Annotated in this window: 114 protein-coding genes and 1 other RNA gene (1 of these 115 running past the window's edge); 77 read left to right on the top strand and 38 right to left on the bottom strand. The window is 42.9% G+C overall.

Annotated elements, in window-relative coordinates; all coding sequences use genetic code 11:
- The 14 genes from C505_RS0113690 to C505_RS0113625 all read left to right on the top strand — a co-directional run.
- A protein-coding gene (locus C505_RS0113690; protein WP_018693191.1) for a heme ABC transporter permease crosses the window boundary here: on the top strand, positions 1 to 22 show its 3' portion. It extends 731 nt beyond the left edge of the window; the window shows 22 of its 753 coding nt (coding positions 732–753); its start codon lies beyond the left edge, outside the window; its stop codon occupies positions 20 to 22.
- Entirely contained in the window at positions 12 to 221 is a 210-nt protein-coding gene (gene ccmD / locus C505_RS0113685; RefSeq protein ID WP_018693190.1) for a heme exporter protein CcmD, read from the top strand. Before C505_RS0113690 ends, ccmD begins: the two co-directional genes overlap by 11 nt.
- Complete coding sequence (ccmE, locus tag C505_RS0113680; RefSeq protein ID WP_018693189.1) at positions 218 to 694, top strand: cytochrome c maturation protein CcmE; 477 nt, start codon at positions 218 to 220, stop codon at positions 692 to 694. The genes ccmD and ccmE overlap by 4 nt, the downstream gene beginning before the upstream one ends.
- Positions 694 to 2,664: a heme lyase CcmF/NrfE family subunit gene (locus C505_RS0113675; protein ID WP_026317967.1), complete on the top strand. Its 1,971-nt coding sequence runs from the start codon at positions 694 to 696 to the stop codon at positions 2,662 to 2,664. Before ccmE ends, C505_RS0113675 begins: the two co-directional genes overlap by 1 nt.
- A complete protein-coding gene (locus tag C505_RS0113670) occupies positions 2,651 to 3,235 on the top strand; it encodes a thiol:disulfide interchange protein (RefSeq protein ID WP_018693187.1) in 585 nt (194 codons plus the stop codon). Before C505_RS0113675 ends, C505_RS0113670 begins: the two co-directional genes overlap by 14 nt.
- Entirely contained in the window at positions 3,232 to 3,684 is a 453-nt protein-coding gene (locus C505_RS0113665) for a cytochrome c-type biogenesis protein (protein ID WP_018693186.1), read from the top strand. Before C505_RS0113670 ends, C505_RS0113665 begins: the two co-directional genes overlap by 4 nt.
- Before the next feature lie 2 nt (positions 3,685 to 3,686).
- Positions 3,687 to 4,910, top strand: a complete 1,224-nt coding sequence (gene ccmI / locus C505_RS0113660; protein WP_018693185.1) for a c-type cytochrome biogenesis protein CcmI — start codon at positions 3,687 to 3,689, stop codon at positions 4,908 to 4,910.
- A 7-nt stretch (positions 4,911 to 4,917) separates the two neighbouring features.
- Positions 4,918 to 5,721: an MlaA family lipoprotein gene (locus tag C505_RS0113655; protein WP_018693184.1), complete on the top strand. Its 804-nt coding sequence runs from the start codon at positions 4,918 to 4,920 to the stop codon at positions 5,719 to 5,721.
- Positions 5,722 to 5,968: 247 nt separating this feature from the next.
- On the top strand, positions 5,969 to 6,733 hold the full coding sequence (locus tag C505_RS0113650; RefSeq protein WP_018693183.1) for a DUF3450 domain-containing protein: 765 nt from the start codon (positions 5,969 to 5,971) through the stop codon (positions 6,731 to 6,733).
- A 6-nt stretch (positions 6,734 to 6,739) separates the two neighbouring features.
- Positions 6,740 to 8,095 carry a MotA/TolQ/ExbB proton channel family protein gene (locus C505_RS0113645; RefSeq protein ID WP_018693182.1) on the top strand — a complete coding sequence of 452 codons (1,356 nt, stop codon included), beginning with the start codon at positions 6,740 to 6,742 and terminating at the stop codon, positions 8,093 to 8,095.
- A complete protein-coding gene (locus tag C505_RS0113640) occupies positions 8,095 to 8,622 on the top strand; it encodes a MotA/TolQ/ExbB proton channel family protein (RefSeq protein WP_018693181.1) in 528 nt (175 codons plus the stop codon). The genes C505_RS0113645 and C505_RS0113640 overlap by 1 nt, the downstream gene beginning before the upstream one ends.
- 15 nt (positions 8,623 to 8,637) lie before the next feature.
- A complete protein-coding gene (locus C505_RS0113635; protein WP_018693180.1) occupies positions 8,638 to 9,036 on the top strand; it encodes an ExbD/TolR family protein in 399 nt (132 codons plus the stop codon).
- A gap of 1 nt (position 9,037) precedes the next feature.
- Complete coding sequence (locus C505_RS0113630) at positions 9,038 to 9,664, top strand: energy transducer TonB (RefSeq protein ID WP_018693179.1); 627 nt, start codon at positions 9,038 to 9,040, stop codon at positions 9,662 to 9,664.
- A 4-nt stretch (positions 9,665 to 9,668) separates the two neighbouring features.
- Complete coding sequence (locus tag C505_RS0113625; RefSeq protein ID WP_018693178.1) at positions 9,669 to 10,934, top strand: tetratricopeptide repeat protein; 1,266 nt, start codon at positions 9,669 to 9,671, stop codon at positions 10,932 to 10,934.
- Between the two features lie 70 nt (positions 10,935 to 11,004).
- On the opposite strand, the gene C505_RS22430 is transcribed toward C505_RS0113625, so the two are convergent.
- Entirely contained in the window at positions 11,005 to 11,511 is a 507-nt protein-coding gene (locus C505_RS22430) for a diguanylate cyclase domain-containing protein (protein ID WP_018693177.1), read from the bottom strand.
- Between the two features lie 51 nt (positions 11,512 to 11,562).
- On the opposite strand from C505_RS22430, the gene C505_RS0113615 reads away from it, so the two are divergent.
- Positions 11,563 to 13,356, top strand: a complete 1,794-nt coding sequence (locus C505_RS0113615; protein ID WP_018693176.1) for a DUF885 domain-containing protein — start codon at positions 11,563 to 11,565, stop codon at positions 13,354 to 13,356.
- Between the two features lie 81 nt (positions 13,357 to 13,437).
- On the opposite strand, the gene C505_RS0113610 is transcribed toward C505_RS0113615, so the two are convergent.
- Entirely contained in the window at positions 13,438 to 14,397 is a 960-nt protein-coding gene (locus C505_RS0113610; RefSeq protein ID WP_018693175.1) for a tRNA-dihydrouridine synthase, read from the bottom strand.
- A 158-nt stretch (positions 14,398 to 14,555) separates the two neighbouring features.
- On the opposite strand from C505_RS0113610, the gene C505_RS0113605 reads away from it, so the two are divergent.
- The 10 genes from C505_RS0113605 to adk all read left to right on the top strand — a co-directional run bounded on the left by C505_RS0113605 (position 14,556) and on the right by adk (position 24,326).
- Complete coding sequence (locus C505_RS0113605; protein ID WP_026317966.1) at positions 14,556 to 14,882, top strand: HvfA family oxazolone/thioamide-modified RiPP metallophore; 327 nt, start codon at positions 14,556 to 14,558, stop codon at positions 14,880 to 14,882.
- 150 nt (positions 14,883 to 15,032) lie between these two features.
- The gene (locus C505_RS0113600; RefSeq protein ID WP_018693173.1) at positions 15,033 to 15,872 is read left to right on the top strand and encodes an HvfB family MNIO-type RiPP peptide maturase; all 840 of its coding nucleotides are present in this window, start codon (positions 15,033 to 15,035) and stop codon (positions 15,870 to 15,872) included.
- Between the two features lie 9 nt (positions 15,873 to 15,881).
- A complete protein-coding gene (locus C505_RS0113595; protein ID WP_018693172.1) occupies positions 15,882 to 16,637 on the top strand; it encodes an HvfC family RiPP maturation protein in 756 nt (251 codons plus the stop codon).
- Positions 16,638 to 17,007: 370 nt separating this feature from the next.
- Positions 17,008 to 17,385 (top strand): response regulator, encoded by a 378-nt coding sequence (locus C505_RS22425; protein WP_018693171.1) that lies wholly within the window; start codon positions 17,008 to 17,010, stop codon positions 17,383 to 17,385.
- Between the two features lie 28 nt (positions 17,386 to 17,413).
- A complete protein-coding gene (gene apt / locus C505_RS0113585) occupies positions 17,414 to 17,959 on the top strand; it encodes an adenine phosphoribosyltransferase (RefSeq protein WP_018693170.1) in 546 nt (181 codons plus the stop codon).
- A 3-nt stretch (positions 17,960 to 17,962) separates the two neighbouring features.
- Positions 17,963 to 20,266 (top strand): DNA polymerase III subunit gamma/tau, encoded by a 2,304-nt coding sequence (gene dnaX / locus C505_RS0113580; protein WP_018693169.1) that lies wholly within the window; start codon positions 17,963 to 17,965, stop codon positions 20,264 to 20,266.
- Positions 20,267 to 20,288: 22 nt separating this feature from the next.
- Entirely contained in the window at positions 20,289 to 20,615 is a 327-nt protein-coding gene (locus C505_RS0113575; protein WP_018693168.1) for a YbaB/EbfC family nucleoid-associated protein, read from the top strand.
- A 67-nt stretch (positions 20,616 to 20,682) separates the two neighbouring features.
- A complete protein-coding gene (gene recR, locus C505_RS0113570; protein ID WP_018693167.1) occupies positions 20,683 to 21,288 on the top strand; it encodes a recombination mediator RecR in 606 nt (201 codons plus the stop codon).
- Between the two features lie 244 nt (positions 21,289 to 21,532).
- A complete protein-coding gene (gene htpG / locus C505_RS0113565; protein WP_018693166.1) occupies positions 21,533 to 23,455 on the top strand; it encodes a molecular chaperone HtpG in 1,923 nt (640 codons plus the stop codon).
- A 223-nt stretch (positions 23,456 to 23,678) separates the two neighbouring features.
- A complete protein-coding gene (adk, locus tag C505_RS0113560; protein ID WP_018693165.1) occupies positions 23,679 to 24,326 on the top strand; it encodes an adenylate kinase in 648 nt (215 codons plus the stop codon).
- Between the two features lie 59 nt (positions 24,327 to 24,385).
- Here the strand turns inward: adk and C505_RS0113555 are convergent, their stop codons facing one another.
- The 6 genes from C505_RS0113555 to ygfZ all read right to left on the bottom strand — a co-directional run bounded on the left by C505_RS0113555 (position 24,386) and on the right by ygfZ (position 29,823).
- Positions 24,386 to 24,841: an energy transducer TonB gene (locus tag C505_RS0113555; protein ID WP_018693164.1), complete on the bottom strand. Its 456-nt coding sequence runs from the start codon at positions 24,839 to 24,841 to the stop codon at positions 24,386 to 24,388.
- 588 nt (positions 24,842 to 25,429) lie between these two features.
- A complete protein-coding gene (locus C505_RS0113550; RefSeq protein ID WP_026317965.1) occupies positions 25,430 to 25,750 on the bottom strand; it encodes a YdbL family protein in 321 nt (106 codons plus the stop codon).
- Between the two features lie 13 nt (positions 25,751 to 25,763).
- Positions 25,764 to 25,934: a YnbE family lipoprotein gene (locus tag C505_RS24085; protein WP_018693162.1), complete on the bottom strand. Its 171-nt coding sequence runs from the start codon at positions 25,932 to 25,934 to the stop codon at positions 25,764 to 25,766.
- Between the two features lie 26 nt (positions 25,935 to 25,960).
- On the bottom strand, positions 25,961 to 28,270 hold the full coding sequence (locus tag C505_RS0113540) for a YdbH domain-containing protein (protein ID WP_018693161.1): 2,310 nt from the start codon (positions 28,268 to 28,270) through the stop codon (positions 25,961 to 25,963).
- Between the two features lie 111 nt (positions 28,271 to 28,381).
- The gene (locus C505_RS0113535; protein WP_018693160.1) at positions 28,382 to 28,867 is read right to left on the bottom strand and encodes an FKBP-type peptidyl-prolyl cis-trans isomerase; all 486 of its coding nucleotides are present in this window, start codon (positions 28,865 to 28,867) and stop codon (positions 28,382 to 28,384) included.
- Positions 28,864 to 29,823, bottom strand: coding sequence for a tRNA-modifying protein YgfZ (gene ygfZ / locus C505_RS0113530; RefSeq protein WP_018693159.1), 960 nt, complete (start codon positions 29,821 to 29,823; stop codon positions 28,864 to 28,866). The genes C505_RS0113535 and ygfZ overlap by 4 nt, the downstream gene beginning before the upstream one ends.
- Before the next feature lie 162 nt (positions 29,824 to 29,985).
- Between ygfZ and C505_RS0113525 the strand changes: the two genes are divergently transcribed.
- Both C505_RS0113525 and C505_RS0113520 read left to right on the top strand, forming a co-directional pair.
- A complete protein-coding gene (locus C505_RS0113525) occupies positions 29,986 to 30,237 on the top strand; it encodes an FAD assembly factor SdhE (protein ID WP_026317961.1) in 252 nt (83 codons plus the stop codon).
- Positions 30,224 to 30,643 (top strand): protein YgfX, encoded by a 420-nt coding sequence (locus tag C505_RS0113520; protein ID WP_018693157.1) that lies wholly within the window; start codon positions 30,224 to 30,226, stop codon positions 30,641 to 30,643. The genes C505_RS0113525 and C505_RS0113520 overlap by 14 nt, the downstream gene beginning before the upstream one ends.
- Here C505_RS0113520 and nadB read toward each other — a convergent pair.
- Positions 30,640 to 32,244 carry an L-aspartate oxidase gene (gene nadB, locus C505_RS0113515; protein WP_018693156.1) on the bottom strand — a complete coding sequence of 535 codons (1,605 nt, stop codon included), beginning with the start codon at positions 32,242 to 32,244 and terminating at the stop codon, positions 30,640 to 30,642. The genes C505_RS0113520 and nadB overlap by 4 nt on opposite strands.
- A 215-nt stretch (positions 32,245 to 32,459) precedes the next feature.
- Here nadB and rpoE point away from each other — a divergent pair, with 215 nt between their 5' ends.
- Genes rpoE through C505_RS22420 form a run of 4 tightly spaced genes read left to right on the top strand, consistent with a single transcriptional unit; the run spans position 32,460 to position 35,085 of the window.
- Positions 32,460 to 33,038 carry an RNA polymerase sigma factor RpoE gene (gene rpoE, locus C505_RS0113510; protein WP_018693155.1) on the top strand — a complete coding sequence of 193 codons (579 nt, stop codon included), beginning with the start codon at positions 32,460 to 32,462 and terminating at the stop codon, positions 33,036 to 33,038.
- Positions 33,039 to 33,053: 15 nt separating this feature from the next.
- On the top strand, positions 33,054 to 33,662 hold the full coding sequence (locus C505_RS0113505) for a sigma-E factor negative regulatory protein (protein ID WP_018693154.1): 609 nt from the start codon (positions 33,054 to 33,056) through the stop codon (positions 33,660 to 33,662).
- The gene (locus tag C505_RS0113500; RefSeq protein ID WP_018693153.1) at positions 33,662 to 34,621 is read left to right on the top strand and encodes a MucB/RseB C-terminal domain-containing protein; all 960 of its coding nucleotides are present in this window, start codon (positions 33,662 to 33,664) and stop codon (positions 34,619 to 34,621) included. The genes C505_RS0113505 and C505_RS0113500 overlap by 1 nt, the downstream gene beginning before the upstream one ends.
- Positions 34,622 to 34,629: 8 nt before the next feature.
- Positions 34,630 to 35,085: a SoxR reducing system RseC family protein gene (locus C505_RS22420; protein WP_018693152.1), complete on the top strand. Its 456-nt coding sequence runs from the start codon at positions 34,630 to 34,632 to the stop codon at positions 35,083 to 35,085.
- Here the strand turns inward: C505_RS22420 and C505_RS0113490 are convergent.
- Positions 35,082 to 35,666 carry a GNAT family N-acetyltransferase gene (locus C505_RS0113490; RefSeq protein ID WP_018693151.1) on the bottom strand — a complete coding sequence of 195 codons (585 nt, stop codon included), beginning with the start codon at positions 35,664 to 35,666 and terminating at the stop codon, positions 35,082 to 35,084. The two genes, C505_RS22420 and C505_RS0113490, sit on opposite strands and share 4 nt — an antisense overlap.
- Positions 35,667 to 35,842: 176 nt before the next feature.
- On the opposite strand from C505_RS0113490, the gene C505_RS22415 reads away from it, so the two are divergent.
- Entirely contained in the window at positions 35,843 to 36,379 is a 537-nt protein-coding gene (locus tag C505_RS22415) for an MFS transporter (RefSeq protein WP_018693150.1), read from the top strand.
- Here C505_RS22415 and C505_RS0113480 read toward each other — a convergent pair.
- Positions 36,371 to 36,901: a GspH/FimT family pseudopilin gene (locus tag C505_RS0113480; protein ID WP_018693149.1), complete on the bottom strand. Its 531-nt coding sequence runs from the start codon at positions 36,899 to 36,901 to the stop codon at positions 36,371 to 36,373. The two genes, C505_RS22415 and C505_RS0113480, sit on opposite strands and share 9 nt — an antisense overlap.
- A gap of 181 nt (positions 36,902 to 37,082) precedes the next feature.
- The gene (locus C505_RS24555) at positions 37,083 to 37,718 is read right to left on the bottom strand and encodes a GspH/FimT family pseudopilin (protein ID WP_018693148.1); all 636 of its coding nucleotides are present in this window, start codon (positions 37,716 to 37,718) and stop codon (positions 37,083 to 37,085) included.
- A gap of 130 nt (positions 37,719 to 37,848) precedes the next feature.
- Between C505_RS24555 and C505_RS0113470 the strand changes: the two genes are divergently transcribed.
- From C505_RS0113470 to C505_RS22410, 3 genes are all read left to right on the top strand, one after another.
- Positions 37,849 to 39,459: an NAD+ synthase gene (locus C505_RS0113470; RefSeq protein WP_026317960.1), complete on the top strand. Its 1,611-nt coding sequence runs from the start codon at positions 37,849 to 37,851 to the stop codon at positions 39,457 to 39,459.
- Position 39,460: 1 nt separating this feature from the next.
- Positions 39,461 to 39,799: a nitrogen regulatory protein P-II gene (gene glnB, locus C505_RS0113465; RefSeq protein WP_018693145.1), complete on the top strand. Its 339-nt coding sequence runs from the start codon at positions 39,461 to 39,463 to the stop codon at positions 39,797 to 39,799.
- Positions 39,800 to 39,937: 138 nt separating this feature from the next.
- Complete coding sequence (locus C505_RS22410) at positions 39,938 to 40,735, top strand: substrate-binding periplasmic protein (RefSeq protein WP_018693144.1); 798 nt, start codon at positions 39,938 to 39,940, stop codon at positions 40,733 to 40,735.
- A 61-nt stretch (positions 40,736 to 40,796) separates the two neighbouring features.
- On the opposite strand, the gene C505_RS0113455 is transcribed toward C505_RS22410, so the two are convergent.
- Complete coding sequence (locus tag C505_RS0113455) at positions 40,797 to 42,251, bottom strand: catalase (protein WP_018693143.1); 1,455 nt, start codon at positions 42,249 to 42,251, stop codon at positions 40,797 to 40,799.
- 313 nt (positions 42,252 to 42,564) lie between these two features.
- Here C505_RS0113455 and C505_RS0113450 point away from each other — a divergent pair, with 313 nt between their 5' ends.
- Positions 42,565 to 42,912 carry a DUF4870 family protein gene (locus C505_RS0113450; RefSeq protein ID WP_018693142.1) on the top strand — a complete coding sequence of 116 codons (348 nt, stop codon included), beginning with the start codon at positions 42,565 to 42,567 and terminating at the stop codon, positions 42,910 to 42,912.
- A 342-nt stretch (positions 42,913 to 43,254) separates the two neighbouring features.
- The gene (locus C505_RS0113445) at positions 43,255 to 43,620 is read left to right on the top strand and encodes a thioredoxin domain-containing protein (protein WP_026317959.1); all 366 of its coding nucleotides are present in this window, start codon (positions 43,255 to 43,257) and stop codon (positions 43,618 to 43,620) included.
- A 25-nt stretch (positions 43,621 to 43,645) separates the two neighbouring features.
- Here the strand turns inward: C505_RS0113445 and C505_RS0113440 are convergent, their stop codons facing one another.
- Positions 43,646 to 44,188 (bottom strand): toxin-antitoxin system YwqK family antitoxin, encoded by a 543-nt coding sequence (locus C505_RS0113440; RefSeq protein WP_018693140.1) that lies wholly within the window; start codon positions 44,186 to 44,188, stop codon positions 43,646 to 43,648.
- Positions 44,189 to 44,305: 117 nt separating this feature from the next.
- On the bottom strand, positions 44,306 to 44,917 hold the full coding sequence (locus tag C505_RS0113435; protein WP_018693139.1) for a TetR/AcrR family transcriptional regulator: 612 nt from the start codon (positions 44,915 to 44,917) through the stop codon (positions 44,306 to 44,308).
- Positions 44,918 to 45,025: 108 nt separating this feature from the next.
- Here C505_RS0113435 and C505_RS0113430 point away from each other — a divergent pair, with 108 nt between their 5' ends.
- Entirely contained in the window at positions 45,026 to 46,108 is a 1,083-nt protein-coding gene (locus C505_RS0113430) for an MBL fold metallo-hydrolase (RefSeq protein ID WP_157369040.1), read from the top strand.
- Positions 46,109 to 46,422: 314 nt separating this feature from the next.
- Here C505_RS0113430 and C505_RS0113420 read toward each other — a convergent pair whose 3' ends face one another.
- Positions 46,423 to 47,079 (bottom strand): GntR family transcriptional regulator, encoded by a 657-nt coding sequence (locus C505_RS0113420; RefSeq protein ID WP_018693136.1) that lies wholly within the window; start codon positions 47,077 to 47,079, stop codon positions 46,423 to 46,425.
- Positions 47,080 to 47,111: 32 nt separating this feature from the next.
- Complete coding sequence (locus C505_RS0113415; RefSeq protein WP_018693135.1) at positions 47,112 to 48,113, bottom strand: 4-hydroxyproline epimerase; 1,002 nt, start codon at positions 48,111 to 48,113, stop codon at positions 47,112 to 47,114.
- Between the two features lie 213 nt (positions 48,114 to 48,326).
- Between C505_RS0113415 and C505_RS0113410 the strand changes: the two genes are divergently transcribed.
- The gene (locus tag C505_RS0113410) at positions 48,327 to 48,842 is read left to right on the top strand and encodes a thioredoxin family protein (protein WP_018693134.1); all 516 of its coding nucleotides are present in this window, start codon (positions 48,327 to 48,329) and stop codon (positions 48,840 to 48,842) included.
- Between the two features lie 15 nt (positions 48,843 to 48,857).
- Here C505_RS0113410 and mltF read toward each other — a convergent pair whose 3' ends face one another.
- Positions 48,858 to 50,414, bottom strand: coding sequence for a membrane-bound lytic murein transglycosylase MltF (gene mltF, locus C505_RS0113405; protein ID WP_018693133.1), 1,557 nt, complete (start codon positions 50,412 to 50,414; stop codon positions 48,858 to 48,860).
- Between the two features lie 117 nt (positions 50,415 to 50,531).
- Here mltF and purL point away from each other — a divergent pair, with 117 nt between their 5' ends.
- Positions 50,532 to 54,431, top strand: coding sequence for a phosphoribosylformylglycinamidine synthase (purL, locus tag C505_RS0113400; protein ID WP_018693132.1), 3,900 nt, complete (start codon positions 50,532 to 50,534; stop codon positions 54,429 to 54,431).
- 393 nt (positions 54,432 to 54,824) lie between these two features.
- Here purL and C505_RS0113395 read toward each other — a convergent pair whose 3' ends face one another.
- On the bottom strand, positions 54,825 to 55,241 hold the full coding sequence (locus C505_RS0113395) for a hypothetical protein (RefSeq protein WP_018693131.1): 417 nt from the start codon (positions 55,239 to 55,241) through the stop codon (positions 54,825 to 54,827).
- Between the two features lie 229 nt (positions 55,242 to 55,470).
- Between C505_RS0113395 and C505_RS22405 the strand changes: the two genes are divergently transcribed.
- Both C505_RS22405 and C505_RS0113385 read left to right on the top strand, forming a co-directional pair.
- A complete protein-coding gene (locus tag C505_RS22405; RefSeq protein WP_018693130.1) occupies positions 55,471 to 56,343 on the top strand; it encodes a type 2 periplasmic-binding domain-containing protein in 873 nt (290 codons plus the stop codon).
- Between the two features lie 111 nt (positions 56,344 to 56,454).
- On the top strand, positions 56,455 to 58,605 hold the full coding sequence (locus tag C505_RS0113385; protein ID WP_018693129.1) for a hypothetical protein: 2,151 nt from the start codon (positions 56,455 to 56,457) through the stop codon (positions 58,603 to 58,605).
- A gap of 46 nt (positions 58,606 to 58,651) precedes the next feature.
- Here the strand turns inward: C505_RS0113385 and sodC are convergent, their stop codons facing one another.
- Complete coding sequence (gene sodC / locus C505_RS0113380; protein WP_026317957.1) at positions 58,652 to 59,164, bottom strand: superoxide dismutase family protein; 513 nt, start codon at positions 59,162 to 59,164, stop codon at positions 58,652 to 58,654.
- A 111-nt stretch (positions 59,165 to 59,275) separates the two neighbouring features.
- Complete coding sequence (locus C505_RS0113375; RefSeq protein WP_018693127.1) at positions 59,276 to 59,824, bottom strand: carboxymuconolactone decarboxylase family protein; 549 nt, start codon at positions 59,822 to 59,824, stop codon at positions 59,276 to 59,278.
- Between the two features lie 154 nt (positions 59,825 to 59,978).
- Here C505_RS0113375 and C505_RS22400 point away from each other — a divergent pair, with 154 nt between their 5' ends.
- Positions 59,979 to 60,503, top strand: coding sequence for a GNAT family N-acetyltransferase (locus C505_RS22400; RefSeq protein ID WP_018693126.1), 525 nt, complete (start codon positions 59,979 to 59,981; stop codon positions 60,501 to 60,503).
- Between the two features lie 8 nt (positions 60,504 to 60,511).
- Here C505_RS22400 and C505_RS0113365 read toward each other — a convergent pair whose 3' ends face one another.
- Positions 60,512 to 61,027, bottom strand: coding sequence for a hypothetical protein (locus C505_RS0113365; RefSeq protein ID WP_018693125.1), 516 nt, complete (start codon positions 61,025 to 61,027; stop codon positions 60,512 to 60,514).
- A 205-nt stretch (positions 61,028 to 61,232) separates the two neighbouring features.
- Between C505_RS0113365 and C505_RS22395 the strand changes: the two genes are divergently transcribed.
- From C505_RS22395 to C505_RS0113345, 4 genes are read left to right on the top strand one after another with little or no spacing between them, the layout of a single operon-like run.
- A complete protein-coding gene (locus C505_RS22395; protein ID WP_018693124.1) occupies positions 61,233 to 62,051 on the top strand; it encodes a heme/hemin ABC transporter substrate-binding protein in 819 nt (272 codons plus the stop codon).
- A 12-nt stretch (positions 62,052 to 62,063) separates the two neighbouring features.
- Positions 62,064 to 63,185: a FecCD family ABC transporter permease gene (locus C505_RS0113355; protein WP_018693123.1), complete on the top strand. Its 1,122-nt coding sequence runs from the start codon at positions 62,064 to 62,066 to the stop codon at positions 63,183 to 63,185.
- Complete coding sequence (locus C505_RS22390; protein ID WP_018693122.1) at positions 63,175 to 63,954, top strand: heme ABC transporter ATP-binding protein; 780 nt, start codon at positions 63,175 to 63,177, stop codon at positions 63,952 to 63,954. Before C505_RS0113355 ends, C505_RS22390 begins: the two co-directional genes overlap by 11 nt.
- A gap of 37 nt (positions 63,955 to 63,991) precedes the next feature.
- Positions 63,992 to 64,717, top strand: coding sequence for a HugZ family pyridoxamine 5'-phosphate oxidase (locus C505_RS0113345; protein WP_018693121.1), 726 nt, complete (start codon positions 63,992 to 63,994; stop codon positions 64,715 to 64,717).
- Positions 64,718 to 64,771: 54 nt separating this feature from the next.
- Here C505_RS0113345 and C505_RS0113340 read toward each other — a convergent pair whose 3' ends face one another.
- Complete coding sequence (locus C505_RS0113340) at positions 64,772 to 65,641, bottom strand: LysR family transcriptional regulator (RefSeq protein ID WP_018693120.1); 870 nt, start codon at positions 65,639 to 65,641, stop codon at positions 64,772 to 64,774.
- 114 nt (positions 65,642 to 65,755) lie between these two features.
- Between C505_RS0113340 and C505_RS0113335 the strand changes: the two genes are divergently transcribed.
- From C505_RS0113335 to C505_RS0113325, 3 genes are all read left to right on the top strand, one after another.
- On the top strand, positions 65,756 to 66,886 hold the full coding sequence (locus C505_RS0113335; protein ID WP_018693119.1) for an S-(hydroxymethyl)glutathione dehydrogenase/class III alcohol dehydrogenase: 1,131 nt from the start codon (positions 65,756 to 65,758) through the stop codon (positions 66,884 to 66,886).
- Between the two features lie 13 nt (positions 66,887 to 66,899).
- Entirely contained in the window at positions 66,900 to 67,742 is an 843-nt protein-coding gene (gene fghA, locus C505_RS0113330; RefSeq protein WP_026317955.1) for an S-formylglutathione hydrolase, read from the top strand.
- 69 nt (positions 67,743 to 67,811) lie between these two features.
- Positions 67,812 to 69,293, top strand: coding sequence for a hypothetical protein (locus C505_RS0113325; protein ID WP_018693117.1), 1,482 nt, complete (start codon positions 67,812 to 67,814; stop codon positions 69,291 to 69,293).
- Between the two features lie 72 nt (positions 69,294 to 69,365).
- On the opposite strand, the gene C505_RS0113320 is transcribed toward C505_RS0113325, so the two are convergent.
- The 4 genes from C505_RS0113320 to C505_RS22385 all read right to left on the bottom strand — a co-directional run bounded on the left by C505_RS0113320 (position 69,366) and on the right by C505_RS22385 (position 73,445).
- Positions 69,366 to 70,100 (bottom strand): TIGR00266 family protein, encoded by a 735-nt coding sequence (locus C505_RS0113320; protein ID WP_018693116.1) that lies wholly within the window; start codon positions 70,098 to 70,100, stop codon positions 69,366 to 69,368.
- Between the two features lie 57 nt (positions 70,101 to 70,157).
- On the bottom strand, positions 70,158 to 71,504 hold the full coding sequence (locus tag C505_RS0113315) for an amidohydrolase (protein ID WP_018693115.1): 1,347 nt from the start codon (positions 71,502 to 71,504) through the stop codon (positions 70,158 to 70,160).
- 191 nt (positions 71,505 to 71,695) lie between these two features.
- Positions 71,696 to 72,604 (bottom strand): cation diffusion facilitator family transporter, encoded by a 909-nt coding sequence (locus C505_RS0113305; protein WP_018693113.1) that lies wholly within the window; start codon positions 72,602 to 72,604, stop codon positions 71,696 to 71,698.
- Positions 72,605 to 72,695: 91 nt separating this feature from the next.
- Positions 72,696 to 73,445, bottom strand: a complete 750-nt coding sequence (locus C505_RS22385; RefSeq protein ID WP_018693112.1) for a chemotaxis protein CheW — start codon at positions 73,443 to 73,445, stop codon at positions 72,696 to 72,698.
- A gap of 154 nt (positions 73,446 to 73,599) precedes the next feature.
- Here C505_RS22385 and C505_RS22380 point away from each other — a divergent pair, with 154 nt between their 5' ends.
- On the top strand, positions 73,600 to 74,391 hold the full coding sequence (locus tag C505_RS22380) for a DUF481 domain-containing protein (RefSeq protein ID WP_018693111.1): 792 nt from the start codon (positions 73,600 to 73,602) through the stop codon (positions 74,389 to 74,391).
- An 84-nt stretch (positions 74,392 to 74,475) separates the two neighbouring features.
- On the opposite strand, the gene C505_RS0113290 is transcribed toward C505_RS22380, so the two are convergent.
- Entirely contained in the window at positions 74,476 to 75,228 is a 753-nt protein-coding gene (locus C505_RS0113290) for a hypothetical protein (RefSeq protein ID WP_157369038.1), read from the bottom strand.
- 312 nt (positions 75,229 to 75,540) lie between these two features.
- On the opposite strand from C505_RS0113290, the gene C505_RS0113285 reads away from it, so the two are divergent.
- The 20 genes from C505_RS0113285 to C505_RS0113190 all read left to right on the top strand — a co-directional run bounded on the left by C505_RS0113285 (position 75,541) and on the right by C505_RS0113190 (position 92,662).
- Complete coding sequence (locus tag C505_RS0113285; protein ID WP_157369036.1) at positions 75,541 to 76,620, top strand: sensor histidine kinase; 1,080 nt, start codon at positions 75,541 to 75,543, stop codon at positions 76,618 to 76,620.
- Positions 76,617 to 77,951 (top strand): sigma-54-dependent transcriptional regulator, encoded by a 1,335-nt coding sequence (locus C505_RS0113280; protein WP_018693108.1) that lies wholly within the window; start codon positions 76,617 to 76,619, stop codon positions 77,949 to 77,951. The genes C505_RS0113285 and C505_RS0113280 overlap by 4 nt, the downstream gene beginning before the upstream one ends.
- Before the next feature lie 222 nt (positions 77,952 to 78,173).
- Positions 78,174 to 78,509 (top strand): flagellar hook-basal body complex protein FliE, encoded by a 336-nt coding sequence (gene fliE / locus C505_RS0113275; protein ID WP_018693107.1) that lies wholly within the window; start codon positions 78,174 to 78,176, stop codon positions 78,507 to 78,509.
- 86 nt (positions 78,510 to 78,595) lie between these two features.
- On the top strand, positions 78,596 to 80,284 hold the full coding sequence (fliF, locus tag C505_RS0113270) for a flagellar basal-body MS-ring/collar protein FliF (protein WP_051090610.1): 1,689 nt from the start codon (positions 78,596 to 78,598) through the stop codon (positions 80,282 to 80,284).
- Entirely contained in the window at positions 80,277 to 81,311 is a 1,035-nt protein-coding gene (fliG, locus tag C505_RS0113265; RefSeq protein WP_018693105.1) for a flagellar motor switch protein FliG, read from the top strand. The genes fliF and fliG overlap by 8 nt, the downstream gene beginning before the upstream one ends.
- Before the next feature lie 10 nt (positions 81,312 to 81,321).
- On the top strand, positions 81,322 to 82,128 hold the full coding sequence (fliH, locus tag C505_RS0113260) for a flagellar assembly protein FliH (protein ID WP_018693104.1): 807 nt from the start codon (positions 81,322 to 81,324) through the stop codon (positions 82,126 to 82,128).
- Complete coding sequence (fliI, locus tag C505_RS0113255; protein ID WP_018693103.1) at positions 82,128 to 83,474, top strand: flagellar protein export ATPase FliI; 1,347 nt, start codon at positions 82,128 to 82,130, stop codon at positions 83,472 to 83,474. The genes fliH and fliI overlap by 1 nt, the downstream gene beginning before the upstream one ends.
- The gene (gene fliJ, locus C505_RS0113250) at positions 83,471 to 83,911 is read left to right on the top strand and encodes a flagellar export protein FliJ (RefSeq protein ID WP_018693102.1); all 441 of its coding nucleotides are present in this window, start codon (positions 83,471 to 83,473) and stop codon (positions 83,909 to 83,911) included. Before fliI ends, fliJ begins: the two co-directional genes overlap by 4 nt.
- Positions 83,912 to 84,004: 93 nt before the next feature.
- Positions 84,005 to 85,636 carry a flagellar hook-length control protein FliK gene (locus tag C505_RS0113245; protein WP_083938346.1) on the top strand — a complete coding sequence of 544 codons (1,632 nt, stop codon included), beginning with the start codon at positions 84,005 to 84,007 and terminating at the stop codon, positions 85,634 to 85,636.
- Positions 85,637 to 85,735: 99 nt separating this feature from the next.
- Positions 85,736 to 86,257 (top strand): flagellar basal body-associated protein FliL, encoded by a 522-nt coding sequence (gene fliL / locus C505_RS0113240; protein ID WP_018693100.1) that lies wholly within the window; start codon positions 85,736 to 85,738, stop codon positions 86,255 to 86,257.
- Positions 86,258 to 86,263: 6 nt separating this feature from the next.
- Positions 86,264 to 87,367, top strand: coding sequence for a flagellar motor switch protein FliM (gene fliM, locus C505_RS0113235; RefSeq protein ID WP_018693099.1), 1,104 nt, complete (start codon positions 86,264 to 86,266; stop codon positions 87,365 to 87,367).
- A complete protein-coding gene (gene fliN, locus C505_RS0113230; RefSeq protein ID WP_018693098.1) occupies positions 87,367 to 87,774 on the top strand; it encodes a flagellar motor switch protein FliN in 408 nt (135 codons plus the stop codon). Before fliM ends, fliN begins: the two co-directional genes overlap by 1 nt.
- Before the next feature lie 74 nt (positions 87,775 to 87,848).
- Complete coding sequence (gene fliO, locus C505_RS0113225; protein ID WP_018693097.1) at positions 87,849 to 88,265, top strand: flagellar biosynthetic protein FliO; 417 nt, start codon at positions 87,849 to 87,851, stop codon at positions 88,263 to 88,265.
- Positions 88,262 to 89,020 (top strand): flagellar type III secretion system pore protein FliP, encoded by a 759-nt coding sequence (gene fliP / locus C505_RS0113220; protein ID WP_018693096.1) that lies wholly within the window; start codon positions 88,262 to 88,264, stop codon positions 89,018 to 89,020. Before fliO ends, fliP begins: the two co-directional genes overlap by 4 nt.
- A 1-nt stretch (position 89,021) precedes the next feature.
- Positions 89,022 to 89,291, top strand: coding sequence for a flagellar biosynthesis protein FliQ (gene fliQ, locus C505_RS0113215; RefSeq protein WP_018693095.1), 270 nt, complete (start codon positions 89,022 to 89,024; stop codon positions 89,289 to 89,291).
- A 75-nt stretch (positions 89,292 to 89,366) separates the two neighbouring features.
- Complete coding sequence (locus tag C505_RS0113210; RefSeq protein WP_018693094.1) at positions 89,367 to 89,753, top strand: VOC family protein; 387 nt, start codon at positions 89,367 to 89,369, stop codon at positions 89,751 to 89,753.
- A gap of 22 nt (positions 89,754 to 89,775) precedes the next feature.
- The gene (locus C505_RS24370) at positions 89,776 to 89,970 is read left to right on the top strand and encodes an HAD family hydrolase (protein ID WP_157369033.1); all 195 of its coding nucleotides are present in this window, start codon (positions 89,776 to 89,778) and stop codon (positions 89,968 to 89,970) included.
- A gap of 291 nt (positions 89,971 to 90,261) precedes the next feature.
- Positions 90,262 to 91,449 (top strand): anthrax toxin-like adenylyl cyclase domain-containing protein, encoded by a 1,188-nt coding sequence (locus C505_RS22370; protein ID WP_018693093.1) that lies wholly within the window; start codon positions 90,262 to 90,264, stop codon positions 91,447 to 91,449.
- A 96-nt stretch (positions 91,450 to 91,545) separates the two neighbouring features.
- Positions 91,546 to 92,070, top strand: a complete 525-nt coding sequence (locus tag C505_RS0113195; protein ID WP_018693092.1) for a hypothetical protein — start codon at positions 91,546 to 91,548, stop codon at positions 92,068 to 92,070.
- Between the two features lie 67 nt (positions 92,071 to 92,137).
- Positions 92,138 to 92,662, top strand: coding sequence for a hypothetical protein (locus tag C505_RS0113190; RefSeq protein ID WP_018693091.1), 525 nt, complete (start codon positions 92,138 to 92,140; stop codon positions 92,660 to 92,662).
- A gap of 98 nt (positions 92,663 to 92,760) precedes the next feature.
- Here the strand turns inward: C505_RS0113190 and C505_RS24365 are convergent, their stop codons facing one another.
- Positions 92,761 to 92,937 carry a hypothetical protein gene (locus C505_RS24365; protein ID WP_018693090.1) on the bottom strand — a complete coding sequence of 59 codons (177 nt, stop codon included), beginning with the start codon at positions 92,935 to 92,937 and terminating at the stop codon, positions 92,761 to 92,763.
- A 224-nt stretch (positions 92,938 to 93,161) separates the two neighbouring features.
- Positions 93,162 to 94,292, bottom strand: coding sequence for a patatin-like phospholipase family protein (locus C505_RS0113180; RefSeq protein ID WP_018693089.1), 1,131 nt, complete (start codon positions 94,290 to 94,292; stop codon positions 93,162 to 93,164).
- A gap of 177 nt (positions 94,293 to 94,469) precedes the next feature.
- Between C505_RS0113180 and C505_RS0113175 the strand changes: the two genes are divergently transcribed.
- From C505_RS0113175 to C505_RS0113165, 4 genes are all read left to right on the top strand, one after another.
- Positions 94,470 to 95,333 (top strand): DUF3014 domain-containing protein, encoded by an 864-nt coding sequence (locus C505_RS0113175; protein ID WP_018693088.1) that lies wholly within the window; start codon positions 94,470 to 94,472, stop codon positions 95,331 to 95,333.
- Positions 95,330 to 95,914 (top strand): 1-acyl-sn-glycerol-3-phosphate acyltransferase, encoded by a 585-nt coding sequence (locus tag C505_RS0113170; protein ID WP_018693087.1) that lies wholly within the window; start codon positions 95,330 to 95,332, stop codon positions 95,912 to 95,914. Before C505_RS0113175 ends, C505_RS0113170 begins: the two co-directional genes overlap by 4 nt.
- 68 nt (positions 95,915 to 95,982) lie before the next feature.
- Positions 95,983 to 96,079: signal recognition particle sRNA small type (gene ffs, locus C505_RS24080), an RNA gene on the top strand.
- Positions 96,080 to 96,310: 231 nt separating this feature from the next.
- Entirely contained in the window at positions 96,311 to 97,477 is a 1,167-nt protein-coding gene (locus C505_RS0113165) for a hypothetical protein (protein ID WP_018693086.1), read from the top strand.
- Between the two features lie 78 nt (positions 97,478 to 97,555).
- Here the strand turns inward: C505_RS0113165 and C505_RS0113160 are convergent, their stop codons facing one another.
- Positions 97,556 to 99,772: a hypothetical protein gene (locus C505_RS0113160; protein WP_018693085.1), complete on the bottom strand. Its 2,217-nt coding sequence runs from the start codon at positions 99,770 to 99,772 to the stop codon at positions 97,556 to 97,558.
- Between the two features lie 262 nt (positions 99,773 to 100,034).
- Positions 100,035 to 100,772, bottom strand: a complete 738-nt coding sequence (locus tag C505_RS0113155) for a VWA domain-containing protein (RefSeq protein WP_018693084.1) — start codon at positions 100,770 to 100,772, stop codon at positions 100,035 to 100,037.
- Between the two features lie 245 nt (positions 100,773 to 101,017).
- Between C505_RS0113155 and C505_RS0113150 the strand changes: the two genes are divergently transcribed.
- Together C505_RS0113150 and C505_RS0113145 are read left to right on the top strand one after the other, a co-directional pair.
- Positions 101,018 to 101,395: a type II toxin-antitoxin system RelE/ParE family toxin gene (locus C505_RS0113150; protein ID WP_026317948.1), complete on the top strand. Its 378-nt coding sequence runs from the start codon at positions 101,018 to 101,020 to the stop codon at positions 101,393 to 101,395.
- Entirely contained in the window at positions 101,388 to 101,687 is a 300-nt protein-coding gene (locus C505_RS0113145; protein ID WP_018693082.1) for a helix-turn-helix domain-containing protein, read from the top strand. The genes C505_RS0113150 and C505_RS0113145 overlap by 8 nt, the downstream gene beginning before the upstream one ends.
- 67 nt (positions 101,688 to 101,754) lie before the next feature.
- Here C505_RS0113145 and C505_RS0113140 read toward each other — a convergent pair whose 3' ends face one another.
- The 6 genes from C505_RS0113140 to C505_RS22365 form a co-directional block, all read right to left on the bottom strand.
- Positions 101,755 to 102,060, bottom strand: coding sequence for a helix-turn-helix domain-containing protein (locus tag C505_RS0113140; protein ID WP_018693081.1), 306 nt, complete (start codon positions 102,058 to 102,060; stop codon positions 101,755 to 101,757).
- Positions 102,053 to 102,244, bottom strand: a complete 192-nt coding sequence (locus C505_RS0113135; protein ID WP_018693080.1) for a type II toxin-antitoxin system RelE/ParE family toxin — start codon at positions 102,242 to 102,244, stop codon at positions 102,053 to 102,055. Before C505_RS0113135 ends, C505_RS0113140 begins: the two co-directional genes overlap by 8 nt.
- A gap of 192 nt (positions 102,245 to 102,436) precedes the next feature.
- Positions 102,437 to 103,063 carry a hypothetical protein gene (locus tag C505_RS0113130; protein ID WP_157369030.1) on the bottom strand — a complete coding sequence of 209 codons (627 nt, stop codon included), beginning with the start codon at positions 103,061 to 103,063 and terminating at the stop codon, positions 102,437 to 102,439.
- An 8-nt stretch (positions 103,064 to 103,071) separates the two neighbouring features.
- Complete coding sequence (locus C505_RS0113125) at positions 103,072 to 109,398, bottom strand: toxin TcdB middle/N-terminal domain-containing protein (RefSeq protein ID WP_083938345.1); 6,327 nt, start codon at positions 109,396 to 109,398, stop codon at positions 103,072 to 103,074.
- Positions 109,399 to 109,453: 55 nt separating this feature from the next.
- The gene (locus C505_RS0113120) at positions 109,454 to 114,595 is read right to left on the bottom strand and encodes a fibronectin type III domain-containing protein (RefSeq protein WP_018693077.1); all 5,142 of its coding nucleotides are present in this window, start codon (positions 114,593 to 114,595) and stop codon (positions 109,454 to 109,456) included.
- 508 nt (positions 114,596 to 115,103) lie between these two features.
- Positions 115,104 to 115,343: integrase core domain-containing protein (locus C505_RS22365; RefSeq protein ID WP_018693076.1), on the bottom strand; the 240-nt coding region annotated here is incomplete at its 5' end.

Below are 115,343 nucleotides of genomic sequence, written 5' to 3'. Positions count from 1 at the left end.
GAAATCTGTCGATGGCGTTTGATTCATTTGAAGCCTTTATCCAAATGGGCGGTTATGGGTTTTATGTTTGGTTGTCGTATGGTTCGACGGCCTTAATCATGGTTGGGTTAATTGGTCAAAGTATCTTTTCCCGTCGGCGGTTAATTCAAGAAATCCGCCTATCGAGTCGCCGTGCAGCAAAACGTGCCGCACAAAAGCAACAGTTGGAGGGTACGCCATGAGCCCAAGAAGAAAGCAGCGTCTTGCGGTGATCATTCTCATTTTGATGGGTGTTAGTTCGGCGATTGGTTTGGTCATGTTTTCATTGAAAGAAAACATGGACTTTTTCTTCACCCCTTCTGAAGTCCATCAAGGTAAAAAAGATGGCGGAATGAAACCAAAGATTGGTCAGCGGATCAGAATCGGTGGCATGGTCGTCGAAGGATCCGTATCCCGCGATCCGGAAACGTTGAAAGTAAGTTTTGACTTAATTGATACAGGGCCAATGGTCAAAGTGATCTATGAAGGAAGCTTGCCTGACTTGTTCCGAGAAGGGCAGGGGATTATTGCATTAGGTGTTTTAAAGGATGGTTATGTGCTTGAGGCGCAAGAAGTGCTGGCCAAACACGATGAAAATTATATGCCGCCGGAAGTTGCAGAAGCTGTCAAAGGGATTAAACATGTTAAGCCATCGAAGCAGGTGTACATACCATGATGATCCCTGAACTTGGCCATATCTTTTTGGTAATTGGTTTTGCGCTTTCGCTGTTATTGGCAGTTGTGCCACTGGTTGGCCTTCGAATGCAGGATGCACAATTGACACAAACTGGGCCATTATTTGCGACGCTACTCTTTGCTGTCACATTATTGTCTTTTCTATGTCTGACATATGCATTTTTAACGGATGATTTCTCAGTCCTTTATGTTGCGAATAACTCAAATTCTCAACTGCCTTATTACTATAAGATCACTGCTGTTTGGGGAGGACATGAAGGTTCCTTTCTTTTGTGGTTATTGATTTTATCCGGCTGGACAGTCGCATTTTCCTGGTTAAGTGATCACTTACCTGCGGACTATCGTGCTCGTATCCTTGCTGTGCTTGGGTGGGTTTCCATTGGCTTCTATCTATTTATTACGATCCTTTCCAGTCCATTTGAGCGAACGTTGCCTTATTTCCCTGTTGATGGGGCTGATTTAAATCCTTTACTGCAAGATCCTGGGATGATCATTCACCCGCCGTTGCTTTATATGGGGTATGTTGGATTTGCTGTTGTCTTTGCATTTGCAATGGCTGCACTGATGACCGGGCGACTTGACGCGTCTTGGGCAAAGTGGTCTCGTCCTTGGACCCTTGCAGCTTGGGCTTTCTTAACGCTTGGGATCACCATTGGTAGCTGGTGGGCATACAACGAACTTGGTTGGGGTGGTTGGTGGTTCTGGGACCCAGTAGAAAATGCGTCATTTATGCCTTGGCTCGTTGGCACCGCTTTATTGCATTCGCTTGCGGTGACTGATCAACGAGGGGCGTTTAAGGCCTGGACAGTATTGCTTGCGATTTCTGCTTTTTCTTTGAGCTTATTGGGGACTTTTTTGGTTCGTTCAGGTGTGATTGTTTCTGTTCATGCATTTGCAACTGATCCCGGTCGTGGCCTTTTTATTCTTGTCCTGCTCGCTTTGGTCATAGGGATCAGCCTGACATATTTTGCTGCCAGAGCAGATAACCTTCGCCATACGACGAAGTTTCATTTTCTATCAAGAGAAGTCGCGTTGTGGTTGAACAATGTGTTCTTTTCAGCCGCAACCTTGATTGTTCTGTTAGGGACACTCATGCCTTTATTCTATAAAGAGTCCGGGCTTGGGACGATTTCTATAGGTGAACCATTCTTCAACGAAATGTTTACTTATCTCGTGGTACCATTTGCAATTCTACTTGGTATTGGGCCACTGATGCGTTGGAAAAAGAATGGGATTTCGAAGAAAACAGCAATGCTCCTGCTTGTTGCTGTTGCTTCCGTTGTGCTTTCATATGCTTGGTTATTGCTGCGTGGACAAGGTATTGAAGGGCTCGCACTTCTTGGCGTGAGTCTAGCTGTCTGGGTCTTTGCTCTGACCGGATTCCAATTGTTTCGCTTTTTCCAACAAACAGGAAGCTTGGTTAAAATTAAGCGCTCCCATTGGGCAATGCTTGTTGGGCATTTCGGATTTGCAGCCGCGGTGCTCGGCATCAGTATGACTATGAACTACAGTGATGAACGTGATGTACGTATGCTTGTCGGTGATGTCGTAAATATTCAAGGTATCGATCTCAAACTTAACGCAGTGCGCGATCTCAATGGGCCAAACTATTCTGGGCTTGTAGCTGATATTACCGCCATACAAGGTAATGCTAAATATTCGATTCTTGCAGAAAAACGATTCTACAAGGCTAGAGGCATGATCATGACGGAAGCAGGTGTTCATGCGAACCTTGCGCGTGACGTTTATGTTGCGCTGGGCGAGCAGCTGGATAGTGGAAGCTGGGTTTTACGTATTTATTATAAACCGTTAATCCGATGGATCTGGCTTGGTGGGATCCTGATTGCCCTTGCTGGGTTTATCGCGATTCTTGACCCAAGATATCGCCGCTGGAAAGTAAAAAGTCGTGCAACTGTATCCACGGTGGAGGCGGAACATGCAACTCCGTAAGATTGCCTTTATTCTTCCATTGCTGACTTTTGCGATTGTTTCGGTGTATCTCTATAGTGCGCTTTATTCTGATCCAAGAGCAAAAGAGTCATCTTTACTGAATCGTACAGTCCCTGATTTTCAGTTAAATGACTTAATGGATCCTACTCGCCAATACAAAGTGAAGGACTTGAAAGGTGAAGTGACCCTTCTCAACATTTGGGGAGTTTGGTGCACGACTTGTAAGGCTGAGCTTGGCTTTTTAACAAAACTCAAAGAAGAGCTTGGCCTCCGTATCATCGGTATTTATTATCCGCTTGATGTGGATCCAGATCTTGATGGCCCCCTCGACCTTGCAAAACTGACGAATAATGTAGATAAAACATTAAAAGCCTATGGCAATCCATATCAATTCAATATGCTTGATATCGAGCATCAACTTTCATTCGATCTTGGTGTAACAGGTGCGCCCGAAACCTTTGTCATTGATAAACATGGTGTTGTTCGTGCACATCATATGGGTGATATCAATCCTAGGGTATGGCAGATAAAACTTGCTGCACTTGTTCAGCAATTAAAGGAGGAAGAATGAGACAAGCGATTTGGTTACTGTTCTTATTCCTATCCATCACTGCATCAGCGGCAGTTGAAGAAACGTTCACTTTTAAGAGTGAAACAGATAAATCTACTTACTTAAAATTGACAAAAGAGCTGCGATGCCCACAGTGTCAAAATCAAAATATTGCAGACTCGAATGCAGTTGTTGCTGTAGATATGCGAGGCAAGGTATTTGAGCTGATTAATCAAGGGAAAGGCCATGATGAAATCGTCGAGCATATGATCACGCGTTATGGATATTTTGTCCACTATCGTCCTCCGATGAACTGGGCGACCTCAATACTTTGGTTTGCGCCTCTATTTTGTATCATCTGTGGTGTTTTTGTGATTGCAGTTCGTGGATCTCGTGGAAAAAACCAAGAGAAGAAATTCTCTCAAGAAGTGTTGGCGCAAGCGAAACAGTTACTACAGGAGAAACAGTAGTTATGTTCAATAGCCTTATCATGTTGGCAATGGTACTCCTTATTCTGTCGACTTTGATTATCTGGCAGGTATTTTTTCGTCAATCAAAAGCGCTATCTACACGGACGGAACGAATGAAGTTGCTTCAGGAAAAATACCGGGAAGTGAGCCAAGAGCTGGCAGATGAAGAAATTGATACGGCTTCATACCAGGAACTTGTTGATGAGCTAACGCTTGATATGGCTGAGCTGGTTTCCGAAACCCAACAAGCTGCGCAGGTCAAGAAACACCAAAAACTAGCTGTTGGTATGATTTTCACCATCTTTATTGTTGCGAGTGGTTCGCTCTATAGCTATTCCGGTCACTTTCAACAAGTGGAAGATTGGGAGCAAGCGGTTGCACGTTTACCAGAACTTGGAAAACGTGCAGTTCTAGGAACGGGCGAGCCACTAAAAGCAGAAGAGCTAAAACAATTAGCACTGGCCCTGAGAAGCAAACTGGCCTACCAAGAAGAAGATCCAACAGCTTGGATGCTCCTTGGCCGTGTCTTAATGTCATTGCAGGATATTCATGGGGCTGAATTAGCCTTTGAGCGCTCACTGAAATTGTCACCGGAAAAAGTTGGTTCATTAACTGGGCTTGCTCAGTCATTGCTCATTCAAGACAGTGAAAGAAATCAAAAGCGTGCATCACAAATCCTCGCTTATGTATTGCGTTTAGATACAACAAATCCAGAAGCCTTAATGATGATTGCATTGATAGCGACACAACGAAAGGATACGGAAGAAGCAAAAGCGGCTTTGACTTTACTTGCGCAATCACTTTCTCCAGATGACGAAAGACATCAATGGGTCACTGAGCAATTATCAAATTTAGATAGTTCAGCTGTTAAGAATGATTATCAGCTTCAGGTTCAGCTTTCTTTAAATAAGGCGCTTGAATCACAGTCAGCGAAAATGAAATACTTGATCGTATTTGCCAAAGCGCCTGATGGTGGCAATATGCCAATCGCAGTAAAGAAGCTAACCTCATTTTCATTTCCTATGACAGTTCGGTTAAGTAACTCTGATCGGATGCTTGATGGAAGAGACTTTTCCAGCTTTGATGCATTTGAAGTCTATGCCCGTTTGTCTCAAGATGATGACGTTCGTCTTTCAAAAGGAGAGATTGAAGGGAAAAGCATCTTGATCGACAAAACGCAGAAAAATGTCGATATTGCGATAGATCAGGTTTACCAGGAGAGATAAAACAACGATGAAATTGAAAACTTTTGTGCTTTTCTTTTGTCTTGCCGTCATGATGACTGGCTGTGCACAATCACCTCATGAAGGACAACTCGCGCAGGAAAGTACAAATGCCGCTAGTGAGCAATCAGAACATGGAGAAGAAGAACAAGAAGAAAGCCCGGATGATCCCTTTGAAGGGGTAAACCGGGTCATGTGGGATTTGAACTGGAATATTTTAGACAAGTATATCCTGAGACCGGTAACTGTTGGATATATGCACATCACATCGAAATCTGTCAGGACAAGTTTGGATAATGCAGTTGAAAACTTGGAGGAGCCTGCGAACCTATTAAACAGTTTACTTCAAGGCAAACCTCACGAAGCTTGTGTCGCAACAAGCCGTTTCTTAATTAATTCAACAGTCGGACTTCTTGGCTTTTTTGATGTCGCAAAAGAATTAGGTGTTGAGCGACATGAAGAAGATTTCGGTCAGACGATGGGAGTATGGGGAGTTGGCGATGGTCCATTTCTTATGTTACCTGCCTATGGGCCGTCGACAGTGAGAAATTTCACAGGAGATTATGCAGATTCTTACATTTATCCCTCCAATGTGATGACGGTTCCTCAAAAGCTTGGCAAAGCTGCGATCAAAGCAGTTAACTTTCGAGCAGATCTGATGTCTCAAGAGCAATTACTATATGACTCGGTAGATTCTTATGCGCTGATTAAGGAAATTTATTTTCAGCGAGTCGCCTTTGAACTTTATGATGGTTCTCCACCTGAAGAAGAGCCAGAAGTGGATCTTGATGAGTATCTTGATGAACTAGAGTAAAGTTTGATCTGAAATCACCTAAGCTGATTGTTTTTTCGTATTTTATAGCGCTAATTTTGTCCAATTCTCACTTTAATTTCGAGTTGAGTTAATAATTATGCGCTATATGGCATGCTTGTGCCGTGTTGACAGCGCAGATGTATTTTGGGAGTATTGAGAGATTAGTCACTTCAAAAGAGACTAAAAGGGTAATATAAAAACGTTTGATACAGTGCGTATAACGTCAAGAAAAATTTGGTTGGGAACTATGTCTATTAAGAAAAGTCTTCTGTCTACGGCGCTGGTGAGTGCGCTAGCTGTTGCAGGGCCATTGCAAGCAGCGGACAAACTGGATGCGTTGCATAAAGCAGAACGCGACATTCATAAAGCAGCTCAAAAGTCTCAAAATAAAATTGACGGCATTTATGAGCAAACTCAAGAGTTACTCTTCGAATATCGCCAAGTTGTTGACGAAACTGAAAACCTCAAAGTCTACAATGATCACGTCGCAACAATGGTAAAAGGGCAAAACGACGAACTTGCCTCCCTTCAAAAGCAAATCGATCAAGTTGATGAAACCAAGAAAAACGTTGTTCCGTTAATGTATCGAATGATCGATACGTTGGAAGCGTTCATCAATGCTGATATTCCAATGCTTGCATCAGAGCGTAAAGCTCGGGTCGAAAAGCTTCGCACAACCATGGGCCGTGCTGATGTTGCAACATCAGAAAAATATCGCCTGGTTCTGGAAGCCTATCAAATCGAAAAAGATTACGGCAGCGCTGTACGTGCATATGAAAGCGAGCTTGATGTCGATGGCACAATGATTCAGGTTGACTTTGTTCATGTTGGCCGGATTGCATTATTGGCACAGTCAAAAGATAAGAAACGCGCTTGGGTTTGGAATAATAAAGAGCGCAAATGGAATCAATTAGGTGACGAGTATCTACGTTCTGTTTCAGAAACGATTGATATCGCTCAGAAAGCGGCGACACCAAACCTGATTAAACTTCCAATCTTTGCTGCGGAGTAATGCAAAATGAAAAAGGTATTTAAAAACATTTTAATTGCATCATCGCTGGCAATGACGGTAGGTGCGACGAATGCATATGCTGCAGAATCACTGGATGACTTGCTTAAGCAGGTAAAGCAGGATCGAATTTCTGAAGCAAAAATTAATAAAAAACGTGAAGCTGAGTTTAAGTCTGAGCAAGCAGACAAACAGGCATTGCTCAACAAAGCGAAAGCTGAACTGAAAGAAGAGCAAGCAAGACAAAAGCGTTTACAGGATCAATTCGCAAGCAATGTCGACTTGATAGCAGCAAAACAAAAAGAGCTTGCAGACAAGCAAGGTACGCTAGGCGAGATGGTTGGTGTTGTTCGTCGTGCATCAAACGATGCAATTGGCTCCATCACTGCATCATTAATTTCTGCTGAGCATAAAGGCCGTACTGAGCTGTTAAAGAAGTTATCTGAGTCGAAAGCACTTCCAACAACAAAAGATTTGGAAGAGCTGTGGATTGCGCTTCAAACAGAAATGACAGAATCTGGTAAAGTTTCCAAGTTTGATGCAAAAGTCACAGAACTTGACGGTAAAACAAACCAAAAGAGCATCACGCGTGTAGGTTCATTCAACTTACTTGGCGATGGTCGCTATCTGATGTATAACCCAAATACTGGTGTGATCGAGCCTCTTGGCCGTCCAGCTGAAGGTCGTTTCAGTAACACAATCAGCAATATTCAAAACGCGCAACCAGGTCAAATGGTCCCATTGTTTGTTGACCCGACAAAAGGTGGTTTACTTCGTCTGAAAACAAGAGAAAAGACGCTAGAGCAACACTATCAAGCAGGAGGAACAGTTGGTTATATCATTACTGGTGTCCTGATTATTGGTTTATTGATTGCACTTGAGCGTTTGATTGTTCTTGGTGGTATGGGTGCTGCGATTCGTAAGCAATTAAAAGATACTTCAAAGCTTGGGGAAAACCCACTTGGCCGTGTCTTAAAAGTTTACCAAGAAAACAAAGAGACAGACGTTGAGAATCTTGAACTGAAACTAGACGAAGCAATTCTTCGTGAAACACCAAGAATTGAACGCGGTATTGGCCTGATTAAGATTCTTGCATCAATTGCTCCGCTTCTAGGTCTATTAGGTACAGTTACCGGTATGATTGGTACTTTCCAGCAGATTACGCTATTTGGTACTGGTGATCCAAAAGTGATGGCAGGTAACATCTCTCTTGCACTTGTCACAACAGCACTAGGCCTGATTGCTGCGCTTCCTTTGATTTTCGTACATAGTATTGTTTCATCTCGCAGCAAATCGATTGTCCACGTACTTGATGAGCAAAGCGTAGGTATTATTGCTGCGCATGCGGAGAAGGAGAAACACTGATGACGCTTCACCTGATAGAGCTTTGGGATTCTGTCAGGGATTTCATCGCACAAGGCGGTAACGTACTTTATTTAGTTGCCGCTGCCATCTTCATTATGTGGATGTTGATGATCGAGCGTTATTGGTTTCTGACTGGGGTCTACCCCAAGATGAAGAAAGATATTATCGCCCGTTGGGATGCTCGAACAGACACAACCTCGTGGAGTGCGCATAGAATCCGTGATGCATGGATCTCCGAAGCCTCTGAAAAATTAAACGAAAGAATGCTGCTGATCCGGACACTCATTGCAATGTGTCCACTGATTGGACTTTTTGGTACTGTCACCGGCATGATTGCTGTATTCGAAATCATGGCCTTCTACGGGACAGGTAACCCAAGAATGATGGCATCAGGTATCTCCATGGCAACGATTCCAACCATGGCGGGTATGGTCGCAGCATTATCCGGGCTGTTCTTTAATTCACGCCTGGAAGCCAAAGTGAAAGTCGCGAGAGAGAGCTTGAGAGATAGCCTCCCGCATCACTAAAAGAGAGAAAGAATTATGGCACGTAAACGTTTTCGTGAAGAGGAAGATGCTGGCATTGATATGACGCCGATGCTGGACATCGTATTTATCATGTTGATCTTCTTTATCGTGACGACCTCTTTTGTGAAAGAGGCGGGTATCGATGTAAGTAAACCTAAAGCCAGCCAAAGCAAGCCGAAAAAAGCAACGAGTATTTTCATTGCGATTCGTAAAAATGGTGATATTTGGATGGATAAGCGCGAGGTTGATATTGAACGCGTCGCAGCAAATATTGAGCGTATGCTTGCAGAGCAGCCGACTGACACAGTTGTCCTTCAGGCAGACAAAGAAGCCATTCATGGTCGAGTCGTCAAGGTAATGGATCAGGTGAAAGCTGCAGGTATCGAAAAGATCTCAATTTCTACGGAGAAGTAGTATGGGACGATTTCTACTATCTGCACTGGTTGGTATCGCGGTTACATTCACTCTATTTGTTTTTATGGCGAAGCTCATCGAGAACGATGGGCAGCGTAAAGTTGGTGAAGTAGAAACAATAGAGATTGAAATTGCGGGTAAGCCACCAGAGTCTAAAGCAAAGGCGATTAAGACACCGCCTCCGCCACCGCCGCCACCAAAGACGCCACCAAAAGCGCCGCCTCCGGAGCCGGAGACCTCAGACCCTAATCCTACAGGGCTAGGTATCCGTATGCCTTCCATTAATGTTGGGGGTAATGCCGGCGGAATGTCAGGTGTAGGTGGTGCAATGAACCAAGATGGTGACGCAACACCGATTGTTCGGATTGAGCCTCGCTTCCCGGTAAAAGCAGCTCGTGAAGGTAAAGAAGGTTGGGTAAAACTTTCATTTACCATTAATGAGGTTGGCGGTGTTGAGGATGTGAAAGTCATTGAAGCACAACCAAAACGCTTGTTTAATCGAGAGGCGATCCGTGCACTGCGCAAATGGAAATATAAGCCGAAGGTTGTTGAAGGTAAGCCACAGAAACAGCCTGGAATGAAAGTTCAGCTGGACTTCAGCTTAAACAAAGATAAAAAGAAGGGGTAATTAAATGAAAACAAATAATTTATTTGCCGCACTTCTTCTATCTTTCGGATTGATGTCAGTTGTTGTTTCTTATGAAGCAACGGCTGCGCCTGATCCAAAAAAGATTGAAGCACGGAAAAAGAAAAAATCTCAGGCACTTGGTCAATCTGTTGGTAAAAAAGTCCAGAAAGCATTTGAGTTGTACAGCAATGATCAGCTCAATGAAGCCTTGGTTATTCTTGAGGGTATTAAAGCCAAGAAAGAATTTGATAAAGCTTACTTGTCCCGCTTTATTGGTAATATCTATGCTGGGGTTGAAGGAAAGACGAAAGTAGCGATTAACTACTTAGATAAGGCGATTAAGCCAGATATACTTTCTTTTAATGACCACGCACAAGCGATGCAGTTGATTGCTCAGTTATATTATCAAGAAAAGCAATATGATAAAGCGATTGCGGGGTATCAGGCTTGGATGGACTTTACTGGAAAAGAGGATGCGACGGTTTATGTCGCTATTGCGAACTCTTATTTTGAGAAAAAGCAATATGCGAAGGTCATCGCCCCTGCGGATAAAGCCATTTCACTCTATAAAAAGCCAAACCAAAACCCATATATTTTAAAAATGGGGGCTTTTTATGAGTCGAAGAAATATCCACAGGCGATCAAGGTTGTAGAAACGCTTGTAGAGAATTTTCCAAACGAAAAGCGTTGGTGGGTTCAGCTAGGTATGTTGCATATGCTGGTTGAAAACTACACGAAAGCACTTGAGATCCTTGACTTGGCTTACAAACAGGGCTTTCTTGAGAAAAGTAATGAAATCAGCGCGCTTGCTTCCCTTTATGGTAGCAGTGGTATCCCAGTTAAGTCTGCGCAACTTCAAGAGAAGTATATGAAATCTGGTTTATTGAAGTCCGATAAATCAACTTTAAAGAGCGTAGCAAATGCATACCATCTTGCGAAAAATCTGGATAAAGCGATCTATTACTTTGGAATGGCTGCAGATAAGGATAGTGATGCAAAATTATACCGTAAGCAGGCAAGCCTTCTTGCTGAGCGTGAGCGATATGATGAATCCATCAAAGTCTATCAAAAAGCATTAAAATCTGGCTTTAAAGATAAGCATCAGATCTATATGCGTATCACAGAAGCATACTTTTACCAAGGTAAATTCAAGGAAGCTTATAAATACGTGAAGATGGCGATGGAAGGTAAGTCAACCCGCCGGACGGCAAAAGGTTGGAAGAAATACATCGAAGAAAAAGCTTCAAATCGTAAGATCAAGCTTTCGTAGGACCGAACGGTTTTGTTTGGTAATCTTAAAGGAGTCTACGGACTCCTTTTTTATCACTGATAGTTGCTTATCATGATGTCAGAACTTCCTTCAATCGAAAACAGCTTTTCCCATCCTTTTCTGCTTGATGAGCGACATCTTCCATTTGATGAAAAGCTTGTTCCAGCGATAGTGTTTTATCAGGAACAACATAGATAGCACCAATCGAAATTTGATTGCTCTTCATCTGCGGATCAATATGGTGATTTAAGTTTTCTAGCATCCTTTCTAACACAATTGTTGTTCCTTCCATATTTAGGTTAAATAGCCCAACGGCAAATGTGCGGTTGTCCAGGCAACATGCGATATCCGTTGCACGTAATAGCGAGGACTCCAACTCATGAGCAAACAAATTGAGCTGCTTATCCGCCATTGTTGGATTTGACTCAACATGTGGTAGAATCTGCGCTAGAGAAAGATGTTCGTGTTCTCTGAGCATACGGTGCCATTCCCTTTGCATAACTTCCATGAAGTAGGCTTGTGTGTACAACCCTGTCACAGTGTCTCGAAAAGAAAAGTTACGAAAGGATGGGACCATAAGCCAAGACTCCGAATTATTATGATCTGATCCAATTATAGGCACTCAGCGATGTCACAACGAAAAAATTTCATGCTTTGCGCACTATTTTTTATATTTTTTGCGCTTCAATTTACGGGGTGTTCCCCATCAAACCCCAACACAGAGCAAAACGAAACTATTGATCAGCTAGCAGAAGATTACTTTGAAGCATCACTTGCACTTGATCCGTTTAATGCACCGGAGTATGGCTTCTATCAGTACAATGCAATTTTAGTTGATACAAATACAGATGAGTTTTTAAAAAAGAAACATGAGTTGAACCACAAATTTCTTGATCAATTGAAAACAATTGATCGTCATTTGCTTTCAGAGCAACAGAAACTGACTTTTGATATCTTAAAACGAGAACTTGAATATTTAATCATTGAAGAACGTTATCCGAGCCGTTTCTTGCCGATGGATCAGTTTTATAGTATCCCAGTGGAATTTGCACGATATGGCTCTGGTGAAGCAGCACAGCCATTTCAAACACCTGAGGATTATCAGAACTTTATTAAAAAAATGAAGGGATTCCGCCAATGGAGTAACTCTGCAATTGCTCGTATGGAAGAAGGGACTCAAAGCCATGTTGTTCTACCGAAAGTGCTTGTGCAACGTATGATCCATCAATTTGATGCGCAATTAGTGAAGGAAATCCACCAGAGCCCTTTTTATGGACCTTTAAATAGAATTCCAATGCACTGGTCCGAAGAGGATAAACAAACAACCATGAAGGAATACACCCAGGCATTGCATACTTATGTGTTTCCTACTTATCAAAAGTTAGCTGATTACCTAAGACAAACCTATCTCATAAAAGCACGTGGAACGAGCGGTTTATGGGATATTCCAAATGGAAAAGAATGGTATCAGTTTCTTTCCAATGAACATACGACAACGACGACACCTGTTTCTGAGATCCATCAGCTTGGTTTAAATGAGGTTACTCGGATCCATACTCAGATGCGAGAAGTTCAGATTAACTTAAATATATCAGGTGATTTTCGAAGCTTTTTATCGAAAATGACAACAGATCCTGACTTTTTCTTTCCAGATAACGAAAGCCTTCTTTCTGCATACCGAACCACTGGTAAGCAAATTGCACAAAAGCTACCTGAATACTTTGTCAGTATTCCTAAATCACAATATGAAATACGAGCAGTAGAAGATTATCGCGCAGCATCAGCGGCAGCTGCATCTTATGTTGCTGGATCACCGGATGGCTCTCGAAATGGCATTTTTTATCTCAATACTCGTGATCTGAAGGCCCAGCCGAAGTGGGGAGTTGTCACTTTATCACTTCATGAAGCAGAGCCTGGACACCATTTTCAGGTGTCATTAAGTCAAGAACAAACAGGCTTGCCAACATTCCGTCGTTTTGGCTCGTATACTGCATTTGAAGAAGGGTGGGCACTCTACTCAGAGCATCTTGGTGTTGAAATGGGGCTATTCGACGATCCGCTCCAATATTTTGGAAAGCTCTCAGATGAGCTTCTTCGTGCGATGCGATTAGTCGTCGATACGGGGATCCATGCGAAAGGCTGGACAAGAGAGCAAGCAATACACTACATGCTTTCGAACTCAGCAATGAGTAAACCAGATGTCATCGCAGAAGTTGAACGTTATATGGCCATACCTGGACAAGCTTTATCCTATAAAATTGGTCAGTTAAAGATCCTTGATTTAAGGAAAAAAGCTAAAAAAACACTTGGAAAACAATTTGTTTTGAAGGAATTTCATGAGCAGATATTAATCGATGGTGCAATGCCACTTGATATTCTTGAAGCGAAAATCGACCGCTGGATAGCACAAAAGAGAATTTAATTTGAGGCAAGCCCTTGATGGTGGGCTTGCATTATTCTACTTGCACATTATGACTTGTACTTTTTCAGGTGAATGAGAAACTCATGAACACGAGGTATGTCCTTGTCGCAATATATCGACAACTTCTTGCGTTAAATGTAACCGCTTAATTTTCTCAAATGTTGTTTGTGCTTCGGGGTACTGTAGACGCAAATAACCCAGCCATTGCTTTGTTCTTGCTGAAAAATACCGTGCCTGATGATCGCGATTGAGCTTTTCAGCAGAATCGATTAGCAGCTCGAGTACCTTTGTCCATGGCATTGTGTATTGCATGCTACCTTGATTCAACCTTCGTATTTCATCGGCTAGCCCTGGGTTTGCGAGGGCACCTCTTCCTAACATAACATCATTACATTGACTCTGTTCCCTACAGTTTTGGTAATCATCAGGTGTCCATACTTCGCCATTCGCGATGATGGAAATCGGTGTTCTTTGTTTGATTTTTGCTATCCAGTCCCAATGTGCCGGGGGGCGATAACCTTCTTTTTTTGTTCTGGCATGGATTGTTAATTCATCTGCACCACCTTGATATACAGCATCTGCATTTTCAAATGCTAGCGACTTGTCATCATATCCCAGGCGAATTTTCGCACTGAGTGGAACTTCTTCTGGTAACGACCTTCTAACATTCTTGACGATATTGTAAATCTTCTCAGGTTCCTGCAAGAGAACAGCACCACCTCTATTCTTGTTCACGGTTTTTGCCGGACAACCGAAGTTGAGGTCGATGCCATGGGAGCCAAGAGATTGTGCAACGATCGCATTTTCTGCTAGCCAATGGGGGCATTGGCCAAGAAGCTGAATGCGAACAGGAGTACCAGAAGGTGTCATGCCGTTGTTATTTAATTCGGGACAGTAACGGTGGAATACTTTCTGGGGTAAGCGCTGATCAACGATACGAATAAATTCGGTTACACATAGATCAAATGCGCCAGAACGGGTGAGTGTGTCACGCATCAGCGTGTCAACAACACCTTCCATCGGTGCCAATATCAATCGCATAAAATACCTCTATCTAGAGCAGGTATTCTAATGCCAGTCGAATAAATTTAAAAAAATTTTTTTTTGAAATTTATTTTTGACCAATAAGGTCTTTACTTGTAACAGTTGATGTCCGTTTTGCGAAACGCATCATTGATAATTGAAATGAGGATTGAATGATGAAAACAATGAAACAAACTTCAGTAGCAGCAGCGTTAGGTGCCGTCGTAATTACAGCAGCGGCAACATTGCCTGTTGATGCGCAAGCAAACCCTTTTGAGATGCAGCAACTGACATCTGGCTATCAACTTGATGGTGGTGAAGGAAAGTGCGGCGAAGGAAAATGCGGTGAGAAAAAAGGTAAGAAAGAAGGCAAATGTGGCGAAGGGAAGTGCGGTGAGAAAAAAGGCAAGAAAGAAGGTAAATGTGGCGAAGGAAAATGCGGTGAGAAAAAAGGTAAGAAAGAAGGCAAATGTGGCGAAGGTAAATGTGGCGGTGCTGCATAATCTAAGCTTTTCGCTGTCGTGAAGCTCCTTTTCCGGAATAACCAGCGACCTTGCTCGCTGGTTATTTTTTATAGCATAAGAGCTTGATAAAATAACAAAAGTATTCCTATGATGGATGCTTGATTCATCGATGCGTATTGGAGCCAGACGATGCAAAACTCTCTTCTGAATGGTGTTGGACTTGGACTTCGTCGTGAAATGCTCGACGAGATGCTTGAGCATTGCCCTGAAGCTATCAATTTTCTAGAAGTTGCACCAGAGAACTGGATCAAATTGGGGGGTAAGTTCGGACGTCAGTTTCGAGAGCTTACCGCAAAACATCGGTTTGTTACCCATGGTTTATCACTTTCGCTTGGCAGCCCGGACCCGCTAGATATTGAGTTTGTCAAAGATGTTAAAGCGTTTCTTGATTTGCATGGTATTGAGCATTATTCGGAGCACTTGAGCTACTGTTCCGGCCAAGGCCATATGTATGACTTGATGCCTATCCCTTTTACTGAAGAAGCGATTCACTATGTAGCAAAGCGGATTCGATGTGTTCAGGATATTCTTGAGCGTCAGATCGCTGTGGAAAATGTGTCTTACTATGCTGCGCCAGGGCAGGAAATGTCGGAGATTGATTTCACGAATGCTGTTTTAGAAGAAGCTGATTGTGCCTTGCTGCTAGACGTGAATAATATATATGTGAACTCTGTGAATCACCGATATGACGCGCGTACATTTTTAGAAGCTTTGCCTACACAGCGGATCATGTATGGGCATATAGCTGGGCATTATGATGAAGCTGAAGATTTGATTGTCGATACGCATGGTGCAGATGTCATCGAGCCTGTTTGGGAGCTTTTGGCACATGCCTATCAAGTTCACGGTGTATTTCCAACGTTGCTAGAGCGGGATTTTAATATTCCTCCAATTGAAGAGCTGCTTATCGAGGTTAATCAGATACACCAAATTCAGCAGTCAGCACTCACACTCTCTCAGTCGGCTTAAGGAGTAACGATGCAATTTCAAAAAGTGCAGGAAGATTTTACGAAGCATATTCGAGATCCAGACAATCAACCCTTACCAGAAGGTATTGAAGATCGCAGAATGGGGATCTACCGTGAGCTGTTCTTCAATAATGTAGAAGGTTTTGTTTCAACAGGTTTTCCAGTTTTAAAAAGCTTATATGAAGCGCCGCAGTGGCAGTCATTGGTTCGAGAGTTTTTTATCAAACATTCCTGCACTTCTCCTTATTTTTTACACATCGCGCAAGAATTTTTGCTGTATCTAGCGGATGAGCGAGGGTTGAAAGAAGAAGACCCGCCATTTTTGCTTGAGCTGGCACACTATGAGTGGACCGAGCTGGAAATGGCGACTCGGGTTGAAGTGCAATCCTTTTCCTACTTGTCTACTCAAGATGTGACACATCGTCCGTTGTATTTTTCAGAATTGGCTATGTTTGTCAGCTATCAATTTCCTGTTCAGCATATCAGTGTGGATTTTATGCCTGAAGAACCAGGGAGTGAGCAAACTTATCTGGTTGTTTATCGTGCCAATGAAGAAGACGTTGAGTTTTTAGAAATCAATGTGATGACCGCGGTTTTATTGCAGGGTATTTTGCAAGAACCCGGCGTTCAGTTTGATGCTTTAATCCAGCATATGCACCATCAATTCCCTCATTTTACTTTTGAACAGTTGGAACAGGGAGCGCTACAGATCCTGACACAACTGGCTGAACGAACGATTCTTCGCACAAATACTGAACACAATTGAAATTATTCTTTTATCCCATGCTAAAATTCAATAGAATACTGGGCTGATTTTTTAGTCGTGCAAGAAAAAGGTTTTAACAATGGCGCATGATGGCGATTTCCGTGATCCGTTCACGGTAAAACACTTATTGACTATCATCTTGATGGTGATTTTCATTCCATGCTTACCGATGGTTCTCAGTTGGATAAACTTCCTTACTCAGTAGTTATCGAGAATTGAAGTATCGGAAAGTGAGGGATATCGCTTGCTTTGCGAGTAAGAGATGATCGTGGAATAATGAGACCGATTTCGGTCTTTTTTATTGTCTCTTTGCAACGAGTGCTAAAAAAAAGCGTCAATGTATCAATAGACGCAGACAAAGGAAGTATCAATGAACCCGACAGTATTACTCGTTGATGAAAATGAAAAAGTAAGATCTTTAATCAAACGAGCGTTAGTCAACGATGGGTTTCAAGTTGTCGAAGCCGAACAAGGCCTCGATGGTTTAACCAAGGCAAAGTCAGATCATTTTGATTGTTTTGTGATTGATTATCGGATGCCCATCATGGATGGGATCACTTTGATTCATAATTTAAGAGAACTTGAAGCCTATCGACACAGCCTGATGGTTTTGTTGACAACGGATCAAAGCCGGGAAGTCATGCAACGTGCTGCGGAAGAAGAAATAGAACATATTTTGACAAAGCCCGTTGATTTGGCCCATCTGACGATGCTAATTGCATCCTGCCGCGAGAATGCGGTGGCCTGAGTATCATCTTCAATAGGTAATTTTGAGCATGAACGTCAATGCTTTAGAAATCATTAAAAATAGTATTAAAACCGTTCCAAACTATCCGAAAGAAGGGATTATGTTTCGGGATGTGACCAGCTTGATGCAAGATCCTGCGGCATTTCGCCTGACGATTGAGCAGCTGGTACATCATTATCAAGATCAGGGCTTTACAAAAATTGTTGGTGCAGAAGCACGTGGCTTCATTTTTGGCGCGGTTTTGGCGAAAGAATTAAATGCTGGGTTTATCCCAGTGAGAAAGCCAGGCAAGTTACCACGCGAAACATACAGCGAGTCTTATACGCTTGAGTATGGTGTTGACACATTAGAAATCCACCAGGATGCGATCCAGGCGGAAGATAAAGTATTGATGGTTGACGACTTACTCGCAACAGGTGGCACCATCGAAGCGACAACGAAGTTGATCCGCAAGCTTGGTGCGACAGTCGAGCATGTTGCATTTGTTGTTTCTTTACCAGATTTAGGTGGAGAGGAGCGTTTATCATCGCTTGGCTTGAATATCCTTAAATTGGTTGAATTCGAAGGCGAGTAACGCATGAGCTACCAGGTTCTGGCGAGAAAGTGGCGTCCACAGACGTTTGCTGATCTCGTTGGCCAATCCCATGTAAAGACGGCACTGACCAATGCGATTGATTTGGGCCGTCTTCATCATGCATATCTGTTTACGGGAACGCGCGGTGTTGGTAAAACAACCATTGCGCGATTGTTTTCAAAGAGTTTGAATTGCGATCAAGGGGTGACATCACAACCTTGTGGTCAATGTTCTGAGTGTGTGGATATCGAGCAGGGACGTTTTGTTGACCTGATAGAAATTGATGCTGCATCGCGAACGAAAGTCGAAGATACGCGTGAGATTCTGGAGAATGTTCAATATGCACCGACACGAGGTCGATTCAAAGTTTATTTGATTGACGAAGTGCATATGCTGTCTCGCCATAGTTTTAATGCTTTACTCAAGACTTTGGAAGAACCTCCGGAACATGTGAAGTTCCTTCTTGCAACCACGGATCCTCAAAAACTACCTGTGACGGTTCTATCCCGTTGTCTCCAGTTTAATCTCAAGGCACTCAATGTCATTGAAATCTCTCAGCAGCTTGCGAATATTCTGGGAAAAGAAAATATTTCGGTTTCAGAAGAAGCGTTAAAGCTACTTGCAAAGTATGGACATGGCAGTTTGCGCGATGCGCTGAGTTTAACTGATCAGGCGATCGCACACGCGAATGGACCAATTGATGCTTCTCATGTCCATGCAATGTTAGGTACGCTTGATAAAAACTGGGCAATGCGTTTGCTTCAGTCCGTCGTGACAGGTGATAAATCTGCATTTTTGGCAGCTTGGGAACAGGTCTGTGACTTTGCGCCAAATTACACATTGCTATTGGAAGATATGCTGGGGATCCTGCATTTGACAGCATTGGTACAGGTTTTCCCTGAAGCAGCAGGGCTTGAGGATGATTGGCAGCAAGGTGTGCAACAGTTAGCGCAACAAGCCAGCCCAGAGAAAGTCCAGATGCTATATCAAATGGCAGCACAAGGAAAAAAGGAACTCGCCCTCATTGACGATGGGCAAATGGCGCTGCACATGATCCTTTTGCGTATGCTCGCATTTGAGATCTCTCCTTTCATGCCTGCAACTGGAACGGCAACAGCGCGTGTACAGCCAGAACCATCGATACAGGCGCCGCAACAGTCACAACCCTATCAACGACCAGAAGCGCCTTCGACAATGGAAACGCTTCAGGCGGATCAGGATGCGATTTTGCAGCAGGCTGAGCACATGGCTTCTAAAGGAGAAGTTGCCCAAGGCGAAGCCTTGTCGGATGTTGAGCAAACGGAAACGTTGCAAGCGCGATTACCAGATCCGCAGGTCGATGTGAGTCCAGAAAATGAGATTGTCAGCCTGGATGATATTGCGGTTGCAACAGCAGATGACGATCCAGTGATGGCAATTTTAAATCAGCGTAAATCGGGTGCAGTATTGAGAAGTGTCGTCACAGGGCATGCGCCGAGTAAAGTTGAGCTGGAGCAAACGCCTGTTGTGCCGGAGACAGAAACGCCGCAGCCTGAAAGTCGTCCTGTACGGCCGGAAACACCACCCGTACAGGAAACGCCGTCACTTCCCAGAATTATGCATCCGCCCATGCATGATGAAATCGATCAAGATGAGATCGAGTGTGATGGTTCAAATGACGATGAACCAACAAGCGATGAAGTTGTAAAACCACAACAGGATCCGGGCCATACTGTGTCGGATCCTCCCGTGTCAGATAATCTTGAGCAAGAGGCCGTTTCAAATCAACCAGAAAAGATTGAAGGCACCATTGAGCCAACTGCAAGTGAGGTTGCGCCGGCGCTCACAGAACTGTCGATAACACTTGCACCATTTCCAATTCAAAAAAACTGGGAACGTCCATGCGATAGCTTTGTCCACACGGATATTCTCTCTGCTGCACAAGTGGATGCATGGTCAGCAATGATTAAGCGGATGGCATTGAAAGCGCGTGTTCGTCAAATTGCATTACATGCACGGTTTGTCTATCAGCCAGAAGAGAAAAAAGGAACACTTTACCTAGAGAAAGCTTTTGCTCACTTGGATACACAGTCTACACGGGAGCAATTGGAGCAGCATATTCGTGATGAACTCAAAAGCGATATTGCTGTGTTTATTGAATTTGAAGCCTCCATTGCAGACACGCCGTATAAGATCCAGCAGGAAATACACGCAGCACGTCAGGAAAGGGCTGTCCATGCTGTTTCAAGCGACCCTTTTGTAATTTCTTTACAAGAAGAATTTGCAGCTGAGGTGGAAGGCGATACAATCACCCCTATTGATCATTGATTTTGAATAAGAGAGACGATTTATGTTGAAAGGCGGTTTAGGCAACCTGATGAAGCAAGCCCAACAAATGCAAGAGAAGATGCAGCAAATGCAAGAAGATCTGGCAAAAATGGAAGTTGTGGGTGAAGCTGGGGCTGGTTTAGTCAAAGTTACGATGTATGGTAACCATAATGTTCGTCGTGTCGATATTGATGAAAGCTTAATGGAAGATGACAAAGACATGATCGAAGACTTGGTTGCTGCGGCAATTAACGACGCGGTACGCCGTGTTGAAGAGCAGAACAAAGAGAAAATGGAAGAGTTATCCGGTGGGATGCCATTACCACCAGGAATGAAGTTTCCTTTCTAATGAATTTGCGCTTTGACGGGTAGTCAAAGCGCTCATCCCCTTTTTAGCCGTTCTTATGGAAAATAGTATGAAATTAACACCACTCGTAACCGAACTGATCGAAGCGTTGAAATGTTTACCTGGCGTTGGCCCAAAGTCTGCGCAGCGGATGGCTTTTCATTTGCTGGAACATGACCGTTACGCCGGTGAGAAACTTGGAATTGTGTTACAGAAGGCGATGGAGCAAGTGCAGCACTGCCAACAGTGTCGCACGTTTAGCGAAACCGATTTATGTGCTATTTGTGAATCTCCAAAGCGCGAATCGGATAGTTTGTGTATTGTTGAGTCACCAGCAGATGTGGTTGCCATAGAACAAACTGGACAGTTTCAAGGGCGTTACTTTGTTTTACTCGGTCGTTTATCTCCGCTGGATGGTGTTGGACCAGCAGATCTAGGTTTGGATAAATTGGAAGCCCAGCTACAGCTTGGCCAAGTGAAAGAGGTGATCCTCGCGACCAATCCAACCGTTGAAGGTGAAGCGACAGCACATTATATTGCTGAGCTTTGTGAAAAACACAAAATACAAGCAACACGTATTGCTCATGGTGTTCCAGTGGGTGGTGAATTAGAATATGTGGATGGCACAACACTAACACACGCATTATCGGGCAGAACGTCAATTCTTTACTCATAAACGGAAACTTAATCGTTTAGAAAACCCCTTCAGTGATTACCCGATTGATGAGTGAATTCATAGAAAAAGTATTCAAGCTCATCATCGAGTGACTTCACTTCTGTTATTCCGATTTACTTTTGAGCCTTTCGAAAAGAAAATTCTTCTTTTCACTTGAAAACCAGTTTTCGACCTCAATATATTTCTCCAGATAGTAAACACATTCTGTGTACGTAAAGTACAGCAATATATTTAGGATGAAGTGATGACGACAGAAATCAATAAAGAAAATCACACGTTTGGTACTGACGTAAAACAGCTGCTGCAATTGGTGATCCACTCACTGTATTCCAATAAAGAAATCTTCCTGCGTGAACTTGTATCGAACGCATCAGATGCTGCAGACAAACTCCGCTTTAACGCGCTGTCTGATAATGCGTTATACGAAAATGATGGTGACTTACATGTTCGTATCAGTGCAGACAAAGAGGCCGGTACAGTAACGATTCAAGATAACGGCATCGGAATGACTCGTGATGAAGTTGTGGAAAACCTAGGCACAATCGCAAAATCAGGCACAGCAGAGTTTTTCAAAAACCTAACGGGTGATCAAGCAAAAGACTCCCAACTCATTGGTCAATTTGGTGTTGGTTTTTACTCAGCGTTTATCGTGGCAGATAAAGTGAGCGTCCGTACTCGTAAAGCGGGCCATGATGCAGATTCAGGTGTTGAATGGGAGTCTGCGGGTGAAGGTGAATACTCACTGTCGAATATCACTCTTGATGGTCGTGGTACAGAAATCGTACTTCATCTGCGTGAAGAAGATAAAGAATTTGCAGATAGCTTCAAACTCCGTCAAATTGTGACGAAATACTCTGATCATATCAGTATGCCTGTACAGATGTGGCGTGATGAAGTGCCAGAATCTGAAGGGCCAGACGGCGAAAAAATCGAAGCACAACCAGGTGAATGGGAATCCATCAACCGTGGAACAGCGCTGTGGACTCGTGATAAGTCGGAGATCAACGATGAAGAGTACAAAGAGCTATATTCGCATATTTCCCATGATTTTGAAGAGCCGCTTTTGTGGAGTCACAACAAAGTTGAAGGAAAATCTGAATACACTTCACTGCTTTATATTCCAAAACGTGCACCGTGGGATTTCTGGAACCGTGAGAAACAAAATGGCCTAAAGCTTTATGTTCAGCGCGTTTTCATTATGGATGAAGCGGAACAGTTCCTGCCAAACTACCTGCGTTTTGCAAAAGGCATTGTTGATTCGAATGATTTGCCGCTCAACGTTTCCCGTGAGATCCTGCAAGATAACAAGATCACACAAGCGATCCGTAAAGGTTGTACAAGCCGTTTATTGAAGATGTTGGAGCGCCTTGGTAAGAATGACAAAGAAAAATATCAGACTTTCTGGAATGAGTTTGGTCAGGTTCTGAAAGAAGGCCCGGCAGAAGATTTTGCAAATAAAGAACAAGTTGCAAAGCTGCTTCGTTTCTCTTCGACGCATGAGGATAGTACGGTACAAAATGTTTCTTTACCTGAATACATCGAACGTATGCAGGAAGGTCAGGATACGATCTACTATGTTGTTGCAGACAGCTTTGAAGCTGCGAAGAGCAGCCCGCACTTAGAGATTTTCCGCAAGAAAGGCATTGAAGTACTTCTTCTTTCCGATCGGATTGATGAATGGTTAATGAGTCATCTGACTGAATTCGATGAGAAGAGTTTCAAATCGATTACTCGTGGTGACTTGGATCTGGGTGACTTGGACGACGAAGAAACCAAGAAAGAGCACGAAAAAATCGAGAAAGAATACGAAAGCTTTATCGAGCGTGTCAAAACATCACTGGGTGATCAAATCAAAGAAGTTCGTGTGACGCATCGCCTCACTGAGTCACCGGCTTGTGTTGTGACAGATGACATGGATATGAGTCCACAAATGGTCAAGCTTATGGAGTCGATGGGCCAAAAAGCACCAGAAGTGAAGCCAATTTTTGAGTTGAATCCAGAGCACGACATTGTGAAGCGTGTTGCGGATGAATCCGATGATGAAGCATTTAAGCAATGGGTTGAAGTCTTGCTTGATCAAGCAATTCTGGCAGAGAGAGGCAGCATTAAAGATCCTGCAACTTTCGTCGCTCGAATGAACCGCCTGATGATGACATTGATGAAGTAAGTTTTCACAATCTTCAGACTTCCAAACGCCAACAATTTCGTTGGCGTTTTTGTATTAGAAATATGCAAAATTTACGCAATCTGATATAAATATCCTCCACTTGGAAAAAGAATCTCAACAACTTGCATTTTGAATGGATAAACCCCTTGCAGCGGGTAAGTTTTTTATGTAACTATTCCAAACTGATTTGACCAAATAAAAAAGCATACGAGGGGATAAACCTATGCGCATTATTCTACTGGGTGCACCTGGTGCAGGAAAGGGGACTCAAGCGCAATTTTTAATGACGAAATTCGGGATACCTCAGATCTCAACAGGCGATATGTTGCGTGCTGCGATCGCAGAAGGGACCGCGTTAGGCTTGGAAGCGAAAAAAGTAATGGATGCAGGGCAGCTGGTGTCTGATGACATCATCATTGGCCTTGTAAAAGAGCGTATCGCGAAAGAAGACTGCAAAAAAGGTTTTCTTCTGGATGGATTTCCAAGAACCATCCCACAAGCGAATGCGATGAAAGACAATGGGATTTCGATCGATCATGTTATCGAATTCGCTGTTGATGACGAAATCATCGTAGAGCGGATGAGCGGCCGTCGTATGCACTTACCTTCAGGTCGTGTTTATCATATTGCATATAACCCGCCAAAAATTGAAGGTAAAGATGACGTCACCGGCGAAGAACTCAGTATCCGTGACGACGATAAAGAAGAAACGGTTCGTAAGCGCCTTGCTGTTTACCATGAACAAACAGAGCCATTGGTTGCTTTCTACCAAGAAGAAGCTGGAGCTGGCCGCACTCAGTTCACGAAGTTGGACGGTACCAAGCCAGTTGACGATGTCAGCCACGAATTAAAGCGCATCCTTGCGAGTTGATTTACCACCCGATCACCTGGCAACAAACTGCTAGGTGATCGGCTTCTCATGAACACTGCTTAAGATGATTTTTCATGATTGATAATTTGTTCTTTCGTGATGCATTCAGTATTAATTGACGGAAATGCAGTAAAAGAAATCATATTGATTTGATTTTTAGCAGGCTCTCTATTTTGATTGTTCGGCTTAGGCTCCCACCGCCATTTATATAAAGCGCTTCTTGCTTCTTCACCGAAGTACCCCTTTGCTCCTTTTTCAAAATACTTTTTTGGGGTTTCGCCGAGAAATCGTATGCTTTCGGCTTTGCCATCACGATTAATTGTAAATCCTAAGGTAACACAGCCTGCAAAAATACCGTCATGGAGCGCTTTTCCTGGAAAACGCGGGGGAACTCTTTTGACTAACTCCCAAGTATCATGCCATTGTGTTTTGTTATATTGTTCAACGGGTATCGATGATTGGCACCCAGTCAATAGGCTGAGGTAGAAAATCAGGAATATGTGAATTGTCTTCATATGTCATTTGAGTAAAGCGAATTGCAAAGGCGGAGAATAATATCATTATTTAGTGTGAATTTTAATTGAACTGATTTCTATTCAGATTAATGTAAGACCAAAGTAATAAAGATACAGAAATAGGTGTACTTTCATTTTCCTTTGGCTATTTGAGAAGATACTGCAATCCCAAATTGTTTCCTTGGATTCAATTTTTAATTTTACCGCTTTTTTTGCGAATATTTTCTTTTGGTTTATACAAAATCCGTTGTTGGAAACATGAAAAAGCGGCTTCTACGTGCCATGATCCACGGAGGGGTTGGCATTCTCATGATAATATTGTGCTTTGTGCCTTCTTGGCATTGGGAATGTCTCTCATCCTCATCAATGGAGTATAAAGGAGGGCGCCTGAGACGAAGGTATTTGCCTCTAAATTTGTTTTAACGGAACGAGTGTATTTTTGGTAGAACCGTGTGGGTGTTGAATATCTAAGAAGTCGTTATAGGTATCGCTTAAATCATCCTGAAGCGCGGTACATCACATGCAGCACCTGCGGTGCTGCTGTGGATCAACAAAAAGCAAAACCGTTTGGGTCATGGGCGAAGTACGTTACTTCTTCTTCCACTGGCCATCAGCACCTTTAATGTAATTGCCTGATTTGGTTTTTTTCATTGCTTTTTCGCCAGCAATTTTGGCGACATCAGCTAACGTAATTTTGTTTTTTGTAGCGAGTTTCTGATAGGTTGCTTTTCGTTTAGCATTAATATCATTCATGAGCGTTTTGGCTTCCGCATTGTCCTTCACAAGACCAAGGTAACCATTGGGTTGCTCACCAAGAAAGCCTTTCTGTTTTGCCTCATCCAGTGTCATTGCCCAAGCAGGTGTTGCAAAAATCATACAGGCCAGGAGCGTACTGATTATCTTTTTCATTTGTTATTTCCCCTTAGAATAATCCACTGTCTTCACTGATCACGTCATCAAGTTCTTTATCGACTTTGACGCGGATCTGATGATCAACTTTGACATTCAAGTTAATTTCAATCGGCTCTTTTGCTGCAACTTCAACACGGTGTGTGCAGCCCGACAAAAGCACCATGATGATGCTGCTTATCATCAATAATTGTTTCAAAGAGTGACTCCTTATTGTTGCAATGATTCTTCGATAGACTTTGACAATGATTCACCAAGTCTCAATGTTTTTAGCAGCATATAGACGTTTTCCTGATGCGTATAATTGAGATTGACTGGTGTATCCATATCTGGGTTATTTCCTTCAATACGAACTTGTAAGTCCATATCCCCTTTGACGCCCATCGTGACTTCGGCTCTGAGCACCTGAAAGTGTAAATTCTCAAGTGCTTCCATAACGATTTTTAAACTTGGATCATTTTGTTTGAGTGCTTCAATTGCTTCGTTAGATTGTAGCTTGAGATAACCAGGATTTTGATTTTTTAGTTTCCCATTTTCAATTGAAGCACCGAGTTTGCTGATCCGAATTGGCAAGAAGCCGGATATTTGCCCATTTGTTTGAATGTCTACTTTTTCATTCTGTTTAGCCAACTGTTGCAGCTCAATTTTATCTACGGACACTTGAAACTTCTGCGGTGCGATCGGGTATTTCAATTGATCGACCTGGAATGTGCCCCCTAATGTTTTCCCAATAATGGACTGAGTATTGAATCCAAGTTGTCCATTCTTGTAGATGGCTTCCCAATTGCCGCTCATATCAGTTGCTGGGATTCCCGGGTTTAGTTCTTGAAGGGTCCATGGCCCTTTGACTTGTAGTGTGGGCTTTTGGGTATCGAGGTTTCCTTCACCTTGTAGCTCCATTTTATTGAAGGATATTTCTTGATAAACGCCAGATACATCAGAGAGTCCAACATGTATGGAATAAGGCGTATTAAGTTCTCCCTTTAACCCAATACTCAAGTAACCATCCTGCAAATCAACAAGGTCTACAGCATCATGCTGTACCCAAGATTTGAATGGTATCAAGTGCATTTTGTCACACTTAACTTCCAGATTCTTTTGCTTCAGGTTCAGATGACAAAGTGGAATTGATTCTAAAGAAAGTTGACTAGTGACCTCCATAAAGGCGAGTGATTTCGTTATATCAGAAGAATGCACTTCGAAAGGGAGTTGTACACTATTGACTTTCAACTGAGGGTGATTGAGTGTTCCACTAGTCATTTTGCCTTTGAGCTGTAGTTGAGTTGGCTGATCGATGACATGATTGATCTGGGCAGATTGGATCTCGACAATGGGGTGATCAAGGATCACCTCTTTTTGATAGAGCTGTTCAGCACGTATTCGCAACTTATCCCACTGAATTGTATGGATCGTTGGTGACAAAACAACCTGGCTATTTGTTTGCATTGAAACAGCTTTCAGTGTTATCCCCTTCTCCTCTAACCCGACCTGCATATTCTTTACTTCCGTTTGTGTTGTTACGGTGTATTGCTTGTTGAGTAAGTCTAACCGGCCTTGTGTGAACTCAACCTGAAGCTGTTTTTCCGCAGTGAGTAACATGTCTGGTAACGAAAGCACTTCAGTGCGATGACCTTTTGGAAGTAATGTAACGCCAGAAATGTGTAATTTATATTCATCTGGAACAGGGCTGATGGATACACCTTCTGGTAGAAGTTTTGTGAGTGCTTTTGTTTTAAATTGGAATGCACTGTCTAACCAGTCAATTGAAGCACCTTCTTCCTGCTGAGAGAACTGAAGTTTCAGGTTTGGATAGATGTCGATAGATAGCTCATCTTTTTGAACCTGCCATGGTGTTGAGCTTTGAAGTTGCAGGAGTAGAGCATCTGTATTGCTGAGTATCGCAGTAAAGTGTAATGATGTGGGTTTGACAGAAACAGGCAAATCATCAAGCCATGGGGTCAACCACTCAGGTGGGATATCCAGATTGGTGGCTGTATGCTCAGCTTTGTATTTCAGCTGTATGAGGGCATCTTTGTTTTTCCAGCTCATTTTGATGGTTGTTTCTTCCGCCGGATGATGCTGCACCGATAATGTCATCGGAGGCTGGTCTGAAAAAGGCTTTAATGAAATATTACTCAGATGTAGCTCGGGGAGTTCATTCAGCTGACTAATGCCATCTTGCAGCATATGCACCGCATCTTTCATTTCGAACGTTTTCTGTGGTTGCTTTGGCTGGTTATCCACAGGTCGGTACTGTAGTGCTTCTAAATCGATGCGCTGAACCCCATCAAAGTTCCACTCAATATTGATTTGGTTGAAGTTTGCAGAAAAAGTAGGATGTTCTAAACAAAGTGCTTTGACTTGAATTGGTTTGAAACTGTCTAGCTCAAGTGGACAGGTGATCTCATATCCCTGCTTTTCAAGCCAGCCGGAAAGCAGATAGAGGATAATGGCATCACGTTTTGCATAAACAGCAACCATCAGGGCCAGGATAATTACAGCAATGATACGTCCTTTCATAACATATATTCTGGTTGCTCAAATGTGATAACGGACCTTAAAAAGGATAATGCTAAGATGACCTTCGCGCCAATCACCGGCACGAAGGAATTCAGTCTATAAACGCAAAAATTAGTGGGAATGACCACAACCGCCTTCACCATGAACATGACCATGAGAAAGCTCTTCTTCGGTTGCTGCACGAACATCAAGGATTTCAACGTCAAATTTCAGATCAATACCTGCAAGTGGATGGTTGCCATCGACAGTGACTTCTTCATCTGTCACATCAATGACGATCACCGTTTGTTCACCATCATCAGTCGTTGCACGAAATTGCATGCCGACTTCCACTTCGACATCACCAAACATGGACATTGGTACAGTTTGAACTAGGCCATCAGCACGTTCACCATATGCATCAGCCGCTTGAACATCGACGCTTAACTTGTCGCCAGACTGTTTCCCCTCAAGTGCTTTTTCTAATCCTTCGATCAGGAAACCAAAGCCTTGGATAAACTCAAGAGGCTCATCATCATAAGAGCTGTCGATGAGGTTCTCTTCTTTATCCATCACACTATAATGCATTTTGACAACAACATTTTTTTCGATATTCATTCGGTTTCCTTAGTTTCTTCTTTAAGAGGATAGGGTAAAGGGACGATCGACAAGATGTGTTCATCCTCATCCCCTTTCAATCTGAGCTGTGTCGTTGGTTCCAAATCAATGGGAAGCACAGCGAGAATAAATAATTGTTTTTCTTCGGCAGCAACATTGATGATATGTCCTGCTCTACGCCAGTTTTCGCCGATCGCCTGCTCAATGACAACGCCTGGTTCAGCATCACCAGATTGACCATGTAGGATATACATCGCTTTCTTATTCTTGCCTAAATAATGCATGCGCGCGACCATTTCCTGGCCTGAGTAACAACCTTTTTTAAATGAAACCCCACCCAGTGCTTGTAAGTTGAGCATTTGGGGGACATATTCATTCAAACTTGCAGATGTCAGGTGTGGTATACCCTGTTGGATATCGTGGATTTTCCAATGTATCAGCGCTTGTTCATTGGGTACTTCACCTATTGGTAAACGGCTAGGTTGCAGGAGAACAAAGCGGTTTTCCTGCCAGCGAAGAAGCATATGATCATCTGAAGCGAATAAGTTGCCTTGAGGCTCAATTGAAAATTGAGGTTGCAACCTTTGTTGTACTGATTGTCCAAAAACGCCCAAAATACGGTAGTCACTGCTAATGTCTTGCCATTCAACTTTTGAAAAAATACTATATTTTTTCAGCTCAGTAATTGATGCTTCGAGTTCTGCCTTCGAACCAAGGAGATACAATACTTCTTGATATTCGAATATTCGGAGTATGCCTTGCATCTTCCCCTTAGCGTCACAACGCGCACCAAGAAGCCATTGATTGGCACTAAGGGTATTGAGATCACAGGTCAGCTGGCCTTGCAAGAAAGTTTTTCTGTCTACACCACTGACGCGAAAAATCGAAAAGTGTGAAAGTTCACACACTTCATCTTCTATTGGGAAGCGATAGAGTTCCATAGCATCATCTGTCATTTTTTGCCTGAGTTTATCATGAATTTGTTGAAGATTCTCTTTCCTGATGCAGCGAACTTAAAGTGATGAAAGGTGGAAGTCGATTTATTTGAAATTCCCCCTCAACTTCGAAGCACAATTTGCTACAATGCGGGCTGATAAAAAATATCTTCCGAGGTAGATATGACGACGCTTGATAGTAAATCAAGGTTAAAATGGGCCTGCCGTCGTGGAATGCTCGAATTAGATGTGCTTTTTCGGCCATTTGTAGATGATGCATATGATGCATTGTCTGAGGAAGACAAAGCCATTTTTCAGCGACTGTTGACTTGCGATGATCCAGATTTATTTGCCTGGTTTATGGGCCATCAGGATTGTCAGGATAAAGAACTTGCAGCCATGGTGGATATGATTCTCAATCGTGTCAAAGTTTAAGATTGCCTGTTCAGGGACGAGCAAATTATGGGCGATTTGGCGTCGATGCATTTTTTGCATCGGCGTAGTCTCTCTCGGTGCTTCACTTTATCCTTTAGCGGTTCCTAAAGTACTTCTCTTGTTACAATTCATCATCATGTGTTGTCTTTTTTATCTGTTATTGAAGCGGGTTCGACTCTTTTGTGGATGTTACCTGATTGATATCTCACAGGGGATATTCTATGAACTCAATGATGAAAGCAGTCGCTGGCAAGTGAGTCAGCAAAGCTATGTGATGCCTTGGTTCTGTGTCCTTTGGTTGAGCTGTCCAAGTCGTCATCAATTGAAGAAAGTGATGATTTGGCGGGATCAAATGACGCCTGAAGACTTTGCGCGAGTCTCCAGGCTGATTCATTCCAAATATTAGCGAGTTGGGGAAAGATACGTCGGTGTTGGGCACTCTTCTCGTTCAGGATAATCGATGGTGTAGTGTAAGCCTCGACTCTCTCGTCTGGATAGGGCGGATTTTACAATCAGTTCGGCAACTTGAACGAGGTTTCTTAGCTCAAGCAGGTTGTTGCTTACTCTGAAGTTCGCATAGTAATCATGAATTTCTTGCTTGAGCAATTCGATACGTCGCAAGGCTCTTTCGAGCCGTTTTGTTGAACGGACAATACCGACATAATCCCACATAAACAACCGAAGTTCGTGCCAATTATGGGTGATCACGACTTCTTCATCGGAGTTTGTCACACGACTTTCGTCCCAAGCAGGAAAGTTCAGTTCAGGCATGGGTTCATCCAGTTCAGAAAGAATGTGCTTTGCAGCTGAATGAGCATAGACGATACACTCTAACAGAGAGTTACTTGCCATACGATTTGCACCATGCAGCCCTGTATAAGCAACTTCCCCAATCGCGTACAGGTTGTCCAAATCGGTTTTCCCGTTCTGATTAGTGACAACGCCACCACATGTATAATGTGCTGCTGGCACAACCGGTATCGCTTCTTTAGTGATATCAATCCCAACACTCAGGCATTTCGCATAAATCGTTGGAAAGTGCTCGATGATAAAGTCTTTTGGTTGATGTGTAATATCCAGATAGACACAGCTTGCACCTGAGCGCTTCATTTCGTAATCAATGGCACGTGCGACAACATCTCGTGGAGCAAGCTCTTCTCGATCATCAAATTCAGCCATAAAACGTGTACCATCTTCACGGGTCAAATATGCGCCTTCACCCCGCATCGCTTCTGTGATGAGGAAATTCGGTGCTTTTGGGTGATATAAGCTGGTGGGATGAAATTGATTAAACTCCATGTTTGCAACGCGGCAACCTGCACGCCAAGCCATTGCAATGCCATCACCGCTGGAAACGTCGGGATTACTGGTATAGAGATAGACTTTACTGGCACCGCCAGAACATAAAGCGACAAAGCGTGCTTTTATCACTTCGACCACTTCTTTTTCACGATTCCAGACATAAGCACCATGACATTTATTATTTTGCAGGCCTAACTTTTGTCCTGTGATGAGGTCAACGGCATTATAACGCTCAAACAAATGAATGTTTGGATGTTGTCTGACTTGTTCAACCAGTGTCGTTTGTACGGCTCGCCCAGTGGCATCCGCTGCGTGAAGGATCCTGCGATGGCTATGTCCACCTTCGCGGGTTAAGTGAAATCGTTTTTGTCCTTGGTTATCAGTTTCCTGATCAAACGGAACACCTTGTTGAATGAGCCACTCCAAGCAAGATTTTGCGTGTTCTGCGGTATACTCCACAGTTTCTTTTTCGCAGAGACCATCACCGGCTTTTAGCGTATCATTGACGTGAGACTCAATGCTGTCGTTTTCATCAAATACGGCAGCAATCCCCCCTTGCGCGTATAAAGTTGAACCCTCCCTGATTTCCCCTTTACTCAAAACAACAACATTCGCCTCATCGGCAAGTTTAAGGGCCAAGGATAGGCCAGCAGCACCACTGCCGATAATTAATACATCACAAAGGTGTTCAATCGATTGACTCATACGGTAAACTAAGCCTCTGATTGGCGACGGTTGCTTTCAATGATGAGCGGTTTTCACCTTGCTATTCCATCGCCGGAATTAGAAAATATGAGATAGTTTATCTTTTTTTATGCGTTTACAGAACTTTTTCAATCAGTCCTAGTCTGATGAATCAGGCAAGCGACGAGTCAGCTCTGCAAACTAGCAAAGAAGTTTAAGTGGGAGAGTGAGCTCGGATGAGCGAGCAACGTACAGATTTAGAACTAATAAAAAGAGTGCAAAACGGAGATAAAAGGGCATTTAACCTGTTGGTGAGCAAATACCAACATAAAGTAATGAACTTAATATCACGTTATGTTTCAAATCCTGGGGATGTCGCTGATGTGGCACAGGAAGCGTTTATCAAAGCATATCGGGCATTGCCGAACTTCCGAGGCGATAGTGCATTCTATACTTGGTTGTATCGGATTGCCGTGAATTGTGCGAAAAACTACCTGGTTGCAATGGGGCGTAAACCACCAGTTTCAGATGTTGATGCGGAAGACGCAGAATACTATGAAGGTGGAGATGCGCTAAAAGAAAATGGTTCACCAGAGAGTTTATTGCTGACAAACGAACTGAAACAAGTTGTATTCTCGACAATAGAAGCACTTCCGGATGACTTACGGACGGCAATCACATTACGTGAGCTTGAAGGCTTAAGTTATGAGGAAATTGCAAATATCATGGATTGTCCGGTTGGAACAGTACGTTCCCGGATTTTTCGAGCGCGTGAAGCAATTGATAAAAAAGTGAACCCCTTGATTCAACAGTAGGTTTGGGAAGGTAACATGTCAACGAGCCGCAATGAAAAACTATCTGCCTTTGTGGATAATGAACTCACCACAGAGGAGATGCAATGTTTAGAGCTGGATGAAGTGCAGCAAAGCACTTGGATGCGATACAACCTGATTGGGGATGTGATGCGTGATGATGTTCCAGCGCAATTGCAATTTGATATTACAGATCGAATTGCTGATGCACTTGAGAATGAAGCAACACTGGTATCCCTTGAGCAGAAAAAAGTATCATTTGGTCAACGTGTTGTCGATAAGCTGGCGAATGTCACGCAATTTCCTGTATTGCAACGTACGGTTCAGGTTGGTGTTGCAGCAACAGTTGCAGCAGTGGCTGTCGTCGGTGTCAATCAGTACGCAGGACAACAGGAAGTACTGGAAGATACTTCTCCAATTCCTGTTTTGCAGACAATCCCGACGGCGGGTAGTGCTTCACCTGTCAGTCTATCGACACAACGTCCTATCTTAGAGCAACGTTCTCAGTCAGCGACACAGCAGCAACAACGCTTGAACTCAGCTTATTTCGAGCATCAGAAAATGATGAAGCTGAAGCAAACGCAAGTGGAAGCTGAAAAAGAAGACAAAGACAACAAGCAACAATAATGCGTGCTATTTTTGCTCTTTGTTTCTCGTTGATAACCGGGGGAGCCGCATTGGCGAACCCGGTAGAGACAAGCCCTAAAGTTACACTTTGGCTTGAGAAGCTTCAACATGGGTTACAAGGACTCAACTACGATATTTCTTATGTTCATGTTCGTGGAAATCACGTTGAGCCTTACCGTTGGCTTCATGGTAATTTTGAAGGTCATGAACTTGAATATTTGATGACGCTCAATGGCAGACCCAAAGAGTTGGTCCGAAAAAATAATGTCATCAGTCACTTTGATGTAGAACGCCCTCCATTTTCGCTTCAGGAAACGGCACTGTTTGGCCCTGTGCCAGAAATCTTCTACACAGATAAAGCGTCAGAACTCAATCAGTTTTATGAAATCGTTGTTGCAGGTAAGAGTCGCGTGTCAGGAAAGCCAGCGCAATTGCTTCGGTTTAATGCGCGTGATGGTGAGCGATATGACTTTTGGATCTGGCTGGATATGCAAACTGGCTTGCCATTAAAGACCGCCTTTATCGATCAGAAAGGTCAAGCGCTTGAGCAGATCCAGGTTACATCACTTGTCGTTACAGAAACTGTCCACCCGAATTTAGCCAAGTTACATACGGCACAGTTGCCACAACCGATTGACTTAGGTCAATTTTCAAAGAAACCATTGTCGGCAAAGTGGAAATTCAAGGCGCTTCCTGAAGGGTTTCAAATCATTCAGTCTAATCAACATTACCTCTCCAGAAGTAAAGAATTAGCAGATTATTTCCTGATGTCGGATGGTGTGGTTGATGTTTCTGTTTTTATCCAACAACCAATCAAACAAGCGACTTCTCCAACATTACTGCATAATGGCGCAACAACGGTATTTTTTGTCAATAAGGGCGCTTATGATGTTACAATTGTCGGTAATATCCCCCTAAAACTGGCACGGCGAATTTCAGACAGTATTCGCATAGAGTGATCTGATTTATGTTTGAACAAGTTGCAACAGTAACACGTATTCATTCTCCATTTGTTGAACTTGAAGTCCAACAAGCGACATCCTGCGATGGTTGCGCTTCACAAGAGGGGTGTTCAACTGGTGTTGTCAATAAAGCGCTGACAAAGCGTTTGCAACGTTTTCAAATGAAGACTGATATACAACTCAGTGTTGGGCAACAGGTTAAGATAGGGATCCAAGAAAAACCTTTATTAAAGGCTGCTCTTCTCGTTTATATACTGCCCCTGCTTTTAGCAATATTTATGGCTGGACTGGCTGAGTCTATTTATATAAACGATATTGCGAGTGTTATCGGCGCATTGGCTGGTGGTGTCATTGGATTTGGATTGGCGAAGTGGCAAACACGTATTGATGATCGAATTGGTGAAGATGGTATTGTCATTTTAGAAATCTACCCGGAGACAATTCCTGTATACGCTGTTTAAAGCAAGAAGATCATGGTGGTTGCGCTGGAAAACCCAAGTAGGAAGCGTAAAAAACCAAAATGAGACGTATGCTTTGGTACAAACCCTAACCTTTCATAAAGCTGGCGCGCCTTTGGGTTCGTGTCTATCACATCCAGTCGTATTTCTTGATATCCTTTTTCTCGAGCCAACCCTTTGAGTTGATGAAGCAGCTCAGTGCCAATGCCCTTTCCGCGCATTTGTTTTGATACGGAGATTCCATCCATCAATAACTCGGCTTCTTTTTGCTTTCTCTCATATAAGCTAAAAATGAGTGCAGCACGAATACTTGACCAAAAACCAAGGTGTTCTAAGAGCCTATCAAAGGTGAACCCTTGTGTTAAGGAACCCTTCTTAGTGTGGTAACCAGCGAGGCCAACAAGTTCCCCATCCAATATTGCGGCAATGGAAAAGTCTAAGGATAGTGACTCTGAAATCAGCTTCAGGCGCTTTTCTTTACAAGGGATGGCAACAGCAAACTTATCGCCAAAAGATTCATTATATAGTGCAGCAGCTTCTTCTCTGTGGACTTCAGGTGTCCCGGTGACGTAGTTGATGTTCATTCTTCTAATTCCCTGATGGCTTGAATCAATTATAGCGACCTTCATGCAAGATCAAAGGAACCGTTGTACTCGGATGGGAAATTAAATAAATAAAATAAAAACTTTACTTAATGGCGCTGAAAATCATACCATTAAATAAACTAAAATTTTTACATAAATAGATGCAAGGATGAAGAATGAAAACACTATTGACCGTTTTGTTTGTTGTGATGGTAAGTACAGCAGGTGTCGCACTGCCATACCCATTACTTGCTCCCATGTTCCTTGGTGATATACCACCCCCAATGGTAACTGAATATATCTTGCCCCCCAGTGTTTTGTTTTCAATTGCACTTGCGATTTATCCGCTTGGTATCTTTTTAGGCGGTAATTATATCGGAGCGCTATCAGATCAATATGGCCGAAGAAAAATGCTACTCTGGACTTTGGGAGGAAGTTTTATTGGCTATATCATCAGTGCATATGCAATCTTAAATGAGGACTTTGTTCTATTTTTAGCTTCTAGCTTTTTGACAGGACTGTTTGAAGGAAACATTTCCATCGCACGTGCCATTGCCCTGGACTTGAGTCATCTGGTCGGTAAGACGAAGTCGATGTCCTGGCTCACCTTGGTGTTTGCAAGCTTTTGTCTTGTAGCTGCAAGTTATTTTATCTACCGATACTTCTATACCCGTGTGCAGAATAATACAAGATTGTTTGAGCGTTCATCGTAGCTTTTGACGGCAGTGGGGCGTTTGGGCTTGTCTAATTCGTCCCCAGTTTGGAATGATAAGACGATAGGAACGCTCCCATAGCCAAAGATGAACACATATCTCAACGGTGCCATTTAAAAAGCCTTTCAATCGGCCATTGGGTAAGTAGGTGATGTGTTTTCGTGGGTAATGAACGCTGTGGTAGGGTGCCCCAACATCCAATGCGCTTAATATTGGCTCATTGCCCTCTTTTTTTCCATTTTGGTTCATATCCAAAAATAAAGTGAGCGTCGCTTTATCCCATGAGGAAATACATTGGGTTCCATGATTCTGCAATGGGCATAAGGTTGTCGACACTTTATTTTTTAAAGCATACCCTCTGGCGAAGTCCAAGAGTTTCCTAATTTGAATCAAGTCAGATTCTGCATGAGTGCGAGCAAAAAAGTAAGGAAGAGATTGAGATGAAATAGAATACAGGCTTCCAAGTATCGCAACAGTCACCACGACTTCGACAATTGTATAACCTTTCGTCATTTGAAACATAGTTGAACATTCCTTGTTCGTTTTTATCTGTATAGCAGAATACTATTGGTAAAGTTTTGCTTCAACTTAAAACAGATCAACAACACTGTCGATGAACTCTAAATTTTTATCAAAAACTTGGTTGGGGACTAGCCGAGTATTGATAGACTCGGCTATTCATAGAAAAATAGGTAACTCGCGATTAGCTTGGCTTATTACTGCCACATACATTAATAAGTTCTTTCATCGGATCGCTGTTATAGTTAGGAACAATTGTTGTTGTTTGCCCACCAATATTAATCGTTAATTGACGATGAAAATAGTTGGAACTTCCTCGTGTGTCACCAGAACAATAAGTTAACCTTGGAACACTGTTTCCAGAATCGAGAGAGCCAGTGCGGGTAAAGGTGATGCGTTTTCGAGTTGCTAAAGCATTGGCATTTGTTGTTGGTACAAAGTGATCTTGCTCTGTTTTTGTTTCTAAAGCAGGGATTCGCTTTAAAATATCCTCTCTCTTAGTTCTCTCAGTTTCTGTATCAATATCACCATTGTTATTTCTATCAAAAAAAACAACGACTGTCTTTTCCTTCCAATCATTGACTGAGCCAGCACAAGATGTTTCCCCTTCATTCATTGGGCAAACAGTAACAATTTCATTATTTGTGTAAGCCTGAGCACGGGCATATTTGAGAAGCGCGGACATCTCGCTTGTGTAAGTTTCTGCATCACTACGGCCAAAAGTGGATTGCATTGCAGGAAAGCCGACAGCGGCAAGAATGCCAACAATCACGACGATCATGATCACTTCAATCAGAGTATAACCACGCACTGTATTCATAACATTTCACTACTTTATTTTAACAACTTTCGACATTATACTTATTTTGCTTACAAAGTCATCAAGTTTGCGTTCGACGGCTGCTTCATTTACCATTCGCTTCATTCTCATCCACCATTTTAACCTACTTATGCCTGAGCCGTTAAGTATATCCCTGGTCCAAGAGAACTTTCTTGTCGGGGCTGTAAGAAAAAATACCGATAAAGTAATCCAAATTATAGAAGCGTCTACGCAATCTGACATTGTTTTGTTCCCAGAATTAACACTCACCGGTTATCCACCCGAAGATTTGCTGCTAAGAGATGACGTATATATGCGACTTGATGATGCATTGTCACGCGTTCAAGCAGCCTCAATGCACTCAGTGATTGTGATTGGTCATCCTTGGAGAGAAAAAGAAAATATCTTTAATGCAGCCAGCGTTTATTATCAAGGACTTCTTCTAGCACGTGCATACAAACAAAAACTGCCAAATTATAGTGTATTCGATGAGGTTCGTTATTTTACACCTGGGGAGTCTGGCACAACCTTTGATTATCAAGGCCGAAGAATCGGTTTACTCATTTGTGAAGATCTGTGGCATACCTCGCCAATACAAGGATTAAAAGCGCAAGGTGCAGAGCTTGTTTTATCTTTAAATGCTTCGCCTTACAACCAACAAAAACTATCTCAACGCATTGATGTTATTCGCTCTCGAGTGACAGAAACGGGACTCCCTCTGGTCTATGTGAATCATGTTTGTGGACAGGATGAACTTGTGTTTGATGGCGGATCTTTTGCAATGGATGCAACTGGCGAAGTTAATGTACAACTTCCGCTATTTGACGAAATGACGACATGCATTATTTGGGAACTAGGTTTTCAAGGGTTAAATCAGGATTTATCTCAGTCATCAGAAGTCTCAGAAATATATCAGGCGCTTGTACTGGCAGTGCGTGATTACGTGAATAAAAATGGGTTTCGTGGTGCGGTGATGGGGTTATCTGGTGGGATTGATTCTGCGCTGACGTTAGCAATTGCAGTTGATGCTTTGGGTGCTGATCGGGTTCAAGCATTGATGATGCCTTTTTTATATACATCCCAAATGTCAGTGGAAGATGCGAAGAAGCAAGCCGAAGTCATGAACATCGAGTTTGAGATAACGCCTATTGAACCTATGTTCAATGCATATATGGAGACGTTAGCCCCTTTGTTTGGCGATACAAAAAAAGATACGACAGAGGAGAATCTCCAGGCGAGGCTTCGCGGTGTCTTATTGATGGCATTATCGAATAAGAAGCACCGTATTTTGCTCACAACTGGGAACAAAAGTGAACTGGCAGTTGGATATTGCACGCTTTATGGTGATATGTGCGGTGGCTTTGCGGTGATCAAAGATGTACCCAAGATGATGGTTTATCAATTGGCCGAGTATAGAAACTCAATTTCTCCAGTGATCCCACAACGTGTCATTGACAGACCTGCTTCTGCGGAATTAGCACCGGATCAAATCGATGAAGATAGCCTTCCACCATATGATGTACTGGATTATATCCTGCAATGTTACGTAGAAGAAGATAAATCTATTGATGATATTGTTGAGGAAGGCTTTTCGCGGGATGATGTACAGCATGTTGTGAATCTGGTTGATTTGAACGAATATAAACGTCGTCAAGCGGCTGTTGGACCCAAAATCACTTCTCGAAATTTCGGTAAAGACCGCCGTTACCCAATTACATCAGGATTTAGGAAAGAGAACTGAGATGAAAAAAATCGATGCGATAATCAAGCCTTTTAAACTTGATGATGTACGGGAAGCATTGGGAGAAATTGGCGTCACAGGGATGACAGTGACGGAAGTCAAAGGATTTGGTCGACAAAAGGGACATACAGAACTTTATCGTGGTGCTGAGTATATGGTCGACTTTTTGCCAAAGGTAAAACTTGAGATTGTCCTCGCTGAGGAACAGGTTGACCTTTGTGTTGAAACGATTCTGAAGATAGCTCAGACGGGTCGTATTGGTGATGGTAAAATCTTTGTCACAGATGTAGAACGTGTCATTCGAATTCGAACATCAGAAGAAGATGAAGACGCTATCTAATGATTCCGAAAATGCTGTTGCTGCTTTACTTTTTGCTTGAAGTATCAGTTACGCAAAGCTTGTAAAGCTGATCCATACTCCATGTTAAGTTTACATTCACGATGACAGAAGTCATGGTGTACATGAATAGGTCAGCTTATGCGCATTTTGTCCCTTCTATATTTTTTTTTATGGCTTCCCTTTAAGTCCTTCGCACAAGAGGAAGCCACTTCAGAAAAAGAAAACTCAGTAAAAAAAGACCCAAATACCGTTGAAGTTTGTGGTGTCGCATGGCCGCCATTTACCTACGCTGAAAATAAAATGATTGTCAAAGGTGTTTCTCATGACATTCATCAGGCTGTATTCACTAAGCTAGGAATGAAGCTGGTTGCACATGAACTCCCATGGCCAAGATGTTTATCCATTGTTGAAGAAGGTAAAATGGATGCTGTTATCGACAATGCGCCTTTAGAACCTTATATCTATGGTGAAAATGCCAATGCATTTTATCCACTTGCCATTTATGTTCGTGCTGACTTCCCAATTGAGCAATTTTCCTGGTTTCTCATGCGAGGCAAACGGGTCGGAATGGTGCGTGGGTATGACTATACAGAAAAGATCCAGAAATTTAAGGGATGGAAAAAAGACCTTCATAAAACAGACGCTGAACTATTTGAAAAATTAAAGAAAGGTTGGCTTGATTATATTCTGGTCGATATATTCTCTGCGCCATTACTTGCGGAACAAACTGAAGTTGAAATCAAAAGTCTCCATCCAATGGTGGATACAGTGAACCTTTATCTTGATTTCAGCCCAAAAAATAAGGTATTAGCAGAAAAGTATGATCGTGAATTAGGGAATATGATAAAAAGCGGAGAAGTGGATAAAATCTATAAAAAATACATGCCTTATACATATCGCCAATTACTTCTGTTTTCAACCAGTAAAGCCGAATAATTCATACAAATCATATGAAAAAAGAAAAGCGCCTGTTGGCGCTTTTTTTTTCTGATTTGAACTAGTTTCGAAGTGCTGCAAGGACAAGCTCACCATAGTCTGGATCTGCTTTAGAGAATTGCAGGATCATTCTATCTTGAACACTTTGGCTGGCCTGGGAAAGCCCTTCAGCAATATTCTGAGCCAAGCGTTCTTTTTGAGGTCGGTTCATCAAACGGAAGAGTGCACCAGCTTGTGCATAGTGATCCTCTTCAATGGTGTCATATGTCGTAATCCATGCGTCTTCTTCTATCGGCATAGGTGGCTCAGCAATGGTTGGGTCGGGTGCAGGTGCCCCTTGATTGGTTTGGTCATTCGGATAAAAGTTCACTGGGCTTTCATTCATCTGGCCACCATGCATTGGACAGCCTCCAGCCATCGCCCCATCGCGTTGATAGTGATTCACCGGACATTTTGCGGCGTTCACCGGGATCTGGTGCCCATTCACGCCTACACGGTAACGGTGTGCATCTTGATATGCCATTAAACGCGCTTGAAGCATTTTATCTGGCGAAGTGCCGATTCCTGGGACGAGATTGTTTGGTGCAAATGCAGATTGTTCAGTTTCAGCAAAGTAATTGGTAACATTACGGTTCAGTTCCAATTGTCCAACTTCGATAAGTGGGTAATCTTTGTGTGGCCATACTTTTGTCAGATCGAATGGATTAATATGATATGTTTTCGCATCCTCTTCCGGCATGAGCTGAACGTTCACCGTCCAACTTGGGAAATCACCTTGTTCAATGGCATTGACAAGATCTTCCTGGTGGAATGTTGGTGATTTTGAAGCGACTTCAGCACCCGTCAGGCAACGGATCCCTTGATTGGTTTTAAAGTGCCATTTTACCCAGAAGCGTTTCCCGTCCTGATTCCAAAAACTTAATGTATGGGAAGAGTAGCCATTCATATGGCGTAATGTTTCTGGGATCCCGCGATCAGACATCAAAATCGTGATTTGATGGAGCGACTGTGGGTGATTTGCCCAAAACTCAAAATGGTTCGCTGGATTGGGTAGGTTGGTTTGGGGATCTTTTTTCTGAGAATGAATAAAGTCTGGAAATTTCTTTGGATCACGTAGGAAGAATATAGGCGTATTATTTCCTACCATATCCCAGTTGCCTTCTTCAGTATAAAACTTGATTGCGAACCCTCTTACATCTCGAATCGAGTCTGGAGAATCCTGCCCACCGGCAACCGTAGAAAATCGTGTAAAAATTTCTGTTTTATCGCCAACATTCTGAAGGAACTTGGCAATTGTGTAATATTTTAAACTTTTTGTCAGAGTAAATGTACCAAATGCACCATATCCACGAGCGTGGACGACCCGCTCAGGGATGCGCTCTCGGTTAAAGTGTGCGAGTTTTTCAAAGAGGTAATGATTGTCAAAGGTCAGTGCACCACGCGAACCAACACTAATGCTCGTGTTGTCATCTGCGACTGGGCTACCTGTTGCTGTCGTAAGTCGGGTTTTTGTCATTGTATTTTCCTATCGTTCTTCATTGCATTGGGGTAGCTTAGGCAATCTACCTTTTTGATTAAAATGAATAAGAATGATTGATTTAATCTAAAAAAATAAACTAGCTTTATTTTTTTATCGAGCTGAATGGATATGCTTGCTTGAATTTATACCAAAGGTCCAAAAGCGATCCTTGTGCAATATCAAATTTTTTCGGTGGGATCTTTTGCTTATTTGGGGTGAGCAAAAATCAAGGTTGACATAATATGTCAAAAGAAATACTATGACTCCATTAATGTCATGTTATGTCAAATCATGATCAAAATGAGTACGTATGAATACAGTTCTATCAAATCAGCCTAGATCGCAGTCATCCGCATCTGCGTATGCGACATTAGTATATGCATTGCAAGCATTATCATTTTTTACTGTTATCCCTTTTTTTGCAGGGGTGGTCATTAATTACATCAAGCGTGATGACGTGAGAGGAACCATTGCTGATTCTCACTTTAGCTGGCAAATCAAGACATTTTGGTATGGGTTACTGTGGACAGTCGTTGGTTCTGTACTCAGTGTTGTACTCATTGGATACTTCATCTTGGCCTTAAATTTTATATGGTTAATTTACCGTGTTGTCAGAGGTTGGTTGAAATTAGTGGATAAGAGACCGATGTACATTTAGTGATTGATATTCCCCTTCTTGGAAGCCCTTAGGGGCTTCTTTTTTTGAGTTGATTTTCAACTTCCTATCTTGTGGTATCCCCAATCATCGTGTCGGTTTATTTTGAATTCACTTTGGAACAAAGATGGAGAAAATAGATCTCAAAATACAACTTTAGTTTCATCTTGGTTACTGAATCTATAAGGGATCGATGTATTTCAGGTATCGTTCCCAAAAAATATGAATTTAAACACCATTTAGGTTGAATTCCTGTAAATTTTGTAAATATAATTGCAGGCACGTGGAGGCCTAAGGTAATCTAAGGCGAATGATGAAAAAATGCACAGCAAGAGGAGAAGTACTGTGAGGGATTTATTAATTGCTCTAACAGTGTTGGGTTTTATTGTTTACCAAGTTTATTTTGATAAAAACAATATGGGTTTTGTGAGTGCAGCGCCATTGTACTCTGGAAAATATGTAGAAGTTTACGGAAAAAAGGATGATATTGCGACAGAAGCAATGATGCGTTACTTGGATGATGCCGGTGTAAATTTCAATTATGTTCGACTTGAAAAGCAAGAGAACTGGGAATTTATCAGTAAGCGCTTAAAAAATGCAGGTGACGAACGTCATCACTGGGATTTGCCGATCGTTGATATCAATGGTCAAATCACGACAAATCCTGATCCAGACAAAATCATCGTGAAGTACCTGAACGCTTCTTCCTAATCGAATTGGCGTCAGAAAATAAACTTCACGGTACAATATTCTTCGGCAGTGTGCGGTAGCATCGATTATTTGATGGGTGGTAGCGAGGAAGTGTTGGATCTTGCTCGCTCGCCCTCTGATATTCTGGTTTCGATACCTCTTTTCCAGAAAGGAAAAATTTGGGAAATCCATTACTCAGTAACCCATCTTCATCCCATTCCCGCTCAATGCCATGAAGCGTTCCTTCGTAAAAATATCGCTCAATAAATACATTTATTTGATTCTCAAAAAACCACTGGACGACACCATGAATTTTGCCTTCCTTTAATGGTAAAAGCTCCGAAATATAAATTTCCCCATGGTCATCTCGTTGTCGCCAAATATCGAGTCCTGTACCGTGTTCCATTTGATATGTACCAAGAAGTACTCCTTCGTCACCCCATTGATAATTTGTTCCATGTGGTAATCCATTTTCATAGGGTTCGCAGGATGATAGCTGATTGGTACAGTCCCACCATTGATAAACCCGGCCATGTTTCAGTCCATTTGAGAAAGGAGTTTCCTGGATCAGGTAGCCACCAGAATACAAGCGTTTTCCAACAAGTTGTCCGTTTTGTGTATATTCAGCGATTTCATCCCCTACAGAAGTTTTTTACCTTGGAGATGCAACTGCATCGTATGGTATATCGGATTGATATTGCATTGATCACACTCGTGTATAGTAATTTAAAAACATGTCGACTACGCTACTGATCTTATTGTTCAATTCCGCTTTTGTTGGAGTGGGTTGATTCAGTAACAATGGTGGCCAAAAGCTAAAAGATTTGAGTAGAGTAATGAATTGTTCTGCTGCAAATTCAATGTCGTTGATGGTCATTCTATGATCACTGTGTGCAGCTTTGAGCCAGGTAACGAAGTTGCTATCGAGCGCATTGACTTCAGCCATGATTGCAGCGACACGATCGGGTTGCGTGATTGCTTCTGCCATGGTGATCCTGGCAAGAGACAAAAATGCATCGGAACCAAGTAGCGCAACTTCCTGTTGGGCAATGTTTGTAAGCTGTTGCTTTAGAGATTGCTTTGGATCATACGTAATCAAGATGGAAGTTTTGATGAGGTAAAACATTTCTCGCAAGATAGCATCAAATAGGGCGTCTTTACTCGGGAAATAATTGTAAACCGTTCGTTTGGAGGCTTTCGCAGATAACGCAACTTGATCCATGCTGGTGGATTGAAAACCATGCTCACGGAACTCCATGATGGCTGCTTGAAGAATGGACGCTCTTTTTTGTTGCTGTCGAGGGGATAAATTTTCCAAAGTCTTTCATGATGTTGTTGGGGAATATTTCACAATATTACACGAATGAGTTTACTTTTCACACTCTTTAAGTAAACTACACAGTGTAGTTTTATAGGTGTTACTAATATGTCTAAGAAATCGATTTTCTTAACCCTGATGAGTTTACTAGGAGTCATGATGTTATCTTGTACAACAAAGCCATTCTCTCAACGTATTACGCAGTCGCCACAATTTCATGAAGGTCAATTTCAGAATACAAAACCACTGGAAAGTATGGGACTCAGCAAACTTCCTGGCTACATCAAACGATTACTGACTGAAAAACGGGTTGATTCTCAGCCGACACAGACGATCCCTGTTCAAACACTCACAAGAAAAATACTCTATCAACTTCCTGATCAACGAACAGTTTTGTTTCGGCTGGGTCATTCATCCTATCTTTTAAAAATATCTGGGAAGTTTTGGTTAATTGATCCGGTCTTCTCAGAATATGCCTCACCTGTTCAGTTTATGGGTCCTAAACGGTTTCACCCGACACCAATCTCTATCGAGGAATTACCTGAGATTGAAGGTGTTTTGATTTCCCACAATCATTATGATCATTTGGATAAAGGGGCAATTGCTGTATTAAAGGCAAAAACAAAACACTTTTATGTACCACTTGGTATTGGCGAGACATTGGTGGAATGGGGTGTCGCAGTAGAGCAAATCGTTGAAATGGATTGGTGGCAAACGCATCAAGCTGGCTCATTAGAACTGGTTTCAACACCGGCTCAGCATTTTTCTGGTCGGAGTCTGACAGATAGTAATGCAACATTGTGGTGCTCATGGGTCATGATTCATGGTGAGGAAAAAATATTTTATAGTGGTGATTCTGGATATTTTGATGGCTTTCGAAAAATTGGTAAAAAATTTGGACCATTCGATGTGAGTATCATTGAAACAGGGGCCTACGATAAAGATTGGGCTGAGGTGCATATGGCACCTGAGGAAAGTTTACAGGCACATATTGATGTAAAAGGTAAACGTATGTTACCTGCACATAACGGAACATTTGATTTAGCATTTCATGCTTGGTACGAACCACTCGATCGTATTGAAACGCTGGCAAATGAGGCTGGAGAGACGTTAATTACCCCTATGGTTGGAGAAGCCATTTATTTAGATGAAACTCAAACATTTACGCGCTGGTGGTCGCAACTTAAGTGAAAGAAAAATTCCAAAAAGAGTAAAATTATGTAAATTTTTTGGTTTTGTTCAGGTTCAGTTCAGGTAATATGTCTATAATGCGATCCCAGTCATCTGATGCCCAACTGCCACTGCGGCATTTATTAAGAATCAGAACAAGCTGGATGACTTGACTCAGAGGCTTCGATGTTTGGGAGCGTCGAAGCCTTTGCTTTTTTCTCTGTGTCATCCAACTTGTTCGTGAGATGAAACATTGCCCCATGTTTTATCATTGATTACAGCATGGTTGACTTGTTTTCCTTGTAAAATACCTACTCTAATCTGCTTGCATTTTGTTACAACATGTTAGCCAGTCTATTGCGGATTGCTTGACCAGCCTCGAGAATATGTGACTGAAGAAATTGAACCGCTTCTTGCTTTTTCCCTTCTTGACATAAATTCAATAGATATTCATGTTCTTGCTCTGCCTTTTCTATACCATCTGTAAGGAGTAATTGTAGGCGGATGTAGCGATCACATTTTGTATTGAGTGAGTCAATCAGCTGCATGGTAAGCGGTTGATCAGCAGGGGTATACAGTGTCGCATGGAATTTTTGGTTGAGTCGGCTCCAGCGTTCGACTTGTTCGTCATCTTGAAGCACCTCATGGTACTCTTTGCAGATGTTTTTGGCTTTTATCAGGGTTTCGGAGTTCATCTGATCAATGGCAAGGCCGAGAATTTCACCCTCCAGTAATGCTCTTAAGGAGAACAATTCACTGATATCACGAATAGATAGCTCGGTTGCAATCGCACCCTTATGCGGCTCGAAATGGACAAGTCCTTGGGCTTCGAGTTGTAGCAATGCCTCACGAACGGGGATACGGCTGACATTGAATGATTTGGCAATCGCATCCTGACGGAGTGGCTCTCCTGCGGAGATAGCACCACTTAGAATTTGTTCTCTCAACGCTTCTGCAACAAGCTGAGTTCGTGTTTTAAAAGCAGTGCTCATGGGTCTGTCCCCAAAAATATTTGCGCTTAAATTTAGCGAACCTCAAAGCCATGTGCAAATGGATCATCGCTATCAACAAAAATCGTATTGATTCCGATGACTTTTGCCCAGCCTTGGATACTGGGCATAATTGCAGTCTTCTCTCCAACACGTGTCGTGCTTTCTACCCGTCCTTCGAACAGACTGCCAATAATGCTTTCATGGACAAAGGTCTCTCCTGGGCTAAGTTTTCCTTTCGCAGCAAGCTGAGCCATTCTTGCGCTCGTCCCAGTGCCACAAGGGGAGCGGTCAATCGCGTATTCGCCATAAAAGACGGCATTTTTGGCATCGGCGCCCTGTGTTTGCGGCTTTCCTGCCCACAAAACATGGGAAACACTATGCACAGTGGGATCATCCGGGTGAATACAAGAGACTGCCTCATTCGCAAGTTCCCGAATCGTTGGACTCATCATAATAAGTTGAGAGGCTGTAAAGTGCTCTAGTCCAGAATAGTTTTTTTGTGGGTCGATGATGGCGTAAAAATTTCCACCGTAAGCGATATCAATCGTCAATTCTCCAAGCGTCGGACAATGAATCACAACGTTTTCATGTGCCAGATAACTGGCAACATTGAAGATCCGGACTTTTCGGATCTTTTCACCCTCTTGTTGGTATTCGATCTGAATTTGGCCAGCGGGCACATCCAGTTTTAGATGGCCGGGAGTACGCGGTTTGAGGTGTCCATGTTCCAGTGCAGCAGTGACGCAACCAATCGTCCCATGACCACACATAGGCAAGCAGCCCGAAGTTTCAATAAAAAGAATGGAAGCATCACTGTCCTCTCGGTGCGGTGGGTAAAGGATAGCCCCGGACATCATCGCGTGTCCGCGTGGTTCAAACATCAATGCGTGACGGATCCAGTCATGGTTTTTGATAAAATCTTGACGCTTTTCACTCATAGTTTCTCCCTTCAAAGCGGGGTATCCACCTGTGACGAGTCGAAGTGGATTGCCACAAGTATGGGCATCAATGCAGAAAAAAGTACCTTCGCGCATTTATTCTTCCTTCTCAGTTGAGCATTATGATCGAGGTGTCTCAAAATCAAAAACAATCATTGTATATTGTATGCAATCCTGTCAAGCCCGACGAGGAAGGCGCTACAGAAAGGGTTGCGATAAACTCAATCACTTGATAGGTGACAAAGCTGGCACTTCCTGCTTATTTCCGTTAAGGTGATTATCTTTCAAACAAGTGTATGAGGAAGCGCGATGACTGTTCAGAAAGTTTTGCCTCAATTATTACTACTGAGTGTTTTCTTGCTTGCAGGATTGAATTCGGCTGTTGCATCTACGGCTGATTACGCAAAAAAGTACGATCCGAGCCGGGATGCGGTCAAGGATCTGCATACTGCTGTTGAGATTGCCAAGAAAGAAAACAAGTTTGTATTACTCATTGTTGGTGGAGAGTGGTGTGGTTGGTGTCGTCGGATAAGCGCTTTTATTGTTGAAAATAAAAAAGTCGCCAAAGCGATGAATGACACCTTCGAAATCGTGAAAATTAATTATAGTGAAGAAAATAAAAATGAGGCGTTTCTATCGCAGTTCCCAAAAATAAAAGGTGTACCGCACTTCTTTGTGATGGATAAACAAGGAAGATTGGTTATCTCGAAAAATACTGGGATCTTAGAAGAAGGTAAATCTTATTCTGAGAAAAAAATGCTGATTTTTGCCAACTTCTTTCAAGATAAATTACAACAATTTCAAGCAACACAAAAAGCAGATTAATCATTAAAGTACTGGCTACCGAGAGGGAGCGGTACCTTCTTGCACTGAGCTCTCTGTGTTTGATTGAGCATCTTCTTGAGTATGGGGATCGTCTGGTACTAGATCATGAACCATATGCTTTTCAGCTTCCAGCATTTTTGCGATCGCTTCGTTGATCTCTTGATTGATAAGCTCTTCTTGCAGCTTTTCTCGTTGCTCTTGCAAACGGGATTGTTTTTCTTCTTCACGATCCAGCCAGACTAATGTGTCGTAGTAGCGCCGAATATTTTCGACATAATGGACTGGCTCTTCACCTCTGGCATATCCAAACTTGGTCGTTTTATAGTATTTTTTATGACGCAAAAGTGGCAGACGCTTTTTGACATCCGCCCAATTGTCCGGGTTTGCACCATCTCGTTCTGTCAGGACTCTGGCATCTTCTAAATGTCCTAGCCCAACATTATAAGCGGCGAGGGCGAACCAGAGTTTATCTGGATATGGAATACGCTCAGGGATACGTGTAATGAGTTGACGCAAATACTTAGCACCGCCTTGAATACTTTGCTCTGGGTCAAGTCGATTGACGACCTTCATCATTTTTGCAGTGGGTTTGGTCAACATCATGATCCCGCGAACACCCGTAAAGGATCTTGCGTGAGGTTCCCAATGTGACTCCTGATAGGCTTGTGCTGCAATAAGCCGCCAATCCAGCTCCTGAGCATATTGTTTAAACCATGCTTCATACTTAGGTAACTTGTCGGCTACAGCACGAATAAAGACATGTGTATCGACGTAATCGAATCGTTGAACATGACCAAAGTACTTTTCTTTGAGCTTTTCGATAAATCCATCCATGTATCGCTCTCCAAAAAAGTCGACTAAGAATGATATTAATGAATCGTCATTGCTTTTTGGTAACATCCAAGCGATGGGTTGTTTGCTTTGAACAGTAAAAGCGACGCTTAAGTCAGGATAAAAGCGCCGATTGATAGCGAGGTTCGTTGAGTCGACAATCGTATATTCAACCTCGCCTTCAATGATTTCACTCATGATTTCTTCGCTGGTGACGTCGGGTCTAGCAAAATACTTAATTTCAGGGTAGAACACTTTTTGTTGCTCGATGAGTTCATGGTGACTGCTACCAGCGATGACTTCGATGGTACCCATGACCTCTGAAAAATTTCTCGGGCGCTCACCGCCTTTTTTATAGATCAATTTTTCACTCACGAATAAATAAGGGGGGGAGAATCGATATTCTGCTTCACGGTTTTTGGTCACTGTGAGGCTGGAAGCAAGAAAATCCACTTGTCCTTGTTCTAATAAAGGGAAAAGTTCATCAAGGCTATATTTCGGGACAACTTCTAAGTCGACATCAAGGTATTCTGAGAATGATTGCGCAAGCTCAAATTCAAAACCTGTGGGACCATCTGTCCCAATATAATAAGCTGTTGGGCCAATCACTGTCCCGACTCTGATTTTATTTGCTTTCTTTATTTTCTCGATATGCGACACTTCTGGGGATTTTTCACACCCCCAAAGGCAGGCTCCAAGTATTCCGGTTATGATGAACCGAAAGGCATGTTGATATTTCATGCGAACAGGTCAGTCCTTTGAATAAGGGGCCAAATGCTATCTGTTTTCATCAAAAAAATTACTCTATAATACAGGGCCTCTGTACACCTAGCTAAACCAACACGGAATTCATAAGCTATGTTAATCCTACGTGGTGCACCAGCACTTTCTGAGTTTGCAGTCCAAAAGCTGCTTGATCAAACACGTGAAGAATGCATACCTATAACCACAATATATGCTGAGTTTTACCATTTTGCCGAGTTATCGGTCCCCCTGGATGACAGGGAGCGGGAAACGCTGGATAAATTACTGACCTACGGGCCTTCCAAACCACCAGCCACTCCAGAAGGAACCCTTTATCTCGTCACCCCTCGGCCCGGTACCATCTCTCCCTGGTCATCCAAAGCAACAAATATCCTTCATAACTGTCACCTGACCAAAGTCCAACGTATCGAACGTGGCATCGCTTTTTATATCCAATCTGAAGATTTATCCTCACCACAAATCAAACAGCTAAAGCAATTGGTCCATGATCAAATGACGCAAGTTGTATTGGATGATTTCGAAGATGCAAAGCAATTATTCCGTCATGAACAACCCCGTTCAATGCAATCTGTACCTCTAATGGCAGAAGGTCGCCAAGCGCTGGAAACTGCAAATATTCAGCTTGGTCTAGCACTCGCAGAAGATGAGATTGATTATTTATGTGATCGTTTCAATGCGATTGGACGTGACCCCAATGATATTGAGTTGTACATGTTTGCTCAGGCGAATTCCGAGCATTGCCGTCACAAGATCTTTAATGCAGATTGGACAATTGATGGTGATACTCAGCCGAAGTCACTATTTAAAATGATTAAAAACACGTATGAAGTGGCATCGGAGCATGTTCTTTCTGCTTACAAAGATAATGCAGCAGTCATGGCGGGAAGTGAAGCTGGGCGCTTTTATCCTGAGACAGGTTCAGGAACTTTCAATTACCATCATGAAATGATCGACATTTTGATGAAAGTCGAAACGCACAACCACCCAACTGCGATTTCACCTTTCCCTGGTGCTGCAACTGGTTCTGGTGGAGAAATTCGTGATGAAGGCGCAACGGGTATTGGTGCAAAACCAAAAGCTGGCTTGGTCGGTTTTTCTGTATCCAACTTAAGGATCCCCGGATTTGAGCAACCGTGGGAACAGGATTTTGGTAAACCAGACCGAATTGTTTCTGCTTTGGATATTATGACAGAAGGACCACTTGGTGGTGCGGCATTTAATAATGAGTTTGGTCGCCCGAATCTACTTGGTTATTTCCGTACCTTTGAAGAGCAGGTTGCCTCCCATAACGGGTTTGAAGTGCGTGGTTATCATAAACCAATCATGATTGCTGGTGGGCTTGGAAATATCAAACGTGAACATGTGACGAAAGAACATGTTTCTGTGGGTGCCAAGCTGATTGTATTGGGCGGGCCAGCGATGAACATCGGCCTTGGTGGAGGTGCAGCATCTTCAATGGCATCTGGCGAATCAGACGAAACACTCGATTTTGCATCTGTTCAACGAGAAAACCCGGAAATGGAACGCCGCTGCCAAGAGGTTATTGATCGCTGTTGGCAAATGGGCGTGAATAACCCAATTGAATTTATTCATGATGTGGGCGCAGGAGGCTTATCGAATGCTTTCCCTGAGCTTGTCAGTGATGGTGGTCGTGGTGGTCAGTTTGAGCTGAGGAATGTACCAAATGATGAGCCAGGGATGAGTCCACATGAGATTTGGTGTAACGAATCCCAAGAGCGATATGTGATGGCTGTTAGGCCGGAGCAATTTGAAACATTTCAAGCAATATGTGAACGTGAGCGTGCACCATTTGCTGTCGTAGGTGAAGCGACAGAAGTACAACATCTTCAAGTCTCCGATGCGCATTTCGAGAATAATCCGGTCGATCTCTCTTTGGATGTTTTGCTCGGTAAACCACCGAAAATGCATCGTAATGTGAAGACAACAAATGCTTCTTGCGAAACATTAAAACTAAATGATATTCCAATCCAAGAAGCCGCCGAGCGTTTGCTACGTTTACCAACCATTGCTGAAAAAACTTTCTTAATCACTATTGGTGACCGAAGTGTGACTGGCCTTGTTCATCGTGATCAGATGGTTGGGCCTTGGCAGGTGCCTGTTGCAGATTGTGCAGTCACTGCTGCAAGTTATGACTCATATCGTGGTGAAGCCATGTCGATGGGTGAAAGAACACCCCTTGCACTCATCAATTATGGTGCTTCTGCCAGAATGGCAGTGGCTGAGGCCATCACAAATATTGCAGGGAGTAACATTGGTGACTTTTCGAGGATCAAACTCTCGGCAAACTGGATGGCTGCCGCAGGCCACCCAGGTGAAGATGCAGGACTATATGAGGCTGTGAAAGCCATTGGTGAAGAACTTTGTCCTGCACTTGGCCTGACAATCCCAGTTGGTAAAGATTCAATGTCGATGAAGACAACCTGGCAAGATGAATCGAACCAAACCAAAGATGTGACTTCGCCTTTGTCGCTCGTGATTAGTGCGTTTGGTCGTGTCAAAGATATTCGTAAGACTGTGACTCCACAGCTCAAAACAGATCAAGGCGATACACAACTTATATTGATTGATTTAGGGGAAGGAAAATCACGTTTGGGTGGCTCTTCACTCGCACAGGTATATCGTCAACTTGGTAATGAGTCACCAGATTTATCTCGCCCAGAATTACTCAACAGTTTTTTCCTCGCGATGCAGCAGCTTGTACAGGATGAAAAACTGCTTGCATATCACGACCGTTCTGATGGTGGCTTATGGACAACCTTGGCAGAAATGGCCTTTGCGGGGCATTGTGGGGTAGCGGTTGAGTTGAAAGATATCCCCGGAGAGCCGCTTCATGTGTTGTTCAATGAAGAGTTGGGTGGTGTGATCCAAGTGCGTAAGGAAGACTTGGCCGATGTTCAATCTACCTTTGAGGCGCACCAAATTCGTCACTGTATTCACGTCATTGGTGAAGTCACAGATGAAGATCTGATTTTGATCCAAAATGAAGGTCAAAATATCATTGAAAATACAAGGGTTTATTATCGAAGTATTTGGGCAGAAACAACCTACCAGATGCAAAAACGAAGAGATAACCCTGCATGTGCAGAGCAAGAGCTAGCGCTCAAGCGAATTGCGAATGATCCAGGACTCAGTGCACATCTGACATTTGATATATCCGAAGATATTGCAGCGCCTTATATTGTGAAAGAACCATCGCCAAAAGTTGCAATTTTGCGAGAGCAAGGTGTCAATTCTCAGATGGAAATGGCAGCAGCATTTGATCGCGCAGGCTTCGAAGCAATTGATGTTCACATGAGTGACTTGCTAGAAGGACGTCGTCAATTAAGTGACTTTGTTGGACTAGCCGTTTGTGGTGGATTTTCCTATGGGGATGTATTGGGCGCAGGTGAGGGATGGGCGAAAACAATTCTGTTTAATCCAGCACTCAAAGACCAATTCAAAACATTCTTCCATCGCGAAGACACATTCACGTTTGGAGCTTGTAATGGTTGTCAAATGCTATCCACATTGAAGTCTTTGATCCCAGGCGCTGAGCATTGGCCTAAGTTCGTGACAAATGCCTCAGAACGTTTTGAAGGACGTGCAAGTTTGGTCAAAATTGCAGAATCGCCTTCGATTTTATTCAAAGGGATGGCTGGTTCACATATGCCAATTGCTGTTGCGCATGGAGAAGGACGAGCAGATTTCAGTCAAACGGGTACGTTGGACGGTTTGAAAGCTGAAAACTTGATCGCTGGACAATTCGTTGACCATCATGCGATGCCAACAGAACATTATCCAATGAATCCAAATGGCTCGCCAGAAGGCCTGACAGCACTCACAACGACAGATGGTCGGGTGACTATCATGATGCCACATCCAGAGCGTGTATTTAGAACGGTTGCTATGTCTTGGGCACCGGATTCCTGGGGAGAAGATAGCCCTTGGATGAGAATGTTCAGAAACGCACGTGTTTTTGTTGCACAAAACTAACCCATAGTGAGTCGCATAAAAAAAGGGCTGTGTTTCCACAGCCCTAAATAACAATTAGGAAAGATAAATAAAAACGATAACAACAGGGCCTGTTCACAAGACTGCGTTGGGCCACATGGCGATTAACCATGACGCAATTTTAATTCGATAATCCGTCCCTTGTATTGAGATAAATCAACAATCGGTACAGAAATGTTTTTTTCTCTTCATTTCAATACGAATTGTTTGATCAACAACTCTTTTTGCCTTTTCACGAAAACTTGAAGATCCGGATAGAAAGCAATAAACCTAGTTTGTACAAATGGGAGAGTTGTGAGCCTTTAATATATTCCCCAATCAGACTTGCTGCTGCGATTTCTAAAGGAGAAGAAACAAGATGAGCATGGGTCAGAATCAAATATCTTCCTGATTTATTTCGTGGTGCCAAATATTCTTCGATTCAAAGGCGTACAAATAAATAAAAGCAAAATAGACAAAATCAATAATGGAACTGATGAACAAACCATAAAACATGTCGTGAAACTTCGTACCCATTGATAGTTGGAAGAAAGTTGCATAATACACATCAATAATATGCAGCGTAATATCGAGAAAAAAGAAGATAACCCAGAATACCTGTCTTCCTAGTGGTGCGCCCAAAACCCAACCCAAGACGCCAATATAGCCAAAAGCATAACAGCTATAGACCGCAGCATCCCAGTAATTGTTAAACTGAAACCACGGGACTTGATATACATACAGAAGACTGAGTGGGGCAAAAATGATGAGCCACCAAAGGCGCTTTTTTCTTAAATCGACAATCTTAAACAAAATATTTACTCATCATAACTACACTGGTAAATAAATTCATTGCGAGTTCCTTTCAAGTACTGACATTAATTTACAAAAATCTCAAGAGTAGCTCAAGGCGATTCGACGAAGAACACTTTGTTTGCATGAATAACCATCGTTTTCGGTTGCTATGCTTATGTTAACCCCGTGCTTAACGAGACAATTTGCTTTGGGACAGTCACAAATCTTTGTAATTTTGTTCACTCTGATGACTTTGGGCCATTTTTCGGCTTCTATTTCAGCATTAACAGTAATCAAACATAAGAAACCGGAGTCGGAGACGGATTTAAGGCCGCGTTATTTTATCCAATTGCTTGAACAAGCCCTGGAGGTCACGCGCAAAGACTTTGGTGTATATCGCATCGAACAACATGATATCCATATGTATCAGGGGCGAGCGCTGAAGTTACTTGAAACGGGACGGCTAGATATTGTGTGGACGATGACAAGTATTGCGCGAGAAAAACAGGTAGAACCTATTCGTATCCCTTTAATGAAAGGGTTGTTGGGAAAACGCATGATGTTGATCCACAAAGACAAGTTGCGAGACTTTTCTCAAATCCAAACCCTTGATGAACTCAAAAAGCTTTCTATTTATCAGGGGCACGACTGGCCAGACTTAAAAATCCTTCGAATGAATGGTTTTAACGCGCATGCCATTTCTGATTACTTAGCTATGTTCAAGCTGTTGAATAAAGGAAAATACGATTTGTTTCCAAGGGGGATGTTAGAAATATCCTCAGAAATTCAACCGAGTGTTTATGCAAATATCGTGTTATTACCCAACATTTATGTTTCTTACCCAACAGCAGTGTATTTTTTTATCCACCCAAGTCGCAAGCGTTTATATCAACGTATAGAAACTGGGTTGAAACGATTGGATAAATCTGGAGATTTTGATCGATTGCTGAATTGCTTCCCTCTACATATACAAGCATTGAAAGACTATAGCTCGCAGTCGATTCAAGAGTTTATTCTCCCAAATCCAATAGCGCCGGATGGGTTACCAGAGGCAAATAGCCCTTGGTGGTATCAGCGAGGTGTGTTCGATTTCAAGCAATGTCAAGTGACAAAAAAATAAGTATATTTTTAGTAAAAAGGTTTGGTTTTTTGTTGGCTATTCGTATGATTTTAAATGAATTTGTAGTATAATGCCCACCCTTGTTAAGGAATGTATAAGAGAGGATGTCCATTGTATAAATCACGTTTTTCGCTCCTTGTTAGTGCACTTTTATTCACCTCACCTTCAAGTTTTGCTCTACATCAAAACCTTTCAATCAACGCAAAAAATATAATAGCAAACCCTGTTGCTCAGCCATCTGCTTTTGGTCAGATCCAGGCCATGGGTATTCCTAGCGATGTAAAGCAGTTTCAGCATCAACTCTCAAAAGTTTTTCAGGGAATTTATTATCGAATTGACCAAGATAAGAAGCAAGTTACTCGGTATGACCTTGCTTCAAAAATATATTTAGATCCCATTAATACTCATTATCCAGCGATGGATATGGTTGTGAATGAATCGGGATTATACTTCGCAGTCGGTAATGGGGTGGTACGCACATCATATTCAAACCCCACTGGTGAATTTGAAATGGTTTATCGTGCAGATGAACGTGTCGATTCCATTTTCATTGATGAAAATTATCTGATTGCAAGTATTGCAACACCGCAAGATGACAGTCGCGATGAAAATATCATTGTTATCGATACTCGGTATCAAGATAAAACCGCGAGCCTAAAAGTACATTTCGATAAAATCACTTATTCCTCTGAAAATAAAACGATTTTACTTTTATCTGATGACCATTTGATGCTTGCAAAGCTGAATGACGAAGGGAGGTTTATTCAGTCAGATAGAGAGCATGGGTCTACACGTATGGACCCGAAAGACTTACTCAAGGTGAAATGGCTGGGTAACCGTTATGGTAAAATTGAACAAGCACACCGCTATTTTTCAGTGACAAAAGATAAAAAGCATTTGATCACTTGGAATGGGATAGTTTATCGCTCAGACGATCTTGGGTTTGTTGCTGATTTAAGTCGCCCGGTTGAAGATGTCGTGTATCATAATCAAGGTGTTTTTACGAGCTACGCTAATGTTTTACAAGGGTATAATACGCATTGGGCGCCAGATGATTCTTTATCTGCCATTGCTCATTTGAATTCGATTGATGTTTTCTCATATCAAGGAGAAGTGTATCAACTAAAGACATTTCCTCGTGTGAGAACAAATAAAAATGGAGAACTTGAGGCTTATCAATCGTTCAATATTACTCAGGCGCTGATGATGCAAATCCCAACAATCGGCTATCTAGAAATGGCTCAAGTGAATGATGTGGATCTCAGTTTCAAAGAAGATGTGTATATTGGGAATGATGAAACCTTGGTTTCCTATTCAGAAGCGCGTCATCAGCTGGTTATCTATCGCCCGAATGATCCTGTGGTGACTTTTGCTTCGTTGCCAGATACTTCAAAAGTGATGAAGTATGTTTATCTACCAAAACATCAGGCGACATTGATGTTGTTTGAGTCAGGAATGATGTATCGAATCAACGTCGCTGACAATCAAAATAGTTCGCAGAAAATAAAATTCTTCGGAAGTATTCTAGAGAGCTTTGGCGATCAATCCATGAAAGTTTATAACCCCTCTCCTTATTTAGATAAGATATCGATGGTTGCCACAGAAGATCATATTCTTATCAACGATCCAGATAATAATCAACTCGTTACGCTTGATGCATTTGGCCATACCCTTCAGGCTTATGATTTGACGCCATTGCTTGGTGAAGAAGCGAGCCAATCCACGACCTTGACTCCAACACTATGGAGTAAGCAAAGTGGGATGATGAGCTTTCAACTGGCGTCGAAAGGCTGGCGGAATGATGTTGACTCAAATAAGCATTATATATTTACCTTCGATGCTGAAAGCTCATTGAGTTTTTATGGAAAAATTACACCGAGTAAAGGCGTATTTGGCAAATTATCTGTGAATCCGGAGAATGGCCGATTTTTTTCAAAAAGTGTTAATCATATTATCAAAGAATATGTCTATAAAGCAGGATCATTTCAAGCATATGATTACCAGTCTGATTTCCAATACTTTGGCCATTACTTACCGATAAGCGATCAGTTGTATTATGTGCATGCTATCTCAGGTGGTCGTTTCAATAGGCTTTCTACGCTGAACTATACCGTAGTCAGCGAATCGGCTTATCTACCTAGCGAGAATGAGCAATTTATTCGCTTTGTCTGGAATAATAAGGACTTATACCGTCTCGTAAAAGTCAATGAGTTCTTCCCACATTATCGCTTAGAAAAGTTAACGCAAGAAGCCACAGATTAATTATCCCTTTCATGGAGAACCCCCGAATACCACGGGGGTTTTTTGATTACTTCGAGACACCACAAGCAATACGTGGGCCACCGCCACCAAGCTTTTTCGGCATGTCGGAATGATTGTCACCATGCATGTGGACCATCAAAGAGCGGCTATCAAGGTCCTTCATGGTTAAGCGTGGCGCAAGAACAGGCGTTGTCGCAGTACCATCCTGTTGGACAAACAGGGCAGGTAGGTCACCTTTGTGGTTGCTATCAGTCCAAGGAAATCCATGCTTACCCGTTTTTTCCGGATCATAGTGCCCACCAGCAGATAAACCTAATACTGATTTTCCTTTTTTGTCTTTTGGTGCACAACTTGGGTTCGTGTGAACATGGAATCCGTGTACACCGGGCGGCAGCATTTTTAAGTCGGGTGTAAAAACCAGGCCGAATTTACTTTTTGAGACCTTTACCTGGCCAATAGATTTGTTGCCATCCTTACCAAGGAGTTCCATATTGATCGTCTTTTGCGCAAAGGCACTCAATGGAAGAAGTAATGTGGTTGCGAGTAGTAATTTTTTCATACTTTTTCCTACTAACGGGTTAAAAAGTTCTGTTTTTCGAATCATAGCAGCCTTTCGATTCTTTGAATAAAAAAACAAACCGATTTGTTCAATTCATAAAATCAAACAATCTTACTTACCCCATGCATACTCTTCAAATGCTTCATCAAGTGGTGTATTGGCCATATGATTGATGTAATTACTCATGATCTTTTGAGATAAAATCAGGACAATATCTAAGATATGACGCTGCTCGTAACCTGCACTCAAGAACTCCTGAATACATTTGTCAGACACGCGACCACGTTGGCGCAAAACATCAAGTGTAAACTGACGCAATACCTCCAGTTTTGCTTTGGGAAGTGGCTTCATTTCACGAATGGCATGAACAATTTTAGCTGAAACATCCATCATCGCAGCGATAGCTGTATGGGCGGGTACACAATAGTTGCATTCGTGTTCTACGCTGATTTCCAGCCAAACAACACAAAGCTCCTCTGGAGTGAAAGCAGTTTGCTGTGCAAGCTCATGTAAGGTCTGATAGGCTTTTAATACAGGTGGTGATGCGGCCATCACTGCATGAAGATTTGGGATCATTCCGAAGCTCTTCATTGAGTTCTCTAATAATGGGCGGCTGTCTTGGGGCGCTGTATCCAGTGTAAATTGTTCGAACTTTTGCATTGAGGACTCTCTGGGTGCATGTGAGGTTTGTTTATCCAATCAATAGACTAGCCATCTTTACGAAAATCTGCATATTTTTGACTGAAATTTTATTGACTTGCGTAAAAGGACAGTGTTGTTAGATCGAACTGAAAATACCTGAGGAGGAAAATCATTGGCGAAAATTCGTTTTCTTGAAGCAGATCCACGTTTTGCAGCGACGTTGCTTGAGTTTGAAGTGCAAAATCGACGTTATTTTGAATCGATGATTGAGTCCAGAGGCGATCATTTCTATCACCTGCCAGTCGTGGAGCAATCATTGATTACTGCTCAAGAAGAAAGAAACCAGGATGAAGCCTATAAATACTTAGTATTTATCGAAGATGTGATGGTGGCTAGACTCAATTTTCGCCGCATAGAACGTCATGGTGTTGCATCAGCAGAAATTGGTTACCGGACCGCAGAACATGCTGCTGGAAAAGGGATCACCACAAAAATTGTTGGAATGGGCAAAAGGCTTGCTGAAGAACAGCTTTCATTGTCACTGCTTTATGCCAATGTGCTTCCGAATAATACAGCTTCTCAAATCGTACTGTTAAAAAATGGGTTTAGCTTTCAAAATCGCTATGTAGGCCGTCTGGCAGATCATCTGCCAGAACAGGAGTTGATTTATTTTGAGTCGTATTTAACGGAGGGGTGAACCAATAGTTACTTATTTTTGCCACCCATTATCTTCGCTGCAGCAACCTTGAACAAGATGAAAATGGCAATCGCGATGACTGCAAGGCTTTCAATCGAGGCAAAGAAGCCAACAAAAAAGTGCATACGGTGGAGGACAAATAAGACGATGCAGGTGAGGACCATCATCAGCAACAGCCCGGAAAGCCGCCCAAAACCGGGTAAGTGAAGAAAGTCTGTTTTTCTGGCAATCAGCCCAAAAACGGTGAGCATCGAAATCAAAGGCAAGAAGTAAATCACCAAATCAACGTTGAGTATATTTCCTTTGAGAATGAGTAGGTTATAAAACACTAGCGCAAAGGAAAAACAGCCCGGGATGCTCACAAGATAAATGAGAATGGATAATACATAGTCACCGATGTGATGACGTTCTTTCTGCTTATAAACGAGAAGCAATAAGAAGGTGAGCACAGGCAATGCCACAAAAAAGATGATGACCTCTGTTTGAAACTTGGACGCTTCACGAATTAACTCATTAATACTCATCGTACAACCACTTCACCGGATCAGAATTTTGCTGGGTGTATTGTATACAAATTAAATTCAAATCATAGTCCTTTTGTTTGTTGGTCACACTTTTTACTTTCAAAAAATCAATCAGGTCAATTGATTTTATCGATAAAGAAGGTTGTCTTCTCGTGGAATTAAATTATAATGCAAATGAAAATGAGAACTATTATCAATTGGTGATATGAAGAATTTAATTTTAACGATTTTGCTTTGTGCAGTATCTCAAGCTGCGACAGCCTACGACCGAGTTGTTGTTGCGGGTGGAAGTGTCACGGATATTCTATATGCGCTTGGCTTGCAAGATAAAATCGTTGCGGTGGATGTGACAAGCTACTATCCGAAAGCTGCGAACAATTTACCTAAAATTGGGTACTTTCGTCAACTCAATGCGGAAGGAATTTTAAAATTTCGTCCCGATTTATTGATAGGCTTCCGCGCAATGGGGCCGGACAATGTGCTTGCTCAGGTCAAAGCGGCAGGGATCTCGGTGAAACGCCTAGCGCCTGATCATACCGCCGAAGGCCTATTTCAAATGATCCGTGAGGTCGGGGAGATTTTCCAAAAGCAAGACCAAGCGAAAGCCCTGATCCAAACCTTGCAACAGCAACTTGCCCAAATTAAACCCAGCAAACAAAAACACAAAGCGATGTTTCTGATGGGAACAACGGATCGAAGCCTGACAGTGACCGGTGGAAATACGGTTCCCCAAACCTTATTCGATCTGGTTGGTATTGAAAATATTTTCCAAGATATTCAAGGAACTAAGCCCGTTCCCAACGAACTTGTCGTCAAACGTCAACCTGACATGATCATTGTGCCTGATCATAGCATCAACAAAAACACAGATATTCGAACAATTTGTCAGGCTCCAGCACTTGCTGCAACACCAGCCGGGAAAAATTGCAAAGTTTTAGTTATTGATAGTTTGATGACATTAGGGCTTGGCACACGTCTATCTGAAGCTGCAATGCAAATCCATTCATTTGCAACGACGCAATAAGGAGGCAGCCTTATGTCCCATGCATCAACTCACTCTGAACCCAATTTAAATAAGCAGTCTTCGATTGGCTTATTTGAAAAGTTAGATGAACAGCAGCAACGTGTGCGGGCTTTGTATTGGTTCGGGTCACTGTTTACGTTGATTATTGGGGCGATTGCGATTTCCGTAGGGAGTTATGGCGTTGATTTCTCCTTACCAATGAAGCTCCTTTCAAACGTTTTTCAAACAGAAGCTCCTGCGCAATCTGAGACGGGCATACTGTTTATCGGGCAGGAGCTTAGGTTACCACGTGTTGTCATGACAATGATTGTCGGTGCTGTTTTAAGCATGTGTGGTGCTGCTATGCAGGGATTATTCCGAAATCCAATGGCCGATCCATCGCTCCTAGGTATCTCCGGCGGCGCTGCTGTTGCTGCGGCTGCTGTCATCGTCTTTGGCGGTGGGATATTTACCACTTGGGTGGGCGCAGCTTATGTCCTCCCTTCTGCTGCATTTGCAGGCAGCCTTCTCTCAATGCTGATGATTGTTCGGATGGGATATCGAAAAGGATATCTATCGATAGTGACACTCCTGCTTGCGGGGATTGCGATGAACGCGTTGGCTAGCACAGGACTTGGTTATTTGAGTTTTATTGCAGATGACAGCTCACTTCGCTTGATCACCTACTGGACCATGGGGAGCTTTGGTGGCGCCAGCTGGCAGGTTGTGATGGCATTGCTGCCATTTTGCTTGCTGTCGACAATTTTAATTTATCGCCAGCGCGAAGCGCTCAATCTCCTTCTCATGGGAGAAAGTGAAGCGCGCTATCTTGGTATCAATGTAAAGCGCGTTAAAAATACACTATTACTTGCGGTCGCATTGGGTGTTGGTGCTTCTGTTTCTGCGACAGGCATGATTGCGTTTGTCGGATTGGTCGTCCCACACCTGGTCAGAAAATTGGTTGGTCCTGATTACCGAACCTTGCTTCCAGGTTCAGCATTAATCGGTGCGATTCTATTGACTGCCTCCGATATTGTATCGCGTTTGATTGTCGCACCTGCGGAATTGCCGATTGGCATAGTGACATCAGCAATCGGCGCCCCGTTCTTTTTATTCCTATTGTTGAAGCGTGGGAGTGTGCAAGATGCTGCTTAAATCTGAAAACTTATCGGTTTCATATGAAAAGTCTTCAGTCTTGCAAGACGTTCATTTTCAAGTTGAACAGGGTGAATTCGTCGCTGTCATTGGTGAGAATGGTGCAGGGAAGTCGACATTACTCAAAGCTATCTCTGGAGAAATAACCGACTATTCTGGGGGCATCACATTCGATGGAAACCCGCTCAGTGACTATTCGATAACAGCGCTTTCAAAAATGAGAGCAGTAATGTCACAATCCATCCATTTTCAGTATGGATTTACAGTTGAAGAGGTGATTTTATTTGGACGAGCGCCCCATGATGAGCGTCGTTCAAAAAGTTTAAGGGTCATCAGAGAAATGATGTCGATTCTTAACATTTGTCATTTACAAGGAAAATTGATTACTGAATTATCTGGCGGCGAACGACAGCGAGTCTTTTTGGCGAAGTCACTTGCACAGATATGGGATTACGATGGCTTATATGGAAAATTACTTCTTTTGGATGAGCCAACATCCGCACTAGACTTAAAACATCAAAAAGAAGCATTGTTTGAAATTAAACAACTCACAAATGCAGGGCTTGGGGTGATTTGTATTACCCATGATATGAATTTGGTCACCGCCTTTGCAGATAAGGCGCTGATGCTTGCAAATGGCCATGGTATGGCATTTGGCCCAACACGCACTGTAATGAATGAAGCGAATATTTTGCAATGCTTTGGCGTCAAAACCAAAGTTGTCAATATAGAAGGTATTGCCCACCCAGTGGTGGTCAATGCTGCTTAGATGTAACAAAAGAACCTCCTTTGGGAGAAGTGAAACAATGAAAATAGAAGAAATCAGCTTTGAAGCGAAACACTTAGTCCGCCATGTGGATTCCGGTGTCTTATCGACCATCTCAGTCTCTGTCGAGGGATATCCATTTGGTTCCGTTACACCATATATCATGACGGATGAAGGGGACTTGATCATTTATATCAGTGATCTGGCACAGCATACGAAGAATATTGCAACCAATCCAAAAGTTAGTATGACGATATTTGATGGCTCAAAAGATGACAGTCAGGCAAATGGCCGAGTGACGGTTTTAGGTGATGCCGTTCGATTAACGAAAGAAGAAGGCGATGCTTTAAAAGAAGAATACTTCGCGCTTTTCCCACAAGCGCGTGCGTATGAGAAAGCACATGACTTTTTCTTCTTTAGAATCACGCCTGTTCGCGTTCGTTATATCGGTGGTTTTGGCCGCATTCACTGGGTAAATAAAGAATACTGGAGCACAGAGCCTGCTGAGTTTACCTCAAGTCGAACAGGGATTATTACCCATATGAATGAAGACCATGTGGATGCCATGGTTGATATTGTCAAAATGCAATTTGGTAAAACAGAAGAAAAACTAGAAATGGTCAGTTGTTTTGCTGAAGGGTGTCACTTCCGTGGGCAACATGACGTTTATTTTATTCCTTTCTCTTTACCTGTTCATAGTAGCGCAGATGTTAGAGCTGCACTCGTTGAGCTTGCCAAGCGAGCAAGAGCGTCGCTTGTCGCTTAAGATCATGAATGACAGTGATGAGGTATTCGTCACTGTCAATGTGTAAAACTGTTTTCAAGAAAGCTTTTCGGCCAGATAATCAATCAGCATTCTGATCCGTGGTGATAAAAGGCGATTATGGGGGTATACAGCCCAAATGCCATCTTCATTATCCTGAAATTGCTCAAGTACAGATATCAAAGCGCCATTTTTTAGATACGGCTGCACATAATAATCTGGCAGCTGAATTAGACCGATGCCTTTGAGTGCAGCGTCAATGAGTCCTTCACCACTGTTACAGCGTAGGTGACCAGAAACGCGAATGTTTCTTTCTTTTCCACTTTCTAAAAAGCGCCAGTGTTTGAAGGTACCGAGTAGGCAATTATGTTTTTCAAGTTCAGCCAGTGTGAATGGGATCCCATAATTGTCAAAATACTGGCTTGAACCACACACATGATGTTTTCGCGCAGAAAGCTTTTTTGCCATCATGCTTGAGTCACTGAGTTTGCCTAATCGAATGGCTAGGTCAAAGCCCTCATCCAATAAGTTTAATTGCTGATTCGTAAGATGGATTGTGATATCCAAGGCTGGGTGCTGGAGTAAAAAGTCATTGATGAGTGGCACAATATGTTTTTCGCCGTACGTGACAGGAGCAGTGAGCTTGATTTTTCCTTGCGGCTTTTGTTGCAGGTTGGTGATCTCCCGCTCCGCAGCCTCAAGACCATCAAGCACCTGACGGCAGTTTTGATAATAGAGCCGACCTTCTTCCGTCAAGGTCACATTCCGGGTTGTTCGATAGAGTAACTTAACACCAAAACGCTTTTCCAAAGCAGTCACTTGTCTGCTCACTTGCGCAGTTGATACACCCAATTGTTTTGATGCGGCGGTAAAGCTTTGGGTTTCGACAACAGCTGCAAATTCGCAGACACCTTCCCAACGTCGCATTGTTACCTCACAGAAAAAGTCATTTTCAATTTGCCTGTATTATCTTTTTTTCCAAAATAAATACAATGCTTTTTATTCTGTGATTTTGTTCCACAACCTGACACAAGAGTGAATATGTCTGAGCAATTTATTAAATCAAAAGCCGCTGTGGCATGGGGCCCAAAAGAGCCTTTAAAAATTGAAGAAGTCGACGTGATGTTACCCAAAGCTGGGGAAGTGCTCGTCCGTGTTATCGCAACGGGTGTTTGTCACACGGATGCATTTACATTGTCTGGAGAAGATCCAGAAGGAATTTTCCCATCGATTCTTGGCCATGAAGGTGGTGGGGTTGTGGAACAAGTTGGTGAAGGTGTCACTAGCGTTAAAGTCGGTGATCATGTGATCCCACTTTATACGCCTGAGTGCGGCGAATGTAAATTCTGTACATCTGGTAAAACAAACCTATGCCAAAAAATCCGTGAGACACAAGGAAAAGGCTTGATGCCAGATGGCACAACGCGTTTCTACAAAGACGGACAACCTATCTATCATTACATGGGTTGCTCAACTTTCTCTGAATACACCGTCTTGCCAGAAATTTCCCTCGCGAAGATCAACCCAGAAGCCCCGCTTGAAGAAGTTTGCCTACTCGGTTGCGGTGTGACGACGGGGATGGGTGCGGTCATGAATACGGCGAAAGTGGAAGAAGGCGCAACAGTCGCGGTCTTCGGACTAGGTGGTATCGGGCTGTCTGCAATTATTGGTGCAACGATGGCCAAAGCTGGGCGGATCATTGGGATTGATATCAATGACAGCAAATTTGAACTGGCACGCAAATTAGGTGCAACAGACTGCATCAATCCGAAAGATTATGATAAGCCGATCCAGGACGTTATCGTTGAATTAACAGACGGTGGTGTAGATTATTCATTTGAATGTATCGGCAACGTAAACGTAATGCGCTCAGCACTTGAATGCTGCCATAAAGGTTGGGGAGAGTCTGTTGTCATTGGTGTTGCGGGAGCAGGGCAGGAAATTTCAACACGTCCATTCCAGTTAGTGACGGGTCGCGTATGGCGTGGTAGTGCATTTGGTGGCGTGAAAGGCCGCTCAGAATTACCAGAGATAGTTGAGCGTTATATGGCAGGAGAGTTTCAGTTAGATGACTTCATCACGCATACCATGGGACTTGAGGAAATCAATGAATCCTTTGACTTGATGCATAAAGGTGAAAGTATTCGAAGCGTTATTCATTTCGACAAATAAGAGAGAAGCTGCAATGTCATTAGAAAATGTCAGTAGCAATAAAGTCTTTGGGGGGTGGCATAAACAATATCGCCACCAATCTGAAACACTCAATTGTGAGATGCGCTTTGCCATCTTCTTACCGCCTCAGGTTCAGCAAGGAAAAACAGTGCCTGTCTTGTACTGGTTGTCTGGATTGACCTGTACCGATGAAAATTTTATGCAGAAAGCCGGTGCTCAGCGCTTGGCTGCTGAACTGGGGATTGCGATTGTTGCCCCAGATACAAGTCCACGCGGCGAAGGTGTCGCGGACGATCCAGAGCAGAAATATGACTTAGGTCTTGGTGCAGGCTTTTATGTCAATGCGACGCAAGCGCCTTGGAAGGATCACTATCACATGTACGATTATGTGGTAGAAGAGTTACCGAATATCATTGAAGCTAATTTTCCAGTAACGACGAATAAAGCCATCAGTGGTCATTCGATGGGGGGGCATGGCGCGTTGATGATTGGACTCCGTAATCCGGAGTGTTATACATCCATTTCTGCGTTTTCGCCGATTAGCAATCCAACCCAATGTCCTTGGGGCCAAAAAGCAATGCAAGCTTACCTTGGTGCAGATAAGTCGGCTTGGATTGTTTATGACGCAAGTCTACTTATGAAGGATGCTGCTTACCACATCCCAGCATTGGTTGATCAAGGACTGGATGATGAGTTTTTGGACAAAGAACTCAAGCCAGAAACACTTGAAGCAGCCGCAAAAGCAAGTGACTTCCCACTTGAGCTGCGCCAGCACCCTGGCTATGACCATAGCTATTACTTCATTGCGAGTTTTATTGAAGACCACTTGAGATTCCACGCGCAATATTTGAAGTAAGTCTGATTTCATTCAAAAACCTCAAAGTAACCCTGGGGGTGAGAGCCCCCGCTTAACGGAAATTCTAAAATGAATAAACGCTCAATCCTTGGTGCAGCGTGGCTTTGCTGTGCCAGTTTGAATATTGCTCATGCATCAGCGATTACTTTCCCAGATGGACGCTGTAATATCCCACTTGATGCAGTTCTTCCAATGAATGAGCTAAATTTAATGGACCTGACCGAAGGTGACCCGTTTTATTACACAAGCAATCTAGACCCTCGCCCGACGAAGACACATTCTCAAATCCCACATCTTCCAGTGTATTCTGGTTATATGAGTACCAATGATACGTATCGCTTTGTGAATATCGTGGAACAGGTCTTTACCATGATTGGCGAAGGAAAGCATGGCCTTTGGCGTGTTCAAGATAACGGGACTGTACGAGAGTATCGCCGAGCTGGGGCACCAGGGATCCCAGAAGGCGCAGATATCTTCTCAGCACAGTATCAGCGGTTGATCAAGAGCAGTTATAGTCATTATCTCCCAGAAGAGAGTTGGACCGGCTACAAGTATCCAGCAGATCGTCTGGATGAAAATGGCCAGTTAAAGTACATCGATTTGCCAATCCATCATCCAAAATACCAGGGGCGTTATCAACGACATGTACCGATTGATTTGCCACATTGGTATTGCACGATGTCTGCGCACCGTTACCCCTATGCCAAGAAGGCGATGGACTTTGCTTTTGCGCAGCCTGCGGCCAACAAAGTTGGGCCACTTGGGAAAAGGGCAGGCTTAGATGTTAAAGAAAACTATACCAATGTCTTACGGTTAAGCTTATTTGAAGATGCAAGAGCTTGGGCGAATGCTGGAACGGACACGGATGTAGATTGGTATGCAATTGATACCCAAAAGACGCAAGCGGAGTTTTACTTAATCGAGCGTCCATTCTTCAATGAAAAGTACCTATTTCTTACGGCTATTTTTGATAATAAAGACAACCGAGACTTCTCATACATTCGCCCAGATGGAGAATATTATCAACACCTCAAGATACGCGGGGAAAGTAACTTAAAAACCAATGTAACACGTCAGCCACGTTTTCATCTGGAGCAAAAAGCAAATGGTAAGAAAAGTACACGTGTGACAGGCACAAAGCTTTACGGTGTCCACCACCCGGATCGAGCTTCCTTCCAGGGCGGCGGCGCTTGCCCGATGCGCGGTGGTGATTGGGCAGAATATCCAAAAACATCCGGTGGTGCAGGTTGGCCAACCAACTATGAAGAAGTGACGCCACTTTGTGATGCAGTGCTGATTGATATCAAGCTCACCACGAATCTGGATGGTGCAACATGGAATGATCCAGCAAAGTATTTGGGGAATGCAGGTGTTGGTACAAAATCTGTAGATTATCAGATTAGCCCGAATGGGTTTTATGGTGAGTTTGTCGATCTGTACCATACACAGCGAGGTGTGGAAAATCCAGAGGCAACGATCATTGGTCCCATCGAAACGTTGAACTACAAAACAGTCCGTGAGCCAGTGCGTTACACGCCAGTTACAAACTAGAGCGAAAAGGTGCGACTTGAAATGTCGCACCTTTTTAGATAATCATTCAATTTCTAATGGCTGCTTTTGGGGCTAACTATCTGTTGTGCTGACCCCTTGCAAATGGATTTTTTCTGCAAGTTTTGAGAATGGCATGCTTTGGACCCAGACTTTTCCATGACCGGATAAAGTTGCGAGTACAAGCCCTTCACCACCAAAAATCATACTCTTTAATCCGCTGACAAGTTCGATGTTGTAGTCAATGCCACTAGAGAATGCAACAAGGCACCCTGTATCGACTCTTAATGTCTCCCCATTGAGTTCTTTTTCAACGATGGTCCCCCCTGCTTGGATAAAAGCCATGCCATCACCACTTAGCTTTTCCAAAATAAACCCTTCGCCACCAAAAAAGCCGCTGCCGATACGGCGATTGAAGGTGATATCGATTTTTGTGCCTAGTGCAGCACATAAAAACGCATCTTTTTGGCAGATCACTTCGTTGCCCATCTTAGATAAGTCGAGGGGGACAATTGTACCAGGAACTGGTGCTGCAAATGCGACACGCTTTTTTCCTTGCCCACGATGCGTGAAGTGGGTCAGAAAGAGTGATTCACCAGTAAGCGCACGTTTCCCAGCACTAAAGAGTTTCCCCATAATACCCTGGTTTGCATCAGAGCCATCTCCCATTTTGGTCTCAAATTGGATCCCGTCCTCCATATAGGTCATGGCTCCTGCTTCGGCGACAACGGATTCGCCTGGGTCAAGTTCCACCTCGACCAACTGCATGGAACCACCCAGAATTTCGTAGTCTATTTCGTGACATTGCATTTGTTTTTACCTTATTCTCACCATGAATGTTCTTGGACTTATCTTATCTTGAAACATTCACTTTTGTGCAAACTTTACATGAAAATCATCTGGGTATTTTGGCTTATTTCTGAAAAGGTAAAGCGCCGCTTGTACCAGCGCAGTTGTGCCTGTTTTGATGGTTGGCTGATAATCGGGTGCAAAATATGGAGAATGAAGCGAAGGAAGCTGTGCTTTCTTCGCTTGTGCTTGCTCAAACTTTTCGGGGTTTACGGCGCCCAGCCAGAACAGGACACTTGGGATATTTGGTGTGGCTCTGCCATATAATGCAAAATCTTCGCCGCCCATCACAGGTGGGGTTTCATGAATATTCTGGTGGTCGAGGTATTTGCCAAGGTGAGTTGCGATATCTTTCGCCATTGTCGGGTGATTATACACAGAAGGGATGGATTCATTGCCAACAATTACCGTAGGAAGCTTATCTTCTGGGATCCCAAAAGCGATGGCCTGTCCTTTGGCGATTCTCTCAATCCCCGATAACAGGCGTTTCCTGACCGCATCTGTATATGAGCGAACCGTGAGCTGAAGCTGAACTTTATCGGAAATCACATTGTGTTTCGTTCCACCATGAATTGAACCAATCGTGATAACAGCTGGATCTAAAGGTGAAACTTCCCGAGAAACCAGGGTTTGTAGTGCAAGAACGATCTGAGAGGCCAAGACCACCGGATCTTTTGTTGTATGTGGATACGCGCCGTGGCCAGCAATGCCTTTGACGGTGATGTCGACTGAGTCAACATTCGCAAGCGCCCATTCTGGCGCATAGGCGATTTTACCTGCGGGTAGTGATGCACTAGTGTGAAGGGCGAGGTTGTAGTCCGGACGAGGAAACCGCTCGAACAAACCATCTGCGAGCATTGCTTTTGCACCTTGGCCACGCTCCTCCGCAGGTTGCCCAATCATGATAAGCGTCCCTTGCCAGGCAGAACGATGCTTATGGAGATAGCGTGCAGCACCCACAAAAGTTGTCATATGAATATCATGGCCGCAGGCATGCATGACATGAAGCGTATTGCCTGCCTGATCGGTATACTTTGCTCTAGACGCATAAGGCAGGCCTGTTTTTTCGAGGACTGGTAATGCATCCATATCGGTTCGGAGCATGACCGTTGGACCTTGTCCATTTTTGAAAACACCAACAAAGCCATGTCCACCAACCTGTTCTGTTACTTCAAAACCAATTTGGCGAAGCTCATTGACCAAACGTTTTGATGTTTCTTTTTCTTCAAATGAGACTTCTGGATGCTGGTGGAGAGTTTGATAAAGCTGATTTAAGTATGGGAGGTCAGTTTCGATGGTAGAAGCGCTGGCAATACTCAGAAAACTGGCACAACTGAGCAAGCTACAGAAAAATATTGCTTTCATGATCAAGAATCCTGTTTCTATTCAGGATTCAAATTATGACACTCTCTTTCTTGAATTACAGTGCGACGAATGGCTTAAAATCGATACTTTCAAGGGTTGGTCATTCATCTTGTATGACCAACCTTTTCTCCTTATGCTACGATCATGTCTCTTGACGGTGACAGTATACGTCGCAGCTTGGGCAACAGGTCTTAGTCTTTGATATCAGGCTCAAAGAATAACCAGACAACATCAGGAAATTCAGCTTTAAAGCGACTTTCGCAAAGGTTGATATTTGCCACCAATGCATCTTCACTACCAGTACGAATCATTTTTGCTTTGATTGCAACCATGATGTCATTTCCCATTTGTAAAGAAACAAGATTATAGACTTGCTCGATTTCTCCTTGTGATTCTAAGAAGCTGACCATTTTATCTTTGATACGAGGTTCTACGCCTTGCCCTACCAATAAGGACTTGACTTCGATCCCAATGAAAATGGCGACAACAATGAGTAAGACTCCAATCGAAATACTACCAATAGCATCATAGAATGGATTGCCCGTAACCATGGCCATCGAGAGTGCAACGAAAGCAAAAACGAGTCCTAATAATGCCGCTAGATCTTCACCAAAAATCACCATGAGTTCACTTTTTCGTGTTTCGCGGAACCAACGGTAAAATGACATGTCGCCACGATCTTTATTGACCTCTTTGATACAACCATACATGGACAAACCTTCTGCGATAATGCCAAATAGTAAGACGCCGAGTGCGACAAGAGGTGACTTGATCATTTCTGTGCTATCCAGCTTATGGATGCCTTCATAGATTGAAAATAATCCCCCCATGCTAAACAGCATGAGTGCAACAATGAATGACCAAAAGTAGATGACTTTTCCGTAACCAAGCGGGTGCTCAGATGAAGGGGGGCGTTTTGACTTTTTCAGGCCATAAATCAATAGACCCTGATTACCACAGTCCGCAAAGGAGTGAATGGATTCGGCAAGCATCGAACTTGCGCCAGTATAGATAGCTGCTGCCAGTTTTGCGATTGCAATGACAAAGTTTGCAGCCAAGGCATAGAGAATGGACTTTAACGAGTCTGCGCCTTGTGACATAAAAATGACCTCTCATTATTTTTACTGAGATCATGGCATGTTTTAACAGCACCAACAACTCATTGATACGTGATTATAAACGAATGCGGATTTAAGCAACTTCCGGGCGGAAGATCTCAGCGGGGTTAACAAGTAATGTGTACTTATCACCAATATTGGCGATTCCTTTGAGCATTTTTCGTGTTTGCTCACTTAGCTCTAGGTTAAACTGCGTTACGGATTCAAGGGGTTTAATTTCTTCATCGTTGATATTCACACTATCTTCGACTTTATCAACCAAAAGCCCTAGGTAAGGTGTCTGCCCATCAAGCGTCGTGAAAACAATAATTGGTTTATAACTGATTTCTACATGCTCGCAGGCTGCTTCTAGAATTCGGATTAAAGGGGAAACCACCAAATGCTTCAGCTGTGAAGATGACTCATGATTCAACATTTGTAGTCCCTGCGCCACTAAGCTTGTCGTTTTCTCAATAAGTTGGGTCAAATCTTCATTATCCGACTCAAACTGATCACACCAAGTTTGCAGCGCTTGTAATGCTTTGAGGCTCTCACCATCCATCTGTTCTTCAGTCATTCTAACTTCTAGTTGGGAAAATGCATCAAAATGGGCTCTCAGCTCTTTCAACAGGTTTGTATTCGTATCCTGTGTGGTGGTTCGGTTCATCCATAATCCCATATCAAACACAGGCGTTGGGACGTTCATAAACTCCTTCACACCAACGAAGCAAGCATTATCACAGGGCAAGTTTGTCAGGTTATCTTCGTATCGTTCAGTGAGAAGAATATCAAGAATATTCAGTGCGATATACTTACATCCAACTTTGAAATTTACTAAGTCCATTTTTCCAGACCTGTCAGCTGAGATTGTTAAAAATATAGCCTAAACATCAGCTTGATGAGTATTTTTACAGGAAATTTATTTTCACCTATTTTATCTGGTTCTATTTCCTTATTTTTCCGTTAAAATGCATTCTTCTGTTTTTGGAGGGTAAGTTGTGCGTTTTTTGAAGTTAAGTCTTTGTACTGGGCTGGTATTGAATATTTTAGCCGTATCTGTTGCGAATGCAGAAGAGGGAGAAAGCAAACTTTCTTCTGAATTTGGTTTAATGACAACGTCTGGGAATACAAATACAAAATCAATCAAGTTGGCCGTTGATTATACTCAGGATTTAGAATATTGGCGAAATCAATTCGTCTTTAAAGGTGGTGCGAAGCGCGACCGAAAGGAAGTAACCGTTGAAAGTAATGGAGAATCCAAAACAGTCGAGCAGGAAACAACAACGTCGCAGAAATGGTTTATCTCAGGCCAATCGAATTACAAGCTTGAAAATAAACGTGAAGCGTTATTCGTTTACGGCTCTTATGAAGATGATCGATTTAGTGGTTTAAAATACGAATCGACATTCTCCATTGGTTATAGCCGTCGTTTTTACGAAACGGATGAAACAACGTTCGACTTTGATTTGGGTCCAGGTTATCGTTATGGCAAAAATGACGATGGCTCAACCCGCGCTGGTACACTTGTACGTGTAGCAAGTACTTTCGAACATGAGTTCAATCCCAATATTTCATTTAAGCACACCGCTTCATCAAAGCTGCCACTTCGAAGTGGCAATGGCAGAGATAGCAACGTGCAGAGCAATATGGATTTTTCACTCGTATCAAAATTCAACTCATCATTGGCGATGAAGTTGAGCTATTCATTTAAGCACAACACCTCTCCAGAAAAAGATAAAGAGAAGTTGGATACAGAAACGTCTGTGACCATCGTCTATACGTTTGGTTAAAAAAGACGAGAGCCGCTGCTCTGTTGTGAGAGTTTGCTCTATGGTTTTTGATGAGCCACAGTTTTCGCTGTGGCTCGAAGGATATTATTGATCCAGATATAACGGCCAAGATTCATTGGATGGAGACTGACAGTCTGCTGGGTACTCGCCCACAAGAACTCGTCCATACTTGAGCGATGGATGGAAAGTAAAGCCCTCAGCATCTGCTGCCTCTGCTAAAGCAATCATGTTCGCTTCAGTTGTGCGTCTTTGCAGGGGACCCCAGGAAACATTACATCGGTTAAAACCGAAGTCCATTTTTTTGTAATCTCGGTAGTGTGAAAGGTAGAGCGGCCAAGATTCATTTGTTGGTGACTGACAGCCGACAGGATAAGTCCCATTCAACACTCGGCCGTAACGAAGACTTGGGTGATATGTAAACCCTTCAGCATTTTGCTGTGTCGCCAGTGCAATCATCTCTTCTTCAGTCATATTTGTGTGAAGTGGACCCCAGTTGGTATCGCAACGATTAAAGCCAAAATCCATTTTTTTATAGTTACGATCACGAGATAAATAGAGCGGCCAGGATTCATTGGATGGAGATTGACAACCAGCAGGGTATTGACCAATCATCACTTTACCGTAGCGTAAGCTTGGGTGGTAAGTAAATCCATAGGCGTTTGCTTCTGCGGCAAGTTTAATCATATCTTCTTCAGTGACACTGCGATGCAGCTCACCGAACTGTACATTACAGTTATTGAACCCGAAATCCATTTTATCGTATTTGGTATATGAACCAGCAATTGCAACCTGGCTGGTGGCACCGAGCATGAGGCAGAGGAGAATATTTTTTTTCATGATGTACTCTTTTTGATTGGTTTTATTTTCATAAAAAAGTGGCATACCTGAGTGTGGGTATACCTCAAATGGAACTTCGGTAAACTCGGTTACTATAATGATTTTCTATGATAGGTAAATCATTCTTAAGTTTGGATTTTAAGTCCAATGCATGCTTGCTTCTTGTTACGTATTTTGCGATTCTGAGACTTGAACATTTTGCGTCAATAATTTGTCATTGAAATCTAAATACTTGAATAAAAAGAAAAAATAAACATGGTATGACTCTTGTATAAGTGTCGCTAGAAAAGTTATGTGGCACTGGAGATCGCTGTGTTTGATTCAAATTTTCCGAAAGACATTACTGATGTTGTCTCTCTTGATGGTTTTTCTGCGCTCGATCATCCCACTGATGAAGCGGATGAAATGATGCGGATTTGGCAAGAAATTGTGGATGTGCTTCCAGCTGGAGTCGTTGTTTTGGACCCTTCAGGTCATATTCGCCAAGTGAATCAGGCAGCAATCGATATGTTGGAAGAACCATTGGTGGGCGAGCAGTGGACGACGATCATTCAACGCGCATTTTCCCCAAGAGATGATGATGGGTATGAAGTATCGCTCGCTGACGGGAGGCGGGTCAGTATCTCGCTTCAGCCGCTTCAACAAGGGCAGCTGATATTATTAACCGATGTCACTCAAAGTCGAATGCTCCAGGACAAAATTTCTCATCTGCAACGATTATCATCATTGGGGAATATGGTGGCGTCTCTTGCACACCAAGTGAGAACCCCTTTGTCTGCTGCGATGTTATACGCATCAAACTTAAACAACCAACGAATTACCGAGTCTGCGCGAGAGCGCTTTCAGTCCAAATTAGTTGAGAGACTCCACGCATTGGAGCAGCAAGTCAACGATATGCTGTTGTTTGCAAAAAGTGGGACTGAACAAGTCCTTGAATCGGTCAGTTTACAATCTTTACTCTCTCAAGTTTGTGCGGATGCAGAAGCTGGGGTGAAGCAATATGAGGGTGAACTAAGAATCTCAGTGCCAGATGAAGAAGTGATGCTGTGCGTCAATCAGGTTGCGGTATCCGGTGCATTGCAGAACTTGATCCAAAATAGTCTGCATGCGGTAGAAAATACACCTGTGATCCGTATTCAAACAGAATTGATGGCTGATAGAGTGATCATTTCAGTGATTGATAATGGGGTGGGTATTCCACAGTCAATGCACGATAAAGTTTTTGAACCTTTTTATACATCGAAGTCCCACGGGACTGGACTTGGATTAGCGGTTGTTAGAACCGTTGCGACTGCCCATCAAGGGGGAGTTAGAATTTGTCCTGAGCAAAAATTCGGTACAAAAATGCAATTTTGGCTACCGATCGAAGATACGCAGGAGGATGTCGCATGACACAGTCACGTTTATTGATTGTCGAGGATGATCAGGCTTTACGCGAAGCCCTTGTCGATACTTTAATGCTGGCAGGTTATCATTGCGTTGAAGCTGGAGAAGCTGCGGAAGCATTACAAATTTTATCTCGTCAAAGGATTGATATGGTGATCACGGATGTGAACATGCCGGGTATGAATGGGATGGAGCTACTCGACGAAATCAAGCAGTTACCTCAGTCTATCCCTGTGATCATTATGACTGCTTTCGCTAAAGTTGATGATGCAGTCAATGCCATGCGTCAAGGCGTGATTGATTACATGACTAAACCATTTTCACCGGAAGTTTTGGTCAATGTCATCGGTCAACATGTTCCAGCACAAAAAGTCGAGTCCCAAGAGCCTGTTGCAGAAGATAATGCTTCGAAACAATTATTGATACTTGCGAAGAAAGTTGCAGTCTCGGATGCCAGTGTAATGGTATTAGGACCCAGTGGTTCTGGTAAAGAAGTGCTCGCCCGCTACATCCATGATCACTCCAATCGTGCAACAGGCCCTTTTATCGCTATCAACTGTGCTGCAATCCCAGAAAATATGTTGGAAGCAACCTTATTTGGCTATGAAAAAGGCGCATTTACGGGTGCTGTCAATGCCTGTCCTGGCAAGTTTGAACAAGCTCAGGGGGGCACAATTCTGCTTGATGAAATTACTGAAATGGACTTAAACCTTCAAACAAAATTACTTCGCGTACTTCAGGAGAAGGAAGTTGAGCGCCTAGGTGGACGTAAGGCGATTCAGCTTGATGTTCGTATTATTGCAACAAGTAACCGAGTGCTGAAAGATGCTGTCGCTGATGGGCTATTTCGAGAAGATTTATATTATCGTTTGAATGTCTTTCCACTGACGTGGAAGCCACTAGGAGAGCGTCCAGCAGATATTGTTCCACTTGCAGAGCGATTGCTGGCTAAGCATAGTCAACAACAGGGCAGAATTGCGCCTGAACTCTCGGAGGATGCAAAGAGAAGACTGACGCAATATCAATGGCCAGGGAATGTGAGAGAGCTGGAAAATGTGATCCAGCGTGCGCTGATTTTGACGTCACAACCTATGATCCACGCGACGGATATCCTGATTGAACATGAAGAAGCAATGATAGCGTCTCAGTCGCATGATCAAACAGGAAACCCATTTAAGAATGAGCTGAAGGAGCAGGAGAGCCGTATGATCCTGCAAGCGTTGGAACAATATGGTGGAAGTCGTAAAACTGTTGCTGAAAAGCTTGGCATCAGTCCAAGAACCCTCCGATATAAAATCGCGAAGATGCGTGATGCTGGTGTCAAAGTGCCTGCCTAGCCAAACGATGTGCACTATGCCTGGGATGTGTACTATGCCTGGGATGTGTACTATGCCTGGGATGTGCGATGTACCTAAATCAAGTGTTATGTCTTCCGATATGTGCTTCAGATGATAGTACACATCTTTTCTACTTTAAATGATTAAAAAATAACAACTTTTTTTGGCACGATAGCTGCATCAATTCTGCTGTGTAATTTTTTTGACGCGGAGGAATGTGGGATGGAAATCAAGGCAAGTGACTTGTATTCACAGATGCAAAGTATGGCGACCCAAGCAACTGGCTTACCCCAAGATCGCCCTGCTCAACCCCCGACTGAAATCAATCCTTCGAAAGCTGATTTTGGCGACATGCTGAAAAATGCGATTGATAAAGTCAATGATACGCAGCAATACGCAAAATCAATGGTCACCGCTGTAGAAATGGGAGACCGCTCTGTTTCATTGGCTGAAGCAATGATTGCAAAAGAAAAATCAAGTATTGCTTTTGAAGCCACGGTTCAGGTCAGAAATAAGTTGGTTGAAGCTTATAAAGAAATTATGAGTATGCCGGTTTAATCGGTGAAGTTTATGAAGATGTGTCCCAAAGTCGAGGAAATATTGTGGCAGATTTAGATAACGAATTAGCGCTTCCAGACCCAGGTATGGACTCCCCTCCGAATCAGGAGCAGAAGTCCGGGTTTATGAATGCCTTAAGTAATGTCGATATTTTGCGTCAAGTGACTTTGGTGATTGCCTTAGTGATCTGTGTTGCGATTGTCATCGCGATTATGTTCTGGGCCAACCAGCCTGATTATCGTCCACTTGGCAAATACGATACAGAGGAACTCATCAAAGTTCTCGACTTTTTAGAAGCAAACGAAATGGAATATAAGCTTGCTGGAAACAAAGTGGAGGTGATCGCAAAGGAACATCAAAATATTAAGTTGATGATGGCACGGGATGGTTTGGATGAAGGCCCTAAAGAAGAAGGGGAAGCCATATTGATGGCTGAGCAAGGGTTTGGTGTCAGCCAACGATTGGAATTAGAACGCTTAAAGCATAGCCGTGAGAAAAAACTCGCACGCACTGTTGAAGAGTTAAAGAATGTTACCAAGGCGCGAGTGCTGCTTGCACTGCCAAAAGAGAATATTTTTGCCCGTCACAGAAAAAAACCATCAGCGACAGTTGTTGTGACCATTAAGAAAGGTCGCATGCTCTCTGGTGAAGAAGTCGATGCGATTGTTGATATTATTGCATCAGCTGTTCAAGGGTTGGTGCCTGCTCGGGTGACAGTCACCGATCAAAATGGTCGTTTACTCAATTCCGGTTCGCAAGACTCTATTTCTGCTCGTTCGAGAAAAGAATATGAAATCGAACAAAAACGTGAGCAGGAATACCTGCAAAAAATTGATTCCATCATGATCCCAATCGTCGGTTTGGGAAATTACACCGCGCAAGTTGATATCACGATGGATTTTACGTCAGTGGAAGAAACGAAGCAGCGATTTAACCCAGATTTACCGGCTGTTCGTTCTGAAATGACAATCGAAGATAACAGCATTGGTGGTGCGGCAAGGGGGATCCCTGGCGCCCTGACCAATCAACCTCCAGTTGATTCATCTATTCCTGAAAGGGCCAAAAAGTCAGAGGGTGGCGGCGCCGTCCCTGGTAGTTCTCGTAAAGAAGCAACTCGAAATTTTGAGTTGGACACCACCATTAGTCATACACGCCAGCAAACAGGTGTGATCCGTCGTTTAAGTGTTTCTGTTGCTGTTGATTATGTTTTAGCACCCAAGAAGGAAGGTGAGGGTGAAGGCGAAGGAGAAGGAGAAGCGGCTGCGCCAGAGCGTCTTCCACGGTCTCAAGAATCACTCGCAAGCATTCGTCGTCTATTACAGGGAGGAATCGGTTTTGATATGCAGCGTGGGGACTCGCTGGAAGTGGTGACGATTCCATTTGTTCGAGTGGAAGAACCACAAGAGGAAATCAAGCCATTCTATCAAGATCCGATGATCATCGAAGCGGCCAGATGGCTTGGTGCAGCGCTGATTGTTGTCGTGTTGATCCTAGTCGCAGTCAGACCGATGCTTCGTAAGTTGATTTATCCTGAGGATACCTCCGAATACAGCGAAGATGCATTATCCTTAGGCGTAGACTTAGGTGATGACACAATTGATATGTTGCAGCAAGATTTTGATTCGTCCGCGATTGGATTTGGTGCAGACGGAACACTGCAATTACCTGACTTACATGGTAATGAAGATCTATTAAAAGCAGTTCGGGCATTGGTTGCGAATGAGCCTGAACTGTCCTCTCAAGTGGTAAAATCATGGTTAATTGAAGATGAGTGATGAAGAAAAGGCGGCCCCGGCGTTTGATGTTACGAAGCTGGAAGGCATAGAAAAAGCGGCAATCCTATTGCTCAGTTTATCAGAGGAAGATGCTGCGCAGATCCTGAAACACCTTGAGCCAAAACAGGTGCAAAAGGTGGGTTTGGCGATGTCGAGTATCGATGATTTAAGCCAGGATAAAATCACTGCTGTACATAATTTGTTTATCGAACAGATCCAAAACTTCAGTACCATCGGATTCCAGAGTGAAGAATTCATCAAGAAAGCATTAACCGCTGCACTGGGTGAAGAAAAAGCGGGTAACCTGATTGAACAAATCGTGATGGGGAGTGGTGCGAAGGGCCTTGACTCCTTGAAGTGGATGGACTCGAAGCAGGTTGCTAATATCATTCGTAATGAGCACCCGCAAATTCAAACTATTGTATTAGCTTACCTTGAGCCAGAACAATCCGCAGAAATTATTGGGCAGTTCCCCGAAAAAGTTCGTCTTGATCTGACGATGCGGATTGCCAACTTAGAGGAAGTGCAACCAGCAGCACTCCAAGAATTGAATGAAATCATGGAGAAACAGTTCGCAGGTCAAGCAGGTGCACAAGCCGCGAAGATGGGTGGTCTGAAAGCTGCAGCAGATATCATGAACTACCTCGATACCAATATCGAAGGCCAGTTGATGGACTCTATTCGTGAACAAGACGAAGAAATGTCGCAACAAATTCAAGATCTCATGTTTGTCTTTGACAACTTGATCGATGTGGATGATCGAGGCATTCAGGCAATCCTGCGTGAAGTACAACAGGATGTACTAATGCGTGCGATTAAAGGTGCAGATGAAGGTGTCAAAGAGAAAATGCTTAAAAATATGTCCAAACGTGCTGCGGAAATGCTGGCTGATGACCTCGAAGCGATGGGGCCTGTGCGAGTCAGTGAAGTGGAGTCGGCGCAAAAAGAAATTCTGTCCATTGCCAGACGTCTTGCAGATGCAGGTGAGATCATGCTTGGCGGCGGTGGCGGTGAAGAATTCTTGTAAGGTTGTATAGATGGCAGAAATCAAAGGCACAAAGCCTATCCCAGAATCGGACGAATTGTTAGAAATACTGAAAAAGTGGAAATTGCCGCAATACGAAAAAATTGCTAATAAGCATGATGATCGTGTCAGTAATGTGCTTGGTAAAACGATCGAATCCTTTTATGTAGAAGAGGAAGAAGAGGAAGAGCTCAAGCCGCCCACCGCGGAAGAAATTGAAGAGATCCGTCAGGCAGCATATGAAGAAGGCTTTGCAGAAGGCAAAGAAAAGGGCTTTGAAGAGGGATACCAGGAAGGCCGTGAAAAAGGCTATGAAGATGGCATGACCCAAGGGCTGGCAGAAGGAAAGCAGACGGCTTGGGAAGAAGCTCAGCCGGAAATCGAAGAACGAAAATCTTTGTTTACTCACCTTGCTGAAGACTTACAGCATCCTCTTCGGGAACTGGATGATGCGGTAGAACAAGAGCTGGTTTACTTAGCGACGTCACTTGCTGAGGCGGTTGTTGATATTGAAATTGAAGTCAATGCTGAAATTGTCAAAAAAGCGATTGAACAAGCGGTTACAGCACTGCCAATTGCAGATGCACAGTGTGAAATCAAGCTGAACCCAGAAGATTTTGCCTTTGTCACGGAAGCATATACAGAAGAGGAGCTGGAAGACAGAGGGTGGCACCTTGTACCTGATGAGCATGTAAAACGCGGCGGTTGTATTGTAGAAAGTCATCGTTCTGTCATTGATCGCACGATCTGTGAGCGGGTTCGTCTCTCCATTTACGAATTCCTCAAATCATCAGGGATTGAGAAAGAGGAAGAGAAGTAATGCCGTTAACGCTTGCCTCACGTCTTCATAAATATCAGGATTTTGTCCGTCCAACGACACCTGTTTCGTCTGGGCGTTTGACCCGTGTTGTTGGCTTAACCTTTGAAACAATTGGTTGTAAGGCGCCATTGGGTAGTTTATGTCTGGTTGAGTCGATGAATGGCCCAGTCAAGGCAGAAGTTGTCGGTTTTTCAGGGGAGAATCTGTTTTTGATGCCCTACGAGGAAGCGGCGGGGATCTTACCTGGTGCGAAAGTTGTTCCACAACTCAACCTTGAAGGCATACCTGTTGGCATGGAGTTGCTCGGTCGTGTCGTCGATGCTGTTGGAAATCCTTTAGATGGTAAAGGACCACTCAAAGCAAGCGCTCGACTCCCGCAAATGAAAAAGAACATTAACCCACTCACTCGCCGACCCATTTCTGAACCGCTCGATACAGGAGTGAAGGCCATCAATTCGATGCTGACTGTTGGCCAGGGACAACGGATGGGGCTTTTTGCTGGGAGTGGTGTGGGTAAAAGTGTACTTCTCGGTATGATGACCCGAGGAACCAATGCGGATGTCATTGTTGTTGGTTTAATAGGTGAGCGGGGTCGAGAAGTCAAAGAGTTTATTGAGGAAAGTTTGGGAGAAGAAGGCGGAAATCGAGCTGTTGTTGTTGCTTCACCCGCTGATAACTCACCTTTGATGCGTCTAAAAGGATGTGAAACGGCAGTGGCAATGGCGGAATACTATCGCGATCAGGGGATGAATGTTCTTTTATTGGTTGATTCAATTACCCGATATGCGATGGCTCAGCGGGAGATAGCCTTGGCCGTGGGTGAACCACCTGCAACCAAAGGTTACCCACCATCTGTATTTGCCAAGTTGCCGACGCTTGTGGAACGTGCCGGTAATGGCGGAGAGGGACAAGGCTCCATTACTGCTTTTTATACGGTGTTGTCAGAAGGCGACGATTTGCAGGATCCAATTGCCGATGCGGCAAGAGCGATCCTCGACGGGCATATTGTGTTATCCAGACATCTTGCTGATTCCGGTCATTATCCGGCAATTGATATCGAGCGATCCGTCAGTCGTGTGATGCCACAGGTCACGAGTTTGGAACATCAACGTCATATGCGTGCATTTAAGCAGCTCTACAGTGCTTATCAGCAAAGTCGAGATTTAATTTCGATAGGCGCTTATGCGGCAGGAAGTAACCCACTTGTGGATTTGGCGATCCAAATGTTGCCGCAAATGAACGGACTACTACAGCAAGAAATGCACGAAATCGTTCCTTATGATGAGGGACTCGAAAGTCTCGTGTCTTTAGTCGGTTCTCTGGTTGAACCTGAGGTTGCAGGGTGACTAGGCAACTAGAGTTGGTTCTTCGCATTGAGAAAGAACGAGAAGATGAAAAAGCAAAGTATTTGCAAGAAGCACGTGCAGAACTCCTTGCGGAACAAAAAAAAATGAAAGGCATCGAGTCCTATCGATTGGATTATATGCAGGAAATTCACCACCGAGCACAAGGTGGTGTTTCTGCCCAGCAAATGAATGCATTTCAACAGTTTATTGATAGCTTGGATAAGGCGGTTGTACAACAAGGAGAGGTCTTACGACGGCTAAAAATGGTGGTTGACCAACGGATCCAACAATGGCGAGAACAACAACAAAGACGTAAAGCAGTTGAGCATTTATTAGAAAAAAAGCGTCAGGAACAGGAAAAGTTGTTTGCAAAAGAAGAGCAAAAAATTATGGATGAATACGCGACGCAGCGATTTATTCGCCATCCTGAACGCTAATGTTTAAATATTGGCCCGAATATTGCTCGTTAGATAAACACTGCATGAATGTTAGCAACGAAATAATCCGTAATTTTGGATGTGGGGTCTCTTATGAAGCATATGATTTCTATCGATCCAGTCGCACAGTTGAGCAATATTGGAAAAGTTGAACCACCGAAGCCAGTGCAAACACAGCAAAGTGACTCTTTTGGGCGTGTACTTGCGCGTGAAAATACACAGCAGCAAGCCCCAGAGCGGCAGAAAAATATTCAGCAAGATAGAGCAAAACCAAAGGAAAATGAACCGCTTAAATCACGGGATAAGGATGGGCCGAAATCACATGAGGTTGAGCGGCCTGATGCACAAAAAAATGAGACAAGATCAGAAGTAAAAGAAACCGAACAACCTGATCGGGCTGAGCAAGATCGGGATACACAGGAGAAAGATAACCAGGAACAACAATCGCAGGATAATCAAGCAGAAAAAGACATGGAAGCTCAGGAGACAGCTGAACCGACAGAGCAAGGAGATGAAAGTAAAGTCGTCACAGATAATGTGGACCAAATTCTTGCTCTGTTGGAGCAAGCTGGTGAACAGTCAGAAGAGATGTCTGAGGACGCTTCGGAAACGTTGATTTCTCAGGTTGTGGCAAAAGCAGTGAAGAGCGATCAAGAAGAATCGCAGGATGATGAAGAAGTGATAGTGAAGTACATCCAACGGGATGAATTTGGTCATATTGTCAAGGAAATGAACGTCAGAAATGATGATGAACAAGGACAAGCAAATGATGAACATGGACAGGCAAATGGCTTGTCAGCAGAAGAGCAGTTGGTCGCACTGGAAAGAAGACTAAACGAAGAATCAAAAGCACAGAATCAGCAAACACAAGGAGATGAGGACGCAGAGAGTCAAGCACCCAGGTTTGGTCAATTTTTAATGAGTGAGTTGAGAAAAGAGACCAAAGCAACAGGAAAAGGTGAAGAGAAGTCCAGTTCTGCGAAATCAACAGATGTGAATCCTGTTTTACAACAATTAAAAGGGGATGAACAAGCAGGTGATGAGGATTTCACGGATGTTGCCGCGCAAGATGGGATGAGCGAAGAAGATGAAGCTGCAATGTTAAAGCAACTGGAACCTGCGCAAGCTCGACTCCTGAAAGGGGAGACACAAAGTATGTTATCGGGTCAGTTATCTGGTGAAGAAGATCCGGATGTGTTGCAAGCTTTAAAGTTTATTCGTCGTGGTGCAGAACAGCAACTTCCTCGCTCGATGCAGCCAAGTGCGAAAGCAGAAAATATTCATCGAGCAGCAGAGCTGATGACACGCACGGAGCTGGCAACTGGGATCAGTCTTCGTGACAAGGTAATGGTGATGTTGCAAACGCAAAATGGTGTGGCAGATATTCGCCTTGATCCGCCGGAGCTTGGCAGCATGCAAATTAAAGTCAATCTTTCGAATGATCAGGCGTCTGTTCAGTTCACAGTTCAAAACCCACAAGCAAAAGAAGTATTGGAACAAACCCTGCCGAAGCTGAAAGAAATGCTGGAAGAGCAAGGGGTTAACTTGGGTGAAAGTTCTGTGCATCAGGAAGAAAAACAGGCTGGGAATGAAGAAGAGGCAGAAGATTCATATTCAGGTCAGTCAGATGGATTGTTTACAGAAGAAACAGAAGCACTTGAGGGGATACTGGATCCAGAATATTCACAGATGCTATCCCCGACAGGGATTGACTTCTATGCCTGATTTTTACTGGAATAAGACATTGTTTTTATACCAAAAGATGTCAAACTATTTATAGGATCGGGTTGGTTTTCTTAGATGACACTTTATGGGGATTAATTCATGGCTGATGAAGGACAGGATCTCGAAATAGGAGATGCCGAAGAAGGGGGCAGTAAGAAGCTGATCATCATCATTGCTGTGGTTGTGTTATTGGTAGGTGGTGGTGCAGCTGCATTTTTCTTGATGGGGGGGGACCCTCCACCACCAGAAGAAAACTTGGCTGAAGAAACAACGCAGGAAGAAACACCAAGGGCCGAGACAGGCTCCGCGCTCTATGTCGCGATGCCGCGCCCATTTGTGTTTAATGTGCCAGGGTCGAACCGGGACCGATTGGTTCAGATAAAGGTTCAGTTAATGGTCCGTGGTGACGAAAACGAAGAAGCGGCTCAACAGCATATACCCTTGATAGAGAGTACGTTGCTCGGCACATTTAGTGGTTCGAGCGCGGATGAACTTGGTACAACGGCGGGCAAAGAAGCTTTAAGAAGGAAAGCGTTGTCTGATGTTCAATCGAAAATGAAAGACGTCGCGGGCACTCAGGTAGTTGAACGCGTTTTATTTACTGGATTTGTGTTGCAGTAGGGGCTTATGGCAGTTAGTGATTTACTTTCCCAAGACGAGATTGATGCGCTACTTCATGGCGTCGATGATGTTGAAGAGGAAGAAGGCGGCGGTCCAGATGGTGAGCCAGGCAGGCCCGCGAGCGATTATGACTTTTCATCACAGGATCGGATTGTCCGGGGACGGATGCCGACACTGGAAATTGTCAATGAGCGCTTTGCTCGGCATATGCGGATCAGCTTGTTCAATATGATGCGCCGGACGGCTGAAGTCTCGATCAACGGTGTTCAGATGATCAAATTCGGGGAATATGTTCATACATTGTTTGTTCCGACGAGTTTGAATATGGTGCGCTTTCGTCCACTCAAAGGGACTGGACTCATCACGATGGAAGCACGACTGGTGTTTATCCTTGTGGACAACTTCTTTGGTGGTGATGGTCGATATCACGCAAAAATTGAAGGCCGGGAATTTACGCCAACTGAGCGACGGATCATACAGATGTTGCTCAAACTCATCTTTGAAGATTACAAAGAAGCCTGGGCACCCGTGATGGATGTCTCTTTCGAATATCTAGACTCGGAAGTCAACCCTGCCATGGCGAACATTGTCAGCCCGACTGAAGTTGTTGTCATCAGTTCGTTTCATATCGAGCTGGATGGTGGTGGTGGTGACTTTCATGTCTCTCTTCCTTATTCAATGTTGGAGCCGATTCGTGAATTGCTCGATGCAGGGGTTCAAAGTGATAAACAAGATACGGATTTACGCTGGAGTAAAGCACTTCGAGATGAAATCATGGATGTTGATGTTGAGATCACAACGAAACTTCTGGACTTTGAATTAAGCTTGCAGCAAATCATGGATCTCAAGGAAGGCGATGTAATCCCGGTCGATATGCCGGAACACTTAACTTTATTTGTTGAAGAACTTCCCACGTACCGTGCGATCCTTGGTCGGAGTCGAGACAGCCTTGCAGCGAAGGTCATTGAGAAAATCAAACGTCCAGAATCTGTGAAGTCTGAGCTTCATGTACTGACCAAAGGAGGTAAGCGTTTGGACAGCGATTCCGAGCTTGAGGTATTGGCGGAAGATCTTCAGTTGTCAGATGATCAGTCAGAAGGTGAATGGTAATGAGTGATGACCAAGATACGATGGATGAATGGGCAGCGGCGATGGCCGAAGCCGAAGGTGGCGATGAGGAAGGGGGTGGCGATGAAGCCCAGATTGCAGAATTTGAAGAATTAACGGAAGAATCTGCACCCATCACCGCAGAAGAAAAGCGCAAGCTGGACACGATTTTAGATATTCCCGTGACGATTTCGATGGAAGTCGGACGCTCAAAAATTAGTATTCGAAATCTGCTCCAGTTAAACCAGGGATCAGTCGTTGAATTGGACCGCGTTGCAGGTGAGCCACTGGATGTTCTTGTCAATGGCACCTTAATTGCCCATGGTGAAGTTGTTGTCGTCAATGATAAATTCGGTATTCGTTTAACGGATGTCATTAGCCAGATCGAAAGAATCAAGAAATTACGCTAGTTGTCAAACACATATACATCTAGCATAAAACGAAAACGGTAAAGACATAAAAATAATTTGAAAATTAAAAGAGTATGAAAACAAAAAAATATAGTGCGCTAAGGATAGAATTTTCCCACATTTTCTTTCTTATTTTAGGCATTGGAAGTACACCTGCTTGGGCAGAGCCGACCAAAGCTTTACCTGATATTGGGATGATGCTTGTTTCTCTCTTGCTCATTATTGGATTGATCCTTGGTCTTGCTTCTTTAATGAAGCGATTTAACTTGGCAATGCCCGGACAACAGGGGATGAAAATCATCAGTACCTTACCACTTGGTGCAAAAGAAAAAATTATCGTCATTGAGGTTCAAGGAAAACAACACGCGCTTGGGATCACAGGACAAAATATCAATTACTTATTCCCAATTGAAGAACCATTGGAAAAGCCTGAGCCAAAAGAGTTTAAGAAGGCATTTGACTTGGAGCAGTTACTAGGGAAGCGACCATGAGTCGGCGAAGCTTTTTCTGGTTGATTGGCGGGCTGCTCTTGTGCTCATGGAGCGCTTTTGCTGCTCCGCCAACAGGGATCCCAGCAATCACTGTGACACCAAATCCAGGTGGTGGACAGGATTATTCGGTCACATTACAAATTCTGGCGATTATGACGGCGCTCAGCTTTATCCCGGCAGCCGTGATCATGATGACCTCCTTTACCCGCATTCTGGTTGTGCTTGCGATCCTTCGTCAAGCAATTGGCTTGCAACAATCTCCCTCAAACCAAATACTGATTGGCATTTCTTTGTTCTTAAGTATCTCTATCATGTCCCCGGTATTTAATGAAGTTCATGAAACCGCGATCCAGCCTTACATAAATGAAGAACTGAAGCCATTAGAAGCGTTGAAAACAGCAAAAATTCCAGTTCAGGAGTTTATGCTCTCTCAAACACGCATCAAAGATTTAGACACATTTGCGCAAATTGCGGGCTATGATCAAGTTGATTCGCCTGCTGATTTACCAATGACAGTGATCATTCCTGCGTTTATCACCAGTGAGCTTAAAACGGCATTCCAGATCGGGTTTATGTTGTTTATTCCTTTTCTGATCATTGATTTAGTTGTTGCGAGTGTATTGATGGCAATGGGTATGATGATGCTATCTCCAATGATAGTATCCCTACCATTCAAGCTGATGATGTTTGTGTTGGTGGATGGCTGGAATCTCGTGATGGGCACATTGGCAACGAGCTTTGGACTAGGAACTTAATATGACACCAGAAGTCTTTGTCGATATTTTGAGTGACTCGTTATACCTTGTGATCTTGCTTGTCAGCGCGATCATTCTCCCAAGTTTGGTGGTGGGCCTGATCGTGTCCATCTTCCAAGCCGCCACCTCGATTAACGAACAAACATTATCATTCCTACCAAGACTACTGGTCACTTTGATGGCCCTGATTGTTGGGGGCCATTGGATCACACGTCAGATCATGCAATTCACTATCGAGCTGATAGAGCGGATCCCGTCTGTGTTGGGTTGATGTAGGCTTGTACTTAAACCAGCACCCTGATACGCTGATTATTCTCTTTGAGAATAAACATAAAAGGGAAATTTGATGAATTTAAACCAAGTCACAATCAAGTCCTATGATCTTGAGATTTCAAAAACCTTCTATCAAAAAATGGGTTTTACGCTGATAGTGGATACCCCGCACTACCTTCGTTTTCACTGCCCACAAGGCGATGCTACTTTTTCACTCAGTCTCGTCTCAAAAGACACACCTTTAGATCCCAATGGTGTCTCCATTTATTTTGAGTTTCCGGATGCAGAGCAGCTCGATAAAAAAGTTGATGAGATGCTCCAAGTTGGGTTTGAATTTATGTCCATGCCTCAGGATGAACGTTGGTTATGGCGAGAAGCTTGTTTGCTCGATCCGATGGGATACGAAATCATTCTCTATCATGCTGGTGAGAACCGGGTCAATCCTCCTTGGCGAGTTTAAAGCACATGGAAGTTTCGTAACAGTGAATCTCGCATTGTTCGATTTTGATGGCACGCTTACGTTCTCAGATACATTTTCACCATTTCTCCGCGCTGTGATCCCAAAGCATCGGCGGCTATGGGGATATCCTCTCTTACTACCCGTTATTGTTGGCTATCGAGCTGGCTTTATTTCTGGAACGGTTTTGCGTCGAGCGGTTTGGTTTACGTGGGTTTAATGTGAATCAACTTCGTGAGCAAACAGGAGCATATGCAAGTGAGTATTTACAAACAGTGCTGAGGTCTCACGCAATGGCGCGGCTTTTGTGGCATTTGGATGCAGGAGATCGAGTTATCGTTGTATCTGCTTATTTGGATGTCACCTAGCCGATTGGTGCAAATAGGTAGGCGTTGAGCTGATTTGTTCTGAGCTAGATTAACATATTTGTTTCTATTCTGTTTCACTTTTGTTTTGATATCGGGTAAGGTGTTCACTTGATGTAAAACGATTAAGAAATAAGAATTATAAAATGTTGTTGTCAAATATAACAGGGACACCAATCCTGTTTCTCACGACCCCTAGCGAACCTGAGGGGATTGTTGACTTATCAAAAACAGAAAAAACAACAGAGGTAGAACCTGTCACCATCCATACCGTCACATCTGGAATTACTGAGAAACACCAACTTGCTTTAGCAAAGTTTGCAAAAGAAACGGGGAATATTATCGCCTTTCGTCCCGTCGATCCTTTAGCAACACAACTTGTGGAAGAAGGTTTACCGACCAAGAACTTTCATATCAAAGGAAAAAGTGCATCCTGGGGACCGATGGCAGGATTTATTCCTGTTGATCAGCGGTTGAGTAAGCTAGAGGGCAACGTCAGAGCAAATGTATTTAGTCATAAAGTAAAGGCTTGCTTGAAAGAAGGGCATGCAGTTTCTGGCCCGCTCGTGATCAGCCAAAGCCGTTTAGAAACACTTTTTGAGAAAGGCATGTTGGAAAAGCAGGGGAATAGGTTTTTTGCCAAAGGTCCAAGTGGCGCAGAATACACCTTTATCGCTAAGCTTGCTCAGCTAGATGAAAATTCAGGACAGTCACAAATTTTTCAGTTGAAAGATGGGAAGGAAGTGCCTGTTGAAGTTCTTTGTCAGCCAGAGAGTGGTTTGCCTTTAACAGCGGACTATGACTTGATGATGGTTGCGCCACCAATGGAAAAATTTGACTCGGAAGATTTACCACCGATTAAGTGGATCAGTCATGATGCATTTTTAAATCAGATGGAAAAATATAAGAATCCTTTGCCTGAAGCATTGCAGACATTCAAGGACAATGTGAGTGCGTTTTATGCTGGAGAAGATCCAAATATTGGTAATGCTTCTCAACGGGTGAAAAACATGATTGGTGCTTTAAATCAGGCGATGGGGTGTGAACCAGGACGAGAGGTTGTACACCATAATATGGATGCACATAGCCCAGCGGCGGATCCCAGTGCAAATTATCCGATGACGCTGTTTCTTCCGCGTCCATTTGGAGATTGGCAGCACCCAATCCTGACCATTGAAAATAAGGAAGCATTTATTCACTTCATTGAGCAGGCAAAAGATCATGGTTTTCATGTGCCACAAAACCCACTATGGGAAGAAGGTGTTCGTGATGCCCAGCGCCCAGCTTTTCGTGAAACGATAAACTATTGGAAAGAAAAGGAAATGACCCTTTAAGAATATCTCAGCATATGGAAGTAAATGATTGTAAATTTGTTTGCCTCTCATTTCTCGGTGTATTAATTATAGGTAAAAAATCATGTAGAACTATGTATGGAAAATACGAAAAACTTACTCAATTCTACCCATCGATTTTTCTTTGGACTGATATTATTGATATGGGCAGAAGTCGGTGTTGCGCATAGTGCCTTTATTTCTTTTTACCGCCTGGAACATACACCACAAGAGCTAACTTTAGTTGTGTCCCTGGCCCAGGCAACGGTTGTGACTCAATTCAATAAAAAAGAAGGAGCACCTCCATTTCAGCATTTATCGGGAGAAGAACAGAAGCAAAAGCTCGTTTTTTATCTGCAATCGCATATTCATTTGTACAATGTGAACAGCAGGCGAGCGAATCATCGGTTGGATTTAAAATTGAAGCATGTAGACATAGGCCAGCACGAAACAACCGTTGTATTTGAGATTGAAAAACCACCTAAAATGTTGGAAGGAATGCAGGTTACAATTGATGCGTTTGCAAATGGAGCCAATCATCATAACATTGTACATATCATCAAAATGGGACAGAAAAAGCGACTGATTCTGTCCAATAAAAATCAGTTTCAGGCGGTTTTGTAAGTTAAAACTATGTACTCGACTCAGTGAGCTATGATTACTTCTCAAAATAAAAAATAGGAAATAAACGATGAGTCATTATCACTTAATCAAAAGTCTTTTTTATTTTTTTATATCTTGTTTTGCTGCCGAGAGTCTTGCACTAACCGTTATTGCTCTGGATTGCAGTGGAAAGAATAATGCCCCACATTGGAGTGATTCGCCAGACTACATCACGGTGAGTTTGTATGACGCATACGATAGGCCCATTGTGAGTGATACGAAAGTCCCCTCAAAAAATCTTTGTTCTCCAGGGAACACGGTCGGTTTTAATGATCTGGTCACTAACGCTGAATACGATGAAGTGAAGCAGTTAAAAGTTCAAGCATCCGGAGCCAATAGCTTTTGGCTTGACCATGTGGTCATGTTTAAATTAATCCATGGTTTTCCGGTGAGTTTACTGGAATGGGGAAATAATGATGATAATCGAGGATGGACACTTTCAACTGATCCAGATGATGGCAATAATATATACACTCCTGCTCAAAGAGCATTCACTTGTTTAGTGTTTGAAGTTGGCGAAAATATGTCATACAGAAACCCGAAAGCGTGCTGATGGTTTATGTATTCGTAATGTAATCACTTTTTTGTCAGTCAGTTCTTGTGAGCACACGAAGCCTTCTCATGTCGTGATGACTGTATAAACGGGAGATATCACAGCGATATACTCCCATAGTACTGCTGTAATTGCTCTTCTAACTGCGCCTTGACACCTAATATGCCAAGCAAGATGTCTCCTGCCTGATCTTCTTGAACAGCAAGACGACTTTGTGCAAATAGCTTTTCTAGAATGGCTGTCTTAGGAAGTTCAGCGCCGAGTTTCCGTTTCATTCAATATGTAATCAATTGACTCTCTACAGAAGTAATGAAAATAGAACTCGTTCGAAATATAAACTTATTTTTGTTGTCAATATTAAACCACCTCCTGTGGAGGTGGTGATCGTTGCAACAGGTGTTCAGTGTAAGTTTCAGGTGGGAGAAAATTTTTCAACAATGAATGTTGTGTGATGTGGATTGATTGTATCAATCGTCACATGCACAGATGGTGATGCAACTTAACTATCTTTGAGGAACTCTCTGATTTCATCAAGGTGCTCTATGCCTTCCTGATAGCCAATTTCGATGAGCTTGCGTGTGTATTCTTTTTCGAACAGCAAGTAGCTGACGAGGCTGGAACCTGCCCCTTTTTTTACCCCAATGGAGGAAAGTAGCCAACGAACAGCGGTTGGCAAATACTCATAATATTCATCTGCCACCATGTCGATATCAATTTTAGGGTTGATACAAAGGGTTTCTATTGGCCTGAGAATTGTTTTTTCCTTTTGCTTCTCAGTGAGGATATTCAACGTATCATTGATCCGTTCCACCCGCTCAAGGTCGGAATCGAGTGTATCTGCAAAAATTGTATCTAATAAGTGACCGGAGATATCTGCCATGGATGGATGGCGGTGTTTTACTTTTTCCCGCTCAACAGGCGGTGGCGAAACGCCGATAATAAGAATTCGCTCTGCACCAAGATGGATTGCGGGACTGGAAGGTGCAACTTGGTGGACACTGCCATCACCGAAATAATCTTGCCCCACTTTAACACTTGGAAATACCATCGGGATCGCAGCGGATGCCATGAGGTGCTCAATGGTTAATCGAGTATGCTTCCCAAGACGCCTCGATCGTTCCCATTCATCTCGCAATTCACTTTGGAAGAAAGTAATCGAATCCCGCGTGTCGTAACATGAAGCTGTGACAGCAATGGAGTCGAGGTAGCCTTTATGAATATTTACGTCAATCCGTTCCAATTCAACCAATTGATTGAGCAGGATCCGTAATGGCGCATTATTGAATAGGCTATGCGGTCGGGTTGTTGCCATATCGCTTTGCATATTGCTGATAAAGCCACGGATCAAATGACCGAACGCACCCGGTATCGAGCAATGATAGACTTGGTGGGTGCGAAAGTTCTTCCAGACCCACTCGAGCTTTTTCACGCCCAAATGAAAGCATGATGCATAGCAGCTTAAGGCGGTCGCATTAATTGCACCCGCCGACGTGCCACAGATTATTTTAAATGGCAGGTAGCGCGTTCTCGGAAAGAGTGTTGTCATCGCTTTTAATACTCCGACCTGATAGGCTGCTCGCGCGCCGCCACCAGTCAGAAGTAATGCTGTAGATTTATCCCGGATCGTCAAAGCTGAAATTAGAGTTTTTTAAGAGACTTACAGATAAATCTATAATAAAACATTAGCAATACCAAACTACAAGACGCATAATTGATTCAAGAAGATGAAATTACCATAATAAAGTATGGATAAACCTGAAGTTCAGATGAACATGTCGGGTGAACATAGAAGTGATATGGGGTCACGATGCAGGAAAAGGGCACCAGTTTTGCGCTGTACTTCATGGGAGTTGTGATATCAACAGCTGTGATTGTCGTTGCAGTATTGAAGTTTATGGCGATGGAAAATCAAGGCGCGGATTTATTCCGTGACTTAAAGTTAGAACTACCGTCTTTTGGGCAGGAGCACGCACCAAAACCATCAGACGTTTATCCTTCGGAAGAGGGAGAACAATCGCTTTCTTCAATATCAGAAAAAAATCGCTATGCAGTAAACCCAAATATCGAGATCCATGATTTTGTTCCACCGTCACTCGAAGATAGTGATCCTTTTGTTAGACAAGCTCTTTCGGATATTTCTCTCCATCAATCTTTGATGGAGCTTTTAGTCGATAGAGAGTTGATTCAAAATTTCGTCATTTTTGTAGATAACCTATCTTATGGCCAAGTTGAACGACGCTTCTCACCATTCCATGCCCCTCAACTGAAGTTTCGAGTTCAGCAGTCGGATGGCGAAACATGGATGGGCGCCCAAAGTTATCGACGATTTGATATTTATCTGTCGATCTTATCCTCAATCGATCCTGAAAACATGGTCCTCCTTTATCGTCAGTATTATCCACTCGTTGAAGATGTGTATTTGGAACTCGGGTATCCGGATAAGTCGTTCACCCAGACTTTGATTGAGGCTATAGATAGAGTACTTGCTGTGAAACCAATTGGTGCTGAGGTTGAGGTGCATCGACCTAAAGTGATGTATCAATATGTCGATGAAGCTTTGGAGAACGCAACAGAGTTAGAGAAATTACTCTACCGGATGGGGCCAGAGAATATCTTAAAACTACAGTCTATTTTATTGGCTTATCGGAAGCACTTGGTGAAATTCGTATGAATGAATATCTTGAGGGTGATCAAATTCCGACTCGGGGTAATGCATTTAGTCGTTGGTTAGGGCATACAGTTTTATCATTACTCGGTTGGAAAATCACGGGCGTGATCCCTAATCGTTCTAAATTAATCATTGCTGTTGCACCCCATACATCAAATTGGGACTTTGTGGTTTGCGTGGCGAGTATGCTAGCGATGGGGATTCAATTAAACTTTTTGGGCAAGCACACCATTTTTATTGGCCCATTTAAGCGGATATTGGAGTGGTTGGGTGGCATTGCTGTTGAGCGTTCAGCACATCATGGTGTTGTGGATCAACTCGCAGAGCAATTTGCAACACGAGAGCAAATGATCTTGGCGCTTGCACCAGAAGGAACCCGCAAAAAAGCGTTTCGTTGGAAAACCGGGTTTATTTCTATTGCCTCCAAAGCAAATGTGCCTGTCATGTTGGCCGGTCTGGATTATAAAGAGAAAGAAGTCCAACTGGGACCTTTGTATGAAATTTGTGAGGAACCTGAGGTGGAATTGAAAAAAATCCAGTCTTGGTTCTCTCAAGTGACTGCAAAGTATCCAAACAACACCTGATTTAAAAGTTTTGCTTGATTCCTCGCTGAGTATCCGTAGAATCATTCGGGCAAACACAATGGTGACTCCATTGGTCCTCTCGCAACGATACCTTGTGAACCCGGTCAGGCCCGGAAGGGAGCAGCCGCAGCAAGCGACTCGTGTGCCGGGATGTGGCTGGTGGAGTCGCCACCCAAATCTCAAATCTCCTTTCTCTCGTATGACGAGTACGAATCTGATCTATTTTCGTTTTTCTAACTTCCATCGAAGCCTAGTGATTTCGCGTTTAAATATTTTGTATTCATGTGTAAATTAATCGAAAAGATTTCTTAAAACACGAGGTTGTTCATTTTTTGTTCATTTTTATCTCTGTAGAATTTTTCCAAGTGAAAGTGGTTAGCCAATAAAGGTGTTTTGATGTTAAAGCTATCTCCAAAGACAATTTCTACAGTACTTCTCGGATCAACAATGACAGCAGCTTATGCTGCACCTCATGAACATTGTGGTATTCAACAAGATACCGTTCACTCTGAGACGCCAGCCCAGCTAAAATTAAAAGTGGTTCATTCGCCATGGGTTTTGCCCGAAATGATTGTTGGTATTGAGCAAGTGGATGTGCATGGTGATGAACAACTAGAACTCGTTGTGATTGGCCAGCAGAATATTTCTGTCTTGGATGGAGCAACTCAAGATTTGATCAAACAGTTTTCATTTGGTGTTCAAAGTGCAGATGGCTATGCGCTGGGATATTTTACACAGACAAATCACATTGAATTAGCGCTTGCAGATGGTCAGGTTTTTGATTTGTCAGGAATGAGCGAAAAGCTCGTGTATACCTTCGACTTGAGCCCATTTGGTATTGCAGCAGGTCAAAAACTTTCAGCATTACCTGCATGTGGCGCAAGTCAGGAGCGTTATATTGATGCTGCTTATGAAGTGGTTTCAACCTCTTTTGCAGGCATACAGCAAACTAAAACAGCACTTACTGCCGGTCAGCAAAACCTGTTGGGTGTTGCAACCAAGGATCAACTGTTTGCACTCAATCTCGACTTGTCGCAAGAGGTTGCAGCCCTTCGTCTTGGTGGCGGAAATAAAGCGCCGTACGCGGAAAGCTCTTACTTTACTTACAGCTGGGATGGTGACTACATCAAAGTGGAAGGGAAATTTGCAGCAAAAGACCCTGAGTATGAAAAAATCACTTTCCATGTTGTGAACGGGCCGTATTTTAAAACTGGAATCAAAAACAATAACGCTCGATTAGGGGAAGTGAAAGTGGACAACATGCTTGGCACATTCTCGTATGAAGCTTATCTTCCGGTGCTTGAAGGATCGAAGCGCTCTTTTTATGACTATGTGCTTGAGTTTCAGTTTTATGCCGAAGATGCGAGTAAGAACCGTTCTTTAATCAAAAGAACTGAGCTTCGTCCAGATGCTTCGCAATTAGGGCAGAAGCAACAAGGAGAGACTGTTACCTCAAATAATAACGGTAAACAAATCAGTAAGAAGAAAGACCAAGAAGGGGCATTTTTCTTTCTGTTGGCACCATTACTTGTTCTGGTAAGGCGTTATAAATCTACATTGTAAACAGCAAAGAAAAGTCGTACAGCTCATAAAATGAAGCTGTACGACTTTTGGCTATGTCTAATCAAGTCTTTGGATCAATTATAAATATTCCACAAAGATATATTCAGTCTGATTTTGTGGCAGATTAAACGATGGGTAATGTTGTTTTACTACCCATTTTCCTTGTGTACTATCCCAACCAATCGTGGTTTTTGTAACTCGGATATCATCTGTGTATTGCGTTTTTTCTAACAAGTGATCTTTTTTCGGGCGTCCATTTGTGCCTTGTTTTTTGGTAGAACGTTGGAGACTTCGATTACCATATCCTTGGAAGCCTTTCCCAATAGAATGACGGTGAACCACATAAACCTGATACGGTTGATCTGGGATCACACGAGGGGCTTGATTATAGCTCTCACCAAAATTTACACCGTGACGCGATTGAACACGATCAAAGGCAACTTGACGTGTTTGCACCCAATCTTTGTGACTGCTGAACTTCGTAGCATCATCGTTTGGAGAAAAGCGACGATCCGGTGTTTGGCCTTTTTTGATCCGCTGTTTGAGTTGTTTATTGGATACGTCTGGGCCATGGCGTGCAATGCTATGTCCACCATCAGCTTGTTCAAGTCGTGTTGCTTTTTGCTTATAGTTTTGCTCCGTTTGTGGTTTGATATTTTTGCGGTTCCCACCACTGAGCGCACCATTTCTCTCAAAAGACCCATTTGGCTTTTTGATAAAGTGCCCATCAAATTTCTGATCACTAAAACGAACATAACGATTGCGCCAAGTTTGCTGATACACTTGCACTTTGCCATCTGTTGTCTTGGTGATCATGGTCTGTTTACCATTCACCGTTTTTGAGATTTTGATGTTGGCGGGCAGGTTTCGATAATTGGCTTGGTAAGTCCGAAGTGGAAGCTTACTTTTGGAAACAGTGTTGACCTTAGTCCTGGACAGTTTTCGAAAAGGCGCTGCACCAATGGCACGGACCCTAGTCAGCCTTAATCCACTGCTAAATCGCGGTCTGACGAAAGCACCTCTTAATGCACCTTTAAATGCGCTTCCGATTGCAGCAAACTCGGATACAGTAAAAGCAAAGTTGAGTAGCTTTTGCCACTCTGGCACTTCTGGCTTTCTGGCAAAAAACTCTGCACGTCTTTCTGAAAGGGCACCAGCCAGTGAGCTTTGATCTGTTTCAAAACGGGGCTGGACACAGGTATCAGAGAGTGCTCGAATGGTTTTACCCGCAACATAGCTGGTATCTTTTTCACAATCAGTTGTGATGTGTGTTGGTCGATAGAGGTTAAAAATCTTACGGGTATTTTTACCTCGGTAGTCGAGAACTTCTATCCCAATGGATTGGGCGAAATCGAGGTGAGTTGGTAAAGAGACGAGTAGATCAGAACTTGGATCAAACTGGACTTGGTAGGCGGCTTCAAATTTATCATACAGTTCCATGGTTGCAGCAAGCAGCTTTGCGCCATTACTGCCATTTTCGTTGTAAAATGTCTTTGCTGCCGCTTCACCAAATGCATCTTCATAACGTCCCATAACATAACCCATAAATGCAAGGACCATTGGGATGTCATCACCGATTAAAATCGGACCTCTTGGTTGATCATCACGATATCCACCACGGTTGATATCGAATTCATCGTACCATTTTCTTGCGGTTTGGCTGAGGTGATCTGGTGTGTAGGTTTGATAGCCAGAAAGTTGGGTCAATAGTTTTACTTTTTGCGTTTCATTGAGATCAGAAATTGTCGTAAGGACTTGTGTGACGATAGATTCTAATTGCTGATCAACATCATTTTCTTGGAATAGGAGTTGTGATGTCGTTGCACCTTCCGCGATAATCTCTTGCCAACGTTTTCGATGCTTCTCAAGAATTGCATAAGGGTTAATATCTACATTCTCTTGATTGGCTGTGTAAATTTTTAACTCAAGTAGATGGTCGATCTGTTTGAGTGGATCTTGTTTGAGAGACACGACTTGGCAATTTTCCTCACAATCAGACTTTTGTAGGTGACTGACAAATTTTTCAGTATCCCAAGCGCTTGGTCCTGTGAGTTTTGGATCTTGATTGACGTTAAAGATATTGTCAGGGTATCTTGCTTTTTCTTCCTCAGTGAGCTGAAAAAGAATTTCTTTTCTGACAAATTCAATCCGCTCATCCATGAGCTCAGTTTGCTGCTGCTCTAGCCAATTCTCAAATTCTTCCTGTGGTAATGGATTGTCATTGGCCTTGACTGATGTGCTGGTCATTAGAACCATGCCGATTAAAGCGGAAAGGTGTGTTTTGTTGTTTTTCATGAAATACCATTTTGTTATTGGAAAAAACGACTACTAGATAGGTACAATTAATTCCATTTTCGAATTAATTGAATGGTTATTTTGTTTTTTGTTTTCAATCTAGCACTTTTAAACTGAACGATAGCTGAATGAAAGTTGTATATTTTTTAAATATATCAATCTTTTGTTTGGAATTTTTATGAGTAAAGGGTATTCAAAGGGAGAGTTGATATCAAAAAGGTCCAGCTAATGGCTGAACCTGTATCTCATTTCATATGTCGGATCACCAGTCTCCGTCATCATCGTCAGGATCGTTATCCGCAATAACTTGGACAGTACCACCTGTTTGCGCTGCAAGCTGTTTTAAGAATTCAAAAGTGGGAATACTTTCGGTCCCGAAGACTTCATAGGCCGTATGACGACCAATATCTGTATAGGCAACCTCATTATTGAGCCCAGCAATACTGACCGTACTGGTAAAGATGGTCGCATTAAACTCAATAGGCGGTAATTCAGTCAAATACTTATCTGTGACTTTATCCTGCCAGTTGCCGCCACCACAATGAGCAACAGGACTGTCATTCTCTTCCCCGTCGGTAGAACCAAAAACGCGTAATCGTGCGCCGTTATTCGCCTCATTGGTGAAGTTCGCCCGTAAATCATCTGCGGCAACACACATAGCTTCCGCCAGTGCCGTGGAACCCGTGCAACCCTCAGGGGCTAGATTATTCACAGCATTCATAGCTTCAACAAAACTCCCAGTAAAGCCACCCGTCAATGATGTGAGTTGCCCACCGGAGTTAAACGTACGAATATCAATTTGTTGACCATTTAATTGAATAAAAAACTTCGAGATTTTCCCAATCGCCTGATGTCTGGAATACGCACATCGTGATTGACCATCCAGCCGTTTCGTCGCCATTGATCCACTTTGATCCATAACCAGAACCCCGTAAGAGTCGGCCGCAAAAGTAGAAAATGAGCATGCTGAAATGGCAAGTGCAAGAAGTGTTTTTTTCATGATCCAATCTCCCTATAGATATCAATTGACTACCTTGAACTGTGTGGAAATCACACAGTGGGAAAGACTCTATACCCAAATTAGGTACCAATCAAGTGTGTTTTATTTATTGAGGGGGGTTGGTGTAAATAAATCGGTACGATTAATATTTATTTTAACCCTAATCAGTGCAAATAATGTTGTCGCCAGTCAATTAAAACTATGGTAAAAATGACTATAATTTAGTAAAAGAATGGTCTGCATGGATGCGAATATTCAAGACAAAAATGTTTCATCAATTTACGAAAAAGGAAAAAATTTCAGATGAACTACTGCTGATTATTGCTAAGGAAATGGAAGCTGGATTGATTGACAGCAATTTAGGCCGTGGTTTATTCAAAAAACGAATTGGACGAATAGGCCAAGGAAAAAGAGCAAGTTACCGCAGCTTAATTGCATTCCGTGCCCAAGATAGGCTTATTTTTATGTATGGTTACGCGAAAAGCTCAGTAACCAAGTCAAGGAAGGAAATTAGGATTGCAGAGTTAAAAGCATTAAGACAAGTCGCGTCAATTCTGCTCTCGATAAATTTAGATGAAGTTTCGATCCATTCTCAGGCATTAATCGAGGTAAACGATGAGTGAAATAATCAAATCTTTAAGAGAAGATCTCAGTACATTATGTGATGAAAACCTCATCCCCAAAGTGACGCTCCGAGAATTCGACCAAGCACACATGAGCCAAATCACTGCAATGTCTAGCGATGAAGTAAAAGCACTCCGTTTGAAGCTCAACATCAGCCAAGCAGTCCTCGCAAAATATATGAATATGTCACCAGAGAGCATTCAAAAATGGGAAAGGGGAGAAACCAAGCCTTCTGGAGCAGCTTTGCGATTGCTGAATGTAATCCAAAAGCATGGGTTTTCGGTTTTTTAGGGGGATGAGCTAGGTTATTCTTTTCTTAAGGGGCTATTACACGAACCTTAGCTTCAGGGCTGAATAACTACTTCAGGATTTGAAGACCATGTTGTTTCACCAAATGTAATAATTTGAGCGAAGGACCGTTTGGCTTCTTAATGCCTTGCTCCCACTTTTGTATAGTCGATAAGCTTGTGTTTAGGTATGCAGCAAAGACACTTTGACTGGCTTTTGTACTGACTCGAATTGCTTTGATCTCATTGGCATCCAATGCAGGTGTTTTTGGTAAGCAAAGCTTATCGAATTGGCGCATCGTCACGGTATCCACAACACCAACATCATGCATATCTTGAACGGACTCATGAACCACTTCCAAAATTGATTTATCCATGCTTTTTCATACCTGACGAGATCATCCGTTGAATGGCGTTACTGTCTAAATCAAGTAGCTCATTCGCATAAGCTTTTAGCGCGACAAGCTCATTTGGAAGAATATTCTGACGCATATTTTTAGCAAAACCGTAGATCAAAAATGTATCACGTGTGTTTAATAAACAGCCATGCTTAGAATCCATTCCAGAAACTTCTTAAAATATAGTACTTGGTGATATATATTGTAAATATGGATGATCTTAATGGACGACTTAGCAAAGGCACCATTCAATTCGTAAAATGTTTGCAAATTATATGACTATGTCACCTGAGGCAAAGAGTTTGCTCTCAATGCCTCATTGTGATTATTTAGATCTTGTCTGCACAAATACAAATTATTTCATTTGCTCAAGTATATTATTTATCTCGCTTGATAGTTTTTCATAATGTGTAAAAGCTTTTTGTATTTTTACTAGAATACTGCTTTCATGATTGATCTTGTTTTTGACTAAGTTAATCATGATTGATTCAGTAAACGTCCGTCCTCTGTTACTAATTAAAAAATCTGATTTGAGGCACATAGTAATCAATTCGTCTATACCACCGTTATTTAGTACGTCTAAAAGCTTCCAATAGTAGTAGCTGAAGACATAGTCATCGATCAAAATTCTGTTAGTATCGTTGAAATAAAGAGGGTTTTGTCCAGCAATTACAATTAACTGACGCTCTATTCCTTTTGACTCAAATAGATCTCGAAGGCCACAGTGCAAACGACTAAGTGAGAGGCATAGTTTTGCATTATCCACATTATCTATTTGAGGTATTGCATTATCAATAATCTCACTGGAAAAATCTAAAAGTTGGCTTTCATCAATTTCCCCTTTTTCTAGAGCTTGCTTTTTGTATCTGAGGCACTCCTCGATCATTAAATTCCTATCGTTAAGTTGCTTGGCTTTGTTAAGAAGGCTAATTATTGAATCTAGTTCTTTTGTAAATTCTTTTGTATTAATTTGAATCATCATATTCGAGTTCATCCACATGACTTTGGTAATGACCTGTACCATTTTCCAATACGTTTTTCTATACTCCTAAATTTGGAACGATTTTCCGAGAAGGCTTTCTGTATTTCTTTAGGTAGACCTTTGGAATCTCTTAGTGCTGCTCCACTAGCAAAAGACTTATACTCTTTTCCTTTGTATGAAGAGTGAAAGTGGATTGGTGCATGCTCAACTCTGGTTCCTGGCGATGGGTTTACATTCCCGAAATTATGCCAAATCCTAATACCATTTTTATTATAAATAACTTTATCAGGAAGCTGTGTTGGTGTTTGCTTTTGATTATGAGTCAGAACACCTGAGTTACCAACAAAGTAGTTGTGCTGCTTCGAAACTGTTATGTTGTAGGTTTCTTCATATTGAATAAGAGTAACTTTTTCAACACCCTTAACTGGTACTTTTTGGGCTCCTTTTAGAAGTAAAATTGTACTAGGAGTAATGTCTTCAGCTTTTACCCAATGATTATGTAGGGAATCCCAAAAAGGATGTTCAGGAGTTGCAATGAGTTCATCATTTCCTATATCAATTTTTATCCATGTTTTTGTTCTTCCTCTATGAGTTTGAACAACTTCTTCAATGACTTTTTTCCCATTATCAATATCGAATGCAAAAACTTGATCACCAGCCTTGAGTTCTTCAATGGCTATGGTTCCTAATGGTGTATCAACCAAAGTACCTTTTTGGAAACAGAATGTAGGGCTGTTTGTCTGTTTAGAACTTTTTGATACTTTATCTTTATTATAAGCATCTACAATTCTACGTACTGCCTTTAAATCTCCTCTTTCAATGGCATCATTCACTTCCCTTAATAGCTTTTGTGTTTTTAAATAGTCAGCCAGTCCTTTTGGAAGTTTTATCTTTGCTTTCTTTGCTGCTATTTCAACAAGATCAAATGTGACTCTCTGTAATGCTCTTGAGCGTTTTAACATCCGCTCTTCGTTATACTGCCCTGTAGGGTCAATATATCTAACCGGATTATTCCTCGCATACGCATAAGGCGTCCATTGCTGTGGATCCGTAAATCGCTCCGGCAATGCAAATACCGGGTCTGGGGTCAGGAATTGGCCTTGTTTATGGTTGAGGTAACGGTGGGAGAAATAGCCGAGGCCTGTCTCTTTATCCGTTTCTTTGCCAGTAAACTGATACGGCGCAAGGCCAGTTTGTCCAAATTCTTTATCTAACTCACCAAATGGGGAGTAGGTAAAGGCGTTGAGGACTTCTCCTTGTGCATTGGTTGTGAGGGCTGTAGAGCCTAAGTGTTGATTCAGATATAACGCTGTGGGCTGGAAAGCGCCACCGGATTGACCGGAGCGGGCGATCTTATCATTGCCAAAGGTGACATATTTATACAGTGTGCCATCACGCAGTTCGACTAAATCATTGATATAGACGACCTGAGATGGCATCCCTGTTTTTGGTGTATTGATTTTATAACGGCGTTGGTGACGGGCGTCATAGCCAAACTCTGTTTTTCCTTGGGCGCTATCGACACGAGCAAGACGCTGGTCATGGTCCCAAGTATAAAGTTGGTCATCGTCAGTGAGGCGGTTTCCACTTGGGTCATAGGATAATGCATGTCCAGCATAGGTCAGGGCATGTGGACCTGCCGAGTCTTCCCCTTCACGGCCTTGGCGGTGCCAACTACCTTGGTTGGTATGATCTGCGGAATTACCATAACGAAGCAGTTGCTGCTGAGTGCCTGTCAGTGGGTTGTTGACCGTTTTTGCCAGCATATTGCCAATCGGGTCATATCGGAACTGATAGGTGTTTAATCCCTTCGCTTCAATCAAACGATACAAGTCATCATATTGATAACGAAAACTCTGCTTGAGTTGATTGGATTGGCTGCCTTTCAGACCAAGCTCTTTGCCGATTGCAGTGAGTGCGACCTTGCTGCGGTTATCGTTGATGGCCTCGATATTCGATACCGGGTCATAGGCATAGCTGAGGTCTTGGATGGTTAGGCCGTCTTTACCACGTGTTGATTGTAAGCCAGACAAGCGCAGACGGTTGTCATAACGATACTGGGTTGTAATACCATTTGCTAATGTTCGCGTATCAAGAGTTCCAGCAGGGGAGTATGTCAGTGAATCCACAACACCTGGAATATGGCTGAGCAACCCACGCAGATTGTAGACATAGCTGAGTGAGGTGCCATCAGGATATTGATAATTTGTGAGGCGGTCCGCGGCATCATAGCTTAGATGTGTTGCATAGGTTTTGGCAGCAATGTCAGGGCCTTGGATATGACGCTCTTGCAAGACTTGGCGACCGCGGGTATCAAACCCAAAGGCTTCAAAGCCAACTTGATCCTCAATACGCGCAATTTGACCGAGCAGGTTTCGGCCAGCTTCGCCTTGGTCATATTGATAGCTAACAACAGGTGTGCCTTTGCTGAATTTCGGCGTCCAGATATGGTTGTTAATTGTCGTATCATCAGTTTTTTCTTCTGCCCAGTATTTTGCAGTGACACGATTGACACCATCGTAATCAAAGTAAATGACTTTGCCACGGGCGTCACGCTGGGCAACCAAATTATTCGCTTCATCATAATGACGGTAGACTTTGCCGCGATTCGGATCGTTGTAGAAGTAATTACGGCCCAGTGCATCGTACTGCATCGTGCGTACGTTCTGCTGTGCATCCGTTAAGCGTGTGAAGTGACCCAGCACATCATACTCATAGGCTGTGCGCCATTCGGTTACCATGCCGATTTCACCATTTTGGTCAACGGCAACGATTTCGTCGACGTGACGCAGACGGCCTTGTCCTTTATCATCCAATAATCCATCAAAGGTTAAGCGTTTTTGGGCGCCACCACGTGCGGAGCTTGGGTCAGTTTGTGCTTCATCTTCAAGAAGTTGCACCAATGGCTCATGGGTGATTTGTGCAAACGTACCATCAGGGTGTGTTGTTTTTTGTACACGGCCCAACGCATCATAGGTCATATGTTGAAAAACAGAGGATGGCGTCTTCTCAAACCCAAATCCTTGTGCAAAGAATGGATGATAGGTTTGAACAACTTGCCCTCTGGCATTTCGCTGTTGGTAGCCAGAGACTACGACTTGGCCTTCTTTTTCCCCCTCAGTTTGAGACATGAGGGCTTGGCCTGCGCCATCAAAATAGGTGCGACTATCGAGTGTGCCACCACCTTTGGTTTCACGCTGCTGCGTTTCAATCCAATTGACTGCTTTTCCGTTTTCTTCTGTTGCCAAATGGTAGGCATAGGTGACCGTTGGTGCTTGCGCGGTATCTCCCGGTCTGACAATCGAGGTTAAGCGTGCCAAACCATCATAACCGAAGGTCGTTTGATGGCCATTAAAGTCAGTAAAGTGTTGAATAACGCCTAAACCAACATCATAAGTGGCCTGGGCAGTCAGTGTTGTTTTGCCCGTTTCAATCGACTCTTTAACTGGGAAGGTTTGATATTGGTCATCATAAGTAATATGAACGGCGTGACCCGGCTGTTTGCCCCAAAGCGGACCAAAGTTGGCAATGACATTTCCATGCGTATCATAACGATGACGCTCAGCGAAAATTGCACTGTTGTCATCTTCTGGGAAAGTCCAGACTTTACTGGCTGTGAGAAGGCCTTCGCTTAGCTCACCTAAATTCGTCCCACTAAAGCTTTCGTCATCATAAAACCACTGTTGTTTCAAGTGGATTTTGCCTAAGCCATCAGCAACGGTTTTTTCAACTGGTAAATGCAAAAGCCAGTTGTCTTGACCTGCTGGATAGGATGCAGAATAACGCACTCGGGTGATCCGCTCGTCCTGCCACTGGCCAGATTTTCTGCCATGCTCGTGGGTGTAAATGAGGTTGCCGAATTTGTCGTAGTCATAATCCCAAGCGAGCGTCACAGGAGTACCACGGCCTTGCTCAGTAATGAGACGCTCTTTGCCCATGAGTGCAGCAAACTTCACGTCTCGGGATTCGTCTTCGTAACCTTCAACAAGGGTTTTGACGGTCCAAGTGTTGGTTTCTTTCCAGAAGATTTGTCCTTTTGCGTCCTTGGTCTCGACGGATTTTGTTTTGCCTTTGAGGACTTCTTCATCACGCCCAACAAAGTATTGAAAAGCTGTCAGCAAGGTCGGTTGGCTGGCGTCACCGAGTTCTGTTTGCTCAGAAGCAGCAAAACCGCGGAATGCTTTGTCTTCGCCATGATAATAACCATTGTGATAGTCAATGGTGGTGGTTTGTGACTGTCCTGTAATGGCGTCTTCATAAGAGAAAGACTTAAGGACCTGCATCCCGATGGGAACACCAGAATCCCAAGGTTTTCCATCCGCTTCATCCCGTTTCATCTCACGGGCTAAGGTTTCGTAATTGAGACGAATGGTTTGGCCAAGGCCGTTATTGATGGTTTTGAGTTGGAATGGTTGCTCTTTTGGATAGAAATCAATAAACGAAACACCACGATATAAGTCATACCAAAAAATATCGGTTGAGCCATTTCCGTTCATATCCATGAATCGAACGCTCGATATTTTTCCGCGAGCACGTTCTAACTTAATTGGGTCACTAAAGTGCGCCTTATTATGACTGGAAGTGTCCAGCCCTAAATTAATCCAGACCGTAACATGGTTCGAGTGTTTGAGCAGCATATCTGCTCGGCCATCACCATTGATATCAGTGAACGTCGCATAACGTCCATTCTTCATTTGAGGAAAGTAGTTTTCGTACTCGACTTTTTTCCCAAAACCATTCATCCCCATATTTGGGAAGTAGCGGACTTTTTTACCGGCAGCAGAAATCACATCGACGAGGCCATCACCATTCATATCTGCGAGCTTGGTTGTGTTTTTTCCAAGACTCATGCGGCGCATGCGTTCGTCACGGACATCGAGTTGGATCCGCTTGCTCCAGCCGTTCTCTAGATTTAAAGAGACGTAATACTTCCCATAAGCGCTAAAGAATGCATCGATCCGCTTGTCGTTATTCACGTCCATGAATCGAGAAGCTGAGCCACCAATACTGACTGCTGCTCGTTTTAAATCCGGAGCGGGCTTCCAATGGTTATCTTCTAATTCATATGTCTTGATTTTCCGAGAGTACTCCTGGACCATCTCTGTACGGCCGTCGCCATCAATATCAACCCAGTGAGTATTTGACGCCGTAACTAAATCACCAACTTTGGTGTCCATCCTTTTCTTTTCAGCATATTGCGGAAGTCCATGCTCATCAGGCCCAAGGTTGATCCAGTAATATGACCATGATTTAGAAGAGTTCAAAACATCTGCTAAGCCATCTTGGTTCATATCAATAAAGTCCGTCCCGTTTAGGCCAAACTTGATATTTTTTAGCTCAGGCAACTGCTTTTTCTCAAAAGATTCTGGTGTTGCTGATGTGTAGGTAAATGCTAATGGTGGACGAGATAATTGACCATCTCCTGATCGCTCTGTGATAGATGAGAGCATGGAGTGGGGGTGCCATTGATCTGTCGGTTGGTAGCTGAATTGATAATCACGCAACACTTTATCGGCTAAATGCGTGCGAATGTGAGCAATACGCTTGGTTGTTTTGACTTCAAAGCCAGGTCGATAATCTGTGAGAATATCTGTTCGGTCTTCATACTCAAAAGAGACCGACATATCCTTGTTATAGGAGATTTGGGCAGGGTAAACCTGTGCGGAGTCTTCGTCTCTGGTATATGTGTAATGGATTTGGTTCCCATGACGATCTTGGATTTTTTCCAAGTGCCAACGGAAGGCTTGATCATGATTGATAACCTGGGATTGATTCGAGATACCAAAGTAGAATTGAATGCCATTGGGTTTGACAACTTTCCAACCCGTTGATAATCGATGGTATGTCTCAAAACTACCCTCAAACTTCTTTCGGAAAGTCGTCGCAGTTGTTTGAACCAACTCGTTACCATCTTGGTCGACGAATGTATCCAGTTCACTGTATTCATCAACGTCACCATTGAAGTCGTTATCAAGACCATCGCCTTGTGGATACTCAGAATAATTGGGGAGTCCTTTATCCGTTTGTCGTTGGATATAGGGTATCGACAGCTTGAAGCTGAGGCCAAGCAAACTTGAGCCAAAACCACTGTTGTAGTTGATAGATAAGCCGGGGGTTAATCCTGCCCGTCCTTGCGGCAAAATAAGAGGAACGTGGTAACTACTTGTTCCCGTGTTGAGCTCTGGAGTAAACGATTCGCCAAGCCCAGTAACGCTTCCAGGACCCGTTGGTAAATTTAATACCGTGGGTCGAAGTGCAGTATAGTCAGAAGCATAGACCATCGAAGACAGCCAGCATGTCGCTATACTCGAAATGAGAAAATTTGTTTTTTTCATAAGGAAATTTGGAAATTGAAAAGTGGTGGCAGGAGCCACCACTTGAGGTTAAGGATTAGTAGCAAAGGCTATCGTAGCCGTTCGCTTTTTCGCGGTTAAAATAGTTATGTTGGATAACGACGTTGATATCTTCTAGATCATCTAGCTTGAAGTACTTGGCCCGCCCTTTTTGGATAAGTACTGACAGTTTCCAATCGGTTGCAGCAACTGGTCGGTCAAAGAACTGCTCGGTGTACGCAAAGTTATCTTTAGGGACATTACTGTCTTCATTCAATATTTTCCCGATAAATTGCGTATGAATATTTCGTGATGGATAAAAACCACCATTGTTATCTTGACGCCAAAATAGGCTTGGATACGCCATGATCTCATCTGATGTTGTATACGGACGTCCTTGATGATCCACACGAACTTGCCCTAACTCACGGCTCCTTAAATAACTGTTACCGCCGTAAGAGAGCTTCACTGTTGTCTGATCTTTGATGGTTGTATCTGTGTATAAAAGGTTGACTGCTACTTTATTAATTCTGTCACCATAAATACCTTCGTCACCATCACTCACACAAAGTATCGAAGAAGGTTTATCCTCGTCTAACTTGTAAGCCAATGGACCTTCGAAGAACGTGTCCATCCCTTGGAGGTTAGTTGTGCTGAACGGAATTTCCAACCAGACTTGCGCTCTGCGGCCTCTTCCTTTCACACGAATATACTTTTTCATCACGTGCTTGAACGCTTCACTTGCCTCTAACGCTTCAGGGGCTGACCCATCACCTTCATTTCCTTCATCATAGTAAGGAGCAACACCATTAGGGGTCGCCATATACAATTGTGGCTCTGCTTCATCCTCTCCGGTTTCATATTCCGTCAGGTAATCTTCGTCGATTAATGTAGGCGGGTAGTCAAACAGTCCTAGGACATTTTCCTTGATAGAGATAGTTGAAGAGATAGATTCAGGGATCTTGGAGTTGTTCTCTGTATTTTTCAAATCAATAAAGAATCTTCTCAGATCTTTCGCCGTTCGGATCTGGAATAGATCCTGCTCTAGGTTAATTGCGTCGAGTTGTCTGTACTCTAGAGATTTCTTCGCAAAATAAACCCACTTTTGTGCATGCTCAAAGTCTTTCTCTGCGCTGAGAAAATCTTTATGAAGGTTGCGGGTGTGGATCGGATCTGCATAATAACGCTTCGCAAGTGGGCTTGTTGAGCTAGTTAGGTGAGAGATCAGATAGTTTGCACGGCGGTACATACCGATCAGGCGCTCTGTTTCTTGATAGATTTGAAGCTCGGCTTGACCAAGCTGTAACAGGAGGGTATTCATGCGTAACCACTCATGTTTGATCTTTGCTTCACTTTCAATATCCAGTTTTTCACCATTGCCAGCGACCAATTGAGCTTGTTCTTCAAGGGCTAATTGTTGGCTTAACTCTTTTAATGCGCCCATCTCACGGATTGCACGAATATCGGAATTGGCCATCATGGAAGAAGTTAATGTGTTTGCAGCTCCTTCAACACCCGCTGCTGCTCCTCTTGCTGCTTGATAGGCAGCTTCAGATGCACCACCTGTGTAAACTGCGGCAACAATGCGAGTTGCAGTTGTAATCGCACCTGTGATTTTATTCGCTTTCTTTCTTCTTTCTGCTGCCTCTACTTGGATCTTGGTCATCTGACGAGTTATATCCATCTGCTTTTGACCATAATCCAGACGAACGTAGTTTTGATGATCGTCAATTTCTGCGACTTGAGCGCGCCTTCTAATTTCGATTTCGATGCCAGACTTTACACTATTGATCTGTTGTACAAATTCTTGCAGCTTCTGATTGGCATGGATGATATTCATTTGTTGAAGCCCAATATCGCTGCCAGTCATATCGGCACTTTCAAAACAGTCACCTGCGATAGATGTGTCTAGACAAGTTTCATGATATTGAACCCCAAGGAGCTTTGATAGCTCATTTTGATAAATATCTACGCTTTGATAAAACTTATCCTGGTATAACTTATAGTTATCATAAGTGTATGCTGCGATTTTAAAGCTATCAATTGCATAGTTCAGTTGCTCTTCGGCTTTCTCGGATAAAACCACATAACTGTCAAGATTTTCTCTACTATCCTGTCGATCAGGATAAATAATAAACTGCGCATCTTCAGGTAATCCAAGAATATTGATGTCACCTTTCATCCAAGCAATCGCATCTTTGAGCTGTCGGCGGGCTTTCATGAAACGCGTGAGGGCTTCAGGTAACCCCGTGTGTCCTTTCACTCGCATAAGGTTCGTATTCGGGAAAGCGACTTGAGATTTTGGACAACTTGATGAAAGTCCTTGCGGGGCCTTCCACCATCCATTGATGTATTGTTTGAATTTTGATGTATCAGTGACGATTAGATTGCCATCTTCATCTTTCTGACCCTCTTTAGGGACTAGGCTTTGCCAGTATTGAAGATCACGTGGTGCTTCTGGTGATAGTGGCTCTGTACCGACAGCACAATCATGATGGCGGCCAAGTGTTTCCAATAGTGTTTCTAATTGATGGGCTGAAACACCATGTAAAGATTGACTCACTTGACCTTGAGTTACATTGAGTTTCGCGAGCTTAACATGGGACTCTGCGGTCTGTGCCATCAGTTGATAGAGTAACGTGAGGTCCTTCCACCCTTCAAAAAGAGCTTCATCACTGCCAAGCATCTCACTGTAGTTATCCTCATCATAATACTTCGGAGAAATTAAGCCTCGTGTAGGTGTAAGATCGACTAAGATCTTTCGATAATTATCATCTGAGAAGAGCTTCCAATATTGGCTGAGTGCTTCCTTGTATATAGCTGAAGCCTCACTAATCAATTCTCTTTCCATTTCGATCGACTCTTCACGGAATCGGCTGATACGTGCTTCGTCGATCTTTTTGTTACCTAAAATGACTTTCGCGACAGCACGATCATAGAACAAGTCGATTAAGAGCTCATGCCAATCCGTTTTGCCGTCTTGATATGGTGTCAGATTTCTTTGAATCATATCCAGAGCATGATAAGTCAGACACTCCTCACTTTGGGCATAATTACCCTCTAGGTTACAGTCGCCAGTACTTTTGACTTGCAGTGGTAAATGATACAGCGACGTAAAGTCTAATGACGTGCTTCCTTGAGCATAAGCATTGACGATCGTCTTTTTGGAAGGATCCCAACGATACATTAAGTGTTTATATCGAAATGCTGCTTTGTATGGGGAATATATATGCAAAGATGGATTATGTTCTTCGGCAGACACGCTTTGATCTGCTTGATCAAAGTAGAGTGCTTGTCTGACAAGTTTTGTTAAGTCTTTACGAACATATATTTCTGCTATAACAGGCGGGGAGCTTTTATTCGTATTAGAACAATAATCTGTATTACAACCGACCAAGCTCACTTCATATTTCCCTTCGCTGAGCGTCAGAGTATGTGTTGTGACATTGCCTAATGGTGTTTTTGTTGTGACGTTATCTTTTGTCAGAACAACTGTATAACGTGTCGCATGCGGGACTTTTTTCCAGGTTAAAACCACATCTTTTGCTGTTTCTTCAGCATCGAGGAAATGTAAGGCTTTGACAATCGGTTTTGGTGAATCTGGATGACCAAGCTGAACTCTTGCTTGAACAGTTACAGGCGATGATTGAGCGGAACACTTATTTTTGGCATTACAGGCTTCAATTTTATATTGATGCTGACCAGGTCCATTGATCTCAACGGTAAGCTCTGTTGATTGTTGACTCACTCGTTGTTTCTGCTTTCTACCCTGTAGTTCAGTCATCAGGTAATACGCTGCATTTTCAACAGGAGCCCAAGTTAACTTGACCGTGGCTTTGCTATCCTTGTTTAACTTCACCTGATCTGGGGTTGCATTCAAGTGGCGTGGAGTATTGGGAATAAAAGAAACCGAAATTGGTTTTGCAAATTCCTTGAACTCTGAACAACCAGCGTTATTGTGTTGGTGGCAAGCTCTTACTCTAAATTTGAGCTTTGAGTTATTTTCAATCGTTGCAAATTTCTTGGTTAACTCACTGCCTTTATAGACCCTTGACCAATCACCGCCATTGACTTGGCGTTCAACTTCATAGGTAGCCGCACGTTCAGTTTTCGCCCAAGAAACTTGAATATTGCCAAGTTCGTCTGGTTCATTGACCGTGATTTGGGTTGGTTGTATAGGTGCTCTATAGACTTTGACAGTGCGAATAGGACCATATGAACCACAATTATTTGTCGAAAATCGGCAATTTTTTATCCGATAATCGTAGGTTCCTTCCGGGAGATCCTGTGTTTGTGATGTAGAATTAAACCGACTTGTTTTCCAAGCTCCACCATTATCGCGGCGCTGGAAGAAGTAATAATCAATATGATAATTTGGTTGTTCGTTACTTCGCTTGATCGTAAATGAGCGGTTAAAAAATTCATTATCATCTGCTCTGACAGGGCGACCTGTTGGAATTTGTGGCATACCACTTAATTTCCATCTTATTTTATAATCCATGCTCTTATTTGGATTTTTGGTCGCAGCATCAAAATACTTCTTGCCTGAATATTTGAGGCAACGTTTATATTTTTCTACACAATATTTATTTGAACTATTATTGGGATCGTAATATAAAGTTGTGGCTGAATAAGGATTTTTGATGATTTCCCAGTAAACTTTTTGATCGCCATAGGCTTCGATACCGGAATAATCAGCTTTCCAAGCACTTGCTATATCATTAAATGTTTTTGGTGGAAAAAGTCGGTCAAATTCTACGGATGTATTTTTATCTTGCTCTTCCCTATTTTTAAAAACTTCAAAAGTCATTCTATCTTTAAAGGACTGATCAAGGCTTACTCTACTGCCGTCACCAAAAAGTGCAAGAACCCAAGAACCCTTGATTTGAGGCCCATGTTTGCCTAGAGATAACTTGACACCCTTGGGAATATAAACACTGGTTATCTTATCATTTAAGCCAAGTGGCACTCCTGACCACTTTTGACTAGAGAAGCCATCTTTTGGAAAGAGAACTCTAGTGTCACCACTCCCATGGTGTTCATACACTTCGATCAGTTTTATTCCCTGATGGGAATTTTCCGATTGAGCAAAAGTTGTGGCTAATTGTGTGGCGAAATTATCAATCCAACTTTTATTCGATGCAGAGGCAAGCGAACTAAAGGTTGCCAAGGCAGTTAAACCGATAGTTTTTATTTTCATATTTACCTTTTGTTAGTTATTCCGTTAAGTAAAAACTCATAAATGCAGAGAAACACTTATGAAATTAAAAATTATTGATTTTTTCTTTTTTATTTAAGTGCTTAGTATTCATTGAAGTCAGTATTGAATACTCAGAGTAGAAAGGCTCTACTGAAAAAATATCTATAACCGTTGGTGGAAAATGATATAGAAAGGTTGTAAAGGCTCCTCTTTTGAGGAGAAAGTAAGGTATTTAAGTGAAAGATTATTTGGCTAAGTACGACAGACTTCATATACGACTCAAAGAAGTAAAGCTCATTCAGTTAATATTTGTTGTTTTTTAGAGCGCTTATCTCTTTTATAAGTTATAAGCAAATCGGGCGTGAATTCTAGCATTTAATTGGCTTTTCGCAATATTAAATAGTTATTTAGCATTATTATTTTTTTATAGAGAAAAGTAATTAACTTGATTCTCTTGTTTTGGTTTTGTAATCCCCCCATTTCTAGCAGCAGTTATTCGTAGAAATTCCTAAGCTACGTTCATTAACTGTCTTGGAGGAATGCCTCCAATGGCCGAGTGGGGCCGTTCATTGTTGTAATTCCACAACCATTCAGTTGCCTGTTGTTGGGCTTCTTCCACTGATTCAAATGCATGCATATCAAGCCATTCATGTCGCACTGTTCGATTAAATCGCTCCACATAAGCATTTTGAGTTGGCTTACCTGGCTGGATGTACATCAATGTGATTTTGTGTTTCTTCGTCCAATT

Origin of the sequence: Algicola sagamiensis DSM 14643 (assembly GCF_000374485.1) — a bacterium.
GTDB lineage: Bacteria > Pseudomonadota > Gammaproteobacteria > Enterobacterales > Alteromonadaceae > Algicola > Algicola sagamiensis.
This window is presented reverse-complemented; position numbering and strand designations above follow the sequence as displayed.

Coding starts and splice junctions, on each gene's coding strand:
- C505_RS0113325 (WP_018693117.1), top strand. CDS start 67,812: ATGAATAAACGCTCAATCCTTGGTGCAGCGTGGCTTTGCTGTGCCAGT.
- fliF (WP_051090610.1), top strand. CDS start 78,596: ATGGACTCCCCTCCGAATCAGGAGCAGAAGTCCGGGTTTATGAATGCC.
- C505_RS0113280 (WP_018693108.1), top strand. CDS start 76,617: ATGACACAGTCACGTTTATTGATTGTCGAGGATGATCAGGCTTTACGC.
- C505_RS0113675 (WP_026317967.1), top strand. CDS start 694: ATGATCCCTGAACTTGGCCATATCTTTTTGGTAATTGGTTTTGCGCTT.
- ccmI (WP_018693185.1), top strand. CDS start 3,687: ATGTTCAATAGCCTTATCATGTTGGCAATGGTACTCCTTATTCTGTCG.
- C505_RS0113145 (WP_018693082.1), top strand. CDS start 101,388: ATGAGTGAAATAATCAAATCTTTAAGAGAAGATCTCAGTACATTATGT.
- fliO (WP_018693097.1), top strand. CDS start 87,849: ATGAAAACAAAAAAATATAGTGCGCTAAGGATAGAATTTTCCCACATT.
- nadB (WP_018693156.1), bottom strand. CDS start 32,244: ATGAGTCAATCGATTGAACACCTTTGTGATGTATTAATTATCGGCAGT.
- C505_RS22425 (WP_018693171.1), top strand. CDS start 17,008: ATGAACCCGACAGTATTACTCGTTGATGAAAATGAAAAAGTAAGATCT.
- C505_RS0113375 (WP_018693127.1), bottom strand. CDS start 59,824: ATGCAAAAGTTCGAACAATTTACACTGGATACAGCGCCCCAAGACAGC.
- fliQ (WP_018693095.1), top strand. CDS start 89,022: ATGACACCAGAAGTCTTTGTCGATATTTTGAGTGACTCGTTATACCTT.
- C505_RS22390 (WP_018693122.1), top strand. CDS start 63,175: ATGCTGCTTAAATCTGAAAACTTATCGGTTTCATATGAAAAGTCTTCA.
- C505_RS0113605 (WP_026317966.1), top strand. CDS start 14,556: ATGAAAACAATGAAACAAACTTCAGTAGCAGCAGCGTTAGGTGCCGTC.
- recR (WP_018693167.1), top strand. CDS start 20,683: ATGAAATTAACACCACTCGTAACCGAACTGATCGAAGCGTTGAAATGT.
- C505_RS0113430 (WP_157369040.1), top strand. CDS start 45,026: ATGTCTAAGAAATCGATTTTCTTAACCCTGATGAGTTTACTAGGAGTC.
- C505_RS0113120 (WP_018693077.1), bottom strand. CDS start 114,595: ATGAAAATAAAAACTATCGGTTTAACTGCCTTGGCAACCTTTAGTTCG.
- C505_RS0113600 (WP_018693173.1), top strand. CDS start 15,033: ATGCAAAACTCTCTTCTGAATGGTGTTGGACTTGGACTTCGTCGTGAA.
- C505_RS0113140 (WP_018693081.1), bottom strand. CDS start 102,060: ATGGATAAATCAATTTTGGAAGTGGTTCATGAGTCCGTTCAAGATATG.
- ccmD (WP_018693190.1), top strand. CDS start 12: ATGGCGTTTGATTCATTTGAAGCCTTTATCCAAATGGGCGGTTATGGG.
- C505_RS0113410 (WP_018693134.1), top strand. CDS start 48,327: ATGACTGTTCAGAAAGTTTTGCCTCAATTATTACTACTGAGTGTTTTC.
- C505_RS0113345 (WP_018693121.1), top strand. CDS start 63,992: ATGAAAATAGAAGAAATCAGCTTTGAAGCGAAACACTTAGTCCGCCAT.
- C505_RS22410 (WP_018693144.1), top strand. CDS start 39,938: ATGCGCATTTTGTCCCTTCTATATTTTTTTTTATGGCTTCCCTTTAAG.
- C505_RS0113125 (WP_083938345.1), bottom strand. CDS start 109,398: ATGAAAAAAACAAATTTTCTCATTTCGAGTATAGCGACATGCTGGCTG.
- sodC (WP_026317957.1), bottom strand. CDS start 59,164: ATGAAAAAATTACTACTCGCAACCACATTACTTCTTCCATTGAGTGCC.
- C505_RS0113480 (WP_018693149.1), bottom strand. CDS start 36,901: ATGTTTCAAATGACGAAAGGTTATACAATTGTCGAAGTCGTGGTGACT.
- C505_RS0113665 (WP_018693186.1), top strand. CDS start 3,232: ATGAGACAAGCGATTTGGTTACTGTTCTTATTCCTATCCATCACTGCA.
- C505_RS0113535 (WP_018693160.1), bottom strand. CDS start 28,867: ATGAATATCGAAAAAAATGTTGTTGTCAAAATGCATTATAGTGTGATG.
- C505_RS24555 (WP_018693148.1), bottom strand. CDS start 37,718: ATGAATACAGTGCGTGGTTATACTCTGATTGAAGTGATCATGATCGTC.
- fghA (WP_026317955.1), top strand. CDS start 66,900: ATGTCATTAGAAAATGTCAGTAGCAATAAAGTCTTTGGGGGGTGGCAT.
- fliN (WP_018693098.1), top strand. CDS start 87,367: ATGAGTGATGACCAAGATACGATGGATGAATGGGCAGCGGCGATGGCC.
- C505_RS0113650 (WP_018693183.1), top strand. CDS start 5,969: ATGTCTATTAAGAAAAGTCTTCTGTCTACGGCGCTGGTGAGTGCGCTA.
- apt (WP_018693170.1), top strand. CDS start 17,414: ATGAACGTCAATGCTTTAGAAATCATTAAAAATAGTATTAAAACCGTT.
- C505_RS0113625 (WP_018693178.1), top strand. CDS start 9,669: ATGAAAACAAATAATTTATTTGCCGCACTTCTTCTATCTTTCGGATTG.
- fliE (WP_018693107.1), top strand. CDS start 78,174: ATGGAAATCAAGGCAAGTGACTTGTATTCACAGATGCAAAGTATGGCG.
- C505_RS22415 (WP_018693150.1), top strand. CDS start 35,843: ATGAAAACACTATTGACCGTTTTGTTTGTTGTGATGGTAAGTACAGCA.
- C505_RS0113335 (WP_018693119.1), top strand. CDS start 65,756: ATGTCTGAGCAATTTATTAAATCAAAAGCCGCTGTGGCATGGGGCCCA.
- C505_RS0113170 (WP_018693087.1), top strand. CDS start 95,330: ATGAATGAATATCTTGAGGGTGATCAAATTCCGACTCGGGGTAATGCA.
- C505_RS22430 (WP_018693177.1), bottom strand. CDS start 11,511: ATGGTCCCATCCTTTCGTAACTTTTCTTTTCGAGACACTGTGACAGGG.
- C505_RS22370 (WP_018693093.1), top strand. CDS start 90,262: ATGTTGTTGTCAAATATAACAGGGACACCAATCCTGTTTCTCACGACC.
- fliI (WP_018693103.1), top strand. CDS start 82,128: ATGCCGTTAACGCTTGCCTCACGTCTTCATAAATATCAGGATTTTGTC.
- C505_RS0113290 (WP_157369038.1), bottom strand. CDS start 75,228: ATGAAAAAAAATATTCTCCTCTGCCTCATGCTCGGTGCCACCAGCCAG.
- C505_RS0113610 (WP_018693175.1), bottom strand. CDS start 14,397: ATGCGATTGATATTGGCACCGATGGAAGGTGTTGTTGACACGCTGATG.
- purL (WP_018693132.1), top strand. CDS start 50,532: ATGTTAATCCTACGTGGTGCACCAGCACTTTCTGAGTTTGCAGTCCAA.
- C505_RS22405 (WP_018693130.1), top strand. CDS start 55,471: ATGACTTTGGGCCATTTTTCGGCTTCTATTTCAGCATTAACAGTAATC.
- C505_RS0113365 (WP_018693125.1), bottom strand. CDS start 61,027: ATGAGTATTAATGAGTTAATTCGTGAAGCGTCCAAGTTTCAAACAGAG.
- C505_RS0113320 (WP_018693116.1), bottom strand. CDS start 70,100: ATGCAATGTCACGAAATAGACTACGAAATTCTGGGTGGTTCCATGCAG.
- C505_RS0113450 (WP_018693142.1), top strand. CDS start 42,565: ATGAATACAGTTCTATCAAATCAGCCTAGATCGCAGTCATCCGCATCT.
- C505_RS0113540 (WP_018693161.1), bottom strand. CDS start 28,270: ATGAAAGGACGTATCATTGCTGTAATTATCCTGGCCCTGATGGTTGCT.
- C505_RS0113655 (WP_018693184.1), top strand. CDS start 4,918: ATGAAATTGAAAACTTTTGTGCTTTTCTTTTGTCTTGCCGTCATGATG.
- htpG (WP_018693166.1), top strand. CDS start 21,533: ATGACGACAGAAATCAATAAAGAAAATCACACGTTTGGTACTGACGTA.
- C505_RS0113635 (WP_018693180.1), top strand. CDS start 8,638: ATGGCACGTAAACGTTTTCGTGAAGAGGAAGATGCTGGCATTGATATG.
- C505_RS0113165 (WP_018693086.1), top strand. CDS start 96,311: ATGTTAAAGCTATCTCCAAAGACAATTTCTACAGTACTTCTCGGATCA.
- mltF (WP_018693133.1), bottom strand. CDS start 50,414: ATGAAATATCAACATGCCTTTCGGTTCATCATAACCGGAATACTTGGA.
- C505_RS0113550 (WP_026317965.1), bottom strand. CDS start 25,750: ATGAAAAAGATAATCAGTACGCTCCTGGCCTGTATGATTTTTGCAACA.
- C505_RS0113195 (WP_018693092.1), top strand. CDS start 91,546: ATGGAAAATACGAAAAACTTACTCAATTCTACCCATCGATTTTTCTTT.
- C505_RS0113615 (WP_018693176.1), top strand. CDS start 11,563: ATGTCACAACGAAAAAATTTCATGCTTTGCGCACTATTTTTTATATTT.
- C505_RS0113640 (WP_018693181.1), top strand. CDS start 8,095: ATGACGCTTCACCTGATAGAGCTTTGGGATTCTGTCAGGGATTTCATC.
- C505_RS22420 (WP_018693152.1), top strand. CDS start 34,630: ATGTTTGAACAAGTTGCAACAGTAACACGTATTCATTCTCCATTTGTT.
- C505_RS0113155 (WP_018693084.1), bottom strand. CDS start 100,772: ATGAAAAAAACACTTCTTGCACTTGCCATTTCAGCATGCTCATTTTCT.
- C505_RS0113595 (WP_018693172.1), top strand. CDS start 15,882: ATGCAATTTCAAAAAGTGCAGGAAGATTTTACGAAGCATATTCGAGAT.
- C505_RS0113245 (WP_083938346.1), top strand. CDS start 84,005: ATGAAGCATATGATTTCTATCGATCCAGTCGCACAGTTGAGCAATATT.
- C505_RS0113135 (WP_018693080.1), bottom strand. CDS start 102,244: ATGGATTCTAAGCATGGCTGTTTATTAAACACACGTGATACATTTTTG.
- C505_RS0113555 (WP_018693164.1), bottom strand. CDS start 24,841: ATGAAGACAATTCACATATTCCTGATTTTCTACCTCAGCCTATTGACT.
- ccmE (WP_018693189.1), top strand. CDS start 218: ATGAGCCCAAGAAGAAAGCAGCGTCTTGCGGTGATCATTCTCATTTTG.
- fliP (WP_018693096.1), top strand. CDS start 88,262: ATGAGTCGGCGAAGCTTTTTCTGGTTGATTGGCGGGCTGCTCTTGTGC.
- C505_RS24365 (WP_018693090.1), bottom strand. CDS start 92,937: ATGAAACGGAAACTCGGCGCTGAACTTCCTAAGACAGCCATTCTAGAA.
- C505_RS0113500 (WP_018693153.1), top strand. CDS start 33,662: ATGCGTGCTATTTTTGCTCTTTGTTTCTCGTTGATAACCGGGGGAGCC.
- rpoE (WP_018693155.1), top strand. CDS start 32,460: ATGAGCGAGCAACGTACAGATTTAGAACTAATAAAAAGAGTGCAAAAC.
- C505_RS0113305 (WP_018693113.1), bottom strand. CDS start 72,604: ATGTCACAAGGCGCAGACTCGTTAAAGTCCATTCTCTATGCCTTGGCT.
- C505_RS0113190 (WP_018693091.1), top strand. CDS start 92,138: ATGAGTCATTATCACTTAATCAAAAGTCTTTTTTATTTTTTTATATCT.
- C505_RS22395 (WP_018693124.1), top strand. CDS start 61,233: ATGAAGAATTTAATTTTAACGATTTTGCTTTGTGCAGTATCTCAAGCT.
- C505_RS0113130 (WP_157369030.1), bottom strand. CDS start 103,063: ATGATGATTCAAATTAATACAAAAGAATTTACAAAAGAACTAGATTCA.
- C505_RS0113490 (WP_018693151.1), bottom strand. CDS start 35,666: ATGAACATCAACTACGTCACCGGGACACCTGAAGTCCACAGAGAAGAA.
- C505_RS0113175 (WP_018693088.1), top strand. CDS start 94,470: ATGCAGGAAAAGGGCACCAGTTTTGCGCTGTACTTCATGGGAGTTGTG.
- C505_RS0113575 (WP_018693168.1), top strand. CDS start 20,289: ATGTTGAAAGGCGGTTTAGGCAACCTGATGAAGCAAGCCCAACAAATG.
- C505_RS0113525 (WP_026317961.1), top strand. CDS start 29,986: ATGACGACGCTTGATAGTAAATCAAGGTTAAAATGGGCCTGCCGTCGT.
- C505_RS24085 (WP_018693162.1), bottom strand. CDS start 25,934: ATGATAAGCAGCATCATCATGGTGCTTTTGTCGGGCTGCACACACCGT.
- C505_RS0113455 (WP_018693143.1), bottom strand. CDS start 42,251: ATGACAAAAACCCGACTTACGACAGCAACAGGTAGCCCAGTCGCAGAT.
- C505_RS0113470 (WP_026317960.1), top strand. CDS start 37,849: ATGCCTGAGCCGTTAAGTATATCCCTGGTCCAAGAGAACTTTCTTGTC.
- C505_RS0113150 (WP_026317948.1), top strand. CDS start 101,018: ATGCGAATATTCAAGACAAAAATGTTTCATCAATTTACGAAAAAGGAA.
- dnaX (WP_018693169.1), top strand. CDS start 17,963: ATGAGCTACCAGGTTCTGGCGAGAAAGTGGCGTCCACAGACGTTTGCT.
- C505_RS22385 (WP_018693112.1), bottom strand. CDS start 73,445: ATGGACTTAGTAAATTTCAAAGTTGGATGTAAGTATATCGCACTGAAT.
- C505_RS0113420 (WP_018693136.1), bottom strand. CDS start 47,079: ATGAGCACTGCTTTTAAAACACGAACTCAGCTTGTTGCAGAAGCGTTG.
- C505_RS0113355 (WP_018693123.1), top strand. CDS start 62,064: ATGTCCCATGCATCAACTCACTCTGAACCCAATTTAAATAAGCAGTCT.
- ygfZ (WP_018693159.1), bottom strand. CDS start 29,823: ATGACAGATGATGCTATGGAACTCTATCGCTTCCCAATAGAAGATGAA.
- C505_RS0113210 (WP_018693094.1), top strand. CDS start 89,367: ATGAATTTAAACCAAGTCACAATCAAGTCCTATGATCTTGAGATTTCA.
- C505_RS0113670 (WP_018693187.1), top strand. CDS start 2,651: ATGCAACTCCGTAAGATTGCCTTTATTCTTCCATTGCTGACTTTTGCG.
- C505_RS0113340 (WP_018693120.1), bottom strand. CDS start 65,641: ATGCGACGTTGGGAAGGTGTCTGCGAATTTGCAGCTGTTGTCGAAACC.
- fliG (WP_018693105.1), top strand. CDS start 80,277: ATGAGTGATGAAGAAAAGGCGGCCCCGGCGTTTGATGTTACGAAGCTG.
- glnB (WP_018693145.1), top strand. CDS start 39,461: ATGAAAAAAATCGATGCGATAATCAAGCCTTTTAAACTTGATGATGTA.
- fliL (WP_018693100.1), top strand. CDS start 85,736: ATGGCTGATGAAGGACAGGATCTCGAAATAGGAGATGCCGAAGAAGGG.
- C505_RS0113415 (WP_018693135.1), bottom strand. CDS start 48,113: ATGCGCGAAGGTACTTTTTTCTGCATTGATGCCCATACTTGTGGCAAT.
- adk (WP_018693165.1), top strand. CDS start 23,679: ATGCGCATTATTCTACTGGGTGCACCTGGTGCAGGAAAGGGGACTCAA.
- C505_RS0113505 (WP_018693154.1), top strand. CDS start 33,054: ATGTCAACGAGCCGCAATGAAAAACTATCTGCCTTTGTGGATAATGAA.
- C505_RS0113645 (WP_018693182.1), top strand. CDS start 6,740: ATGAAAAAGGTATTTAAAAACATTTTAATTGCATCATCGCTGGCAATG.
- C505_RS0113630 (WP_018693179.1), top strand. CDS start 9,038: ATGGGACGATTTCTACTATCTGCACTGGTTGGTATCGCGGTTACATTC.
- C505_RS0113315 (WP_018693115.1), bottom strand. CDS start 71,504: ATGAAAGCAATATTTTTCTGTAGCTTGCTCAGTTGTGCCAGTTTTCTG.
- fliM (WP_018693099.1), top strand. CDS start 86,264: ATGGCAGTTAGTGATTTACTTTCCCAAGACGAGATTGATGCGCTACTT.
- C505_RS0113160 (WP_018693085.1), bottom strand. CDS start 99,772: ATGAAAAACAACAAAACACACCTTTCCGCTTTAATCGGCATGGTTCTA.
- fliH (WP_018693104.1), top strand. CDS start 81,322: ATGGCAGAAATCAAAGGCACAAAGCCTATCCCAGAATCGGACGAATTG.